Below are 113,222 nucleotides of genomic sequence, written 5' to 3'. Positions count from 1 at the left end.
CTTCGACGGCATGTCCGGCGCCGACTGCCTGGCCGCGTCCGCCCGGATGGGCTGGATGCCCTCGTACCCCACCTTCGACCGCAACCCCCTCGAACTCGGCGAGGCGCAGGACCCCGTACAGCACGTGGTCGACCAGCTCAGGTCGGGCGAGTTGGGGTTCGCGGGCGCGGATCCCGACGACCCGCGGAACTGGCCGCGCGTCCTCAACGTCTGGCGGGCCAATCTCCTCGGCTCCAGTTCCAAGGGCAACGAGTACTTCCTCAAGCACCTCCTGGGCACCCACCACAACCTCCCCGACGACGGCCCCCGCTGTACGCCGCGCGACGTCACCTGGCGCGAGGAGGACGTCGAGGGAAAGCTCGACCTGCTGATGGCGATGGACTTCCGGATGACGTCCACGACACTGCTCGCCGACGTCGTCCTGCCGGCCGCCACCTGGTACGAGAAGCACGACCTGTCCTCCACGGACATGCACCCCTTCCTGCACGCCTTCACCCCGGCCGTCGACCCGCCCTGGCAGGCCCGCTCCGACTACGACGCCTTCCACGCGCTGGCCCGCCGCTTCAGCGAACTGGCTGCCGGACACCTGGGCGTACGCAGGGACGTGGTGGCCACCGCGCTGCAGCACGACACCCCCGGCGGCGAGATGGCCCAGCCCGGCGGCGTCGCCCTCGACTGGTCCAGGGGCGAGTGCGAGCCGGTGCCGGGGCGCACCATGTACAACCTGACCGTCGTGGAACGCGACTACGGCGCGATCGGGGACAAGTTCGCCGCGCTGGGCCCGCTGGTCGACAAGCTCGGCGTGACCACCAAGGCCATCACCTTCGAGGTCGGCGAAGAGGTCGCGTACCTGGGCGAGAAGAACGGGGCCGTACGCGGCGGAGTCGCCTCAGGCCGCCCCCGTCTGGACACCGCCCAGCGTGCCTGCGAGGCGATCCTCTCCCTGTCCGGCACCTCCAACGGCCGCCTCGCCGTCCAGGGCTTCGAAACCCTGGAGAAGAAGGTCGGTACGAAAATGGCCCACCTGGCCGCCGAGGCCGAGGGCAAGCGGGTCACCTTCGCCGACACCCAGGCCCGCCCGGTCCCGGTCATCACCTCCCCCGAGTGGTCCGGCAGCGAGTCCGGCGGACGCCGCTACACCGCGTTCACCGTCAACACCGAACACCTCAAGCCCTGGCACACCCTGACGGGCCGTCAGCACTTCTTCCTCGACCACGACTGGCTGCACGAGGTCGGCGAGGCACTCCCGGTCTACAAGCCGCCGCTCAACATGCACCGGCTGTACGGGGAACCGGAGCTCGGCCGCGTCGAGGAGAAGAGCGTCGCCGTGCGCTACCTCACTCCGCACAACAAGTGGGCCGTCCACTCCATGTACCAGGACAACCACTACATGATGGCGCTCGGCCGGGGCGGCCAGACCATCTGGATGTCCCCGCAGGACGCCGAGTCGATCGGCGTCGCCGACAACGACTGGATCGAGGCGGTCAACCGCAACGGCGTCGTCACCGCCCGCGCGATCGTCTCCCACAAGATGCCGCCCGGCACGGTCTACATGAACCACGCCCAGGAGCGCACGGTGGGCGTCCCCCGCACCGAGAAGACCGGCCGGCGCGGCGGCATCCACAACTCCCTCACCCGCGTGATGCTCAAGCCCACCCATCTCGTGGGCGGATACGCCCAGTTGACCTGGGCCTTCAACTACCTCGGCCCGACCGGCAACCAGCGCGACGAGATCACCGTGATCCGTCGCCGCAGCCAGAACGTGGAGTACTGACATGCGCGTCATGGCACAGGTCGCGATGGTCATGAACCTCGACAAGTGCATCGGATGCCACACCTGCTCCGTCACCTGCAAGCAGACGTGGACCAACAGGCAGGGCACCGAGTACGTCTGGTTCAACAACGTCGAGACCCTCCCCGGGCAGGGCTACCCCCGCCGCTGGGAGGACCAGGAGAAGTGGAAGGGCGGCTGGGAGCGCACCCGCTCCGGCAGGCTGCGGCTGCGCTCCGGCGGCCGGCTCAAGCGCCTCGGCAGCCTCTTCGCCAACCCCGGACTCCCGGAGATCTCCGACTACTACCAGCCCTGGACGTACGAGTACAAGAACCTCACCGACGCCCCGGCGGGCAACGACCTGCCCACCGCCCGGCCCGTCGACACGGTCACCGGCGCTCCCCTCGACAGAATCGAATGGGGTCCGAACTGGGACGACAACCTCGGCGGCGCCGTCGAGCACGGCCCCCGCGACCCGGTCGTGGAGAAGATCCGCGACGAGGTGGGCGAGAGGATCCGCTTCGAGTTCGAGCAGTCCTTCATGTTCTACCTGCCGCGCCTCTGCGAACACTGCCTCAACCCGGCGTGCGTCTCCGCCTGCCCCTCCGGCGCGATGTACAAGCGCGCCGAGGACGGCATCGTGCTGGTCGACCAGGACCAGTGCCGCGGCTGGCGGATGTGCGTCTCCGCCTGCCCGTACAAGAAGGTCTACTTCAACCACTCCACCGGCAAGGCGGAGAAATGCACCTTCTGCTTCCCGCGCATCGAAGCCGGCATGCCGACGGTCTGCTCCGAGACCTGTGTGGGCCGCATGCGCTACCTCGGCGTGCTGCTGTACGACGCCGACAAGGTCGCCGAAGCGGCGGCCGTGGAGGACGAACACGACCTCTACCCGGCCCAGTTGGGGTGCTTCCTCGACCCGCACGACCCCGCCGTCCAGGAAGCCGCCCGCGCGTCCGGCATCACCGAGGAGTGGCTGGACGCCGCCCGCCGCTCCCCGGTGTACGACCTCATCGCCACCTACCAGGTCGCCCTCCCGCTCCACCCGGAGTACCGCACCATGCCGATGGTCTGGTACGTGCCGCCGCTGTCCCCGGTGGTCGAAGCGGTCGCCGCCACCGGCCACGACGGCGAGGACGCCGGCAACCTGTTCGGCGCGATCGACGCCCTGCGCATCCCCGTCGAGTACCTCGCCGGGATCCTCACCGCCGGTGACACCGGCGTCGTGGACGCGGTCCTGCACCGGATGGCCGCCATGCGCGCCTACATGCGGCGCGTCAACCTCGGCGAGGAACGCGACGAGTCGATCGCCCGCGCGGTCGGTCTCACCGGCGAGGAGATGGAGGACATGTTCCGGCTCCTTGCCGTCGCCAAGCTGGAGGACCGCTTCGTGGTCCCCAGCGCCGCCCGCGCCGACGCCGACGCGCTCGCCGACAGCCACCCCTTCGAGGAGGCGGGCGACGCCGCCTGCCCCGTCGCCGCGCTCCCGGTGCAAACCCCCACCCGGGTGATGCTCAACCTCGGCACCACCAGGAGGAGCGCATGAGCACCCTTCTGACGTCGGACTCCGTGACCCGGCTGATCGCCGGACGCTGCCTGGAGTACCCGGACTCCCGGCTGTACGCGGACCTGCCGCAGCTCCGCGGCGCGCTGGACGGCGCCGGACCCGAGGCCGCCGCTCTGCTCGGGGGCTTCCTCGACCACGTCGCCGCCACCGAGCCGCTCGACCTGTGCGCCCACTACACGGCCACCTTCGACACCCGCAACCGCCGCTGCCTGTACCTCACCTGGTGGGCCGACGGCGACACCCGGCGGCGCGGCCTCTCCCTGGTCCGCATCAAGCAGATCTACCGTGACAAGGGTTTGGAGTACGCCGACGAGGAACTGCCCGACTTCCTCCCCGTCGCCCTGGACTTCGCCGCCCGCCACCCGGACGCGGGCACCGCCCTCCTGGAGGAGCACCGGGTCGGCCTGGAACTGCTGCGCCTGGCCGTCACCTCGGCCGGTACCCCGTACACCGCCGTACTCGAAGCGCTCTGCACCACCCTCCCCGGCCCCTCCCCGCAGACGAAGGAGGAGGCCAAGGCGATGGCCCGCAACGGGCCGCCGCGCGAACTCGTCGGCATCGGCTCCCCGCCGACGCCGTTCGGCCGGGGCGCCGACCTGCCCTGGCCAGCCCTCGGGGTGCCCGCGTCCTCCGCCGCTGCCGGAGTTCCACCCTCCGCGGTTGCGCCCTCCGCTGCCGGAGTTCCGCCTTTCCCGGGCACGGCCTCCGCGGCGCCCGCCGTCCCGGGCACGCAGCCCGCAGCGCCCGCACCCGCCGCCGTGGCGCCCGCATCCCCGAAAGGCCCTCGGCATGAGTGACCTGCTCCTGTGGGGCGTCCTGCCCTACGTATCGATCGCGCTGCTGATCGCGGGTACCGTCTGGCGTGCCCGCTACGACCAGTTCGGGCTGACCACGCACTCCTCCCAGCTCCACGAGTCGAAACTGCTGCGCGTCGGCTCGCCGCTCTTCCACTTCGGGATGCTCTTCGTCGTGCTCGGCCACGTCGTCGGACTGCTGATCCCGCGGAGCTGGACCGACGCCGTCGGCGTCAGCGACCACACGTACCACCTCGTCGCCGTCGGCACAGGCGCGGTCGCGGGCGCGGCGGCGGCCGTCGGCATCGGACTGCTCGTGTACCGCCGCCTCAAGGTGCCGGCCGTGCGCCGCGCGACGCTGCGCAGCGACCATCTGATGTACACGTTCCTGCTCGGCGCGATCACCCTCGGCCTGCTCGCCACGATCCTCAACTCGACCGGTGCGACGCACGGTTACAACTACCGCGAGGGCATCTCCCCGTGGTTCCGCTCCCTGTTCGCCCTCTCGCCGGACTACGCGCTGATGGCGGGCGCCCCGCTTGCCTTCAAGCTGCACATCCTGTTCGGCTTCACCCTGTTCGCGCTGATCCCGTACTCGCGGCTGGTGCACATGTTCAGCGCCCCGGTGAAGTACCTCTTCCGGCCGTACGTGGTCTACCGCAGCCGGGACCCCCGGACCGTGGGGCAGCGCGCGGAGCGCCGGGGCTGGGAGCACACCCGATGACGTACGCACACGCGGTGACGCACCCCGGCCCGGCCGGAAACGGAACGGGGGGCGCGGCCACGACGCCCGCCCCGGCCCCCGCCGCCCCCCGCTCCCGACTGGTCCGCACCCCCCGCCACGCCGTCGCGGAGCGCCCCTTCCTGGTCATCTGGGAAGCCACCCGCGCCTGCCCACTGGCCTGCCTGCACTGCAGGGCGGAGGCCATCCCACGGCGCGACCCGCGCGAGCTGAGCAGTGCGCAGGCCCGCGACCTGATGGACCAGATCGCCTCCTTCGGCCGCCCCCACCCCCTCTTCGTGGTCACCGGAGGCGACCCCTTCCAGCGCCCCGACCTCACCGAACTGATCGCGTACGGCACGGCGCTGGGCCTGCGCGTCGCCGTCTCCCCGTCCGGCACCCCGACCCTCACCCGGCAGAACCTGACGGCCGTACGGGACGCGGGAGCGGTCGCCCTGTCGCTCAGCGTCGACGGCTCGACCGCCGCCCGCCACGACACCTTCCGGGGTGTCGAAGGGGTCTTCGGCCTGACCCTCGACGCCTGGCGCACGGCCCGTGCACTCGGCCTCAAGGTGCAGGTCAACACCACCGTCTCCCGTCACAGCCTGGACGACCTCGCCGACATCGCCGCCCTCGTCCACCGCGAGAAGGCGATGCTCTGGTCCGGGTTCCTGCTGGTGCCCACCGGACGCGGCGCGGAACTCGCCTCGCTCACCCCGGAGGAGACCGAGGACGTCCTGCACTTCCTGTACGACTGCGGCGCGGTCATGGCCACCAAGGCCACCGAGGGCCACCACTTCCGCCGCGTCGTCCTGCAACGTGCCGCGCTCGCCGAACGCGGGGAACAGCCCCGCACGGGCCCGCTGCACGCCCGCCTCACCGCCCGCGCGACCGCCCTCGGGCTCTTCGACGGCGCGCACCGGGCGGTCCGCCGCCCACCCATGGACGTGTCCTCCGGGCGCGGCTTCGTCTTCATCACGCACACCGGCGACGTCACCCCCAGCGGGTTCCTTCCGTTGTCCGCGGACAACACCAAACGCCGCCCATTGCCGGACATTTACCGTGAATCACCCCTGTTTCAGGAGCTGCGCGACCCGTCGCGGCTACGGGGCAAGTGCGGCGTCTGCGAGTACGCAGCGGTGTGCGGCGGCTCGCGCTCCCGGGCCTACGCCGTCACCGGCGACCACCTCGCCGCCGACCCGTGGTGCGCCCATCAGCCGGCCGCGTGGCAGCAGACCACGGCCGCGTGGCAGCAGACCACGGCCGCATGTCAGCAGACCACAGCCGCATGTCAGCAGACCACGGCCGCATGTCAGCAGACCACGAAGGAGACCCCGTGCGCTCAGTGATCGTCATCGGCGGAGGCATCAGCGGACTCGCCGCCGCCTGGGAACTGCGCGGCAAGGCCGACGTCACCGTCCTGGAGGCCCACGAGGTCGTCGGCGGCAAACTCCGCACCGGCACCCTGGCCGGCATCCCCGTCGACGAGGGCGCCGAATCCCTGATGGCGATGCGCCCGGAGGCCGTACGCCTGGCCGAGGAGGTCGGGCTCGGCGACGCCCTGTGCGACCCCGCCCCCGCTCCGGTGACCCTGTGGACCCGCGGAGCCCTCCGCCCGCTGCCCGCCGGCCACGTACTGGGCCTCCCGCCCGACCCCGGCGTCCTGGCCGGCACCGGCCTGCTGTCCGACGAGGGCCTCGCACGGCTCGCGCGGGAAGAAGCGGTACCGGCCGCGCCCGTCACCGGTGACCTCAGCGTCGCCGAATACCTCACGCCGCGCATCGGCCGTGAGGCGCTCGACCGCCTCGTCGAACCGCTCCTCGGCGGCATCTACGCGGGCCGTACCGACCACCTGTCCCTGCGCTCCGCCATGCCCGGCATCGCGGCGATCGCCGCCTCGGGCGGCTCGCTCCTGGCCGCCCTGCGCGACCGCGTCCCACCCCGCCCCGCGCCGGGACGCACCCCCCAAGTGGTGCGCGGCCTCGCGGGCGGCACCGGCCGCCTCCCGCTCGCCGTCGCCCGCGCGAGCGGCGCCCGCGTCCTCACCCGCACCACCGCACTCGGCCTCGAACGCATCCCCGGCGGGCGCTGGCGGGTGCACTCCGTCACCGCGCAGGGCCCGCTCGCGCTCGACGCCGACGCCCTCGTCCTCGCCCTGCCCGCGCACGCCGCCGCGCCCCTCCTGCGCCCGCACTCACCCGCCGCGCACGCCGCGCTCACGGCCGTCCGGCACGCCGGATCGGCCGTCCTCACGATGGCGTTCGACGGAAGGGGGGACGGCCCGCCGCCCGGACTGAACGGCTTCCTCGTCCCGCCGGTGGAGGGCCGTACGATCAAGGCCGCCACCTTCCTCACCCGCAAGTGGCCCTGGCAGCGCGACGCGGCGCCCTCGGCCCTCGTCCTGCGCGCCTCCGTCGGCAGGGCCGGTGAGGAGCACCTGCTCGGCCTGGACGACCACCGGCTGACCTCCCTCGCCCGCACCGAACTCACCGCAGCCGTCGGCCCGTTGGGGGACCTCCTCGCCTCGAAGGTGACCCGCTGGTACCGCGGACTCCCGCAGTACGACGTCGGCCACGCGGACCGGGTCGCCGCGATCCGTGAGGCGACCGGCGCCCTGCCGGGCGTACAGGTCTGCGGCGCGCTGTACGAGGGCGTGGGAGTGGCGGCCTGCGTCGCGACGGGAAGGGCGGCGGCGCAACGGCTGCCGGCGGGCTGACAGCACGCTTCCCACCCGTCCGGCCCCGGACCTCCACATCCGTCGGGCATACTGTCCGCGCCGCGCGTGGCCCGCACCGCCTTCGGGGCGGTGCGGGCCTTCGGGGGCGGACGGGTGACCGTGACGGCATGGGACGGGGAGAAGAAATGAAATACCGAACGGGCTTGATCGCGCTGACCGTGGCGGCGGGCACCGCGCTGCTGACCGGGTGCGCAGGGGAAGAGCCGCCGACGCCCGTCGAGTACGGCTCGGCCAGGCCCGCGGGGGACACCCTGGGACTGAAGCCGCCCCGGGGCTCGGCGGTCACGCTGTCGCAGTGGCCCGACGGCTGCAAGCTGGTGACCGACGAAGAGCTGCGCGCCGTGCTGCCCCAGGCGAAATCCGTCACCCGCGAGCCGCGGAAGCTGACGATCATGAACTTCAACCCGCTGGTCGAGGCCGCCCCCGGCACCACCGGTGACGTGCCCCGGGCCGGCTGCAAGTACGAGTTCCACCTCCCCTCCGACGGCGAGAAGGAGTTCCCCAACAGCCACTTCAGCCTCCTGGTGACCACGATCGCCGACCCCGCCCTGGTCGCGAAGGAGTACCGCGAGGACAAGGACAGGGCGGTCAAGAAGGAGAAGGGCTTCGCCGACCTGGCCGGGTCGTGGGGGGCGAAGGACTGCTACCGCGTCGGGGAGGGGTTCAGCGCCAAGGTGACCTGCCTCCAGGGGGCGTACGTGTTCGAGGTGGACGGGGACACCGACGCCGCGGGCGTGGCGCAGATGCCGGAGCCCGGAGCGGAGAAGAGCGAGAACCTCGCGGCCGTACAGAAGCGCAGGGACCTGTGGATGGAAAAGGTCCTGCCCCAGATCGCGAGGACCGTCGCCGCCCGCCTCTCCTGAGAAGGACGTCACCACGGCAGAGGCCCTCCCCGCCCGTCGGCACACGGAGCGGGGAGGGCCTGAGCCACGTCTCTCAGATCGTCGACGCGTCGATCACGAACCGGTAGCGCACGTCGCTGGCCAGGACCCGCTCGTACGCCTCGTTGATCTGGTCGGCGTCGATCAGCTCGATCTCCGCGCCCAGACCGTGCTCCGCGCAGAAGTCCAGCATCTCCTGGGTCTCCTGGATGCCGCCGATGCCGGAGCCCGCGAGGGTCTTGCGACCCGCGATCACCGAGAAGAGGTTGAGCGAAACGGGCTCCTCGGGAGCGCCGACGTTCACCATCGCACCGTCCGTGCGCAGCAGGCTCAGGTACTTGTCCAGCGGCAGCGGCGCGGAGACGGTCGAGACGATCAGGTCGAAGCCGGCCCTGAGCTGCTCGAAGGTCGCCTCGTCACTGGTCGCGTAGTAGTGGTCGGCGCCCAGCTTCAGGCCGTCGTCCTTCTTGCGCAGGGTCTGCGAGAGCACGGTGACCTCGGCGCCCATCGCGTGAGCGATCTTGACGGCCATGTGGCCGAGACCGCCGAGGCCGACGACGGCGACCTTCTTGCCGGGGCCCGCGTTCCAGTGGGCGAGCGGGGAGTACGTGGTGATGCCCGCGCACAGCAGCGGCGCGGCGACATCCAGGGACAGGCCGTCGGGGATGCGGACCGTGAAGGCCTCGTCCACCACGATGTGGGTGGAGTAGCCGCCGTACGTGGGCTCCCCGTTCTTGTCGAGGGCGTTGTACGTGCCGACGTTGCCCTTGACGCAGTACTGCTCGAGGCCGGCCACGCAGTTCTCGCACTCGCGGCAGGAGTCGACCATGCAGCCGACGCCCACCCGGTCACCGACCGCGAACCTGGTGACGGCGGAGCCCACCTCGGTGACGACACCGGCGATCTCGTGGCCCGGGACCATCGGGAAGATGCCCTCGCCCCAGCCGTCGCGCGCCTGGTGGATGTCCGAGTGACAGATGCCGGAGTACTTGATGTCGATCAGTACGTCGGACTCGCCCACCGGGCGGCGCGGAATGGTGGTCCGCTCCAGGGGGGCCTTGGCGGACGGTGCGGCGTAAGCGGAAACGGTCGTGGTGCTGGTCTGTGCGGTCATGCCGTCCACGGTGCCAGCCTCGGAGACATTCACCCAGGTCACCGTCCTGCCTACGTCCAGTGGTCCTACTACTGGCGGGGACAGGATGCTGTGCGTACGACCCTGGATACTGGACACCATGGACGACTCGCCGACCCATCCGCCCGCCCCGGACCTGCCCGCTCCGGAGCCCCTCGACGGTCGCGCCGAGCTCAGTGAGTTCCTGCGCACCCGCCGGGCCCGGCTGCAGCCGGAGGACGTCGGTCTGCCGAACTTCGGACGCCACCGGCGGGTGCCCGGCCTGCGCCGCGAGGAGCTCGCGCAGCTCGCCGGCGTCTCCGTGGCGTACTACACCCGCCTCGAACAGGGCAACGGCCGCAACGTCTCGGGCGAGGTCCTGGACGCGATCGCCCGCGCGCTGCGCCTCACGGACGCCGAGCACTCCCATCTGATGCACCTGGCCAAACCCAAGCAGCACAAGAAGCGGCGCCCGGCCCGCCCCCAGCACATGCGCCCCGCGCTGCACCATCTGATGGACGCGATGGACGGCGTTCCCGCCTATGTGGTGGGCCGCCGCTCGGACATCCTGGGCTGGAACCGCATGGCCGCCGCCCTCTTCGGCGACTGGGCCGCACTGCCCCCCGAGGAGCGGAACTGGGCACGCATCTGCTTCCTGCACCCGGGGACCCGCGAGCTGTTCGTGAACTGGGAGCAGAAGGCCTCGGACATGGTGAGCTTCCTGCGGATGGAGGCGGGCTGCTTCCCGAACGACCCCCTGCTCTCGGCCCTGGTCGGTGAGCTCTCCGTGAAGAGCGAGGAGTTCCGGAGCCTGTGGGCCACGCACGACGTGCGGGAGAAGGGCCACGGAGTCAAGCGCCTGCACCACCCCCTGGTGGGCGAGCTGACCCTGTCGTACGAGACCCTGCGGCTGCCCGACGACCACGACCAGGCACTGGTGACGTACCACGCGGAGCCGGACTCGGCGTCGGCCCAGGGGCTGCGGCTGCTCGCCAGCTGGGGAGCGGACGCGACGCGCGCCGGCGCGACGGGCCCGGGGAACTAGCGGCTGCCCCACGCAAAGCCCCCGGACGCGGTGTGCGTCCGGGGGCCGGCCGGATCCGGACCCGTGGGTCCGGAATGCGGAGTTACTTGTTGACGCAGGTGTTGCCGAAGGCGGGGTTCAGCAGACCGATCACGTTGACCGTGTTGCCGCAGAGGTTCACCGGGATGTGCACGGGAACCTGGACGGCGTTGCCCGAGATGACGCCGGGGGAGTTCGAGGTGACGCCCTCGGCCTCGGCGTCGGCCATGGCGGGGGAGGCAACGCCGAGGGCCATCAGCGAACCGGCGGCGACTGCGGCGATCTTCTTGTACTGCATGGTGGGTCCTTTCAGAGGTGTATCAGTGAGGTGTACGGAGTCCGGGCCGCTCGACCGGCTTGCCCGTGGGCCTGCCGGGCCACGGCTCGGCCGGGCCGGAGCCCCGGTCTGCCCGGAGCGGCCGGCTTCGCCTTGGTGGCCGGCCCGGTGGGCCCGGCCGGCGGCCGACGCTCCGGGGGCCCGCTGACCAAAGCTCGCCGGCGGACGGCTCGTCGGCAGACGGCTGGTCGGCCGGCGGCTCGTCGGTCGTCGGCCCCCGGACGCGTGGTGTGCGTCCGGGGGCCGGCCAGGCCCGGACCCGAGGGTCCGGAATGCGGAGTTACTTGTTGATGCAGTTGTTGCCGAACGCGGGGTTCAGCAGGCCGATGATGTCGACCGTGTTGCCGCAGACGTTCACCGGGACGTGCACGGGAACCTGCACGCTGTTGCCCGAGATGACGCCGGGGGAGTTCGAGGTGACGCCCTCGGCCTCGGCGTCGGCCATGGCGGGGGAGGCCGCACCGAGGGCCATCAGCGAACCGGCGGCAACCGCGGCGATCTTCATGTGCTTCATTTTGAGCCTTCCTTCGACGGCGCCGTGATCAGCGACGTATTTCGTGCTGCACGAGCCTGATTCAGAATCCCGTAGCGCCAGGTCGATATCCGTAACGACCTGGCGGAATCTAGGAAACTCAATTTTTCCCGCGAACTTTCGCTATCACCCGAAAGGTGGATAAGGGAATGCGGACGGCCGCTGGCAGGCGGAGAACACCCGACACAGGTGCGCATGGTGAATTTCCTGTGCCGGGCCCGTTGGGCGGAGACGGACGTCAGGGTGTGGTACCGGACAGCTCCGCCGCCTCGGCCCTGGCTTTCTGGGCGGCCCGGTGGTCGCCCGCGCGGGTGCACGCGTCGGCCAGGGCCTCCAGGCCGGTGGCGAGCCATGTCCGGGAGCCGATCCGGCGCCAGAGCCCGACCGCCGCGCCTGCCTGCCGGACGGCGGAGACCGCGTCGCCGGTGGCCGTCCCGGCCTCGGCGAGCGCGAGCAGCGTGGCCGCCTCGCCCCACAGATTGCCGAATTCCCGGTAGGTCGCCAGGCTCTGGTGCAGCAGCTGGAACCCTTCCCGGTGTTCACCCGACCGTACGAGGACGTCACCGAGCCAGCAGTTGGCGTGGGTGGCGGTGAGCCGGTCGCCGAGGGCGGTGCTGATCCCGGCGGCCTGCCGGTAGCAGTCGGCCGCGGCGGAAAGGTCCCCCCGCTTGCGGTGGCTCTGGCCCAGGCAGCGCAGGGCCTGCGCCTCTCCCGGCCCGTAACCCGCCTCCTGGCTCAGGCGCAGGCATTCCGTGAACCGTGCCACGGCCGCCTCGACGCGGCCCTGCTCGAGGTCGATGACGCCGATGCCGTTGGTGGCGTACACCAGGCAGTTGACGTTGTGCGCGGCGCGGGCGAGGTCGACGGCGCTGGTGAAGTGGGCGACGGCCGTCGCGTACTGGCCCAGCAGCCGGTGCACGTAGGCCAGGCCCGCGGTGGCGCCGGCCCGGTAGGAGGGGTCCTGTCCCTCGGAGAGCAGCAGCGCCTGTTCGAAGTGCGCAACCGCCTCCGGATAGCGGTCGAGGATGGTGGTGAGCTCGCCGAGGCAGCGGTGGAGCGTCGCCGCGCTGTGGCGGTCGCCGGAGTGCAGGGCCGCTTCGAGGGCCCGGCTCTGGAGCCGTTCCCAGTCGTCGAAGTGGCTGCGGACCTGGAAGAGCGTCGTGAGCGCGGTGGCCAGCCCGGCGGCCGGTGCCACCTGTGCGTGGTCGAGCGCCTGGTCCGCGACGCGGATGAGGAACTGACGTTCCTCGTCGAACCAGGCAAGCGGGTCGGCAAGGAGCTGGTCCGTATCGGCGGCAGTGGGTGTCCAGACGGCCAGGTCCCGCTGCGAGAAGCGCTGGAAGTCGACGCTGAGGGTGTCCGCCGCCCGGTCCGCCAGATGGAGACTCGCTCCGAGCAGCCGGTCCCGCGCGCGGGCACGGACCTCCTTGCCGTCCTCCCGCTCCGCCCGCTCCCTGCCGAACAGCCCCACCAGGTCGTGCAACCGATAGCGGAGCCCGGTCGGTGCGACCGGCCGGGCTTCCACCAGGTGCACCTCGGTCAGGTCGTCGAGCAGGGCTTCCGCCCGCGCCACGCTCGTGCCCAGCAGCGCGGCCAGCGACCAGCCAGCGAAGTCGGGGCGCGGCAGCAGCGCGGCCATGCGCAGCGCGTGCCTCCCGGCCGGGGCCATGCCCCGGTAGGTGAGTTCGAGGCTGGCCCGTACGGCGATGTGGCCGACGGCCAGTTCGTCGAGCTTGCGCAGTTCGTCGGCGAGGGCGAGGGCGACCTTGCCCAGGGGCCAGTGGGGGCGGGCGGCCAGGCGCGCTCCGGCGACCCAGACCGCCAGGGGAAGGCCGTGGCAGGCCTCCACGATGGAGCGTGCCGCTTCGGCCTCCTCGGTGGCGCGGGCCGCGCCGATCATCTCGCGTAGCAGCGCGAGGCCCGCCGATGCGTCGAGAACGCTCAGCGGGAGCCGGGCGCCGCTCAGGCCCGCGAGGGTGGTCCGGCTCGTCGCGACGGCTGCGCAGTGCTCGCCGCTGGGCAGCAGGTCCCGTACCTGGGTGGCGTCGGCCGCGTTGTCCAGCAGGACCAGCACGCGCTGCTGGGCGAGGAGGGTGCGGTACAGGTGGACACGTCCTGTGGGGTCCGCGGGCACCGCCCCGCCCTGGATGCCCAGTGCGCGCAGGAAGGCGCCGAGCACGGTGAAGGGGTCGGCCGGCTCGCCACCGTAGCCCTGGAGGTCGGCGTAGAGGCGGCCGTCGGGGAAACGGGTGACCAGCAAGTGACCGACACGGATCGCGAAGGCCGTCTTGCCGATCCCGGCGGGGCCGGTGACCAGCAGGGTCTGCGGCCCCCTCTCCTGCCTGCCCAGCAGTGCGCGGCCCTCTTCCAGCGCGTCCCGCCTGCCGACGAAGAACGGCTGGTCGGGAGGCAACAGGGAAGGCACCAGCGGCCGTTCCCCTGTACCAGCCTGTCCCGGGCGGTGCTCGCGGCCGCCGGGACCCGGGCCGTCGGCAGCGGGGTCGAGGGGCCGCTCCGTCGCCCGCGTACCGCCGCCACCGGCCAATTCGCCCCGTACGCGGGCCCATTCGGTCACCGCCTCCTCGTCCCCGCCACATGCCCGTATCAGCGCCGACACCAGGGGCTCGCCCGGCAGTGAGCCCCGGTTCAGCGCGGCGGCCAGGGTGCTGACCGGCAGGTGGTCGCCGCGGTCCCTGGCCCTGCGCTCGAGTGCGCGGAAGGACAGTCCGGAGCGGGCCTTCACCGCGCTCAGCAGGGCCACGAACTCAGCTGTGCTCCGTACCGCGTCGGGTCCGTGAGGCGGCGCCGTCACGTCGTAGTACAAGCTGTCGTCACGCCGACCACTCTAGTGAGGCGAGGTGATCCCGTACCGGGCCGATCAGGCCAATCACGGTGCGCGGATACCGCGCGGACCCTGCGAAGCGTCCCGTGCGGCCCTTCAAAGCTCCTCCTGCCAGGCCGTATGCCGTCCTCGCCCGTCCGGGACAGTCCGGGACAGGCGGCGAGGGTTGTGACGTACGACGAGAGCCCGGCAACCTCCATGACTACGCCGGGCGGGCAGCCCTGCGCGTCCCACCCAAGAAGGAGGAACGGATCATGCAGCTCATCCGAGCGGTGTCGGACCGTCTGCTGGAGGCGGTGGCTCCCAAGGCACAGGCGTCGGCAGTGTCCTGCTGGCAGTACGAGTGCATCCCCTACAGCGGGTGCGCCCAGCGCAAGGCGTACTGGGCTTACGACCCGTGCAACGACCGGGACTACAAGAAGTGGTGCGGCTGCTGACGCGGACTTCGACCGGGTACGGGGTCCGGCTGCCTCCGGGGAGCCGGGCCCCGGGCCCGACCGAATTGGCTGCCGAAGCCGTTCCAGCCGTTCCAGCCGTTCCAGCCGTTCCAGGCGTTCAAGCCGTTCAAGCCGTTCAAGCCGTTCCAGCGAAGGACTCGCCAGTGAACCAACTGATCGATGTCTGCCGGATCTTCCTCGGTCTGGTCTTCCTCTGCTCGGTGGTCGGCAAGCTGCGCAGTGCCGCCGCCTTCGGTGCGTTCCGGGCCACGGTGGTGCGGCTGGCCCCGGCTCTGCGCGGCTGGAGCCGGGCCGTGGCGGTGCTCGTCGTCGGGGCCGAGGCGGCGGTGGTCGGAGCGCTGGCGGTGCCCACCACCACGGTCGCGGGGTTCGCGCTGGCTGCCGTGCTGCTGGCGGTGTTCACCGGTGCGCTGACCGGGGCGCTGCGGGGGAGCGCCCCGGTCGAGTGCCACTGCTTCGGCGGCGGGGCACCGATCGCGCGCCGGCACGTCGTACGCAACGCGGGCCTGCTGGGTGCCGCACTGACCGGACTGGTCGTAGAGCTCACACAGCTCACGGCGAGCGATCCGGTGCGTCCGGTGGCCGACACCGCAGGGGGGCCGGCCGCGATGCTGCTCCCTGTCGGTGCGGCCCTGCTGCTGACAGTCGTGACCGTGACCCTGGACGACCTCGCCCACCTCTTCGGCCGAGGTGACGCGCACGGCGCTGCCGGAGCCGGGGCGGGAAGGACCGGCGGATGAACCGGACGAACCCGCTCGTGGCCGGTGCCGGGCTGGCCGCTCTGTCTGCCGGGGCCCTGCTGCTGGTGGCGAGGCGCAGGTACGTCGTCATCGGCGTGAGCGGAGCCAGCATGGCGCCGGCCCTGGCCGACGGCGACCGGGTGCTGATCCGGCGCACCCTGCTCGACCGGGTCCGCCCGGACGATCTGGTGGTCTCCCGGCCGCCGGCCGGTGCGCGCTGGGACGCGATGCTCCTGCCCCGCTGGCTGATCAAACGTGCTGCGGCCGTGCCGGGCGACCCGGTGCCGCCGCATGTCGTGGCAGCGGTGGGGGGAGTGCCGGGGGCGCTCGTGCCGCCGGGCCGCGTCGTCCTGCTCGGGGACAACCCCGACGAGAGTCTGGACTCCCGGTTCTGCGGCTACTTCCGCGAGCACCAGATCCTCGGCGTTGTCGTCCGGCACCTGCCGCGCAGGGCGTGAGCCGCTGCCCTTACGCCCGACCCCTCACGATCCGCCCCTTGCCCCCCGCGCTCAGCTCAACTCGTCCTCGTGGCAACCGGTTTCGTGGCAATCGCCCCTTAGGAAAGGAAGCTGTGTCATGTCCTGTCTGACCGTCGCTGTGCTGTTGCTGGGAGTCCTCGGCGTCTTCAATCTGGTCCTGACGTTCGGGGTCGTACGGCGGCTGAGGGAGCGACCCGCGTCAACGGCGCGGAGCGACTGGGACCGGGCCACCGGGCTGTCGCCCGGGGCCAGGGTGGGCACCTTCTCCACCGTGGACACCGGTGGGCGCCCGCTCACGGACGCGAGTCTGCACGAGGGGCTCGTGGTGGTCTTCGTATCGCCGGACTGCCCCGCGTGCGAGGAGACGCTGCCCCATGTGGTGGAGCGCGCCGAAGAGTACGGTCCGGGCAACGTGCTCGCCGTCGTCATCCGGGACGGGGCCGACCCGGGCGATCCGGGGCCCTACGTGGACCGGCTCAGCCCGGTGGCCCGCGTCGTCCTCGCCGACATGGGCGGCGAACTCACCACGGCCTTCGACATCCAGGGGCTGCCCGCGTACGTCGGGATGGGCGCGGCCGGGCACGTGGCGGACACCGGGCGCATCCTGCCGCGCAGGCCCTCCACCTCGGGCCCAGGCCCGACCGCGGACCCGTACCCCTCCCTGCCCCGGCCCCGGGCGGACATCGACGCATGAGCGGCGCGCGGGAGCGGCTCACGGCCGGGGTCGCGGTGGACACCGCCCGCGCCACCGGCGCTCTTGCCTGGCGGGCGGCTCCGTGGACGCTCGTGGTGCTCGTGGTGCTCACGGTGGCTCTGGCGACCGTGCCGGTGGCGACGGCCTGGCTGACCCGGCTCATCCTCGACCGCCTCACCGGCACCGGGGGAGAAGCGTTGTTCACGTTGGCAATGGGGCTCGCCGGGACGGGGCTGGTGGCGGCGTTGCTTCCGCTGTGGGCGCAGTTCCTGCTCGCGCGGTTCAACCGCGCGGCCGGCCTGCGCGCGGTGGACCGTCTGTACACCACGGTCAACTCCTTCCACGGGTTGGCCCGGTTCGAGAACCCCGCCTTCCAGGACCGGTTGCGCATGGCGCGCTCGGCGGCCGGACATGCGATCGGGCGTTTCACGGACAGCGGGCTGCGCATCGCGGGCGGGACGCTGACCACGCTGGGCTTTCTGGCCGCCCTCTACGCGGTCGATACGACGATGACGGTCCTGGTCACGCTCTCCGCCCTGCCCGCGTTGGTGGCCGAGCTGAAGATCTCCCACCGCAGGGCCCGCACCGAGTGGCGTGTCAGCGCTGCCCAACGGCGTGAGTTCTTCTACCAGATGCTGCTGTCCGACCTGGACGCGGCCAAGGAGATCCGGCTGTTCGGGGCCGGCGGATTTCTCAAGGAACGGATGCTTGTGGAGCGGCGGAGCGCCGATGCCGTGACCCATCGCACCGATCGCCGTGAGTTCCTGACCCAGGGGCTGCTCGCCCTGCTCAGTGCGCTGGTCGCCGGTGCGGGCCTGATCTGGGCGGCGCTGGCGGCCAGGCGCGGCCAGTTGACGGTCGGTGAAGTGGCCATGTTCGTGGCGGCCGTTGTCGGCGTACAAGGGGCCCTGGCCAGTCTCATCAGGTCCCTCGCCGATGTGCATCAGCAGTTGCTGCTGATGGGGCACTATCTGGCCGTCGTACGGGCCGGCCCCGACCTTCCGCCTCCGCCGCCCGGCTCACCGCGTACCGGAAAGCCCCTTCCTGCCCTCCGTACCGGCATCGAGTTCCGGGACGTCTGGTTCCGGTACGCCGACGACCAGCCCTGGATCCTGCGCGGGGTGAACCTGTTCGTCCCCTGCGGCGAGGCGGTCGCCGTGGTCGGGTGCAACGGCGCGGGCAAGAGCACCCTCGTCAAACTGCTCTGCCGGTTCTACGACCCCACGCGCGGCACCGTCCTCTGGGACGGCATCGACCTCACACAGATTCCGGTGCCACAGCTGCGTCAGCGTCTCGGCGCGGTCTTCCAGGACTACGTGCCCTACGCCCTCACAGCGGCGGAGAACATCGCGATCGGCGACGTCGGGACGCTCGGCCAACCCGACAGGATCCAACGGGCGGCCCGCCGGGCGGGAGTGCACGACCTGCTCTCACGGCTTCCCCGGGGCTACGACACCATGTTGTCCCGGGTGTACACCCGGGACACCGGGCACGACGACGAAACCGGCACCGCACTCTCCGGAGGCCAGTGGCAACGCGTGGCACTGGCGCGGGCATTGGTGCGGGACGAACCCGATCTGCTCATTCTCGACGAACCGAGCTCGGGCCTGGACGCCGCCGCCGAACACGACGTCCATCTGCGGCTGCGGGAGCACCGCGCCCGTCGCACGAGCCTGCTGATCTCCCACCGCCTGGGCGCTGTGCGCGATGCCGACCGGATCGTGGTCCTGTCCGACGGCCGGATCACCGAACAGGGCACCCATGACGCGCTGCTCCTGGGCGGGGGCGTGTACGCCGACCTGTTCACCCTCCAGGCGAGCGGCTACCAGGAGGGGCGGGGCTGATCCCGTACTGCGTACGCACATGCGCCCGTACGCACATGCGCCGCCCGGCATCCGCGCGTGGGTGACAGGAACCCCCCGGGATTCTGGTCAACACCGGCCCAGGAGGGCCAGTGCCCCGGAGAAGCCGACGGCTCCCGCGGTCAGGGCGACGGTGGCCCCCCACAGGACGGCGGGGCGCGGCGTGCCGGGTTCGGGACGGGCGGGGCCGCACCCGCAGCGGTACGTCCCCGACAGCCCGGTCGGAGCGTCGTCGAGTCGGTACTCGCCGAACGGGCGGACGGGGGAGCGGCCGGCCTGCGCTGTTTCCGTTACGGACTTCATGACGGGCCCCCTCGCCGCAAACCCGTGGGGGGAAACCGCCGGGCACCGGACACCACCTGTACGCACCTTTAGCCCGATGGAGATATCAGCCGCTTAACGGCACCCGCACGGGTGAAGCGGCCCGCCACCCCCCGCGGCGCCCGGCGAGAGAGGCCCCGCATCCGCCCCGGTGGCTAAGCGGCGGTGCGATAGCCCGTCCGTGTGGCCGGGCAGGACCGGCACGAGTGGGCGGGCCCTGGGCCGGGAAGAGGACAGCATGCCCCGACCCCTGCCCGCGGCGGGAGTCACGTCCCGCAGTCAGTACCGCATCGCCCCGGAGGCGCACCCGTGAGTTTCGATTCGTTCCTCGACCTGGTGAACTCGCCGGTCTACGTGGTGACCGTCGCCGCCGACGGCGTGAGGGCCGGATGCCTGGTCGGCTTCGCGGGCCAGTGCTCGATGAGCCCCGCACGGTTCGTCGTCTGGCTCTCCCGGGAGAACCACACCTACCGTCTCGCGTGCAGGGCACGCTCCCTTGCCGTGCATCTGCTGCCGCAGCGCCACGACCTCGCCGAGCGCTTCGGCGGCGAGTGCGGAGCCGAGCACGACAAGTTCGACGGCCTCGACTGGACCGAAGGCCCCGAGGGCACACCGCTGCTCAGCGATGCCAGCGCCTGGTTCACCGGGCGCATCGTCGAGCGGTTCGACGCCGGCGACCACGTGGGCTTCCTCCTCGCCCCGACCGGTGCCCAGGTCGGCCCCGACGCCTCCCCCGACGTACTGATGCTCCGTCAGGCCCTCGACGTGACGGCGGGCCACCCCGTTGCCGACTGACGGCTCCGCCGGCCCGGTGCGCTTTTGCCCGGTGCGCCGATACCCGATACCCGGTGCGCCGATGCCCGATGCCCGATGGACGCCGGACAGCCCCCGGGCGCGGGCCGACCGGGGGCTGTGCTGGGGGACAGCGGGGGCTGAGGGGACGATGAGGACTTACGGGGCGGTGGGGGACAGCGGGACCGCGGCGCCGGGTGTGGCGGAGAGTCAGTGGTTGCCGTCGCCGTTGCCCGCGAGGACGGGGATGTCGCTCAGGATGTGGGAGAGCGGCTCGTCGCCCTTGGCCTGGGTGGCGTTCTCGGCGCACTGCTGGTTCTGCGGGGCGGACAGGATCGGGATGTCCTGGACACCGACGTTCACCAGGGCGACGAGGGACTGGAGGTTGGCCTTGAAGGGAACGCCCACACACAGCTTGTTGAGCGAGCCCTGGACCGGGTACAGCTGCGGGCTCAGGTTGCCGGTGGTCTCGGAGTTGCCGTAGTGCTGCTCCGCGCCGTTGCCGCTCTGTGAGGTGGTGCCGGTGTCGTCCGCGATCGCCATCGCCTGCGGTGCGCCGAAGGCACCGAAGCCCAGCGTGGTCGCTGCGAGTGCGGCGGTTGCCATGACCTTCTTCATCTCTGGGTTCCCTCTTGTTCGTCGGGCGCCCCGGATACGGAGCCCTCTGCAGAACTCCGGTGCCGCTCCTTTGGTTATCGCCATTCCCCCGTATGGCGGGCAAGGTGGGGGTACCGCACACCACGGCCGCACCGCGCGAAGCGGTGTCGCGTGACTTCCCGGGGGCGGGCCGGTTGGAGCATGCGTACCGTCCGAAGGCTCTCCCTGGAGGCTCTGTGTCCCGTACCCGTACCACTCTCGCCGTCCTGCTGCTGGCCGCCTCCGGTGTGCTCGGGGTGGCCTCGCCCGCCCTCGCGCGCGCCCACTGCCCGGAGCCCGCCACCCTGCTGCTCTCCGACGAGCGCTACGCCCGCTTCCTGGCGGCGTCCCCGCAGGAGCAGCGGCTGATCGAGAACAACCCGCGGTACCGCGAGGCCTGGCTCGGCTGCGAGGCGCCCGGCCGTGTCGAGCCGAACCTGTGGGGCGAGGGCTACGTCTGCATCCCGGAGGGTGCCGTCCAGTGAGGCGCGGCAGGTGGCCCCCCGCAGCCGGGTAGGTGCCGCCCCCTCCGCAGCCGGGTAAGTATTGAGTGCTGCTCAATACTTGCCCGTCCGTATGGGGGCGGCCTGCTGTAGGGCGTCCCGCTCATCCACGTGACCTATCTCCCCATATGGCGCCCGGCCTTCCCGTCGAGCCTGCCGCATGTTTAGAGTGGTGCTCTAAATGGTGTGTGGAGGAGTGACGGCGTGCGACTGACCCCGACCGAACGTGACCGGCTGCTGCTCTTCGGGGCTGCGGAGCTGGCGCGGGCCCGCAGGGCGCGCGGGCTGCGGCTCAACGTTCCCGAAGCGACCGCCCTGATCGCGGACGCCGTCTGCGAGGCGGCGCGGGACGGACGACGGCTCGCCGAAGCCATCGAGACCGGGCGCGGCGTGCTCGGCCCCGACGACGTGCTGCCCGGCGTCGCCGACGTGGTCACCGAAGTCCATGTCGAGGCGGTCTTCGACGACGGTTCGCGGCTCGCCGTGGTCAGCGACCCCTTCGGCGGCGGCACGCTCGGGGACGACGCCCCCGGAGCCCTGCTGCCGGGGCCCGGGTACCAGGAACCGGAGCCGGACGTACGGATCACCGTGCGCAACACCTCCGCCGTCCCGGTCTCGGTGACCTCGCACTTCCACTTCTTCGAGGCCAACCCCCGGCTGGAGTTCCCCCGGGCCGCCGCCTACGGGATGCGGCTCGCCGTGCCCGCGGGGTCCTCCTTCCGCTTCGGGCCCGGCGAAAGCGCCGACGTGGGCCTGGTGCCCATCGGCGGGGACCGTGTCGCGATCGGCTTCGCCGGACTGGTGGACGGTCCGCTCGACGCACCCGGCGCGAAGGAGGAGGCCCTGCGCAGGGCGGCGGCCTGCGGCTACCTCGGAGCGACGCCGTGAGGAGCGGCCCGAACCCGGAGGGTCCCGGCTCCCAGGACCCCCGAACGCCCTGCCGCCCGGACTCCTCCCCTTCCGGCCGCGTCACCGCCCACCCCACCCCGCAGCCGACGGAGGCGACCCGATGAGCCCTGCCATCACCCCCTACGAGTACGCCGCCGTGCACGGCCCCCGGGCCGGCGACCGGGTGCGGCTCGGGGACTCCGGGCTCGTCGTCCGCGTGGAGGCCGACTCGCAGCAGCCCGGCGAGGAATTCCTCGCCGGGTTCGGCAAGACCGCCCGCGACGGACTGCACCTCAAGGCCGCCGCCGTCCGCGACACCTGCGACGTGGTGATCAGCAACGTGCTGCTCATCGACGCCGTGCAGGGCATCCGCAAGGTGTCCATCGGCATCAGGGAAGGCCGTATCTCCGGCATCGGCCGGGCCGGCAACCCCGACACCCTCGAGGGGGTCGACGTCGTCGTCGGCACCGGGACCACCATCGTCTCGGGCGAGGGCCTCATCGCCACCGCGGGAGCCGTCGACACCCACGTCCACCTCCTCTCGCCCCGGATCATGGAGGCGTCGCTCGCGAGCGGCGTCACCACGATCATCGGCCAGGAGTTCGGGCCGGTCTGGGGAGTGGGCGTCAACTCGCCCTGGGCGCTGCGGCACGCCTTCGGCGCCTTCGACGCCTGGCCCGTCAACATCGGCTTCCTCGCCCGGGGTTCGTCCTCGCACAGCGCGCCCCTGGTCGAGGCGCTCGCCGAGGGCGGGGCCAGCGGGTTCAAGGTCCACGAGGACATGGGCGCCCACACCCGCGCCCTGGACACCGCGCTGCGGGTCGCCGAGGAGCACGACGTACAAGTGGCCTTGCACAGCGACGGGTTGAACGAGTGCCTGTCCGTCGAGGACACCCTGAAGGTCCTGGAAGGCCGGACGATCCACGCCTTCCACATCGAGGGCTGCGGCGGCGGGCACGTGCCCAACGTCCTGAAGATGGCGGGCGTGCCGAACGTGATCGGCTCGTCCACCAACCCCACGCTCCCCTTCGGGCGCGACGCGGTCGCCGAGCACTACGGGATGATCGTCTCCGTCCACGACCTGAAGACGGACCTGCCAGGCGACGCCGCGATGGCCCGCGACCGCATCCGCTCCGGCACCATGGGCGCCGAGGACGTCCTGCACGACCTCGGGGCCATCGGCATCACCTCCTCCGACGCCCAGGGCATGGGCCGGGCGGGGGAGACGGTACGCCGCACCTTCCAGCTCGCCGGGAAGATGAAGGCCGAACGCGGCGCCGAGGGCGACGACGACAACGCCCGGGTACTGCGCTACATGGCCAAGCTGACCATCAACCCGGCCATCGCCCACGGTCTCGCCCACGAGATCGGCTCGGTCGAGGTGGGCAAGATGGCCGACCTCGTGCTGTGGCGCCCGGACTCCTTCGGGGCCAAGCCGCAGCTGGTGCTGAAGTCGGGCTTCCCCGCGTACGGCGTCACCGGCGACCCGAACGCCGCCACCGACACCTGCGAACCCCTCGTCCTCGGCCCGCTGTTCGGCGCCCACGGCACGGCCCCCGCCGACCTCTCGGTGGCCTTCGTCGCGCAGGCGGCACTCGACCTGGGCAACGACACCATGCCCACCCGCCGCCGCCGGGTCGCCGTCCGCCACACCCGGGGCATCGGCCCGGCCGACCTGCTCCTCAACTCCCGCACCGGCTCCGTCGACGTCGACGGCCGCACCGGACTGGTCACCCTCGACGGCGATCCGCTGCGCTCGGAGCCCGCGGATTCCGTCTCGCTCAACCGGCTCTACTTTCTCTGACGCAGCCCCGCCTCTCCCGCACCCCTCCCGCACTCCTCCCTAAGGACCGCCATGTTCCGTATGCCCGCCGAGTGGGACCCGCACGAGCGCACCTGGATGGCCTGGCCGAGCCCCAACACCACCTTCTCCGACCCCGCCGAACTCGCCGAGTCCCGCGAGGCCTGGGCGGCCGTCGCCCGTGCGGTACGCCGCTTCGAACCCGTCACCATGGTTGTGGCCCCCGGTGACGCGGAAAGTGCGGCGGCCCTTCTCGGACCGGGCGTCGACCTCGTCGAGCGCGAGCTGGACGACGCCTGGATGCGCGACATCGGCCCGACCTTCGTCACCGACGGGGCGGGCCAACTGGCAGCAGTGGACTGGGTGTTCAACGGCTGGGGTGCCCAGGAGTGGGCCTCCTGGGAGCACGACTCGAAGATCGCCGCACATGTCGCCGACCTCGTCTCCGTCCCCGTGCACGGCTCCCCGCTCGTCAACGAGGGCGGCGGGCTGCACGTCGACGGCGAGGGCACCGTCCTGCTCACCGAGACCGTCCAGCTCGGGCCCGAGCGCAACCCCGGCTGGACCAGGGAGCAGGTCGAGGCGGAGATCCACGCCAAGCTGGGCACCACCAAGGCCATCTGGCTGCCGCGCGGCCTCACCGGAGACTACCCTCCGCACGGCTACGGCACCCTTGGCCATGTCGACATCGTTGCCGCCTTCGCCGCCCCGGGCGTGGTCCTCGTCCACTCCCAGCCCGACCCGGCCCACCCCGACCACGAGCTCTGCACGTCCATCGCCGCCCTGCTGCGTACGGAAACGGACGCCAAGGGCCGCCCGCTGGAGGTGATCGAGGTCCGGGCGCCCGAAAGCCTCAAGGACGAGGAAGGCCACTGGGTCGACCACTCCTACATCAACCACTACCTCTGCAACGGCGGCGTCGTGCTGTGCGCCTTCGACGACCCCCGCGACGAGGAGGCCGCCGCACTCTTCCGCCGGCTCTTCCCCGACCGCGAGGTCGTCCTCGTGGACGCCCGCACGATCTTCGCGGGCGGCGGAGGCATCCACTGTGTCACCCAGCAGCAGCCCGCCCGCCGCCCGAAGTCCCTCGGGTGAGGCCACCCGAAGCACCTCGGGCGAGCCAGGGCGCGGAGCGCGGATCAGGTAGAACATACGGGTGAAGGAAGCCTCCGCCCCCCGGCGCCGCAAGACCGCCCCGCCGCGTGAGACCGTGCTCGCCGCCGCCATGGCCGCGATCGCCGACGACGGCTTGGAGAAGCTGACGATGGCCGGTCTCGGGCGGGAGGTCGGGATGAGCAGCGGGCATCTCCTCTACTACTTCCACTCCAAGGACGAGCTGCTGCTGCGGACCCTGGAGTGGAGCGAGGAGCAGCTCGGTGTCGAGCGGCGCTCCGCACTGGCCCGGCAGGTCCCGGTGCGGGAGCGGCTCGACGCCTTTGTGCGGCTGTACGTGCCCCGGGCGCCGCGCGACCCGCACTGGACCCTCTGGCTGGAGCTGTGGAACCGGGTGCGGGCCATTGACGACGAGACCCGGGGCCGGCTCCTGGACATCGAACTGTCCTGGCACCGCGACCTGGTGGCCCTGCTCGTGGAAGGCGCGTCACGCGGCGAGCTGCGGGCGGTCGACGCGGAGCGCTCCGCCACACGGATCAGAGCCCTGCTCGACGGGTTCAGCACCCATGTGGCGATGGGCCTGCCGGGGTCGGAGCGCGACCAGGTCCTCGCCCACATCCGGGACTTCCTGGACGAAACGCTCAGCGCGGAGGATGCGCCAACCCATCCGGGCGAGAGGAGGATTGGCAACTGCTAGGCCGGCCCGATGTGCTCCCTCCTTGCGCGCACGGTCGAACGCTTCTGCGATCATGTGCCCCGATGATGCGTAGGAGGATCGTGTGAAGAAGAGATACAAACCAAGGACAGCACTCGTCGCCGTGGCCGCCGTCCTGGCTTCGCTGTGTGCGACGGCGCCCGCGCAGGCTGCCGCCGACCCGGGGCTCGACCTGTCCAATTTCGTACAGCGCCCGATCGGGAACAAGGCCGCCCTGCAGGCGAGGGTCGCGAGCCTCAACGCCGACCTGCCCAACGTCGGCCTGAACTCGATCCTGAAGGAGGCCAACAGCGGCAACGCCAACGTCGGCCAGTGGAACAACACGGTCTGCAACGACGGCGCCACCGCGGGGACCTCGACCCCGAAGAACTTCGGCAGGAGCTTCTGTTTCGACCCCGACGACAACGGCCAGCCCAACTCCGAGTGGTGGCCCCAGGGCCTGACCAGCGTCGCCGACGCCGACCAGGACCAGACCTGGGGCGACGCCGAGCCCGGCTGGAACCCGGCGGAGCACCGGCCCTTCATCGCCACCTGGTACAACAGGGACGACTGGACCGACGACAACAGCACCACGCCCACCGACACGGACGAAGGCGGGACGAACACCGAACGCAAGGGCGTCCGCATCTCCGTCATCGACTCCAGCACGGGCAAGTACGCCCATATCCTGCTGGTGTACCCGTTCACCAACGCGTCGGGCAACACCACGTACATGAGTGTGCGCAACTCGCAGCACTACGACAACGGCGGCCGCAAGTACAGTTCGCTGCACGCCGGTGGCATCGTCTGGTACGGCAACTACCTCTACGTGGCGGACACTTCGCGCGGTTTCCGCGTCTTCGACCTGCGCAACATCGTCGACCTCGGTGCCCTGCCCGAGGACGAGCGCGGCCTGACCAAGACCGCCATCGGCCGCCAGGACGGGAAGTACTACTCCCACGGCTACCGCTACATACTTCCGCAGAGCGACGGCTGGACCAACACCGCCTGCGACACCAACGAGCCGCCGCCCGGCACGCCGTGCGACATCTACGACCCGAAGAAGAACTGCACGGCCACGGACACGGCGCCGACCACCAGCTGGGCCAGCCTGGACCGCAGTGCGGCACGGCGGCACATCGTGACCGGCGAGTACTGCAACCGCAACGACGTCACGAGCGCCCTCACCACCGGCCGGGTGATCCGCTGGCCGATGAACACCGACGGCGGCACGCCAGCCACCGACAGCAACGGCAACTGGGCGGCCACCGCCGCCCACCGCGTCCCCTACGACACGGCGTACGACGACAACGGCAGCATCCAGGGCGGCGCGGTCATCGACGGCACGTACTACCTCAGCCAGAGCCGGGGGTCCACCAACAACGGCCACCTGATCATCGCCAGACCCGGCAGCGACGGACGGCTCGTGGAAACCACCGCCCGCCGGGAGATGGCCATCGGCATCGAGGACCTGACCGTCTGGCCGGGCTCCCCGAACCGCCTGTGGACACTCACCGAATACCCGGGCAAACGCATGATGTTCAGCGTCACCCCCTGACGGGGCAGGAAGGGCGGAGCCGGTCCGGCGGCCTGCTCCGCCCTTCGCCAACCAGCAGACAACCGGCACCTGTGATGGCAAGATCTGCGCAACTCGCGTGCGCCACAGGCCCGTCAGGTCCCGTGGCCCCGCGAGTCCCTGTGATCCGTTGAGTCCGTGCGGTCCTGCGAGCCCCCGGCTCGCGCCGGACCGCGGCCGAACCTCACGCTGGAGGCGTTTTGTCCGCTCGCACCGCGCTGCCCCTCATCGCCGCCGTCGCCGCCCTCGCCGTCGTCACCACCGGCTGCACGAGTACGAAGCCCTCCACCACCGGCGGCTCCGAGATCAAACTCGTCAACGCAGGCAAACTCACCACCTGCACCCACCTTCCGTACGAGCCCTTCCAGTCCCGCAAGGGCAACGAGGTCGTCGGCTTCGACGTCGACATCGTCGATCTGGTCGCCAAGGAACTCAAGGTCACCCAGGAGATCGTCGACACGCCCTTCGAAGGCATCCAGACCGGCGAGGACCTCAACGCGGGCAAGTGCGACCTGGCGGCGGCCGGCATGACGATCACGCCGGTGCGCGAGGAGAACCTGGACTTCTCCGGTCCCTACTTCGACGCCACCCAGGCCCTGATCGCCAAGAAGGGCTCCCCCTACACCTCGCTCGCCTCCCTCAAGGGCAAGAAGCTGGGCGTCCAGCAGGGCACCACCGGTGAGACCTACGCCAAGAAGAACGGCGCGGGTATCGAAACGACGCAGTTCGAGGACGTCGCCCTGCTGCTCACCGCCGTCAAGACGGGACAGGTCGCCGCCGCCGTCAACGACAACGGTGTCCTCTTCGAGTACGCCCGCAAGAACCCGGACACGGCGGTCACCGCCGAGTTCGAGACGGGCGAGAAGTACGGCATCGGAGTGCGGACCGGCAACACCGCCCTGCGCAACGAGATCGACACGGTCATCAAGGCCGCACGGGCCGACGGCAGGTACGACGCCCTCTACAAGAAGTGGTTCCCCGCCGCTCCGAAGAAGTGAGGGGCCCCACCGATGGCAATGTCCCGACGACAACGGACCCGCGCCGTACGGGGAGTTCAGTACGCCGTACTGATCGCCGTGCTCCTCGTGGTCGCCCTGGCCGCCGACTGGGGCGAGATCCGGCGTGCCTTCTTCGACCTGGAGGTCGCCAAGGCACAGTTCCCCGACATCATCACCACCGCGCTGGTGAACACCCTCATCTACACCGTCCTCGGCTTCGGCTTCGGCCTGACCCTGGGGCTGCTGCTCGCGCTGATGCGGCTCTCGAAGGTCCCGCCGTACCGCTGGCTGGCCGTCGCGTACATCGAGTTCTTCCGCGGTGTGCCCGCGCTGCTGGTCTTCATCGCCCTGGGCTTCGGTGTCCCGCTGGCCTTCCAGGTGGCGCTCAACCAGTACGTGACGGTCATGCTGGCGCTCGGCCTGGTGGGCGCCGCGTACATGGCAGAGACGATCAGGGCCGGCATCCTGGCGGTCCCCAAGGGGCAGACGGAGGCGGCACGTTCGCTCGGCATGTCGCAGGGAAGGGCGATGGTCTCCATCGTCATCCCGCAGGCGCTGCGCATCGTACTGCCGCCGCTCACCAACGAGCTGATACTGCTGACCAAGGACTCCTCCCTGGTCTACCTGCTCGGTCTGTCGCTGTCCCAGTACGAGCTGGCCAAGTTCGGCAGGGACGCGCTGAACCAGAACCGCAGCCTGACCCCGATCCTGATCGCCGGACTCTGCTATCTGGTGATCACCCTGCCGCTGGGCCATCTCGTCCGCCGGCTCGAAGCACGTACGTCAAGGGCGAGGTGAGCACGGTGAAGGACTCCCCGGCCGCGAAGGCGCCGGACACGTCACGGGGCGCGCCGGCGATCGAGGTGCGTGACCTGCACAAGTCGTTCGGCACGCTGGAAGTGCTGTCCGGCATCGACTTCACCGTCGCACCGGGCGAGGTGGTGTGCGTCATCGGCCCCTCGGGTTCCGGCAAGTCGACACTGCTGCGCTGCGTGAACCTGCTCGAGGAGCCCACGTCGGGAACGGTCCTGGTGGCGGGCGACGAGGTCACCGACCCCGACGTGGACATCGACAAGGTACGGCGCGGGATCGGCATGGTCTTCCAGTCGTTCAACCTCTTCCCGCACCTGACCGCCCTGGAGAACCTGACGCTCCCTCAGCGGCGGGTGCTGGGAAGGGACAAGGCGGAGGCCGCCCGCATCGCACGCGAGCGGCTGGCCCGCGTCGGGCTCACCGACAAGGAGTCCGTCTACCCGGCGCAGCTCTCCGGCGGCCAGCAGCAACGCGTCGCCATCGCGAGGGCGTTGGCCATGGACCCGCAGCTGATGCTCTTCGACGAGCCGACCTCGGCACTCGACCCGGAGCTGGTCGGGGACGTGCTGGCCGTGATGCGCCTCCTCGCCGACGAGGGCATGACGATGCTCGTGGTCACCCACGAGATGAGCTTCGCCAGGGAGGTCGCGGACCGGGTGGTCTTCATGGACGGCGGAGTCATCGTCGAGGAAGGCACCCCGGACCAGGTGATCGGGTCCCCGAGCCACGCCCGCACCCGCTCGTTCCTCGCCCGCCTGCTCGACCCGGCGGCGGCAGGGCTGAGCGAGGACGGCACAGCGGAAGGCAGCCGCCGGGGCTCACCGGAGAACCGGGCCTCGCCGGAGAAGTGAGCGCCGACGCAGGGGCGTGCCGCGGCAGAACGCGCGCCGGGGCATGCCCCGCCGGGCGGGTGCCGCCGCAAGGCTTTTCCAGCCCCCGACCAGCGCCGTCGCCGCGCCTCCTGGGGACCTTCGGCGTACCGTACGGGCGGGCTCGGTGAGTGCTCCGTCCTGTACGACGTACGGGACGGCCGCCACCCGGCGCAGCGGACGAAGGCACGCGGAGAGGGACAACGGATGGGCCGGCCAGGAGCAGAACCCCCCTCGGGGGAGCCCGGACAGCACATCTCCTCGGGGGAGTACGGGCAGCACGTCCCCGCCGGGGAGAGCGGGCAGCACGTCCCCGCCGGGGAGCCGGAACAGCAGGCCCTCTTCGACTGGTCGGACACCGGGGCCGGCACCACCCCGCCACCCGCGCACCCGGCCTTCCGGGACAGCCCGCAGGCACGCCGGATGCTCGACGTGCGCGAGGTGTACGCGGAACCGGCCGCCCTGGACTCCCCGCGCGGCCGCCAGATCATGGCCCGGCTGCCCGGCGTGCGCGTCACCGAGGTCGCGAGCCACTGGCGGATCCCCGCCCTGCACGGCAACGAGGGCAACATCGCCCGCTGGGTCCGCATCAAGAGCGGAACCCTCGTCCTCGGCGTCAAGCACACCCTCACGACGCGCCCCAACGGCAGATCGGCCGACTGGATCGCGCCCGGCCCCTCCAACGGGTGCGCGATGGCCTGCGCGTACTGCTACGTCCCCCGGCGCAAGGGCTACGCCAACCCCATCACCCTGTTCACCAACATCGAGGCGATCGTCGCCCACGTCCGCCGCCACGTCCGGGCCCAGGGCCCCAAGAAGGAGCCCAACCAGTGCGACCCGCGGGCCTGGGTCTACGACATCGGCGAGAACGGCGACTGCTCGGTGGACGCCCTGGTCTGCGACAACACCGCCGACCTCGTCGCCGCTTTCCGCACCCTGCCCACGGCGAAGGCCTCCTTCGCGACCAAGTTCGTCAACCCCGACCTGCTCGCGCTCGACCCCCAGGGGCGCACCCGGGTGCGGTTCTCCGTCATGCCGCCCGACGACGCCAAGCTGCTGGACATCCGCACCAGTCCCGTCGCGGAACGCATCGCCGCGGCTGCCGACTTCCTCGACGCGGGCTACGAGGTCCACTTCAACCTCTCGCCCGTCGTGCTGCGCCCGGGATGGCAGCGGGACTGGGCCGATCTGCTCCGCCACCTCGACGACGTACTGCCGTCCCGGGTGAAGGAGCAGGCGGCGGCCGAGATCATCATGCTCACCCACAACCAGGCCCTGCACGAGGTCAACCTGGGCTGGCACCCCCGCGCGGAGGAGGTGCTCTGGCAGCCGGATGCCCAGGAGACCAAACGCTCCCAGAACGGCGCCTTCAACATCCGCTACGCGCAGGAGGTCAAGCAGCAGTCCCTCGTCCGGCTCCGGCAGCTGCTCGCGGAGCACACACCGTGGCTGCGTGTCCGATACGCCTTCTGAGCCCGCCACGTGGCCCCGGGCGGCGGGAAAAACGCGCGGACCGGGGTATACGTGCCGCGTGAAACGATCAAGCGAACCGTCGCCCGCCGCGACCACCGCCCCCGCCCTGAAGAAGACCCTGACCACCCCGCTCCTCTACTTCTTCATCCTGGGAGACGTGCTCGGCGCCGGGGTATACGTGCTGGTGGGGCAGGTAGCCGCCGAGTCGGGCGGCGCCGTGTGGGCGCCGCTGCTCCTCGCGCTCGCGCTCGCCCTGCTGACCGCGGCCTCGTACGCGGAGCTGGCCACCAAGTACCCCCGGGCAGGCGGGGCCTCCCACTACGCCCATCTGGCCTACGGGCCGTTCACCGGGTTCCTCGCCGGCTTCTGCATGCTCGTGGCCGGAATCGTCTCCGTCGCCGCGCTCACCCGGGGCTTCGCCGGCGACTACCTGGCCGAGTTCGTCACCCTCCCTGTCCTCCTGGTCGCGGTCGTCTTCCTGGCCGCCCTCGCCCTGCTCAACGCGCGCGGGATCAGCGAGTCGACCCGCGCCAACGTCGCGGCCACCCTCGTCGAGGTCGGCGGGCTCGTGCTGGTGATCGGGCTCGGAGCCTGGATCATCCTGCGCGGCGACGCAGACCTGGGGCGGCTGACCGAGCTCGGCACCGCGGACAAAGGGCCCGTGACCGCCGTACTGGCCGGCGCGGTACTGGCGTACTACTCCTTCGTGGGGTTCGAGACCTCGGTGAACGTCGCCGAAGAGACCCTTGACCCCCGCCGCTCCTACCCCCGCGCTCTCTTCTGGGCCCTGCTCACCGCGGGCGCGGTCTACGTCCTGGTCGGCATCGCGGCCTCGGCGGCGGTACCCACCGCCACCCTCACCGAATCCAGCGGCCCCCTCCTGGAAGTGGTGAAGGCGGCCGGCGGGGTGCCGCCGGCGCTCTTCAGCGTCGTCGCCCTGGTCGCGGTGGCCAACGGTGCGCTGCTCACCGGCATCATGTCCTCCCGCCTCGCCTACGGGATGGCCAAGGACGGACTCCTGCCGTCCTTCCTGGCCAGGGTGCTGCCCGGCCGTCGCACCCCCGTGGCCGCCATCGCCACCACCACCCTGCTCTCCCTGCTGCTCGCCCTGACCGGCGAGGTCGACACACTGGCCTCGACACTGGTGCTGCTCCTGCTCGTGGTGTTCTTCCTCGTCAACACGGCCCTGCTGGTCCTGCGCCGCGACACGGGAGCACCCGGCCACTTCCGGGTGCCGACGGCGATCCCCGTACTGGGCGCCCTCTCCTGCGTCCTGCTGGCCACGCAGGTCGAGGCGGAGGTGTGGCTGCGCGGCGGGCTCGTACTGGTGGTGGGCGTGGTCCTGGGGGTGTTCGCGGCCCGCCGCGGGAAGGGCGAAGACCGGGTGGCGAACGGGACCACCTGAGCGGCGCCGGACCGGTGAGGCGAGCCGGAGGGGCCGACGATGCCGTCGGGTGTGCTGCGCGGCCCTCCCGTGCTCCTCAGCCGGCCCGTGCCCGGGCCCGCACCGGCCTGCGCCCCGCTTAGGATCAAGCAATGACCGACACGCACAGGCCCCTCGCCGACATCCTCGAGGGCGACGACCCCGACCACGAAGAACTCCTGGCGGCCGTCGTCGCCGCAGGCGTGATCATCGCGGTCGACGAGGCCGATTCCGTGGTCTTCATTCACGGCCAGGACGCCAAGCCCTGGCTGCCCGCCTTCGCCGACGAGGCCACCTGCGCCCGCGACATCGTGCACGGCCGCCCGCTGCGGTGCGACGCGGCCCGGCTGCTCGACATCGCCGCGCGCACCGGAGTGCGGACGATGACGGTCGCCTCGGCGACCCAGTGCGCGACGGTCCCGATCGCCCTGGTGGGCAGGGCGGCGGCCCGCGAGCCCTCCTGACTCCGCCGGGGGGGGCGATCGAGGGGCCGCTCGGGTGTGAGCTTCCCCATGACTCGTGCCGGACGCTGTTCCGCCGCTGCCCGATCATGAGAGGTTGCCCCGCAGGAACGACGCCGCCCGCTCACTCCGTACCAGAAGCCTGCAACCGGCCCCTCACCCGGTACCAGAACCCGGGGACGACCACGAAGAAGGCCCTGCGTGACTGACGACCGTGCCCTCAACGCCGTCGGCGGAGCCCCCGTCCTGACGGCCCGTGAAGTCCTGGCGCTCCTCGCCGACGACTTCGCCCCGCTGCCTTCGCCCCTGGCGGACCGGCCCCTGAGCGGGGACGGCCCGATCGGCTGGCCCGGTTACGGAGCCGCGCACGCCCGCGCGGCGGAACGCACCGGCGAGGACGAATCCGTGGTGTGCGGTGTCGGCACGGTGGGCACGGCACCCGCCGTTCTGGTCTCCTTCGAATTCCGGTTCCTGGGCGGCTCCATCGGCGAACGCACCGGCGCCCTCCTCACCGCGGCCCACGAGCACGCCCGCGCCCAGCGGCTGCCCCTGGTCGTCCTGGTGGCCACCGGCGGCAGCCGCATGCAGGAGGGCATGCGCGCCCTGACGCAGTTGCAGGGCGCGGCCCGGCAGGCCGCGCTCACCCGGGACGCCGGACTGCCCCAGATCGCCGTACTGCGTGATCCGACCACCGGCGGCGGCTGGGCGGCCGTCGGCGCGAGCTGCGACGTCGTCCTCGCGCTGCCCGGGTCCCAGGTCGGATTCGCCGGCTCACGGGTACGCCCGCCGGGCGCCGACCCGGCCGCCTACACCGCCGAGGCCCAGTACGCGCACGGGCACATCGACGGCATCGTGCCGGCCGCCGGGTTGCGCGACACCCTTGCCCGCTGGCTGACCCTGCTCACCCGCCCGGCTCCGGGCCCGGTACCACCGCCCGGCGCGCTCGGCCGGGAACAGGGCCTGCCGGCCACCGGCCGCGAGGCACTCGACCGCGCACGCCACCGCGACAGGCCCCGGGCCCACGCCTACCTCGACGCGTACTTCACCCACCGCGAGGCGATCTCAGGGGACCGCTGCGGCGGCGTCGACCACGGGATGCTCTGCGGCTTCGGACAGCGCCCCGACGGCCTGACCGTGGCGTACGCGGCGCAGTGCGGCACAGCCACCCGCCCCGCCGGATTCCGTACCGCCGCACGTCTCGTCCGGCTCGCGGACCGGCTCGGCATCCCCGTCCTCACCCTGATCGACACGCCGGGAGCCGCCAACGACGAAGCGGCCGAGCGCGGTGGAGCGGGGCCCGCGATCGCCGACCTGTTCGGTGCCGTCGCGTCGGCCCGTGTCCCGCTGACCGGCCTGCTGATCGGCGAGGGCGGCTCGGGCGGCGCACTGGCCCTGGCCGCACCCGGCAACACCTGGGCCACACCGGACAGTTACTTCTCCGTACTGCTGCCGGAGGCCGCCGCCGCGGTGCTCAAACGCGACCCCGACGAGATCCCGGCGACCGCCGACCAGTTGCATCTGCGCCCGCAGGACCTGGTGGAACTGGGCGCCGTACAGGGCGTGGTGCCGCACCGCGCCGACGGGGAGCGCCCTTCTCCCGGTCCGTGGCCGGTCTACACGCTGGACGACCTCGACTTCGCGGACGACCTCCCCGCCCCGCCCCACCTCCCCGCCCCGACCCACCCCACCGGTCCGCCCCACCCCACCGGTCCGGCCGCCCCACCGCTTCCCGGGAAGGCGGGCCGGGAGCCGGAAGCTCCACGGTGACGCACAGTCCGCCCGCCGGGCGCGGGGTCAGGGTGAGCGTGCCGTCGTGGGCGTGCGTGATGGTCTTGACGATGGCCAGGCCCAGGCCGACGCCCGCATGGTCGGTGTGCAGGCGCTCGGTGCCGCGCTGGAAGGGCTCGGTGAGGGTGGAGACCAGCTGCGGGGTGAGCCGGTCCCCGGTGTTCTCGACCGTGAGCACCACGGTCGCCGCGCGGACGCCGGTGGTCACCCACACGGCGCCCCCTGCGGGCAGGTTGTGGACGATCGCGTTCTGCACGAGGTTCGAGGTCAGTTGCAGGAGGAGAGCGTACGAGCCGTTGGTGGGGGCGATGTCGCCGCGGGTCTCGATGGTGACGCCGTGGTTCTCCGCGAGGGGCAGGAGCCCTTCGGCGGCTTCCTCCGCGAGGAGGGAGAGGTCGACGCGCTCCCGGGTGAAGGCCCGCTGGTTGGCGCGGCTGAGCAGGAGCAGTGCCTCGGTGAGGTCGATGGCCCGGGTGTTGACGGTGTGCAGGCGGTCGACGAGCTCGCCGCTGTCGTGGTGCGGATCGGCGCGGGCCACGTCGAGCAGTGCCTTCGAGACGGCCAGGGGGGTGCGCAGCTCGTGCGAGGCGTTGGCGGCGAATCTCTGCTGTTCGGCGACGTGCGCTTCGAGCCGGGCGAGCATCGCGTCGAAGGCGTCGGCGAGTTCGCGGAACTCGTCCTTGCGCCCCGGCAGCCGGATCCGGTGGGAGAGCGAGCCGCTCGAGGCCATGCTGGTGGCGTGCGTGATGCGGGTCAGGGGAGCCAGCATGCGGCCGGCCAGCAGCCACCCTCCCACGAGGCCGAACACCAGCAGGAACGCCAGTACGGCGGCCGCCCTCGGAACGAAGACGTCCAGAAGGGCGGACCGGATGGGGAAAACACCGCCTTCGGGACTGTCGTCGGGGTTGTAGAGCATCGCGCGGTCGGGGACGTACCTCAGCAGGAACACCCACACCGCCGCCATCAGCAGTGCACCCGCCAGCATGAGGAACCCGGCGTAGCTGAGGGTGAGCTTGACGCGCACGCTCACCCCGGGCCGCCTAACCACGGTCGGCCTCACCACGGTCCGGCCCTGCGCCGCCACGGTTCGCCTCTCCACGGTCCGGCCCTGCGCCGCCCCCGAGAGGGCCGCCGCTTCCTGGATGCCGCCCCCCGGGTCCGGTGTCCCGCCACTCGGGCCCGGTGCCGGGTGCTGCTTCGATCCGGTAGCCGACGCCGGCCACGGTGGCGATGACCCACGGCTCGCCGAGCCGTTTGCGCAGGGCCGAGACGGTGATGCGTACGGCGTTGGTGAACGGGTCGGCCCTCTCGTCCCACGCCCGCTCCAGGAGTTCTTCGGCGCCGACAACACCGCCTTCCGCGGCGACGAGCACTTCGAGCACCGCGAACTGCTTCCTGGTGAGCGCCACATAGCGGCCGTCCCGGTAGACCTCGCGGCGGAACGGATCCAGACGCAGACCCGCGATCTCCCGCACGGGCGGCCTGCTGTGCGCGCGCCTGCGGTCGAGCGCCCTGAGCCGCAGTACGAGTTCCCGCAGTTCGAACGGTTTCGTGAGGTAGTCGTCGGCGCCGAGTCCGAACCCGGAGGCCTTGTCGTCGAGACGGTCGGCCGCGGTGAGCATGAGGATCGGCATACCGCTTCCGGAGGCGACGATGCGGGTGGCGATCTCGTCACCGGAGGGGCCCGGCACGTCCCGGTCGAGGACGGCGATGTCGTAGCTGTTGACGTCCAGCAGCTCCAGGGCGGTGTGACCGTCACCCGCGACGTCGGCCGCGATCGCCTCCAGACGCAGGCCGTCGCGGATGGCGTCCGCCAGATAGGGTTCGTCCTCGACGATCAGCACACGCATGCCTCGATGCTACGAACCGACGCATATCGTCGGCGTATCGAAATTCCTCTACGGGCCGGCAACATCCGGCCGCCTTGACTGGCGGCAATCGACCACAGGCGTCCGCGCAGGTTTGCCGACGCCCCACAGGACCCGAGGATGCAGCAGTGACCGGCAGTGAACGAGGACAGTCGACGGTACGGGCGGACCCGGCCGGCACCGGACAGGTCGGCAACGGCCGCGGGGGTCCCGGGTCCGGGGACCGGGACACCGGGACCGCGGGTCGAGACCCGGGGACCACGGGTCGAGACCTCGGGGCCGCGGGCCCGGCCACAGGCTCCCCGCTTCGGGACCCGGGATCCCCGCCTCGTGACACAGGCTTCGCGCTTCGCGACCCGGGGTCCCCGCCTCGTGACACAGGCTCCCCGCTTCGGGACCCGGGGTCCCCGCCTCGTGACACAGGCTCCGGGCTTCGGGGCGCCGAGCCTGGGCAACTTGGGCAACCGGACGCGGGCTGCCGCCGCCCCGGCACCGGCGTCGGTGCCCGGCGCGTGGGTGTCCGCTCGGTTGTCCGCGCCGTACTGCGGCCCGAGCCTTGGAAGCGCGGTCCGGTACTCGCCGCACTGGCGCTGCTGCTCAGCCTGCTGATGCTGCTGCACTCGCGGATCCCGAACGGCATCTGGGGCCTCGGCAGCCTGGTGGAGACCTTTCTGCCGTGGTGCGGGCTGCCCGTCCCGGTGCTGCTGGCCGGGGCGCTGTGGCGCAGGTCCGCCACCGCGACGGCCGCGTTGCTGCTGCCGGTCACGGTGTGGGTGAGTCTGTTCGGCGGGCTGCTCGGGGACAGGTCCCGCCCGGCAGGCGACCTCACCGTCGTGAGCCACAACGTGGGTGCCGAGAACCCCGATCCGGCCGGCACCGCCCGGGCCCTGTCGGCCTCCGGCGCGGACCTGCTGGCGCTCGTCGAACTGACCGACCGGGCCAGGGCCACGTACGAGAAGGAGCTGGCGAAGGCGTACCCGTACCACTCGGTGCTGGGCAGGGTCGGGCTGTGGAGCAAGGTGCCGCTGTCGAGCACCCGGCCGGTCGACACCGCGATGGACGTCGGGCCGCTGGGTGCCGCGAAACCCCTGGAGACCAAGCTGGTGGACTCCCGGGCACTGCGCACCACGGTCGCCACCGGCCACGGACCGCTCGCCGTGTACGTGGCCCATCTGGGGTCCGTACGGGTCAACCCCAGGGGCGGCTTCTCGACGGACGACCGGGACAGGGGCGCGCAGGCGCTCGGCAAGGCCGTCGCCGCCGAGCGGAGCGAGCGGGTGGTGCTCCTCGGCGATCTGAACGGCACCACCGCCGACCGTGCGCTGGACGGCCTCACCGCACAGCTGAGCCCGGCACACGAGGCGGCGGGGGACGGGTTCGGCTTCAGCTGGCCGGCCCGGTTCCCGATGGTGCGGATCGACCAGATCCTGTGCCGCGGGGTACAGCCCCGGAGTGCGTGGGTGCTGCCGGCCACCGGCAGCGACCACCTCCCGGTGGGAGCAAGGGTCAGCTGGTGACCCGCCGGGGGCACGGTGCCCCTGTCGTACCGTGCGCACCGTACGGCTTCCTCACCCCGGCGACCCCGGCGACCCCGGCGACCCCGGCGACCCCGGCGAACCCAGTGACCCCGGCGAACCCGGTGACCCCGACGAACCCGGTGACCCCGGCGGCCCGGTTCCTTCCGGCAGTTCCTCTTCGGGGACCAGGTGGGCCAGCAGGAGCTTGACGAGCAGGAGCGGGGCGAACCAGGCCAGTGCGTGCGGTACGGATGCCAGGCTCGTCGTCACGGTGAGGGCGAACGCGGTGAGGGCGAAGGCCACGGGGCGCCGCAGTTCGGCCGGGGCCATCGTCACGAGCACGGCAGCCACCAGGGCACAGCCGTAGACGAGGGCCGCCGACGTCCAGCTGAAACCGGGCACCGCAGCGGCGAGCAGAAACGGCTGGACGTGCACCGCGACAAACGTCAGATGGTGTGCGGCCGTGCGCCCCGGGCGGTGGTACCAGCGCTTGGCGGCACGGGTGGCGTTGACGACGGCACCGCCGAACAGGTCGAAGGCCACGACCGTGACGACGGTGCAGGCGAGGGTGGGCAGTCCGGCGTACAGGCTCAGTGCGAGGGCGAGCAGGGCCCCGGCGAAGGCGGAACCGAACCCCGCCAGGACCTCACCCCGGGTGGCCCCAGGGGCGATCAAACGGGCGAGGATCTCCTCGCGGCGGGCCGCACGATCAATGCTCTTGGGCACGACCCCATCATGACTGACTGGGCAGTCATGAAGAAGGGATCAGGCATGACCCGGGGCACCCGTCACGAACCGGGGAAGGAGCGGACCGTAGCGTCGCGCGCCGGTCGGCCGGGACCTTCCGGCGCGCACGGCGCCAGCCGGTAGGAGCCCCCTGCGCGCAGGACGTGGCCCGCGGTGGGGTGGGGGAAGTGGCTGCCGAGCATCAGGGTCGGGGTACCGGCGAGCGCGTCGAGCATCCGGTGCCGGGTCCTGGCGGCGAGCGACGGGTCGATGTCTACGCAGCTGCAGAGTTCGGGACGGGCCAGCTGGACCGGGTGGTGGATGCTGTCGCCCGTGATCAGCGCGCGTGCGCCGCCGCTGCTCAGCTCGACCGCGACCTGTCCCGGGGTGTGGCCGGGCGCGGGCAGCAGGCGCAGCCCCGGTGCGATCTCCGTGCCGCCGTCCTCGACGTCCACCAGGTCGAGCAGGCCCGCCTCGCGGACGGGGTGGACGGAGTCGTCGAACATCTGCCGACGCTCCTGCGCCATGTCCACGCCCGCCCAGTAGCCCCATTCGGTACGTGAGGTGAGGTAGCGCGCACGGGGAAAAGCAGGCACCCAGGCGTCGCCCTCGATGCGGGTGTTCCATCCGACGTGGTCGGTGTGGAGATGGGTCAGGACGACGAGGTCCACGGAGGCAGGAGGGAAGCCCGCCGCCCGCAGGCGCGACTCGTAATCGCTGTTCAGCTCGTGCCAGGCGGGGTTGGCGCGCCGCTTTCCGTTGCCCACACCGGTGTCGATCAGTACGCGCAGGCCGCCGGCCTCCACCGCGAAGGTGTGGCTTGCCAGCCGCAGGACGCCCCGCGAGTCGGCGAAGTCGGGGTGCAGCCAAGGGGTTTCGGCGACCGCGTCGGGGCTCGCGCCGGGCAGCAGCCACTGTCCGGTTTCGGGGGGCAGGGCGATCTCGTCGATCCGCCGGACGGTGTGCTCGCCGACGGTCCACGAGGGACTCGCGGACTGGGTTTCGCTGCCGGGCCGTGCGGTCGTTGACATGCCGTTCTCCTGACGCGGTGGCGGCTCGCTGCTAAAAGCGAAGGGTTTGCTTTAGCTGACGGTAGGTTCTACGGTCTGTTAACGCAAACCCATTGCTTTTAGGTGCTGCGGTGGCCACCTTGTCCCCGCCCCCGCGCCGACGCACCCCAGGCACCTCGAAAGGACGTCATGACCAGCGACCTCACTTCTCAGGAAGCCGCCCGAGCCGCGCGAAGGGCCGGGCTTCCCCTCGCCGACGAACGGCACGCAGGGGTGGCGGAGGCGGCCAACCACATGCACTCCGTCATCGCCACGCTCCGCGAGATCGACTTCGGCGACACGCCTCCCGCGGCCGTCTTCCGAGCCGGGGAGGCCGCCGATGCGGTCGTCTCCGGGGCCCGGGAGGCCACCGATGCGGTCGTCTCCGGGGCCCGGGAGGCCACCGACGCGGCCGTCTTCGGGGCCGAGGAGGCCACCGATGCTGCCCTTTGAGCTGTCCCTCACCGACGCCTCCCGCGCAGTCCACGCCGGGGAGCTCTCACCGGTGGAACTCACCGCATCCGTACTCGACCGCATCTCCGTGACCGAGGACCGGCTCGGCGCCTACGTCACGGTCGCCGCGGACGCGGCCCGCGCCGCGTCCGCCCTGGCCGAGCGGGAGATCGCCAGGAGCGGCCCCCGTGGGCCGCTGCACGGCATCCCCATGGCGCTCAAGGACCTGATCGACGCCAAGGGGATACCGACCACCGCGAGTTCGGACGTCCGCGCCGGACACGTCGCGGACCGCGACAGCCATGTGACGGGGCGCCTCGCGGACGCTGGGGCCGTCCTGCTGGGCAAGACGCACACCCATGAGTTCGCCTACGGCCTGACCACCCCGCAGACGCGCAACGCCTGGGACCAGGGCCGGGTCGCAGGAGGGTCGAGCGGAGGCTCGGCGGTGGCGGTCGCCGCCGGCGCGGCCACGTTCGCGCTGGGCACGGACACCGGTGGCTCCATCCGGGTGCCCGCGGCCCTGAACGGCGTGGTGGGCCTCAAACCGACTTACGGCCTCGTCTCCCGCTCCGGCGTGACTTCGCTCTCCTGGTCCCTGGATCACGTCGGCCCCCTCACCCGCACCGTGCGCGACGCCGCCCTGGTGCTGGGCGCGACGGCCGGCCACGACCCGCGCGACCCGGCGAGCGTGGCGAACCCTCCGGCCGCCTTCGACGAGCCGGGCGACCTCAAGGGGCTCAAGGTCGGCGTCCCCCGCAACCACTACTTCGACCGGATCACACCCGAGGTGGAGGAGACCGTGCGCCGGGCGATCGAGCGGCTGGCCGAGCTCGGGGCGGTACTCGTCGGCGTCGACATCCCCATGGCGCGGTACTTCCAGGCCGTCCAGTGGGGGCTGATGGTTCCCGAGGCCACCTCGTACCACGAGCAGTCGCTGCGGGCCGCGGCCGACCTGTACGCGCCGGACGTCCGTGTCCTGCTGGAGGCAGGCACGCTCGTCCCGGCCGGCGACTACCTCCGTGCGCAGCGCGCCCGCACCCTGATGCGCGACGCCTGGGCCCGCATGTTCCAGGGGATCGACGTCCTCGCCGCGCCGACGGTGCCCATGACCGCGGCCCCTTCGAGCCAGAGCACGGTCGAATGGCCCGACGGCACCACCGAGGCCGTGGCGGACAGCTACGTCCGCCTCTCGTCCCCCGCCAACATCACCGGCGTACCGGCTCTCACCCTGCCGGTCGGCCACGACGCAGCGGGACTGCCGATCGGGATGCAGCTGATGGGGCGGCCCTTCCACGACGCGACGGTGCTGCGGGTGGGCCGCGCATATGAGGACGCCACCGCCGGCGGGGGACGGATCGCACCACTGGCGGGCTGAGGTCGTTCGGCCGGTGGACTGATCGTTCTACCGGCGGACTGGGGCTGTTCGGGCTGTTGGGTGGATAGATCGTTCTACCGGCGGGCTGGGGCTGTTCAGGCCGATGCTGGATAGATCGCTCTACCGGGGCGCTGGGGTCGATCGGGCCAGGAGGTGGATAGATCGCTCTACCGCAGCCCGAGGCTGTTCGGCCAGTCGACAGATCGTTCTACCGGCAGCCCGAAGCCGTCCAGCCACTGACGCTAGACGCAACGGATTCGCATTAAGGTGGTCCCATGAGCCCCAAGCCCATGACCCGCCCCGGTGGACGCAGTGCCCGCGTGCAGGAGTCCGTGCACGCGGCGGTACGTGAACTGCTCGCCGAGGTGGGCCGTGACGTGCTGACCGTCCCCATGGTCGCGGCCCGCGCGGGGGTGACCCCGTCCACCGTCTACCGCCGCTGGGGCGACCTCCAGGAGCTCCTCTCCGACGTCGCGGTCGAGCGGCTGCGCCCCGACGCGGACCCCGCCGACCTCGGCAGTCTCCGGGACGATCTGGTGGCGTGGGCGGAGCAGTTCCTCGACGAGATGGCCTCCCCTCCCGGCCGGGCCTACCTCAGGGATGCGCTCCTCGGAGACCCCGAGGGCGCCAACGCCGGCCGGTGCTCCGCCTACGCCGCCGACCAGATCGACGCCGTGCGGGTCCGGGCGGCCCGGCGCGGTGAGCCGGTGCCCGGCACCGAGGCGCTCATCGACGGCATCGTGGCGCCGGTCATGTACCGCGTGCTCTTCCGCCCCGGCGGGCTGGACGCCGCGTACGCCCGCGCACTGGTGACGCAGGCTCTCGACCGGCTCTGACCGCCGGCCCCCGGACCCGGCCTGGCGGTTCCGCCCGACGGCTATGCGCCGTTCCGTCAGCCGAACTGACCCCAGCAAGCGGTCAATCCCGGGCCACTGCCCTTCCGGATAATAGTTAGGAAGGTTTCCCAACACTCTTGACGCTCACTGGGGAGCGCCCTAACTTTCACGCAGGAACGCACGCCCACCCCCACCCCTGGAGCCCGTGATGCATCGCTTGCGTCGATCTGTCATGCCCATGGCTGCCGGTTCCCTCGCGGCCGTCCTCCTCTCGCTCACCGGCACTTCCCCGGCGACCGCCGCCGGGTCTGCCCCCTCCGAAGCAGCAGCCCGGGGCATCAACGGCCCCCTGAAGGTCTGCGGCACCCAGCTCTGCGACGCCGACGGCGAGGCCGTCCAGCTCAACGGGATGAGCACCCACGGCACGCAGTGGTTCCCCAAGTGCGTGACCAGCAAGTCGGTCGACGCGCTCGCCAACGACTGGCGCGCGGACGTCCTGCGCGTCTCCACGTACGTACAGGACGAGGGGTACGAGGACGACCCCGCCAAGTTCACCGCCCGCGCCCAGAAGTTCGTCGACCTGGCCCTCGCCCGGGGGATGTACGCGATCATCGACTGGCACATGCTCACGCCGGGTGACCCGCACTACAACCTGGAGCACGCCAAGACCTTCTTCACGGCCATGGCGAAGAAGTACAAGAACCACCCCGGCGTGCTCTACGAGATCGCCAACGAGCCGTCCGGCGTCAGCTGGTCCCGGATCAAGTCGTACGCCGAGAAGATCATCCCGGTCATCCGCGCCCAGGACCCCGACTCGGTGGTCCTGGTGGGCACCCGCGCCTGGTCGTCCTTCGGAGTCTCCGAGGGGGCGGATGAGAACGAGGTGGTGAACAACCCGGTACGCGCCTCGAACATCATGTACACGTTCCACTTCTACGCGGCCTCGCACCGCGAGGAGTACCTCGCGACACTCGACCGGGCCTCGGACCGGCTGCCCGTCTTCGTGACCGAGTTCGGCACGCAGAACTACGAGGGCGAGGGCGACAACGATTTCGCGATGTCGCAGAAGTACCTCGACCTCATGAAGCGCAAGAAGATCTCCTGGGTCAACTGGAACTACTCCGACGACCACCGCTCGGGGGCCGTCTTCAAGGACGGTGTCTGCGACACCGACGACAAGTGGACGGGCACGTCGGTGCTCAAGGAGGCGGGCGTCTGGATCCGGAACCGGATCCGCGAATGATCCGGCGCCGCTCGCACCGCGGCTGAGCAACCGGCCCCCGCCGCACACCCCTTGCGGCGGAGGCCGGTTGCGGGAGTGAAACCTGACAAACGTCATCTCTTCCTGTGAGCAAGGTCGTTCGGGGGGAGGAGGGTCGGCGTGTGCCGCGCGTGGAGGATGAGCACATCCACCACGCACACCCCACAGGCGGGGACCTGCTCATGCCACCGACCCACCCCCGCAGCCGAGTTCACCGCCGCAGAGCGCGCCAGGCCGCCGTGGCATCGGCCGCCCTGCTGTCCCTCGCGGCCGGGGTGCTCCCCGCCGGTGCCGCCGCCCCCAGGCCGGCGGCCGCCCCCGTTTCCCGTACGGACCACCTGGACCGGAAAGCACTGGGAGCCTCCCTCGACGCGCTCCACCGGGCCGGCATGTACGGCGCGTACTCGGCGGTCAGGGAGGGCTCCGACCGGTGGCGCGGAGCAGTGGGCCTCGCCGACACCGGTACCGGACGGCCGATGCGCCCCGACTACGAGCACCGCATAGGCAGCATCACCAAGACGTTCACCGCGGTGGCCGTCCTCCAGCAAGTGGCCAAGGGCCGGATCCGCCTGGACGCGCCGATCGGCGACCACTTGCCGCTGCTGGTACCGGGGGAGCGGGGCCGCGAGGTGACGGTGCGGATGCTGCTCAACCACACGAGCGGCATCGCGGACTACATGGTCCCCGCCTTTCCCAAACTGCTGACGAATCCTCAAGAGGCCCTGGACGAAGGACAGTTCCGCAAGCTGAACGCCGAGGACCTGGTGCGCCTCGGCCTGGCCGCCGTACCGCCGGTGCCGCGCGGCACGCACGCGTACTCCAACACCAACTACCTCCTCGCAGGGCTGCTGCTCAAGAAGGTCACGGGCCAGGACCCGGAAACGTACATCACCGAGCACGTCATCCGCAGGGCCGGCCTGAAACACACCTACTTCCCGCGCTCCCCGCGCGTCCAGGGACCGCACGCCCGGATGTACGAGTCGTTCTACGGGACCATTGAGCCCGCGCGCGACTACAGCGTCTACGACATGTCCTGGGCCAGGACGGCCGGCGCGATGGTCTCCACCATGAACGACCTCAACGACTTCTACCGCCGGCTCCTGAGCGGGAAGCTGCTCGGTGCGGCGGAGCTGCGGGAGATGAAGACGACGGTTCCCGCGTACGAGCCGCCTCCGGGAGAGCAGCTGAACCTGCGGTACGGCCTGGGCCTCTTCACCCTCAGGATGCCCGGCGGCAACTGGTACTGGGGGCACAACGGGGCGGTGTTCGGGGCGGAGACCTGGGCGCTGTCCACGGAGGACGGGCGTCGCCAGGTCGCTTTGGGCGCCAACCTGACGAAGTACGAGCGGTTCGCCGAGGACGGCACACAGTTGCCGAACCCGATCGGCGGCGCGCTGCTCGCCCACCTGGACACGGCGCTGGGCGGCAACCGCGCCGAGCGGCTTCCCCGGGCGATGCCGTTTACGCAACACCCGGGCGTGCCCGACAAGTTGAGGCAGCGGATGCGCTGAGCAGGGCGGCGCATCCCGCCGGGCGTCAGAAGGCGGAGTGGGCGAACCAACGCTCCAGCAGTTCACCGTCCCCCGAGGTGGTGAAGGTGGCCAAGGTGTCGGCGTCGTGCCGCACCCTGCCGTACACGAGCAGCAGGAGGTCGGCGGCCGCTCCGGACACGGTGGCATCGGCCGCCTGCCCCGCCTGCCCCGCCGGGTCCTGGGGCTCGATGCCGAAGCCGTCGGGGCGCAGGCGGACCAGCCAGTCGGCGCCGGTGTCCGTGGTCCGGAAGCGGAGAGTCTCCCCGGTGCCCCGCAGTTGGGCGGTTCCGGGGGCGAAGGGTGTGGCGAAGGGCAGGTTGACCAGGAATTCGTCCACGCCGTCGGTGGCCAGGACGGGGTCGATCAACGGCCGCTCACCGAGGGCGAGTTCGGCGTCCGTACGGTGCACGAGGGTCTCGAAGAGCATCCGGCGGATCCAGAACCTGGCGTGCCCGTCGGCGCCCCATGCCCACATACGTGTGTCCGGGTCGACGGCGGCGAACGCCCCGGCGGCCTCCTCCGCGCTGTGGGCCAGCCAGTCCGGATAGTCCTCCTCGCGCTGCGGCAGCCGCAGGTCGACCTCGCGGCTCTCGGGCGGGGTCGGGAACCCCCGGTGCAGCAGGGCGGCGAACCAGCGCTGCACGCTGCCGGTGTGCTTGATCAGGTCGAGCAGGGTCCAGCCCGGGCAGCCGGGCACCGGTGTCGCCAGATCCGCGCCCCGGGTGAGCGCGACGAGGGTGGCGGTCTCGGTCGCCACGGCCTCGCGGTGGACGGCGGGGAGCAGGGCGGCAGGTGCGCCGGAGGGCTGTGTCATGGGGTTACGCCTTCTCGTTCTCGTCCGCCGCGCAGCTCGCGGCGAGCGCTGCGGGGGTGGTGCCGTCCAGGGTGGCGGTCAGGGTGTTGAGGCGGGTCCGCAGGTCCCTGACCTCGTCCAGGGAGAGGCCGGTGGACGAGGCGATGGCCCGCGGTATCGACAGGGCGCCCGCGCGGAGCGCCACGCCCTGTGCGGTGGGCCTGACGGTGACCGACCGCTCGTCGTCCGGGCTGCGGCGCCGCTCCACGTGGCCTGCCGCCTCCAGGCGCTTGAGCAGGGGGGAGAGGGTGCCCGAGTCGAGCCGCAGACGTTCGCCGATCTTCTTGACGGGGAGCTCGCCGTCCTCCCAGAGCACCAGCATCACCAGGTACTGCGGGTAGGTGAGGCCGAGGTCCTTCAGTGCGGTGCGGTAGACGCCGTTCAGTGCGCGTGCCGCCGCGTGCAGCGAGAAGCAGATCTGGTGGTCGAGGCGGAGGAAGTCCTCGTCCCGTACGTCCGCCTGAGCCTCCGCCTCCACCCCCGCGCCTGTCCGCTCTCCGGCCTGGTCCTTCGTGTGTTCCGTACCCATGCAGACATCGTACCGCGTGCCATTTAGTTGTGCACAACTGAATTGTGTGCTCTAGTGGTGACAGGGAAACCCCCGCACCGACGACCGAAGAGAGCTGGACACCATGGACGCGCTGTACACCGCTGTCGCCACCGCCAACGGCCGCGAGGGCCGTGCCGTCAGCTCCGACGGCCAGATCGACCTGCCGCTCGGCTTCCCCGCCGCCCTCGGCGGCGACGGCCGGGGCACCAACCCCGAGCAGCTCTTCGCCGCGGGCTACGCCGCCTGCTTCGCCAGCGCGATGGGCTCCATCGCCCGCCAGGAGAAGCTCGACATCGCGGACGTCTCGGTGACCGCCGAGGTCAGCATCGGCAAGGACACCGACGGCGGCTTCGGCCTCTCCGTGGTCATGCGGGTCGAACTGCCCGAGCACCTGGAGGGCGAGACGGGCCGGACGCTGCTGGAGAAGACCCATGCGTACTGCCCCTACTCGAAGGCCACCCGCGGCAACATCCCCGTCGAGCTCGTCATCGAGTAGTCGGGCGGAGGGGCGGGGACACCGGTCGAGCGGGGGTGCCGCCCACCCGAGGAAGGGCGCGGGGTGTTCCCGTACGGCTACGGGGCGACCGAGCGCGGAGGCGCCTTTCGTACGGAACCTCGTACGGAAGGCGCCTCCGCGCTCCACGCGTGGCCGCCGTCAGGCAGTGGCGCGCACCGCCTCGCGGATGAGGTCGGCGACCGCTTTGGGCTGGAGGGCGCGACCGCGTGCGAGGCGCCCGCCAGCTCCACCACCTTCGATCCGGCGCGCTCGGCGCCGAACCGCTCCACCTTGGGGTTGATCGCCTGGCCGGCACCGGCGACGAGCGCCCAGGAAGGCTTGGTCCGCCACGCGGCGGCCGACGCGGTCTCGGTGAAGGCGGCGGCAGCGAGCGGACGCTGCGACGCCGCGACGCTGCCAGGACCCTGGTGACGCCGGCGGGCAGGTCGGCGGCGAAGATCTCCCCGAACGCGTCGGCCGCGACGGTCACCTCGACGGCGTCCCCGCCGCCCTGCACCGGGTACCTCTTCTCCACCAGGTTGCCGACCAGCTCCGACAGCGGGAAGCGGCCCCGGAGTTCGCCCAGGCTCTCGCCGACTCCGCCCCAACTGGAGGCGTCGGCGAAGGCGCCGTGGACGAGGACGACGGTGGGCGTGACATTCATATGAGGCTTCTCCACTGGTAATTGACGACAGGTCAGAAGGTGTTGTCAGCTGGTGTGCAGCGCGCGGAGCAGCGTGCCTGCGGCCAGCGTGATCGCGGCCTCGGCGGCGTGCGTCTCGCGCAGCGCGTTGAGCATCACGAAGTCGTGGATGACGCCCTGGAAGCGCACGGCCGTCACGGCGACGCCCGCCTCGCGGAGCTTGTTCGCGTACGCCTCGCCCTCGTCGCGCAGCACGTCGGCCTCGCCCGTGATGACCAGCGCCTGCGGCAGTCCGGCCAACTGCCCGGTGGTGGCGCGCAGCGGGGACGCGGTGATCTGGGCGGCGCTCCGCCTCGTCGGTCGTGTACTGGTCCCAGAACCGCTGCATGCCGTCACGGCGCAGGAAGTAGCCGGTGGCGAACTGGTGGTACGAGGCGGTGTCGAAGGCCGCGTCGGTCACGGGGTAGAAGAGCACCTGCGCCACCAGCGGGACGTCGCCGCGCTGCTTGGCCATCAGGGTCAACGCGGCAGCCATGTTGCCGCCGACCGAGTCGCCCGCCACGGCAAGGCGGGTGCCGTCCAGGTCCTTGGCCGCGCCCTCCTGGACGATCCAGCGCGCGACCGTGTGGTTCTGCTCGATGGCGACGGGGTAGCGGGCCTCGGGGGAGAGGTCGTACTCGGGGAAGACCACGGCGGCGTGCGCACCCACGGAGAGTTCCCGCACGAGGCGGTCGTGGGTGTAGGCGTCGCCGGACACCCAGCCCGCGCCGTGGGGGCAGAGGACCACCGGCAGCGGCCCCGTCGCACCGGCGGGCCGCACGACCCGGGCCCGCACCGAGCCGCTGGGACCCCCGTCCACGGTGATCCACTCCTCGTCGACGGCCGGCTTCGCGATGGCGCCGGGACTGCACCTCGTCGACCGCCTTGCGGCCCTCCGCGGGCGGTAGGTCGAAGAGGTAGGGCGGGTTGGCGGTCGCTTCCGCGAAGGCGGCCGCGGCAGGGGCGGCGGCGGGCACGGCGCGCACCGGGTGCTTGCTCAGTACGGAGACCCGATTGAAGGCGTTGATGGCGATCGCCACCCAGAACACCGCGGACATTTCGGCGTCGCCGAAGACCTGCCGGGCGGCGCCGTAGGCGCGCTCCTGTGCCTTGGCGTCCGCGGGCGCGGTGGTCGCCTCCGCCATAGCGAGCGCCGCGCGCTCCCACTCCGTGACCACCTCGGTGCCGCGCCGGGCGGCCGGCACCCCGAGCCGCTGCACGCTCTCACCTGCACGCACCGCGGCGCGGGTGTGCACGTGGAGGCAGTAGGCGCAGGAATTGATCTGGGAGACGCGGATGTTGACGAGCTCTGCTGTCGGACGGTCCGTCAACGTGCACTTTTCCAGAGCCGTTTCCGGCAGGTGTGCTCGCATATCATCGAACGCAATTATTGAAGATGTAACCATATGGGCGAGAGAAGCGTGTCATGAGCACTGTCGGGCAGGAATCGCAGCAGGAACCGAAGATCGACGTACTCGGGCCCCGGGACGTTCCGCTCGGCGGCCCACGCGCGATGACCGTACGGCGCACACTGCCGCAGCGGGCCCGTACCCTGATCGGCGCCTGGTGCTTCGCCGACCACTACGGCCCCGACGACGTCGAGGCCACCGGCGGCATGGACGTCGCACCCCACCCGCACACCGGCCTGCAGACCGTGAGCTGGCTCTTCGACGGGGAGATCGAGCACCGGGACAGCCTGGGCACCCACGCCATGGTGCTGCCCGGCGAGCTGAACCTCATGACGAGCGGCCGCGGCATCAGCCACTCCGAGGTCTCCACCCCGCGCACCACGACCCTGCACGGCGTCCAGCTGTGGGTGGCGCTCCCCGAGGAACACCGCGACACCGCACCCGACTTCCAGCACTACGCCCCGCCGCAAGCCCACCTGACGCACGGAGTCGACCTCAAGGTCTTCCTGGGGTCCCTGGCCGGCCAGACCTCCCCGGTCCCCACCTTCACCCCGCTGCTCGGCGCCGAACTGGCCCTGGCACCCGGCGCCACGGCCACCCTTCCGCTGGACCCCGCCTTCGAACACGGCCTGCTCGTCGACCGCGGCGACATCCGCATGGCCACGACCGTCCTGCACCCGGCCGACCTCGGCTTCGTCGCCCACGGCCACCACACCCTGACCCTCACCAACGTCTCGGACACACCCGCCCGCGCGGTCCTCCTCGGCGGCACGCCTTTCGAGGAGCAGATCATCATGTGGTGGAACTTCATCGGCCGCTCGCCCGAGGACATCGCACGGGCCCGCTCGGACTGGATGAACGGCGACAGGTTCGGTGAGGTGAAGGGCTACGGCGGCCCCTCCCTGCCGGCCCCGGAACTCCCGACGGTGCCGCTGAAACCGCGCGGGAACGCGCGCTGACCTGTGCAGATGTATCGCACGACACGAGCGGCAAGACGGTCGACGCCGGCGCCGGCTCCAGGAGAGGTCGCCTGAAAGCGGTCGGCGTCCTGATACCGGGCTCCTCGGAGGGCTGGTTGTCGTGTCAGGGCGCAGCCTTGTCCCGAGGCCGGCGCACAGCTGCTTCGCTTCTTCCAGGCCGGCCTCGCGAACCCACGCATCTCGATCAGGCGTCACTGTTGCTTGGCGTTGCTGGCCATACCATGGCGAAGGGGGCTGAGCGCGCGATGGGGCTGCGCAAACTTCTCGAAGCCAGGGGGTTGAGAATGGGAGGCATGAGCGCAAGCGAGCGAGTTGCGGGCTCCTTGATTGCGTATGCGGTACTTGTCGACCTGAGCAACGAGTGCGAAGCCCTCGATGAAGTGGTCGTGGCTTCGGAAAACTGGGCTGCCGCGGCAGAACTTATGCGTGCGGCCGGCTACCGGAAGGTCCCCAAACGCCCCAGCAACAGCGAGGTCCCTGTAGGGGCCCTGAGCGTGGCTTTCTCTACGCCCGGGACTGTTTTCCGAAAGCGTTTCATGGCGGAGTCTGCGTGGCTCCCGTCTTCGGCTGCAGCACAGGGCTGAGGCGGAAGCGGGACCATACGATCTCGCCGAGCGGGGTGCGGTCCTTTACGCCCCAGCCGTCGGCGAGCGCGTCCGCCAGCGCCGGCCCACGCCCAGAGGGGGCGGTATCGGAGGCCCGGCAAAGAAGGGGGTGCTGGTCGCGGCTGTCGTGCACGTCCAGGTGTACGGCTTCCTCGTCGGCGTCGAGCCGGGCCAGGGAGCCCTGGCCGTCTTCGCTGCCGTGGACCAGGGCGTTGATCGCGAGCTCGGAAACGCAGGGTCGGATGTCCTCGACGCGGCTGCGAAGTCCCCAGCCGTCCAGGGCCGTGGTGGTGAACTCGCGTGCCTGTCCGCCGGGTTCGGACCGGACCTCGAAAACTGCTGGGTTGTCCCGGTCACCGTGGCCCTCATGACTCGGCGTCCAGGATGCGGGTAAAGCCGGCACTGCGACGCTGGTCGGGGCTGCCAGGTGCGAAATGGCCGGCCCAGCGGCCCCGATACCGCGACCGGGACGTACCGCAGCCGCTTCGCCCTCTTTCGATGTCGGGCCCGGGCCCATGGGTCCCCGGGCGGGGTGGGAGAGAAGGTTGGGCCGGGGGAGGGGGGGCTGCCGGTCAGTGGGCCGAGCCGCCGTATTCGGCGTGCCGGCCGAGCACTTCGTAGAGGGGCTCGTCGTCGAGGGGAGGGGGCAGGGCAGTTCTGCGTATTTCCGCTCGTGCCTCCGCGAGGAGACGCAGGAACTCTTCGTCGGTCATGGCGCTCACCAGATTTCGGTTCTCACCTGTGATTCGGTGCCGGCGACTTCCCGGATTGGTGGCCCCGGCAGCGGGAGGCGGCGCACCTGAGCGGGCCGTGGCGCTGTCGCTGGTGAAGGCCCGGCAGACGGTGCCGGGGCCGCGGTGTCCGGTGAGTCCGACGTGGGTGACCAGGGCGTCGCCGGTGCAGACCACCCGGTCCGTCTGCAAGCCGGTCAAGGTCTCCTTGCGCAACGACTTTCAGAGCCGTGTGAGCGCAGGGACGGTGCGTCGTGGAGACGGCTGGCAGCTGAGCCCAGCCGCCGGCCTGGCCGGCACCTTGGTCAGGTGGGGTGCCGGCCAGGGGTCTTGGGGGTGTGCGTCGGGAGGACGCGCCGTGGCTCCGGGTGATGCGAGCGATCGCCTCGATGGTCAGGGCTCGGTCGTGGGGCTCGGTCTCCAGAGCGCGGTGGATGGACAGACCCTCGATCAGCGCGTCGAGCTGGCGGGCCGTCGTTGGGTCGAAGTGCCGCTCCAGGGCGACGCGGCTGCGGCGCATCCATTCCCGGGTCAGCTCGCGGAAGGCGCGATGTCGGGCTGCGAGCGGCTCGACGACGCACGGTCGCGCCGCCTCCCAGCCAGACATTGTCGCCGATCGTGATCGGCCTGGCGCGCGGGCGTGGGACACCGTCGGCCGAGCGGCGGACCCAGTGCGGAGGGGGTACACCCAGAAGAAGCGAACGGACACAGCTGAACACTGCGGGGAGCGCGCTCCTGTCGGCACGGCGGATACCCCGCCCATAGGCTGACCGGGCCGCCTATAGGCTCTCGATATGAGCAGACAGGCGCCCACCCTCGAGGACGTCGCGCGGGAGGCGGGCGTCTCCCGCGCGACCGTGTCCCGGGTGGTCAACGGCGTCCGCAACGTGGATCCGACCATCCAGGCCGCAGTGCGCGGCGCGATCGAGCGGACCGGCTACGCCCCGAACCGTGCCGCGCGCTCCCTGGTGACCCGGCGCACCGAAACCATCGCGCTGGTCGTCTCAGGAGCGGGCAACGACTCGGAGGGCGAGCAGGACCTGTTCGCCGCCCGGATACTCGCCGACCCGTTCTTCGGACGGGTGGTCAGCGGGGTCGTCGGCTTTCTGCGCCCCCGGTCGATGCACCCGGTGCTGATGTTCGCCGAGTCCGACGCCACGCGGCGGGACGTGATCGCCTACTTGGGGCAGGGTCGCGCGGACGGTGCACTGATCTTCTCCACGCATGCCGACGACCCACTGCCCGAGTTGCTCGCCGCCGGGCGCCTCCCCTGCGTACTGTTTGGGCGCCCAGCCCGCCCCGCGGAGGTCAGCTATGTGGACGTAGCACACCGGGAGGGCGGCCGGCTGGCTGCGGAGCAGCTCGTGGCGCGCGGCTGCCGCCGCGTCGCCACCGTCACCGGGCCGCTCGACCTGCCCATGGCGCAGGAGCGGCTGAACGGGTTTCGCGAGACGATGGCGCACTACGGCCATCCCTACGTCCGCACTGCCGAAGGCGGTTTCACCGCACACAGCGGCGCCGAGGCGATGACTCGTCTGCTGGCCCAGGACGCTGAGATCGACGGGGTCTTCGCCGCCAACGACCTGATGGCGCAGGGCGTCTGCCGGACCCTCGACGAAGTCGGCAGACGGGTGCCGGACGACGTGGCGGTGATCGGATTCGACGACTCGAGCCCCGCGCTCTCCTGCCGGCCGCCGCTGACCACGGTCCGTCAGCCGGTGGAGGAGATGGCGGCCACGATGGCGCGCCTCCTCCAGGAGCAGATCGAGGGCGGCCCGGCCCAACCCCTCTCGGTAGTCTTCGACGCCCATTTGGTGGTCCGCGAATCGGCGTGACGGCCCGTCAGGGCCCTGGAACGCTGTGATGGCACCAACCGGACCGAGCCGTGTGCGGGTGAGCCGGCGGGTGCATGCGCGCCGACGACATCGAACCCGCCCTCCGAGCATTCTCATCGCTACTTAAGTCAAGAGGAAAGGAAAGCCGTGTCAGAAGTATTGACCACGCCTGGGGGGAGGGGCATGGTTCCGGAGAGCGCTCTCCCCGGCGCTGTTCCCGTAACAAGGAGACCCCCCTGATGCCTACATTTGGCATGCCCCTGGCGGCCCCGCCGCCGCCCCGTGGTCGCGTTCGGCGCAGTCTCGCGGCTGCCGTCGTCACCGCGCTCGCAGCCACGCTCCTGGCCGTGGTTCCGACCAGTGCGGCACAGGCTGCTCCCGTGCTCCTGTCACAGGGCAAGCCCGTGACGGCTTCGAGCCAGGAGCACTACGGAACTCCGGCGACCGAAGCGGTTGACGGAAATCTCGGCACCCGCTGGTCGAGCGCGGCGTCCGACGCGCAGTGGCTGCAAGTGGATCTCGGCAGCTCCGTTGCGCTGAATCAGGTGGTGCTGCGCTGGGAGGGGGCCTACGCCAAGGCCTACCGGATCGAACTGTCCACGGACGGCACCAACTGGACGACCGCCTATTCGACCGCTGCGGGTGCGGGTGGCACCGAGACCGTCGCCGTCACGGGCACGGCCCGGTACGTGCGCATGCAGGGCGTGACGCGGGCCACCGGCTACGGCTACTCCCTCTGGGAGTTCCAGGTGTACGGCGGCGGCGACAGCGGCCCCACTCTGCCCGGCGGCGGTGACCTCGGTCCCAACGTGCACGTCATCGAACCCTCCACCCCGGACATCCAGGGCAAGTTGGACAAGGTGTTCGACGAGCAGGAGTCGGCACAGTTCGGTTCCGGCCGGCATGCCTTCCTCTTCAAGCCCGGCACGTACAACAACCTCAACGCGCAGGTCGGCTTCTACACCCAGGTCGCCGGTCTCGGGCTGCGCCCGGGTGACACCACCATCAACGGTGACGTGACGGTCGACGCGGGCTGGTTCAACGGCAACGCCACCCAGAACTTCTGGCGCGGCGTGGAGGGCCTGACCCTCAACCCGGTCAACGGCACCAACCGGTGGGCGGTCTCGCAGGCCGCGTCCTTCCGCCGTATGCACGTCAAGGGCGGTCTCAACCTCGCGCCCAACGGCTACGGCTGGGCGAGCGGCGGTTACATCGCCGACTCGAAGATCGACGGCCAGGTCGGCAACTACTCGCAGCAGCAGTGGTACACCCGCGACAGCTCCATCGGCGGCTGGTCCAACAGCGTGTGGAACCAGACCTTCTCGGGCGTCGAGGGCGCTCCGGCCAATGCCTTCCCCGAGCCCCGCTACACCACGCTGAACACCACGCCCCTCTCCCGCGAGAAGCCCTACCTCTACCTCGACGGCAACGAGTACAAGGTCTTCGCCCCCGCGAAGCGCACCGACGCCCGCGGCACCAGCTGGGCGAACGGCGCCCCGGCGGGCACCTCCGTACCGCTGAGCCAGTTCTACGTCGTCAAGCCGGGTGCCACCGCCGCCACGATCAACCAGGCGCTGGCGCAGGGTCTGAACCTGCTGTTCACCCCCGGCATCTACCACGTCGACCAGACCATCAACGTCAACCGGGCAAACACCATCGTGCTCGGCCTCGGCCTCGCCACGATCATCCCGGACAACGGCGTCACCGCAATGAAGGTCGCGGACGTCGACGGCGTCCGTCTGGCCGGCTTCCTGATCGACGCCGGGCCGGTCAACTCGCCGACCCTGCTGGAGCTCGGACCGCAGAACTCCTCCGCCGACCACGCCGCCAACCCCACCACCGTGCAGGACGTCTACATCCGCATCGGCGGCGCCGGTGCCGGCAAGGCCACCACCAGCATGGTCGTGAACAGCGACGACGCCATCATCGACCACACCTGGGTGTGGCGCGCCGACCACGGTGAGGGCTGGGGCTGGGAGACCAACCGTGCCGACTACGGTGTCCGCGTCAACGGCGACGACGTGCTGGCCACCGGCCTGTTCGTGGAGCACTTCAACAAGTACGACGTCGAGTGGTACGGCGAGCGCGGCCGGACGATCTTCTACCAGAACGAGAAGGCGTACGACGCCCCGAACCAGGCCGCCATCCAGAACGGCGACACCAAGGGGTACGCCGCCTACCGCGTCGACGACTCGGTGAACACCCACGAGGCGTGGGGTCTGGGCAGCTACTGCAACTACAACGTGGACCCGACCATCGTCCAGGACCACGGCTTCAAGGCACCCGTCAAGCCGGGGGTGAAGTTCCACAGCCTCCTGGTGGTGTCCCTCGGCGGCATGGGCCACTACAACCACGTCATCAACAACACCGGGGCGTCCACGATCCCGGCCGGCACGTCGACCGTGCCGTCCACCGTCGTCTCCTTCCCCTGAGACGACTCTGCCTCACCGCAGACCGGTGAGGACCTCGATTCCCTTCCGGGCCGGGTGCTCGCTTCCCCGCAGCCCGGCCCGGAAGGGCTCGCACGCTCACTCCGTGCATCCCCCTCCACGAGCGCCGTACGCGAGTCGGCCGGACGGCCCGGCCCCACGCACCCGGCGTCACGAATCAGCCAGGAGCACCCGTGTCCAGTCCCCCCTTCGTCCCCAACCGTTCCCGCAGACACAGCGGAATGTCCCTCGTCGTGCTCGGCGCCCTTCTGGTGTCCTCCCTGACGCTGAGTCTGTCCCCGCAGGCCCAGGCCGCGGACACGCTTCTCTCCCAGGGCAAGACCGCTACCGCCTCCTCCCAGGAGGGCGAGGCCTTCGCTGCGTCCGCCGCCGTCGACGGGAACCTCACCGGGACCCGGTGGGCCAGTCAGTGGAGCGACGCCCAGTGGTTCCAGGTCGACCTCGGCGCCAGCCGGAACCTGAGCCGCGTCGTCCTTACCTGGGAGGGTGCGTACGGCAAGAACTACGAGATACAGACCTCCGACAACGGCACCGACTGGCGCACCCTGAAGACCGTGACCGGCGGTGACGGCGGCACCGACGAGATCGCCGTTTCCGGCACCGGACGTCATGTCCGGATGCAGGGCCTCGCCCGTGCCGGCGGCTACGGATACTCGCTGTGGGAGTTCCAGGTCTACGGCAGCCAGGGCGGCACCGTCGATCCCCCGCCGGGCGGCGCGGTCAAGGTCGCCGGCTCACAGGGCAACTGGCAGCTGACCGTCGGCGGTCAGCCGTACACGGTCAAGGGGCTCACCTGGGGTCCGTCCGTCGCGGACGCCCCCAAGTACCTGCCCGACGTGAAGTCGATGGGCGTGAACACGATCCGCACCTGGGGCACCGACGGTTCCACCAAGCCGCTCCTCGACGCCGCGGCCGCCCAGGGGCTGAAGGTCGTCAACGGGTTCTGGCTCCAGCCCGGCGGCGGCCCCGGCAGCGGCGGCTGCGTCAACTACGTCACCGACACCACGTACAAGTCGAACTCGCTCAACGAGTTCGCCAAGTGGGTGGACACCTACAAGAGCCACCCCGCGACCCTGATGTGGAACGTGGGCAACGAGTCCGTCCTCGGACTGCAGAACTGTTACAGCGGCGCCGAGCTGGAGGCGCAGCGCAACGCCTACACCAGCTTCGTCAACGACGTCGCCAAGAAGATCCACACCATCGACCCGGACCACCCGGTGACCTCCACGGACGCCTGGACCGGCGCCTGGCCGTACTACAAGCGCAACGCCCCCGACCTCGACCTGTACTCGATGAACTCCTACGGCGACATCTGCGGAGTGCGCCAGGACTGGGAGGAGGGCGGCTACAACAAGCCGTACATCATCACCGAGGGCGGTCCGGCCGGTGAGTGGGAGGTGCCCGACGACGCCAACGGCGTCCCCGACGAGCCGACCGACGTGGCGAAGGCCGACGGCTACACCAAGGCCTGGAACTGCATCACCGGCCACCAGGGCGTCGCCCTCGGTGCGACGCTCTTCCACTACGGCCTCGAGCACGACTTCGGCGGCGTCTGGTTCAACCTCGTGCCCGACGGCCTGAAGCGCCTGTCGTACTACGCCGTCAAGAAGGCGTACACCGGCTCCAACGCCGGCGACAACACCCCGCCGGTCATCAGCAACATGACCGTCACCCCGGCGTCCGCCGCCCCGGCGGGACGAGAGTTCACGGTCCGGGCCGACATACGTGACCCCGACGGAGACCAGGTCACCCCCAAGATCTACCTGAGCGGCAACTACGCGAACGGTGACAAGCGGCTGGTCGACGCGCAGTGGCGCGCCACCGGCAACGGAACCTTCGCCGTCACCGCGCCCGAGAAGCTCGGGGTGTGGAAGGTCTACATCCAGGCCGAGGACGGCAAGGGCAACGCCGGCATCGAGACCAAGTCCGTGAAGGTCGTCGCCCCGCCGGTCACCGGCACCAACCTCGCTCTGAACAGGCCCACCACCGCCTCCTCCGCCCAGGCCTCCTACGGCGACTGCCCGTGCCCCGGGTCCAACGCCACCGACGGCAACACCTCCACCCGCTGGGCCAGCGACTGGAGCGACCCGCAGTGGATCCAGGTCGACCTCGGTTCGGCCAAGCCTCTGCGCACCCTGCAGCTCGTCTGGGACCCGGCCTACGCCAAGTCCTACGAGGTGCAGGTGTCCGACGACGGGAACACCTGGCGCACCCTCCACACCACCACGACGGGTAACGGAGACATCGACACCATCGACGTGACGGCCACCGCCCGGCACGTCCGCCTCCAGCTGACTGCCCGGGGCACCGGGTGGGGCTACTCCCTGCACGAGTTCGGCATCTACAGCTGACGGCGCCGACCACCGTGAGCGGGGGTGGCGGGGCCCGCAGCAGGACACCGCCACCCCCTGCACCACTGCACCCCTGCACCACTGCACCACCGTACGCATCGAAGAAGCCCGTCATCAGTCGCGTGGCCCCCGCACCAGCACGCGAACCCACCCCCCATGGGCAGGAGAACCCCATGAGATCGAGTTCCAAACGGCTCCCCGCACTCCTCCTCGGAACCGCGCTCCTCGCGAGCGTCCTGGGCGTCGGCACGGTAGCCACCGCCGCGGACACGGACGTGCGCGTCCCGGCCGCCGCCTCCGCGCCCGCCGCCCACAGCGGGCACTCCATGGCAGTGTCCACCCAGGCATCGGGCGACGACCCGGACGGGGACGGCTACATTCCCGCCGTACCGCAGGTCACCGGAGTGACACCGTCCACCGCCACCCCGCCGCCCGCCTACCACCACGAGTTCCAGGCCGGCTGCTCCGTCACCCACACCGCGCCGGACGACCCGATCGTCTACCCGGGCCAGTTCGGCAAGTCCCACGACCACACGTTCATGGGCAACACCTCCACCAACGCCGCCAGCACCACCGGCTCGCTCTACGGCGGGAACACCACCTGCAAGGCACCCGCGGACGCCTCCGCGTACTGGATGCCCACGCTGTACAAGGGCGACCAGAAGATCCTCCCCGTCGGCCCGCAGGTCATCTACTACAAGGCGGGCGTCACCGACTACCGGAGCGTGCGGCCCTTCCCCAAGGGCTTGCGGTACGTCGTCGGCGACCCGATGCAGAGCGCCCAGGAGTTCCGTGCGCACAAGGGCTTCGTCGAGGGCTGGGAGTGCGGTGACAGCTTCTTCAACACCGACATCCCGGCGAGCTGTCCGAGCCGGCCCGACGTACAGCTCAACCTGCGGATGCAGGCGCCCAGTTGCTGGGACGGCAAGTACCTCGACACCCCCGACCACAAGAGCCACATGGCGTATCCGGTCGTGAAGCCCGGCACCAACGACAACATGTGCCCCGCGTCCCACCCGGTGGCCCTGCCGATGATCGAGTTCAAGATGGCGTGGCCGGTCAACGGTGACATGAGCCAGGTCCGCCTGGCCAGCGGCCGTGGCTACTCCTTCCACTACGACTTCTTCAACGCGTGGGAGGAGCGCACCCTCAAGGCCCTGGTCGACCACTGCATCGTGGGCGGCCTCCAGTGCGACACCCGAGGCTTCGACCTCTACCGCCCCGAACGCGGCACGGTTCTGAACGCCGACCACCGACTGCCCTGAGCGGACCGGGAGATCCGCTGAAATCCGGCCGCCCCCGCGCATCCAGGGGGCGGCCGGGCCCTTGGTGCGCCTGCCTTCTCCGTACGGCCCCTCACCAGCCGGGCCAGTGCCACGGCCGAGCGCGCCTCCTCGCGCCGGACCCGGCGCAGTTCGGCGGGCGTCGGGTTCTGGTGGATGCCCAGCACCGCCGAGTGGGACATCGCACCGTCGGTCGCGAACGCGACTCCCACGCGGGCGCCCTCGGCGGCGAGCCGGGCCATGGTGCCGCCGACAGCGATCACCTCGTCGTCCGGGTGCGGGGAGAAGACCAGGACCCGGCGCGCGTTCCGCCGCGCCTCACGGTCCTTACAGAGCCGGCGCCCTGCGGCGTCTTCACTGTGCCGCCCGCTTCCCGAGCGAGGTCTTCCACGCCGGCGTCGTCTCCTCGGCTTCCGGCGGCTCCCGGCGGCCTCCCCGGGCGAAGAACTCGGCGAGCGGCAGGACCGCGGCGCCGACCGTGACGGCGTCGGGTCCCAGGGTGCCGAGTCCGATGCTCACGTGGGAGGCGGGGTAGGGGAGGGCGCCGAGGATGGCGTGCTCCCTGACGCTGTCGAGGAACCGGGCGCCGAGCTGCAGGCCTGCCCAACCGCCGACGACGATCCGCTCGGGTTGGAAGAGGTTGATCAGATCGGCGAACCCGGCGCCCAGGTATTCGGCGGTCTCCTCCAGGACGGCGAGTGCGGTCGCGTCGGCCTCGGCCCCGGGGGTGGAAGGGTGGGCGGAGGCGAGAAGCGCGGTGAGTGCTGTCTCCTCATCGGCGCCGGCCGGAGGGCAGCCGCCGGCCTCCCGCCAGCGCTCCAGGAGCGCTTCCGCTCCGGCGTAGGCCTCCAGGCAGCCCTGGGCGCCGCAGCGGCAACGGCGCCCCCGGACCCGGACTTTCAGATGTCCCCATTCCACGGCCCGCGCGGAGTGCAGGTCCTCGCTGACGACGCACGCGCCGACTCCGGAGCCGAAGAGGACGACGACGGCACTGCTGGCTCCGCGTCCGGCCCCGAACCACATCTCGGCCTGACCCAGCGTCATGGCCCCGTTGTCGATGAAGTACGGCACCTCCGGCGGCAGCGGCACGGCCTCGCGCAACAGCCGCTCCAGGGGCACGGCATCCCAGCCGATCGTCTTCCCGTGCACCACCGCGCCGTCGTGCAGCGTCCTGGCAACGATGCCCGGAACTCCCACGCCCACGCCCAGCAGTTTCCCGGGCGCCACCCCTGCCTGCCGGACGACCTCTTCGATCCCGTCACGGATGTGAGCGACCACGAGGGCGACGTCGTAGCGCTCCTCCCGTCGCCGTTCGTGCGTGGCCAGCGGTTTCTCCACGCGTGCGAGCTCGGTGAGGGCCAGGTCGAAGAGCTCGACCCGGACCCGCGTCTCACCGACGTCGACGCCGATCATGCAGGCACTGCCCTGGTGGATGCGCAGGAGAGTACGGGGTCGGCCGCCGGCGGAATCGACGCTGCCGGCCTCCTCCACCAGGCCCTCTGCGACCAGCTCCGCAACCACGTTGCTGACGGACCCCGAGCTGAGGCCCGTGGCCGGCCCGAGGGAAAAGCGGCTCAGAGGCCCGTCGAAATACAACCGTTGCAAAACCGTCGTGCGGTTCTCTCTCCGCAGGTCACGCACGGTACGACCGCTGCGCACTCTCACCGGACACCCTCTTCCGTAGGCCCTATGCGCAACATACCGCTGTGACGACCCTTGACGCGACCTTCTCCCGAGGTTTAACTCACACCCTAAATTAAGCCGAGAGGCCCTCAGGCCCTCGCGTGGGACGCAGCTCCTGTTCCCACTCGGCTTCACCATCCCTGAAAAGGACTCGTGGACCCATGCGCAGAATCAGAATCGCAGCCGTCGGTGCCGTCACGCTCTCCCTCGTCCTCTCGATGGCTGCCTGCGGCGGCGGTTCCGCCGGGGGTTCCGGGTCCAACGAACAGCCCAAGACTCTCACCTACTGGGCATCGAACCAGGGTGCCAGCATCGAGGTCGACAAGAAGGTCCTGCAGCCCGAGCTCGACAAGTTCGAGAAGCAGACCGGCATCAAGGTGAAGATGGAGGTCGTGCCCTGGGCCGATCTGCTCAAGCGGATCCTCACCGCGACCACCTCGGGCCAGGGCCCCGACATCCTCAACATCGGCAACACATGGAGTGCCTCGCTGCAGTCGACCGGCGCCCTGCTGCCGTGGGACGCGAAGAACTTCGACGCCATCGGCGGCAAGGACCGCTTCGTCGAATCGGTCCTGGGTTCCACCGGTGTCCAGGGACAGGACCCGGCCGCCGTTCCCCTGTACTCCATGGCGTACGCGCTCTACTACAACAAGAAGCTGTTCAAGGAAGCGGGCATAGCCAAGCCGCCGGCCACCTGGGACGAGGTCGTCGAGGCGGGGAAGAAGCTCACCAAGATCGGCAAGTCGGGCATCGGGGTCGAGGGCTCCAACCTCTCCGCCAACATCCACCAGGTCTTCGTCCTGGGCAAGCAGCACGGCGCCGACTTCTTCACCGCCGACGGAAAGGCCGACTTCACCTCCGACAGTGCGGTGGCCGCCGTCAAGCAGTACGTCGACCTCATGGCCACGCACAAGATCGCCGCTCCCGGTAACGCCGAGTACGCGCAGAACCAGTCCCTCAGCGACTTCTCCAACGACAAGACCGGCATGGTGCTGTGGCAGACCGCGGCTGCCACGTTCAAGACCCAGGGAATGTCGGAGGACGAATGGGGGGTTGTGCCGGCCCCCGTGCCGTCCGGCCGGCCCGGCCCGGGCAAGCAGACCAACTCCATGGTCGCCGGCATCAACATGGCCGTCTTCAAGAACACCAAGAACCACGAGGGCGCGCTGAAGTTCGTGAAGTTCATGACCAGCGACGAGGAGCAGAAGACCCTCAACAAGGCCTACGGCTCCATTCCGCCGGTCAAGACCGCCCAGCAGGACCCCGCCTTCAACACCCCGGCCCTGGCGGCACTCCGCGACACCCTCGCCTCCAGCGCCTCCGCCCTGCCGCAGGTCCCCGAGGAGTCCCAGTTCGAGACGGTCGTCGGCACCGCGGTCAAGGAGCTGTTCGCGGAGGCCGCCGCCGGCCGGGCCGTCACCGCTGATTCCGTGCGGGCCAAGCTCGAAAAGGCCCAGCAGCAGATGCCCAAGAAGTAGGCCGCCCGACCATGACTGAAACCGTCGTCACTCCGCGGAGTGAGCGGACGGTGCGCAAGGCCGCACCCGGAGGGGCGCGCACACCGCGTCGCTCCGGGCGTCGCCGCGTCGCACTGCCGTACCTGCTCCTTCTGCCCGCTCTGCTGCTCGAGCTCCTGGTCCACCTCATTCCGATGCTCATGGGCGTCACCATGAGCTTCCGTGAGCTCACCCAGTTCTACATCCGCAACTGGTCCGAGGCCCCCTGGACGGCCCTGGACAACTACTCCGTCGCCGTCGACTTCGACGCCCCCGTCGGCCAGGCGCTCCTGCAGTCCTTCCTGACGACCTGTCTGTTCACCGTCCTGTCCGTGGGACTGTGCTGGTGCCTGGGGACGGCCGCCGCGATTTTCCTCCAGGAGAACTTCCGGGGCCGCGGCTTCCTGCGGACCCTCTTCCTCGTCCCGTACGCGCTGCCCGTCTACGCCGCCGTCATCACGTGGGCGTTCATGTTCCAGCGCGACAACGGCATCATCAACCACGTCCTGCACGACCAGCTCGGCATCGGCGACAGCCCCGCCTTCTGGCTCATCGGGGACAACAGCTTCTGGGCGCTGCTCATCGTCTCGGTCTGGAAGGGCTGGCCCTTCGCCTTCCTCACCGTCATGGCGGGCCTGCAGAACATCCCCCGGGACATGTACGAGGCCGCGGCCCTCGACGGCGCAGGCGTGTGGAAGCAGATCCGGCACATCACCCTGCCGTCCCTGCGCTCCGTCAACCAGGTCCTCGTCCTCGTCCTCTTCCTGTGGACGTTCAACGACTTCAACACGCCGTTCGTGCTCTTCGGCAAGGCGGCCCCCGAAGCCGCCGACCTGATCTCCTTCCACATCTACCAGTCGTCGTTCCAGACGTGGAACTTCGGCACCGGTTCGGCCATGTCCGTGCTGCTCCTGCTCTTCCTCCTCGTCGTCACGGGCGTCTACCTCCTGCTCACCACCCGCGGAAGGAAGACTTCCGATGTCTAGGCACGCGCAGCCCGCTCAGCGCTCACCCATGGCCGCACCCAGTTCGTTCCTCTGGACCCGGCGGATCTTCCTGACCCTGCTCACCGCCTTCGTCGTGCTGCCCGTGTACGTGATGATCTCCAGCTCCCTCAAACCCCTCGAGGACGTCTCGGGGAAGTTCGAGTGGATCCCGTCCGACATCACGCTGCGGCCGTACTTCGACATCTGGGAGACCGTCCCGCTCGCCGACTACTTCGTGAACTCGATCCTCGTCGCGGGCGCGGCCACCGTCCTCTCCGTGATCGTCGCGATCTTCGCCGCGTACGCCGTAAGCCGCTACACCTTCCGCGGCAAGCGGGTCTTCACGGTGACGGTCCTCTCCACGCAGATGTTCCCCGGCATTCTCTTCCTGCTGCCGCTCTTCCTCATCTACGTCAACGTCGGCAACGCCACCGGCATCGCTCTCTTCGGCTCCCGCGAAGGCCTGGTCCTCACTTACCTGACCTTCTCGCTGCCGTTCTCCATCTGGATGCTGACCGGCTACTTCGACTCGATCCCGCGCGAACTCGACGAGGCAGCGAAGGTCGACGGCTGCGGTCCGATCCGCGCACTGTTCCGCGTCATCGTGCCGGCCGCCGCCCCCGGCATCATCGCCGTCGCCATCTACGCCTTCATGACCGCCTGGGGCGAGGTCCTCTTTGCCTCCGTCATGACCAACGAGACCACCCGCACCCTCGCGGTCGGCCTCCAGGGCTACGCCACCCAGAACGACGTCTACTGGAACCAGGTGATGGCCGCCTCCCTCGTGGTGAGCGTCCCCGTCGTCGTCGGCTTCCTGCTCCTCCAGCGCTACCTCGTCGCCGGCCTCACCGCGGGTGCGGTCAAGTGACGTCCTCCTCCTCCATACTGACCACGAAGAGGTTCCCTGTGTCCGAATCCACCGACTTCCACACCTCGCTCGACCTGGAGGCGTTCCCTCCGGACTTCGCCTGGGGAACGGCGACCGCCGCCTACCAGATCGAGGGCGCCGTCGCCGAGGACGGCCGCTCCCCCTCCATCTGGGACACCTTCTCCCATGTCCCCGGTGCGATCGACAACGGCGACCACGGCGACGTCGCCTGCGACCACTACCACCGCTGGCCCGAGGACATCGCCCTGATGAAGCGCCTCGGCACCGACACGTACCGGATGTCGGTCGCCTGGCCCCGCATCGTGCCCGGCGGCGACGGCCCGGTCAACAAGGCCGGACTCGACTTCTACGACCGGCTCGTCGACAGCCTCCTCGACGCCGGAATCACCCCGTCCGTCACCCTGTACCACTGGGACCTGCCGCAGATACTCCAGGACCGGGTCCTGGACAGCCACGGCGGCTGGACCGAGCGGGCCACGGCCGAGCACCTCGCCGCGTACGCCTCCGTCGTCGCGGAGCGGCTCGGCGACCGGGTCACCCGGTGGGCCACCCTCAACGAGCCGCTCTGCTCGGGGTGGATCGGCCACCTGGAGGGCCGGATGGCCCCCGGCATGACCGACCTCACGGCGGCCGTGCGCGCCTCGTACCACCTCCTGCTCGGACACGGCCTCACCACCCAGGCCGTCCGCGCCGCCGCGCCGGGGGCCCAGGTCGGACTGGTCACCAACCACTCCACCGTCGCAGCCGCCTCCACCCGGCCCGAGGACATCGCCGCCGCGGCCCGCATGGACGGCCACACCAACCGCTGGTGGCTCGACCCGGTGTACGGCCGTGGCTTCCCCGCGGACATGCGCGAGCTGTACGGGGTTGAGCTGCCCGAGCGGGCCGGGGACCTGGAGACCATCGCCGCCCCGCTCGACTGGCACGGCCTCAACTACTACTTCCCGGTCACCGTCACCGACGATCCGGCCGGCCCCGCCCCCTACGCCGCCGAGGTACGCCTGCCGGAGGTTCCCCGTACCGGCATGGACTGGGAGATCGACGCCGGCGGCCTGGAAGCCTTCCTGCTGCGGCTCACCGACGACTACGGCGCACGCAAGCTGTACGTCACCGAGAACGGCTCGGCCTTCCCCGACACCGTCGGTCCCGACGGCGCCGTCCACGACCCGGAGCGCACCCGCTACCTCGAGCAGCACATCGCGGCCTGCGCCCGCGCTCTCCGCAAGGGCGCGCCGCTCGCCGGCTACTACGCCTGGTCCCTGCTCGACAACTTCGAATGGGCCTACGGCTACGACAAGCGTTTCGGTCTGGTCCACGTCGACTACGCCACGCAGAAGCGGACCGTGAAGACGAGCGGCCGGCGCTACGCGGACATCGTCCGCGCCCACCGGGAGGCGACCGCCGGCTGACCGGCGCCCCGCTTCCGGCCCCTGACGGGACCAGGACGTCCGGCGAACAGGCGGCGGGCACGGGGTCCGGGCCGGCGGGGCGACATCTGCCCCTGTTCCCGGACCTGTCCCTGGATCCGCTGCTGTCCGAGTTCGTCGGCCGTGAAGGGAACCGGGGGACTGTTCCCGGGTACGGAGGAGTCATCATCGGCCTGCGGCAACAACGGGGTTGGACCCAGGAACAGCTCTCCGCCCACTCCGGCGTCAGCGTCCGGACCATCCGCAACATCGAGACGGGCCGGGTGGGCAACCCCCGTCACTCGTCCGTGCGGATGCTCTTCGCCGTCCTGGACGAGGAGAGCCTCTACGCCTCGGGCACCGGCATCCGAGCCGCTCCGGATCACCCTGCCGCCTGGCGCGGCCCGCTCCCGTCGCACGGGCCTTTCCCCGGACGCGGTCAGGAGCGGGCGGAGACGCTCGCCGCTCTCCGCGACCACCGGCTCGTCGATTGGACAGGTTCGGACGGTGTGTGCAGCCGCGTCGTCGGTAGTGGCTGATGCGGGCTTGGTGTTGGCCTCTGCGTCGCCATGGGGACCGGCGCAGGACGTGGTCGATGGGCGTTGGTTGGGGGTGCGGGAGGCATCTGAGTCAGATCGCCTACTGACCCGCCGACACCACCCTTGACCACATATGCGAGACCTCCTCGGGTTGGCGGACACTGCGGCGGGCGAACTGTCCCGCCGGGCACCCGGACTGTTGCGGGTCCTGCGGGGGGATACCGATCACGTCCTGCTCGACGGAACGCTCGCCGAGTGCGACGGGCCGGCTCCTGGGTGACCACGCCGATCAGACGTCTTCCGCACCAAGACCTCACCGCGAGCCAACGGACGATCAACTGGGCCCTGTCAGCGGCACGAGCACCGGTCGAACGAAGCGTTGCAAGCCTGAAGTCCTGGCGCGCCTTCCGCAGAGCCCGCTGCAGCCCCCACCGCACGACGGTCATCGCCGCTGCCGTGCGAGCCTGCGGCTGTGCCCATCAAGGGCGTCCAGCCGACAACGTGGCGTGCAGGATGCAGGTGTCGTCGTGGCGGGCGTCCGGTGTGGCAAGGGCGTCCAGGATGCGGGAGCCCTGGTAGGCCTCGGCGGTGTGCGCGAGTCGGGTCAGGCCCTCGTCGATGTCTCCGCCCGGCACTTCGACCAGGCCGTCGGTGAACAGCAGGAGATGGTCCCCGGGCAGCAGCTGGAGGGTGGCTTCTCCGTAGGAGGGTGCGGCCGTGGCTCCGAGCAGGATGCCCCGGGGGGCGGGCAAGTAGCGGGCGCGGCCCTGTCGTAGCAGGAGGGGCGGCAGGTGCCCTGCTTGCACCCAGGTGAGCTGTGAGGTGATGGGGTCGTAGCGGCCCATGATCATGGTGGCCGTGCTGAAGTTCCGACCGGAGGTGTGCAGCAGCAAGGTGTTGAGACGGGTGAGGATCTCCGCCAGGGGCGTCCCCGTGATGGCCATGCCCTTGGTCATGAAGCGGAGCTGGGCCATGGTGGCCACCGCGTCCAGCCCATGGCCCGCGACGTCGCCGACGACGAGCAGCGCACTGCCGTCGGGCAGTTCGATGGCGCTGTACCAGTCCCCTCCCACATTGAGCCCCTCTTGCAGGGGGTGGTAGGCGACGTCCACGGTGAGTCCGGCAACGCGGAGGGACTGCTGGGGCAGGGGGAGCAGAGCGTGTTGGAGGCGGGCGGCGACGTCCTTCTCGGCGGCCAGCAGACTGCTGTGGGCCGAGGCCGCTTGCTGGTGCTCCAGCATCTGCTGCTCGGCTCGATGCACCGGCGTGCGGTCCTGGAAGAAGCCTCGGACCTTGACGGGCGTTCCCTGTACATCCAGTTCGGCCTCCGCCACGATGCGCACATGCCGGACCTCCCCGCCGGGAGCGGTGATGCGGAACGCGTGATCAATGGGGCTGCCCCCGCTCAGCAGCCGCTGCACCGCCTCGTCCGTACCGGGGAGGTCCTCGGGGACGGCGAAACGGGGGAGCTCCTCCAGAGTCACCGTGCCCATGGTCCGTTCCCGGCCGAAGATCGTGAAGACTTCCTCCGACCATGTGGTTTCGTTGAGGGACAGGTCCCAGTCGGCCCACCCCATCCCCGCCAGGCGCTGCATCACCGTCAGGCGGCGCTGCTCGCGTTCGCCGGTGTCCAGCCGGACCCAGGAGACGATCAGCCCTCCCATGCAGGCCGCCACGCGCACAGCAAACCGGGACCGGCGCGGAATCCCGGCGAGAACCTCTTCGTACTCGAACGGTTCTCCCTCGTACCGGCCGCCGCTCTCCAGCACCTCGAGGTACCCGCGCCACAGGTCACTGCCCCACACGGTGGGGTAGGTCTCCAGAACGCTGAGGCCGACCATCTCCTTTCCCTGGCGGGACCCGATGTCGACCGCATCAGGTGACGCGGCGACGACACGGAAGTCGGCAACATCCCCGTTCTGTCCGTATACGGGCCTCAGGAAGATGGCGGAGCCGGGCAGTCCGTTCAAGACCTCCTGCACCGAGAAGACCGGCACAGCCGCCCGGTCGTCCTGCGTCCCGGACGGCCGGGGTACGAGGTGGCGGCTGGTGGACAAGCCGAGGTCGCCCTCCACGACACCCGGGCCGTCCCCGCCCGACGGAGCCGGTCCCAGCTCATCGCGGTCAGTCATGCCCCGATCATGGCACGCCGCGCCAGCGGGGTTCAGTGCTTGTGATGAGCCGTACTCCCACCCGTTCGCTTCCGTGCCCTACCCCTTGTGTGCCCAGCACAGAGGAATTTCATCGGCTGCTCGCCCGAGGACATCGCACGGGCCCGTCCGGACTGGATGAACGGCGACAGGTTCGGTGTGGTGAAGGGCTACGGCGGCCCCTCCCTGCCGTCCCCGGAACTCCCGACGGTGCCGCGGAAGGCTCGGGAGAACCTGCGCTGACCTGCGTAGACACCGCGCTCGACGCGGATGGCAAGGGAGACGCCGTTCGACGCGGATGGCAGGAGGGCCGGTGCCGACGAGGGGCACTGTGGCGTCCGGACCCGCAGGCTGCCTTGACAGCACCCGCTCACCATCCGCTGCGAGGCCGGCCGCGGGCCGGGCTGGGTAACTCCAATGGAGTAGCAGAGGGCGACGTACGCGGCGTCGCTGGCGAGCATCGAACGTGTCGGCACCGACCGACTGCCCCCATGGTCTGCAGGAAGGCACCTTCCGATGATCGGCTACGCCCACGCGCGCACCCGGGTCCGGTTCGACATGCTCGACGTGAACGGCAACGGCCGACTCGAACGGGAGGACTTCCGGCTGCTGGCCGACCGGGTGATCGCCAGCCAGGAAGAGCCCGTCGACTCGGCGAAGGCACAGCAGGCCCGCTCGGCGCATGAGCAGTACTGGCGGGGTCTGCTCGCCCACGCGGACACGAACGGCGACGGAGTCGTGAGCTTCGAGGAGTACAAGGCCGCCGTGCGGGACAGCGGCGCGCTGGACGGGTTCATCCGGCCCTACGCCCGGGCGATGGTGAACCTGTGCGACCGCGACGACGACGGCCGGGTCGAGCGTGCCGACTACCTGGCATACATGGCCGCCGTGGGGTTCGCCCCGGACCGTGCCGAGTCCATGTTCCAGCAACTCGACCGGGCCGGCGACGGAAGCGTCAGCACCGACGCGTGGGCGGAGGTCATCTGCCGGTACTACGGCAGCCCCACCGAGGACGCCGTGGCCGACGAACTCATCAGTGCGTCCTCGTGAGCAGCCAGGCGATCGGGGCGGCAGCGTCCGCGCCGGGCACGCGGGCACCGTTCGTCATCGAGGGATTCGACTCGGTCACGTTCGCGGTCGGCAACGCATTCCAGAGCGCGCACTTCCTGGTGACCGCCTTCGGGATGACGCCGGTCGCCTACCGCGGCCCGGAAACCGGGAGCCGCGACGAGTGCTCGTACGTCCTGGGCGCCGGTGCCGCACGGTTCGTCGTCACCGGTCCGACGCGGCCGGGCACCGCGCTCGGCGAGCACGTCGCCGAACACGGCGACTCGGTGATCGACGTAGCGATCCGGGTCTCCGACGTCGAGGCCGCCTTCCGGCACGCGGCCGCCGCCGGGGCGAAGGGCCTGGAGGAGCCGCACGAGCTGCGGGACGCGGACGGCGCGGTCCGGCTGGCGGGCTTCGCGGCCTACGGCCCGGTCCGGCACACCTTCGTCGACCGGTCGGTGTACCGGGCCGCCCACCTTCCCGGCTACCAGCCGTGCCCGCACACGTTTCCCGAGCCGCCCCCCGTTCCGTACTTCACGGCGATCGACCACTGTGTCGCTGCGGTCGAGACGGGCCGGATGGACGAATGGGCCGACTTCTACCAGCGGGTCCTCGGCGGCGAACTGCTGGCGGAGTTCGTCGACGGGGAGATCTCGACGCGGTACTCCGCGCTGCGCTCGAAAGTGGTCGCCGACAGGCAGCGCCGGGTGAAGTTCCCGGTGGTCGAAGCCGCGCCGTCGACGCGCGCGAGCCAGGTCGAGGAGTTCCTGCGCTTCCACAGCGGCCCGGGGGTGCAGCACGTGGCGCTCGCCACCGACGACATCCTGCGTGCCGTGGACGGTATGCGGGCCGCCGGAGTCCAGTTCCTGCCGGCCCCGACGGCGTACTACGAGGACCCGGACCTGCTCGCCCGCATGGGCCCGATCAGGGCGCCGGTCAGCGAGCTGCGTGCGCGCGCGGTCCTGGTCGACCAGGACGAGAACGGCCACCTCCTGCAAATCCTCACCAAGCCCGTGCAGGACCGGCCGACCGGCTTCTTCGAGCTGATCGAGCGGCACGGCTCGGAGGGCTTCGGAGTCGGCAATTTCGCTGCCCTCTTCCATGCCATCGAACGGGAGCAGGACCGACGCGGCAACCTCTGACCGCCGGTGTCCGCTCCCGCCCACCGGATCCGGACCGCGGCCCCGTCAGTGGGGAGGGTGATCAGTAGTGGTGGTGCCCGCGGGCAGGAATTCTGGTGCCGGCCGTGCGGCCCGCGGCGGATCGACGGAGCCGTGGACACTCACTGGGGAAGGACGGCCTGTCGGCCGCGACGGGCGGTCGGGGCGCATCCGATGAGGGCGTCGACCGGTGGCTGGGGTCGCGAAGCGGGTGATGCCGGTGGACGGTCACCACGTGATGAAGGCGTGCACGGTCTTTCCCGCGTCTTCCGGCACGGTGATGGTCTGCTCGGCGACGCTGTTGATCAGGTGCCAGCCAAGACCGCCGCGCCCGCAGAGGTCGGCCGGACGGGGTTTCGGCGCCGCGGGATTCGTGTCGGCCACGGCGATCTGCACGGTGTCGGCCACTGCCCTCAGCCGGAGGCTGAAGGGGCCGGGTGCGTAGGCGAACGCATTGGAGGCCAGCTCGGTGACGACCATCAGCACATCGTCGTACACCTCGGGCGAGGTCGGCGGCTGCGTGCGCGCCAGGCTGCGAAGAAAGGCGGCTGCATTTCCGCGTGCCTCGGTCACATGGCTCAAATCCCCCTGGAAGTTCCAGGTCTGTTCGACGGCCAAGGTGTTCAGGGCGGCTTCGTTGTGCAGGGAGTTTCGATCGACGGCCATAACGTTCTTCCTTTCGCTCTCACGGAAGCGGCGGTTGTTATGTCGGCTTCCCGATCTCCCGGCAGGCATGTCCGCCGTCCGGTCTTCGCACGAGTGAAAAGCAGAAACCTAGATCGTTTCGGGTCCGAGCCGGGCGAGGGCGGCATCGACGTCGGGGGTCACGGTCAGGGCCTGGTCCGCGCCCGTGAGGTCCAGTAGCCCCTGGAACGATGTTCCGACGTGCGCAAGCACAAAACCGTCGGTGCGGTCGGCGTCTTTGTGCAGTTGCAGGAAGAAGTTCAGACCGCTGGAGTCGCAAAAGGCGAGACCGGTGCAATCGAACACGATCCGCTGCCGGCCCTCGGCGTGCACGGCGGCATTCACCGCCTCCATGAGCAGAGGGACTGTGGTGAGGTCGAGGTCTCCGCTCAGCCGCAGAATGGAAATGCCCCGGTCAGTGCGGGGCACGACACAGAAGCGTGGCTCGTTTGTCTCCAGCACCTGGTCTGTCCCAGCGTTCGTCGGGTTCTCCATCGCTCGAACAGTACAGAACTCGAACAGTACAGAGCTCGAACAGTACAGAGCTCGAACAGTACGGAGACAGTTCCCGTCGCCACTGCGCCCGACGCCCCACTCGGCGGAAAGGGCAGCCGGCCTCCACCGGTCAAGTGGGCGCCGCCTGCTCCGTCCACCGTCAGACCGGTTCCCCGGCGGCCTTTCCACGCGGCTCGGCACCGGATCGGTGCACCGGGCCTCGTTCGGTAGGGTTCCGGAGTGTCGGCTGTCCGGTCGGTGCCCCGGGGGGATGAGCGAGACGAGGAACATGCCGGAACAAACGAGCCCGCCTGCGATAACACTGAACGGGCCCCTGGCCCCGTCGGCCGAGGCGGAGCGGATGGCGGCGGTGCGCCGTTACGACATCCTCGACACCCCTCCGGACGGTGCCTACGACCGGGTCGCGGCGCTGGCCGCGCGGCTGTTCGAAGTGCCGGTGGCGACGGTGACCATCGTGGACGAGGACCGGATCTGGTTCAAGGCCACGCACGGCCTGGAAGGCGTCACCGAGATCGGCCGCGATCCGGGCCTGTGCGCCTCGGCGGTGCTCACCGATGACACCACCATCATTCCCGACACCCTGCTCGACCCCGTCGCCTGCTCCAACCCGCTGGTCGCCGGCCCGATGGGGGTACGGTTCTACGCCGCCGCTCCGATCATCTCCGCGGACGGGTACCGGCTGGGGACGGTCAACGTCCTCGACACCCGTCCCCGCGAGATCAGCGAGGCGGACTCGGCCACGCTCGCGGACCTGGCCGCGATGGTGCGCGATCAGCTGGAGCTGCGGCTGTCGGCGTTGCACGTCGTGCGCGTCGAGCAGGAGCGCCGCAAGGTCGAGGAGGACAAGCGGCGGGCGGAGGAAGAGGCCCGGCAGCGGGCGGAGCGGGACAAGGTGGCGATCGCCGCGTTCGCCTCCACCCTGCAGCGCACCCTGGTGCCTCCCGCTCTGCCCGCCGTACCCGGGCTGGAGCTGGCCTGCCACTACAAGACCGCCTCCCCGCAGGAAGTGGGCGGCGACTTCTACGACGTCTTCCCCGTCGGCGGGGGCCGGTGGGCGTTCTTCCTGGGCGATGTGTGCGGCAAGGGCGCCGAAGCCGCCTCGGTCACCTCACTGACCCGCTATACGCTGCGGGCCGCGGCCCTCGTCGACGCGGACCCCACTGCCGCCCTGAAGGCCCTGAACACCGCGCTGTTGCTGGACGCGGCGGTGGGCACCCGCTTCTGCACCGCCGTCTTCGGTCTGCTCGACCCGGCCCCGGGCGGCGGTTTCACCGTCACGCTGGCCACCGGCGGCCACCCGCCCGCCTACCGTCTCAGCCCCACCGAGGGCGGCGGCGTGCAGGTGGAGGCGGTCCGGGCCGTGGGCGGCATGCTGGTCGGCGCGTTCGCCGAGGCCGCGTTCGCCTCACTCACCCTGCACCTGGCCCCGGGCGAAGGACTGCTGCTGTACACCGACGGGCTCACCGAAGCCCGTACCGCCGACGGCGACATGCTCGCCGACACCGGTCTGACGGACTTCCTCGCCCAGCGACGGGCGCCGGTCAGCGCCGGTGTCCTGATCGATGACACGGTCGCGCTCCTGGACACGCTCCCCGACACCGAACGTGACGACGTGGCCCTGCTGGCTCTTTCCGTTCCCACCGCGGATGCCGCTCCTGCGGGTGTCACCACCACCGCTCACAGCGCCGCCGCCCCGACCGCCGACGCCTCCGTCGGGCAGGAGAACCGACGCCCATGACCGATCCGTTCCACATCGACGTCCCGCACACCGACGGCACCCTGGCCGTGATCACGCTGTCCGGCGAGTTCGACATCGCCGCCGCACCCGCCGTGCGGGCCCGCGCATTGGACCTCCTCGCGGACGGGCACCCCGACCTGGTCGCCGACCTGGCCGGCGTCACCTTCTGCGACTCCTCCGGTCTGGGCGCCCTCATCGGCATCTGGCGCTGCGCCAAGGAAGCAGGCGGCTCCCTGACCCTGGCGGCCATCCCGGACCGGCTGGAACGGCTGCTCAGCGTCACCGGGATGGACACCCTGCTGACCGCCCACCCCAGCGCCGAGGCCGCGCTCGCCGCACACCGGCGAAACCGCACCACGGCCTGAGCACGGCCGGGGCGGGTGCGGCTCAGCGCGCGGGGCGGCCGGTGCAGTGGTCACGACGCCCCCGCACGCCCCTCAGCCCGAGGCATTCGCCCGACCCGCCATGGTCATCCTGTGGGCAGGAACGCTGCCCACAGGATTCCCCGAAGCCGGCGCTCTCGCGGGCACGGTGTCAAGGACGTGTCAGGGGTGGGCGCCGTCGCGTCAAGAGTTCGGGAGGAAGTACGGCAGCGGCAGGCCGACACCGCAGTCTGGGCGGACCAGTCTTGAAAGGGATCATCAGATGGCCGTCCTGACCGCCTCGCACGCTGCCGCTCCGCCCGCCGAGGAGCCCCCTGATCCCGGTGCCCGCCACCGGCTGACCGCGGTCACCGGCCTCGCCGCACTCTCCCTGGACGCGATGGCCTCCGTGGCCTACGGGCCCGAGGCCATCGTCCTGGTCCTGGCCGCCGCGGGCGCCCACGGTCTGGGCTTCACCCTCCCGGTCACCCTCGCGATAGCCGCCCTGCTGGCCGTCCTGGTCGCCTCGTACCGTCAGGTGATCGCGGCGTTCCCCGACGGGGGAGGCTCCTACGCCGTCGCCAAGGCGCACCTCGGACGCCGTACGAGCCTGGTCGCCGCCGGTTCGCTGGTACTGGACTACGTGCTGAACGTGGCCGTCGCCGTCACGGCCGGTACCGCCGCGCTGACCTCGGCCTTCCCCGGCCTGTACGGCGACCGGCTGTGGATCTGCCTCACCGTCCTCGTGCTTATCACCGCGGTGAACCTGCGAGGGATCGTCGACTCGGCCCGCGTGTTCCTCGTGCCCACGGCGGTCTTCATCGGCGCGATCCTCGTCCTGATCGCCGTGGGCCTGTTCCGCGGGGATCCCGTGTCCACCGCGGCCTCCGCCGGCCACGCCTCCGTACTCGCGGACGACGCCACCACGGTCGGCGCCCTCCTGCTGCTCAAGGCGTTCGCCTCCGGCTGCTCGGCGCTCACGGGCGTGGAGGCGATCGCGAACGCGGTGCCGTCCTTCCGCACCCCGGCCGCCCGGCGGGCGATGCGGGCCGAGGTCGCGCTGGGTGTGCTGCTGGGCGTGATGCTGATCGGCCTGTCGGTGCTGATCTCCCGCTTCGGTCTCCAGCCGGTCGAGGGCGTCACCGTCCTCGCCCAGCTCGCCGACGCCTCCCTCGGCCACAACTGGGCGTTCTACGTCGTCCAGTTCGCGACCATGGTGCTGCTGGCGCTCTCGGCGAACACGTCGTTCGGCGGGCTGCCGGTCCTGCTGAAGCTGCTGGCCCGCGACAACTACCTGCCGCACGTGTTCGGACTGAAGGCGGACCGGCAGGTGCACCGGCACGGCGTGGTGTGGCTGGCCGTGATCTCGGCGGCCCTGCTGGTCTTCTCCGGCGGTGACACCAACACACTCGTCCCGCTCTTCGCGATCGGGGTCTTCGTCGGCTTCACGATCGCCCAGACCGGCATGGTGCTGCACTGGCGCCGCGAGCGCGGACCGCGCTGGGCGGGCAAGGCACTGCTCAACGGCCTGGGCGCGCTGCTGACGGGGATCTCCGCCGTCGTCGTCACGGCCACCAAGTTCCATGACGGAGCCTGGCTGATCGTGATCGCCCTGCCGCTGCTCGTCGCCCTCTTCGAACTCGTCCACCGCACCTACGGACACATCGGCGAGCGCCTGGGCATCGGCCGGATCCCCGAACCCCCGCACCACCAACGCTCACTCGTCCTGGTCCCCGTCTCCTCCCTGACCCGGCTGACCAGCGAGGCGCTCACCGCGGCCGTCTCCCTCGGCGACGAGGTGCGGGCCGTGACGGTGTGCCATGCGGACGCGGAGGACCGGGCGGTGACCGAGGCACTGGAGCGCGACTGGGCGCTGTGGGACCCGGGCGTGGAACTCGTCCGCCTGCCCTCCGAGCGCCGTACGCTGGGCCGCCCGATCACCGCGTACGTCCGCGCACTGGCCCGGGCGGAGCCCGGCACCCGGGTGACCGTGCTCATCGCCGAGACGGAGCCGGAGCGGCTGTGGCAGCGCCTCCTGCAGAACCAGCGCGGCGCGGTCGTCGCCCACGCCGTACGACGTGACACCGACGCGGCGATCTGTCGGCTCAGATTCCGGCTCACCCGCTGACCGTCCGTGCCGGCGCGCCGTCCGTGTCCGTCAGGACGGTCCACCCCGTCGCCCTGAGGAGGGCAACCATACGGACGCGTCAAAGGGCAGCGACGGTCCGAGAATGTCCGAGTGCGGGTTCCGCGCAGCCCTTTTCGGTCAGTCGGTGCTCGGCGCTCGTAGGAGTCGTGTCAGCTGGATTCCTGCGTCTTCGTACCCGGCGTCGGAGATCCGCTGGAGTTCGCGCAGGTCACCGTGGGCGACCGCGCGGCGCGTGAGCAGGAATCCGGCGCGCTCGGACCCCTCGTCCAGTAAGTCGCTGAGCTCCGTGATGTCGTGGGCCGCGTCGGCCCTGTCGGCCAGCCGGTCCAGGGCCGCTTCATTGCCCTCGTCGGCCAGGGCGCGCAGGGTCTCCCGGTCGATCTCTGTGTGCGTCATGGCACCATCCTGCGTCCCTGCCCCAGGGGCAGAGTCAAGTGGCACGATGGCTGGGTGATCACGATCGGGCAGTTGGCCGGGTATGTCGGCGTGTCGGTCAAGACCGTCCGCGTCTACCACGACAAGGGGCTCCTCGCCGAGCCCGAGCGGGACGCGTCCGGTTACCGGCGCTACGGTGCCGAGGGCGTCATCGAGCTGATCAAGATCCGTACCCTGGCCGAAGCGGGCGTTCCACTGGCCCGGGTACGGGATCTCCGCGCGGCAGACGACGAGGAGTTCCAGCACGCGCTGCACGCCCTCGACGACGACCTCACGGCCCGGATCCACGCTCTGACACGGGCGCGGGCGCGGGAGCGGCTGCGCCGGCTGGCCGCCGGACGGCTCGCCCCGCTGCCGGACGAGGTCACCGCCCACCTGGAGGACCTGGCCGGCTGGGGGTTCACCGCCCGCTGGGCGACCCTGCAACGAGACCTGTGGATTCTCGTGTTCGCCACCCACCCGGACAGCGCGCCGGCACTGTTCCGCGACCAGGTCCAGTCCCTGGCCGATCCGGCACTGCGCCTGCTCTTCCTCGACTACGACCGCGCACACGACCTCGCCCCCGACGATCCCCGGATCGATGCTCTGGCCCGGCGCATCGCCGAAGCGACCCGGGCGCGTTACGCATCAGCGGCCCCGCCGCAGCTCGCTGCCGATTCCGCGATCCCCGCCCTCATCCAGCACACCGTCAACGCCTCGTCCCCTGCCTGGCGGCGACTGGACACCCTCTTGCGCGCTCGACCGGATCCCCTGACGGCCACGGGCGCGTCATGAGCGGGCAGGCCCGCCCCGCTCTCCGTGTCCTTGGCTGTCCGTGGCGCCACTCAGCGGTGGCCCGCGTCGACGGCTCCGGGGCGCTCACTCCCGTACGCGCGGCCGTGGCGGGGCAGGGATCCGCCTGCCGGGGCCGTCGACGTGGTGCGCGCCGTCGACGACAGCGGCCTCGACCGGGAGGCGCGGGTGCGGCCGGGGGTGCGCGGCCGCCATCAGCTGCACGCGCTGGAGTTCGTCGGTGCGCACGAGGCGGACCGCGAGTTCCAGCACCGCAACGACGAACTGATGTACGTGGCGGACGGTTCGGTGGAGGTGGAAGCCGACGGCCGGGTGCACCGGCTGGGGCGCGGGGACACGCTGTTGCTGTCCGGCGGCGTGCGGCACCGCTGGCGCACCACCGAACCGGGGTCGCGGGTTCTGGTGGTCGCGGTCGGCGACCACGCAGAGGTGGTGGAGTCCTGACGGGACGGGGCGGCACGCCTGCCGGGCCCGTCCGGCCAGGCTCGGCCGACCGGGCCCGTCCGGCCGACCGCGTCCGGCCACGCCCGTCCTACCGGTCCGTCCCCCGGAGCGGCGGACGCGATGCCGCGCCGGGAACCCCTCCGGAAGGTACGACGCGGGTGGCTCAGCTCCGGGACAGCTCGCCGAGCAGCTTCCAGGTGCGGCGCCGGTCGTCCTCGCCGCTCAGGTCCGTCGCGGTGAAGACCACCTCGCTCGCCCCCGCGTCGCGGTATCGCCGCACCTCCGCGGCGACGGTCTCCTCGTCACCGAGGACGGCAAGGTCGGCGGCCCGGCCCACGCCGGAAAGCTCGATGGCCCGCTGGTACGAGGGCACCTGCTCATAGAGCGCGAGTGCCTCGGCCGCACGCCGCCGCACGCCCTCGGGGTCGGCCGTGACCGTGCCGGGCACCAGAGCCACGATGCGCGGCGCGGACCGGCCCACCGCCTCCGCGGCAGCGGTAACGGCCGGGACGATGTGCTCGGCGAGAGCACGCGGACCGGCCAGGAACGGCAGGATCCCGTCGGCGAGTTCACCGCTGACGCGCAGCGCCTGCGGCCCCATCGCGGCAACCAGCACCGGTACCGGCGGCTGCGCGCCCGGAACCGCCGCCGAATACGGTGTCGTCGCGGTCAACAGCTCACCGTGGAAATCGGCTTCACCCGTTTCGAGCAGCGGCCGCAGGGCGGTGAGGAACTCTCGGAGCAGACCGATGGGCCGCCGGTACGGGAGGCCGAAACCGGTCTCGGTGAGGTGCCGGGTGCCGAGGGCGAGCCCGAGGTGGTAGCGGCCGCCGGTGGCGGCCTGGGCGGTTTGGGCCTGGCTGGAGACGAGCAGCGGATGGCGGCCGAATATCGGGATCGCGGCCGTTCCCACGTGCAGGCCCGGCACTTCACGCCCGACGATCGCCGCCAGCGAGGGCGAGTCGTACGCGAAGGACTGGCCGAACCACGCGGAGTGCAGACCGGCGTTCCTGGCCTCGCGCGCCAGCCGGACGGTGCTGTCGAGGGGGAGTTGTCGGGAGGTCGAGCTGAGCGTTACTCCGAGAGTCATGTATGCCGCAACCGGCTGCTTCGGAGCCGGCATTCCTGCTCCGTGTGAACACCGTGTGGCGTCTTCCCGACGCCGGACGGCATCGCGCGGTTCGGTGAGGTGGCCGGGCGGTCGCCGACCTCGGCGCCGTCACACGTTCTTCGTGCCGGGGTTCACCCAGGCCCGGGGAGATTTGGTCAACGCATCGACATCGGGCGGAAGTTGGGACGACGCGACGTCAGCGAGCGATACGCCCTCGAGGATCTCGCGCACGTTGGACCGCAGCGCGATCCAGAGGGGGAGCAGCGACTCGGCGGGACCGGTGTAGGACAGCTCCGGAGGGCGGACCCCGCGCACGGAGACCAGCGGGCCGTCCACGACGCGTATGACATCGGCGATGCTGATGGACCCGGCGGGCTCGGCCAGCCGGTAACCGCCGTTGCCGCCGCGCTGGCTGAGCACGAGACCGCCCCGGCGCATGTCGTTCAGGATGCCTTCGAGGAACTTGTGCGGAATGTCCTGGGCGTCGGCGATGGCTTCGGCCTTCAGCGGACCGTCGGCCCCGGCCGCGGCAAGCTGCAGCGCGGCACGTACCGCGTAGTCCGCCCTGGCTGAGATCCGCATGCGTACATCATCCCGCACGGTCCGGCCGGTGTCCGCCGCGGGGGACGCGGGGCAGGGTGCTCCTGCCCCGCGTCCCCGGGTCTCAGGCTCGAGCGGGGGTGTAGTGGGTGGCGTCGTCGCCTTCGACGACGTGACTGGGGGTGCCGTCGAGGCCGAGGGCGGGACGTCACCCGCGACGGTCACCCGGTGCAGCTGGCGCGGCAGGTCGCCGTAGGCGCCGGGGGCGTGGTGCTGGGTGTTGCGGTGGTCGAAGAGGACGAGGTCGCCCGGTGTCCGGGCCACGCGCACGATGTTCTCGGGGCGGGTGACGTAGGACTGGAAGATGTGCGGCAGGACATTCGCGCGCCGGCGCACGGTCAGGCGGGCAGGACGAACGGAGGGTGCGCACCGTTGAGGAAGTAGTCCCCGATGTCGCGGAGCCGGGGGGCGACGGGCTCGTACAACGTGTGGGTCCTGGCGTTGCGCCAGAAGCGGTCGAAGCCCAGCCGTGACGACGCGGAGCGGGTGCCGATGACGTCGAGGGCGCGGGCGGTGGACTCCTGCGCAGCCCGGGAAGCAGCGGCTTCGGCCATGGCCACGAGGACGGAGATCTCCGCGTACTCGTCGTAGGTGAGGTCCGCGCCGCGTGCCAGAGCGCCGTGCACGGCAGCCACTGCCTGATCGGTGAGCGCGGACGCGGAGCGGGCGAGGACGGTGAGTTCGCCGTAGACGGTCAGCGCCTGCGGGTCCCGGGACGAGCCCGACGGCCGGGCGGGGTGCCAGGGGGAATGGCCGACCCGGCTGTACTCACGGGTTTCGGCGAGCACTCCCTCAGCGATGCCGAGGAGAAGCTGGACCGAGAAGAGACGCCCCACCGGCGATGCCAGCGCGGCCAGGGGCGGCAGGACGTCCTCGTCCGCGCCCAGGGAACCGAGTACGTCGTCGGCGGCGACCGGTACGGCGTCGAACTCCACGCTCCCGCCGGCGGCGAGCCGCCGGCCGAAGTTGTCGACGTCGCTGTCGATCCCCACGCCGTGCCGAGCGGTGTCGACCACGACGGCGAGTGGCTCGCCGGTGTCGGTACGTTCGGCCCGCACAGCGAGACGGTCGGCGACCAGCACCCCCGTGGCGTAGCTCTGCCGGCCGTCGAGCACATAGCCGCCGCCTTTCCTGGCCAGCGTCAGAGGAAGTTCCTGGCGGGCGAGGCCACCGCCCCAGCACCACTGCTCCGCGGTGGGATTCCGCACGACCTGCGCGGCGAGGGCGGGCTCGGCGAAGAATTGGGCGCTCGACGACAGGAAGTAGTGACAGCCGAGCAGTTGACCGATCGCGCCGTCGGCGGCGGCAATCTGCCGGACGACGGCGTAGGCCGTGGGCCAGTCCGCGCCGCCTCCCCCGAGCCCGGCCGGTACGAGAAGCGCCAGCAGTCCCGCTTCACGCAAGCGGGCCACTTCGTCGAAGGGGGCCTTGCCCGCCTGCTCCCTGGCCACCGCGTCGGTGGCCAGGTCGTCAGCGGCTTCGCCGGCCACGCGGAGCCAGTGCGCGCGGCCGGACCCGGTCCGGTCGGCTTCCGGGGCGGGGCCGGACGGCGCGGTGGCAACGCCCATAGCGGTGGTCTCCTCAAGGCCGGGGACAGAGCGCGGTGTTGCTGCTCTCCTGCTGATCGGGCACGTACACGCACCCCCCCGCGCCGAACGGTGACGATCCGGTGGCGGTGAGACCTGCCCGCCCTGTCGGGCGATCGGGCGCAGCGGTGGGTGTGCCCGATTGTTCGACAGGAGAGAGAAGGAACCGAGTGGCACGCGCGGCAAGGGCGCGACGCGCGCCTTACCTGTGACAGCAGGCGGCGCTGACGACGCGACAGAAGTCGACATGCCGACGACGAACGAGTCGTTGCTGTGTACGGGACATGAGCATCATCCTGCGCACCCCTGGGGCGGGCCGTCAATACTTCCCTAGTAAATCGATGGGAAATGCAGGGAATCGGCACCCGGGTGGGTTCACCGATCGGACACCAGCCGCAGAGGAGGTCGTGGTAGCGGGACGAGTGGGGCCGTGCGGTGCCGTGCCACGCCACCGGAACGGCCGGTTGGACTGCGAGTGTGTCCGCCCGGCCATCAGACGGGTACGGCACCGACCAGGCCGCCGTCGACGACGAGATCCTGACCGTTGATGTAGGACGCGTCGGCCGAGGCGAGGAACGCCACCGCCGCGGCCACCTCTTCCGGGCGACCGAAGCGGCCGGCGACGATCTGGCCGGTGACTGCCGCTGCCTCCGCTGCGGTCAGTGCGCCGGCGGGGTACATCGGCGTGTCGATGTAGCCGGGGCTGACGGAGTTGACTCGGATGCCGCGCGCGGCGAGTGAGGCGGCGAGGGTTCGGGCCAGGTTGTGCACGGCGGCTTTGGTGGCCGAGTAGAGGGTCAGGACGCTGTTGCCCCGGTGGAGGGTCCAGGAGGCGTTGATGACGATCGAGCCTCTGTCCGCCAGCAGCGGCAGTGCCTTTTGGACGGTGAAGAACACGCCCTTGAAGTTGACGTCGACACCGTGGTCGAAGTCCGGCTCGGTGATGTCCTCGAACGGCAGGAATGTGCCGATGCCCGCGTTGGCGAAGAGGCAGTCCAACTGGCCGTGACGGTCCCGGACGGTCTCCATCAGCGCGTCCACCGCGCCGAGGTCGGCGGCGTCGGCCACCATGCCCGAGGCGTTCGAGCCGAGCTGGTGGACTGCGGAGTCCACCCGTGCGCGGGTGCGGCCGGTGACGATGACGTGGGCGCCTTCGGCGACGAAGCGGTGTGCGGTCGCGAGCCCCATGCCACTGGTGCCGCCGGTGACGAGGACGGTCTTGTCGGTGAAGCGGTTCATGCCGGTGTTCCCGTCAGGATCTGCGCGAGGTGGTCGCTGAGGTGGGGCAGCCAATCGGGCCGCGCATTACCGAGGAGGTGGTCGCCGTGCGGGACGGACAGGTACGTACCGTGCGGCGCCAGACGGGCCAGGGACTCGCCGTTCGTCACGCCGGGGATGACGTCCTTCTCGCCGTCCACGACCAGCAGCGGCGCCGCGATGCGGGGGGCCAGGACGGCCAGGTCCACGTGGCGTACGAACTCGTGGGCGGCGTCGGCTCCTCCGGCACGCCGGGCCATGATGTCCCGTACCGGAGGGGGCAGTTCCGGCCAATCGAGGCGGAAGGGGCCGCTGACGGTCGCGACGGCTGCCACGCGCGGTTCCAGCGCCGCGGTCCGGGCCGCGAAGTAGCCGCCCAGGCTCAGCCCGACGAGCCCGATGCGTGCGACGCCGAGAGCGTCGACGACCCGGCCCACGACCCGCTCGTAGTCCGGCACGAAGGTCGTGGTGGCCGCGAGAACGCCCTGTCCGGGGCCGTCCATCGCGAACACCGCCAGTCCTCTGGCCAGCAGCGCGGACACCAGATCGAGGAACTCCTCCTTGGCCGAGTCCAGACCGGGGACCACGACGACGGTTCCCGGCGCGGGTGAGGGGCCACGCAGCCAGCCGGTGAATCCCTCACCGCTCACCCGCCGCGCACCGGGCTCCAGCACGGTGAGCGCCCGGCTCAGGGCGTGATCCGCCTCGACGGCGGCACGCTGCGCTTCCGCGTAAGGTGCCAGGGTGGCCAGGTGGAACCACCGGGCCGCCATCAGCAGGTACTCACCCGCCGAGCGGGACGATCCCGCGTCCTGCGCGTGCTGGAGGTAGCGGTGTCCGGTGCGCAGGAAGGCGGGCCCCCAGCCGGCGACGGAGGTGAGGCTCTCGGTGACGCGCCGGTACTCGTGCGGGTCCACGCCCGTGCCGGTGGCGCGTGTCCACTGGGCGGCGGCGAATTCGGTGGTGCTCATCGTGCTCCTCCGACCAGCAGGACGGCCTTGCCGCGTATCCGGCGCTCTCGCAGGTCGACCAGGGTGTCGGCCGTCTGTGCCCAGTCGCTGGTGCGGTCGATCTCCGGGTGCAGCCGGCCCTGTTCCACGAGGCTCACCAGTGCCGAGAGGTCGCAGCCGTACGGGGCGCCGGCGTAGTGGAAGTGCTGGATCGTGACCCGTTCGGGCCCGCCGAGGAGTTGGAAGAAGTCGAGGGTCACCGGGGTGCGGCTCGCCTGGCCGAACCAGACGAGCAGACCGCCCGGGCGCACCTTCGACAGGGCAAGCGCCAGGTCCGGCCCACCCGTGGACTCCAGCACCACATCGAACGGCCCTTGCGCCGCCGCGACCTCGTGCACCACCCTCGCCCCCAGTTCCGCGAGCCGCTCACCGCGCACCGGCGTGGACGTCACCGCGGTCAGCTCGGCTCCTGCCCCGACCGCAAGCTCGGTGACGTAGTGGCCGACGCCGCCTGAGGCGCCGGTCAGCAGTACCCGTCGGCCGGCCAGGGAACCGGCCGTGCGCAGCAGCCGCAGGGCAGTGATCCCGGCCAGGGGCAGAGCCGCGGCCCGTACGCTGTCGATACCGTCCGGGAGCACCGCGAGCGAGTGAGTCGGCACGGCCGCGTACTCGGCCCAGCCGCCCTGCGCGGGGTGTCCGACCACGCGGGTGCCGATGCCGGGGCCGGACCCGTCGGCTGCCGCCTGTACGACGAGCCCTGCGATGTCCTTGCCGGGCAGCAGCTCCGACCGGGAGCGTTCGAGAAGGAATGTCTCGCCCCGGTTCGGGGCGAACGCCTCGACTTTGATCAGTGCCTCATCCGGCTCCGGCACGGGCTGAGGGACCTCGGCGAAGGCGACCGGGCGCGCCGCGTCTCCCGTGGGAATCAGTCTTTGCATGGAGAGGATGCAACCCCCACAGCCGCTCCCCGATCCAACAACCGCCGGGCAAAGCCGACAACTTCCGGTTGTCACCTATGGTGGGAGCCATGGATCTCGATGTGGCGCAGGTACGTGCCTTCGTGCGCACCGCCGAGGAACTGCACTTCGGCCGGGCGGCCGGGACGCTCGCGATCTCCCAGCAGGCGCTGTCCAAGAGGATCGCGCGGCTGGAATCCCTGCTCGGCACCGAGCTGTTCCGGCGCGGCAGCAACGGCGTACGCCTCACCGAAGCGGGACAGCGTTTCCTCCCGCCGGCCCGCCAGGCCGTGGCCGCCGCCGACACAGCGGTGGCGGCGGCAATCGGCATGGAACGTCCGCTGCGCGTGGACGTCTGGGGGCACCTCTACGCACCGATGCGTACGCTGGCCCAAGTCGACCGTCGTGCAGCGGAGTTGGCCTTGGGGCACGGGCGTGATCTGCCGTCGGTGACCACAGCACTGCTTAAGGGGGACATCGACGCGGCCTTCGGCAGGGTCCACCCCCCGCTGCCCGCCGGCCTGGCACACCGCCTCATCCGCCTCGAACCGGTGGACGCCGTACTGAGCGCGGACCACCCGCTCGCCGCCGAACCGGCTCTGCGGCCCGGCCAGTTGCGCGACAGCGTGCTGTGGGCACCCGGTGCGCTGGACCGGCTCGACTTCCTGCACCGGTTCGCCGACCGGTTCGACATCCAGAACACCGGCACGAGCGTCAACCTGGGACTCGCCCACTTCCTCGCCGAGGTGACGGAAGACCCGCGACGCTTCTCGCTGGTGCCTGCCGATGTTCCCCTGCCGCAGGTCCCCGGGTTGCGCTCCGTCCCCCTGGTCGACCCCACCCCGCTGTACGCCTGGTCGCTGCTGTGGCGCTCCGGAAGCACGCACCTGGGGCTGAACGGCCTCGCCGCCGCCTGCGCCGAGGAAGCAGGACGAAGCCGGTGGCTGGAGTACGACCCGTCCCGCGACTGGCTGCCCGAACCGCCCCGGGGCGGCCCCGTGGTGATCGCGTCAAGGCGCGCAAGGAACCCGTCAGGGGCAGGCCGAGGGGGCGGGCGGCGGGAATAGCGTGAGGGGCCAGCCCCGGCACTTCCGGCGCCGGGCCGTCCGTTCCCGGGAGGAACCGATGACTCACACCCCGTACAGCGAAGATCCCGACCCCGAGGAACAGCACCCGGCCGCACGGTTCCACGTCCCCGTCCGGCCGGGATCCGACGGTTGCGCTCTGCGCTTCTTCCGTACGCCCGTTGGCGTCCGTGCCGTGGTGGCCTTCACGACCGTGGAACGGCTCCGGGCCGTACTCGGCCGGAAACAGCCCTGCATTCCGCTGTCCGAGGCCGCGCTGCGGGACCTCGCGGGACCGTTGGGCGTAGGCACACTGATCGTCGACCCGGTGCTCACGGCACCGGCCGCCGCCCACGCACCTGCCGCGAGCCCGGTGCTCACGGCACCGGCCGCCGCCCACACACCTGCCGCGAACCCGGTGCTCACGGGACCGGCCGCCGCCCACGCATCCGCCGCGGAGTCGGTGCGGGTGGACACCGCGGTGACGTCGCCGCCCGGCGCGCTGCACGGTCCGCACCCGGTCACCGCGTTCAGTCACTGAGGGGGCGGCACATGACATCGATTCCACTGGAAGAGCGGTCCGCAGCTTCCGCCGCAGCCACCGCTCCCGCCTTGTCCGTGTGGCCGGCCACGACCGTCGAGGGGCCGCACGGTCGCGTTCTCGTCGGCGGAGTGCCGCTCAGCGACATCGCCGACAGCCACGGCACTCCCGTCTACGCCCTGGACGAGGCCGAGTTCCGAGACCGCTGCCGCGCCTACCGGGCCCTCTTCCCCGACGCCGACATCCACTACGCGGCCAAGGCGTTCCTGTGCGGAGCCCTCGTGCGTCTGGTCGACGAGGAGGGTCTGGGTCTGGACGTCTGCTCCGCCGGGGAGTTGGAGCTGGCCGTCACCGCCGGATTCCCGCCGGAGCGGATCCTGCTTCACGGCAATGCCAAATCCCCGGCCGACCTGGAGAGCGCGCTCCGCCTCGGAGTCGGCCGGATCGTCATCGACAACCCCGCCGAGATTGCGCGCCTCGCGGCCGCCGTCGGGCCGCGGGGCCGTCAGAAGGTCATGGTGCGGGTCACGCCCGGCATCAGCGCCGGCGGCCATGCCAAGATCCGCACCGGTTCCGACGACCAGAAGTTCGGCCTGTCCCTCCGCGACGGCCAGGCCCAGCACGCCATCGCCCGTGTCCTCGACCAGCCGCAGCTGCGGCTCACCGGCCTCCACTGCCACCTCGGCTCGCAGATCACCGAGGTGAAGCCGTACCTGGTCGCCGTGCGGCGGCTCGTCGGCCTCATGGCCCGGACGCACGAGACCCATGGGGTGGTGCTCCCGGAGCTCGACATCGGTGGTGGCCACGGCATCGCCTACCGTCCGGGCGACCCGGCCCTCGACCTCGCCGCTCTCGCCCGTCGCGTGCGCGCCGAACTGGCCGAGAGCTGCGCGGACGCCTCCCTGCCCGTGCCACGGCTCCTGATCGAGCCCGGCCGGGCCCTCAGCGGCCCGGCCGGTGTCGTCGTCTACCGGGTCCTCGCGGTCAAAACCACACCCGAGCGCGTCTTCGTCGCGGTGGACGGCGGCATGAGCGACAACCCGCGCCCCGCCCTGTACGGAGTCCGGTACGCACCACGCCTGATCGGCCGTCGGTCCCGTGCCGCCGCCGTGCGTACGACGGTCGTCGGGCGGCACTGCGAGGCGGGGGACGTTCTCGCCGAGGACGTTCCGTTGCCCGCGGACACGCGCCCGGGCGACCTGATCGCCGTACCCGTAGCCGGTGCCTACCACCTGTCCATGGCCTCCTCGTACAACCTCGTCGGCCGCCCGCCGGTCGTGGCCGTCCGCGACGGTCTCGTGCGGCTTCTGGTACGGAGGGAGACGCTGGAGGACCTCAGGTCCCGCGACGTCGGGCTGTAGGGGGCACTGGGCGCGACTGGGCGCTGTGGGACCGGGGGTGGCACTCGTCCGTCTGCCGCCGGAGTGCCCGCCCTTCGTCGGCCGTCCAAGCGCCGTGTACGTCCGCGCACTTGCGCGCGGGTCCCCGCGGGGGTGGGGCGGGACGGCACCTCGGCCGATGCGGCGGAGGTGTCAGCCTGTTGGTCTCAGCCTGTTGCCTTCATCCTGTTGAGGGAGAGCAGGATCACCGCTGACCGTGACCGTCAGACCCCGGGGGCACACAGGATGAATGAGCGATTCACCGGCTGGGACAGGCTGGCTGAGCGGTGGGGTCTGAGCGGCCTGGAACCAGTCGGTCAGGGACTGGAGTTCTCCGTTTACCGGGCGTGGGGGCGTGACGGGCTGCCCGTGGCGGTGCGTCTCGCGCACCGGCGGTTCGACTCGAACGCCAACGACCCCCAGGTGGACACCCGGGCCCTGCTCCTGCAGGAGTACGAGATCGCGAGGCACCTGGCCGCCCACGGTCTGCCCGTCCCCGAGCCGAAGGAACTCGTCCTGGCGGACCAGCCGGCGTCCCCCGACGTACTGCTGTCCGCCTATGTCCCCGACGACGGATCGGATCTCGACTCCTTCGCGCTCGGGCAGCTCCTCGCACGGCTTCATCAGGTGCAGCCGCCGCATCTGATGCCCGTCGCGGCGGAGGGAGTCTCTACGGCGCGTGCGATCACCGGCCGAATCGGCCGCCGATGGGCAGAGATCGGCCGCCTCGTCGACGACTGGCCCGACCCGCCGGACACGTCCCTTGCCGCCGCCCGTCTCACGGGCCTGGACGGGGGCAGCCTTGTGCACCTCGATGTCCGCAGCGACAACATCCGGCGACAGCGGGGGCGGACCGTCGCCCTGCTGGACTGGTCGAACGCCCTGATCGGGTCCCCGGCGGTGGAGTTCGGGCGGCTGGTCGAGTACGCCCGCTACCCGGAGAACGAGCTCGACGTGGAAGCGATCCGCAGTGGATACGCGACGACGGCCACGGCTCCGCCCGACAGCGATCCGCTCTCGCTGCTGTGCCGCCTGGACGCGGCGCTGATGCTGGCTCTCGTCTTCCTCTCCGAAGCGCCCGACCCCCGCCGCGGACCGGCGGCAGCCGACCACGCACGAGAGCTCGCGCTCGGGGTGGGCGGCCGACTCGCGTGAACCGTGCCGGGCCCGCTGGACACGGTGGGCCGGAACGATTGTCCGCCCCGCGGTGGGGCCGGTGGAGCAGTGCCGTGGCTGGCCGGAAAGCACAGCTGTTGCCGTGGCGTTGCCGTCATTACGGTGGTGGGCGGCCGATGTGCCGTTGGCCGACGCGGCGGACAGGAGGACGGGTGGACGCGCGGAACACTCAGGGCGACGTCGTCGGAACGGGGGTCACGCGCGGTGAAGCGCTGCGCCCCGCAGGGCAGTTGCAGGCGACCGGGATCGGCGCGGTCGCCGTGCTGCTGTGGGCCTCACTGGCGCTCTTCACCACGCTGACCGGGCGCATACCTCCGTTCCAGCTCACCGCCATGGCGTTCACGGTCGGCGCGGTCATCGGGCTTCCCCGGGCCGTCCGCGGCGGCACGGCGCTCGTGCGCGGGCTGCCCGCCGGTGCCTGGGTGCTCGGGATCGGCGGACTGTTCGGCTACCACTTCTTCTACTTCCTCGCCCTGCGCAACGCCCCGGCGGTCGACGCGGGACTCATCGCCTATCTGTGGCCGCTGCTGATCGTGGTGTTCTCCGCGCTGCTGCCGGGCGAGCGGCTGCGCTGGTGGCACACCGCGGGCGCGCTGCTCGGGCTCGGCGGCACCTTCCTGCTGGTCACCGGTGGGCAGGGGGTCAACCTTCGCGGTGAGTTCCTGCTCGGGTACGCGGCAGCCGCCGTCTGCGCGCTGGTGTGGTCGGCGTACTCGGTGGCCAACCGCCGGTATCCGCAGGTCCCCACGGACATGGTCGCCTTCTTCTGTCTGGCCACCGCGGTGCTCGCGGCCGTATGCCACCTGCTGTTCGAAACCACGGTCCGGCCCGAGGGGTGGCAGTGGCTCGCGGTGCTCGCGCTGGGCCTCGGGCCGGTCGGCGGTGCCTTCTACGTCTGGGACCACGGCACCAAGCACGGCGACATCCGGCTTCTGGGCACCCTCTCGTACTTCGCGCCGCTGCTGTCCACCGCGCTGCTGGTCGCGACCGGGCGGGCTGCCGCGAGCTGGCCCGTCGCCGTCGCCAGCGTGCTGATCGCCGGCGGTGCCATGCTCGCGTCGGCGGACGCCCTGCGCGCGGCGCGCCGCCGCGACTGAGCGGGCCCGGCCACCGACCGCCGTCATGGGGCCGGGCCCGACCGCCGTCACGGGGCCGGGCCCGACCGCCGTCAAGGGCCGGGCCCGGCCACCGGCGAAAGGCTGGGCCCGGCAGGGTCAGGCGTCCACCGGCCAGGTCCCGCGACGGACCATTTCGGTCACCTTGTCCGCGCCGTTGGCACGCACCAGCAGCTCCAGCCGCATCCGCTCGATGTCCTTGGCGCTCCACTTGTCGGTCGCCATGGTCGCCTTCTCGTGCGACCACCCGTTGTCGTAGTGACGTACGACGTAGTCCTTCTGGAACTCCCACATCTTCGTGCCCGGCAGCGGGGTGACGATGAAGGGGTTGGCGTACGCCATGCCGTGGTCCATGAGCGTGACCGCGTAGTCGATGGTCTTCTCGATCTGCTCCAGCGTCTCGATGTACGGCTCGGCACCGGGCCGCTCCGGCGGATTGACGAAGCCGAGCATGAACCCGCCGGTGACCTGGATGCCGTACTCGGTGAAGATCTCCACGATCTCGCCGGTCGCCTGCTGGAAGGCGTTGAGCCGGGGCTTGCCGGACTCGACCAGGCTGTCCTCGTTGGCACTCTCGACCGCGAGGTAGACGCTGTAGCAGCCGCCGTCGGCCATGGCTTTGATCAGGTCCCGGCAGGTGAGCCCGGACCGCATCGCCGCGAGGATGTTGCGGAAGTTGGGGTTGCGCCGCTCGGAATCGGCCATGCTGTCGGCGAACCGCTCGCCCAGGTGCAGCAGGACCAGGTTGAAGAGGCTCAGGCCGCCCTCCTCGACCCACGGCAGGTCGTGCTTGCGCAGCAGTTCGAAGACCCGCATCGCGTACAGCGGATCGTGCAGCAGGTGGTCGTCCTCGATGAGGACCTCGGTGACGCCCTGCTTGGTGATCTCTGCGAGGTGCAGGTCGAACCAGTCGGTGCCCAGGGCCCGCCACGGGCCGTTCACCATCGGGATGTAGCAGAAGTCGCAGCCGACGTTGCAGCCGATGGTCGAGAAGATCTGGGCCCAGGACCCGTGGTCGCGCACCCGCTTGCCCGAGGAGTGGTAGCCCTGCTGGTACTGGCTCATGTCCAGCATTCCGAAGTCCGGCAGCGGCATCATGCCGAGCCGTTGGTCCAGCCCCTGCCGCTTGGGCAGGATGCGCATGTACGGCGACATCGCGCTCGTCCGGACCACGGCACCGTCCGCGCGCCGATAGGCGATGCCCGGTACCGCGTCGAGGTCACCGTCCTCCTCGGTCAGAGCCCGCAGGAGAGCGGTGAAGGTCTGGTCCGCCTCGTTGATGACCACGTGATCGAACGGGGAGTCCGGCACGGCGTACCGCCAGTCGCCGCTGGGGTGTGCGCCGCCCGTAACGGTCACGATCGCCGGATCGATGTCCTTGACCAGGTCGGCGAGGGCGCGCGCGTTGCCCCACTGGACGGTGTAGATGCACTGCACGCCGACGACGTCCGGCTCGAACTCCTCGATGAGCTTGCGGAGTTGCGCGTCGTCCAGACCGTAGCGGACAAGGCTGCTGCCGCCCCCGAGGTCGACGAGCCGGTGCTCCTGTTCCCAGCCGGCGAACGGGGAGTCGACGATACGGACGTCGAAGCCGGCGAGGCGGGCGTTGGCCGCGATGCGCAGCAGCCCGATCGGGGTGCCCGCCCGCTTCATGACCTCGAAGGTGTCCAGTCCGAGCGACCGGAAGCTGCTCCCCTGGGGTGAGGGCTCCACGACGCGGGTGTAGGAAGGCACGAGCAGCAGAACGCGGGGGGCTTCGCCCCGGTCGCGCCGCCGGGTGCCGGACCGCGACGTACGCAGAGAGGGCCGGCCCAGATGCCGCAGCGGCGGCCGCTGCGGGGCACTGGAGAACATGACCGTGGGATCTTCGACGACCAGGGGTGAATGGGAACCAGTTCGCGTCACGAGCGCTCCAACTGTCCGATTCGAACGGAGAATTCGTGTCGAGCGTCACCTACTTCCCCCCTTCCGGCCAGTCCTCCACGGGTAAATGGCGTGAACCGCCGCATGGGGCCGTGAGGGCCGAGAGGTTCCCGCACACCGGAGCCGGAAAATCCCCTTCGGTAGCGGCGAACTGTCGCCGTGCCCGGGCGCGGGCGTGCGCCAGGGACGGCCGGGACGGCCGGCACGACCGCGTCGTACGGACAGGGGGAGCCGGCCGGCACGACCGGAGCGCCGTACGGACACGGGGTTTCAGTCGTCCAGGAGCCCCGGTGGGGCGCACGGGGGCACGGGCCGGATTCCGGGGCTGCGCCGAGTGCTCGTGGGCGGCACGCAGTGCGCTGGCGCGCCCGTACGGCCGCCCTGTGTTTCGCACGGGGACGGTCCTCCAATGGGTCGGGAACACGGAACCGCGAGAGGAGCACAGAAGTGATCAACACGTCCGAGACTCTGGCCCTGCAGACGATCGAGAGCTTCCTCACCCCCGACGAGACCGCCCAGGTCACCAAGATCGTCGACGACCAGCTGGCCGTCACCGGCTGGGTGCCGGCCCGCCCCAGTGAGGGGCTCGCCGTCGCCGCCGCCGTACAGGAGATCCTGAACGCTGCGATCGACCGTGCCATGCCCGTCATCCGCCGGGCGTTCCCGTCCGCCCAATCCGTCGCCCCGTGGCTCTACCACGACCTCAAACCCGGTGACCGGATCCGCTCGCACGTTCACGGGATGGGGGATCCGGACGAGCGTCCCGTCCGGCTGGGCAGGGTGGTGTTCAACCTCCAGGAGGCCGAGAGCGGCGGCGAGTTCTACCTCGACACCAGTGCGTGCGAGGACCTGTGGACCGGCCGTACCACGAAGGCCGACGACGTGTTCCAGTCCGGCACCCGGCTGGTGCACGAGATCACCGCCCGATCCGGCCCCCTCTCGCTCGACGACATCGCCGCCACGCGGTGGCTGTGCCGCCCGCCGGCCGGGACCACCCTGGTGTACGGGGCGCAGCTGATCCACGGGGTCACGCCGGTCACCGCGGGACGGGCCCGCAAACTCATCACCGATCTGTGCGCCGGACCGGCCGGGCCCTCGCTCCTGGCGAGGCCGCACGCGCCGGAGGTGCGGTCCCCGCACTGAGCGCCGCCAGCCCCTGTTCCAGCACGGCGAGGGCGGAATCGGCGGGCACCAGAAGAGCGGCGGCGGGCAGCCTGGTCAGCCACGCGCGTACCGCGGGGGCGTGCGCGGGCGTCAGCCCGAGCACCGCGCGGTGGGCTCCGGAGGTGTACGGGCCGGGGTAGCCGGGGTTCGCGGTGAACGCCGTCAGGGTCGTGCCGGGCGGGGGCGGCGGGAGCGCGGTGCCGTTGGGCACCGGCACCTCCAGCGCGGCACGGACGGCGTGGGTCCGCTCCGGCAGCCGTCCGTGCAGCACGGCGTCCGCGTGCGCCCGGTGCGGATCGGTGCCGGTGGCGGCCCAGCTCATGTTGGACACACCGCCGAGCCGGCCGTTGATCTCGATCAGGCGGAGCTGCCCGTCGCGGGTGACCGCGAAGTCCAGCTGCCACGGTCCCCACGGCGACGTCCCGACGATGTCCCGCACCAGCGCGCTCAAGGCGTGACGGGCCGGAGCGGGCAGGACGGCGGGCTGTACCCGGGCCCGCCGCCCCGGGGCGCAGTCGCCGTCGAGGGGGCCGAGTGCGGCGACGGGCCAGCAGACCGTGCCGGAGGGGAGGGTGAGCAGCTCGATGGCGAACTCCGCGCCCTGGAGAGCCTCTTGAACCAGTACCGGGTACGTGAGGACGTCACGGAGCGCGGTGAGGCCGGAGGACCCACGGACGAAGTGCCGGCCCGCGAAGGACTCGCTGCGTGCCTCCTTGACCAGCAGGGGAAAGCCCACCCGCCGGGCGGCCTCGCCCAGTTGACCCGGATGCTCGCACACGGTCCCGGTGGGTACGGGCCATCCGCGCCGGACCGCCTGTCGGTGCAGGGCCACCTTGTCGCACGCCAGTGCGGCGAACGCCTCCGAGTGGACCGGCATCCGCCGGCCGCCGGCCGAGTGGCCGACCCGTGCGTACAGCGCGAGCAGTTGCTCCTGGCCGGGGGATGCCATGGCGGGCACCACGGTGTCCGCCCGGTGCTGGTCGAGGAGGGCACGCAGGGACGCCTCCGTGAGGCCGCGCGGCAACAGGGCGCAGCTCACCCTGGAGTCCAGGAAACCCGTGAGGTCGGTGTGCCCCAGCACCGTCACCTGCGCGCCGGACCGCAGAAGAGCGGGCACGAGCCTGTCCGCCCGGAACTCCCCCAGCACCAGAACACGTGTCATGGCTCTCCCTTCCGCAGCAACCCTTGCGCATGACCGACCTCCCGGACGTGACTACCGTCCAGGCGCACATCTGCATGCATCTTGACCAACCATCAGATGACGAACCGTCAAGAGGTGTACGAAAGTTGCTCCTCCCCTCCGCGCGACGACATCCGCCCCTGCCTCCCGACGGGGGCTCCGAGCACTGGCTGCTCTCCACTCCCCGCCTGACCCTGGCCGCTTCCCGCGAAGGCGACAGACTGCCGACGACCACCGGTCCCGGCCAGTTCCGCTCCCTGGCCCGGTCCGCGGAACTGGCCCTGGGCACGAGCCCGCCGGGCACCGCCGTCGTGGGGGCCGTCCCCTTCGACGAGAGCGCGCCCGCCCATCTTCTCCTGACGCGCCTCCTGCGCCACACCCACCGGCCCGGCAGCCGCCCGCAAACCCTGCGCGCTCTCCAGCCGGAGTGCGCCCCCGGGCGGACGCCCGTTTCCGCTGCCCTCGCCGCTCCGTGCGCCGGGCCCCCGGAGTCGCCGGTGTACGAGCCCACGCCCCGCGCCTACCGGGCCGCTGTCCGCGAGGCCCTGGCCGCGATCGATTCAGGCACCGTGTCCAAGGTCGTGCTGGCGCGCACCCTGCGCATTCCCCTGCCGGACAGCGGTTCGCCCCGGCAGCTGGCAGCGGCCCTGCTCACCGCGCTCGCCCGCCGCGAACCCGCCGCGCACCTCTTCTCCGTCTCCCTGCCCTGCCCGTCCGCGTGCCGGGAGGCCCCGGTCCTCGTCGGCGCGACACCGGAGACCCTTCTGAGACGGACCGGCGACCTGCTCACCCTCACACCCCTCGCAGGCACCGCACCCCGTGACCCCGATCCCGCGCTGGACCGGGAGCTGGCCACCGCACTCCTGCGATCCGCCAAGGACCACGCCGAGCACCGGCACGTCACCGACACCCTCCGACGCCTCCTGGAGCCGCTGTGCCGGACGCTCGACATCCCGGCAGCTCCCCGCCTGTACGCCACCGGACGCCTGTGGCACCTGGCCACCCCGATCCGGGCGCGACTGCGCCTTCCCGCCCCTTCGTCCCTGGCGCTGGCCTGCGCCCTGCACCCCACCCCCGCCGTCTGCGGCACGCCCACCACCCGCGCGGCCGCCCTCCTGAGCGCCCTGGAGCCCCTACCCCGCCGCTATTACTCCGGCCTGGTCGGCTGGATGGACCAGAAGGGAGACGGCCACTGGGTCATCGCCCTGCGGTGCGGCGAGGCCCGCAGGGGAGAGCTGCGCCTCTACGCGGGGGCGGGCATCGTCGAAGGGTCCTCGCCCGACGCCGAGTCGGCGGAAACCGAAGCGAAGCTCGCCACCATGCGCGACGCGCTCGACGACACCCGCGCCGCCATGCCTCCGCACCTCACTCCGACGGGAGCACCCCGGTGACCGAAACCCCCCACCCGCACTTGAAGACCGTCCCCCTCACCCGCGAGCTGTACGACTACCTGGTGGACCAGGGCGAACCCCCGACCCCCGTCCAGCAGTGGATCGCGGCACGGACCCAGGCCCTCGGGCCGCCGGCCTTCATGCGCGTACCGCACGAACAAGCCACCCTGCTGACCCTCCTCGCCCGCCTCGTGAACGCGCGGAACATCGTCGAGGTGGGCACCTTCACCGGCTACTCCACCCTGGCTCTGGCAACCGGCCTGAGCCCCGGCGGAACGATCCTGACCTGCGACATCTCCGAGGAATGGACATCCGTCGCGCGCAAGGCGTGGCAAGACGCCGGAGTCGGGGACCGCATCGACCTCCGGATCGGTCCCGCCCTGGAGACCGTGGCCGCCCTGCCGGCACGCGAGGACATCGACCTCGTCTTCCTCGACGCCGACAAACCCCACTACTGCCAGTACTGGGACCTCCTCGTACCGCGCCTTCGCCCCGGCGGACTGCTCATCGCCGACAACGTGCTCCAGCAGGGACGCGTCCACCTGCCGCACGCAGGCGGGAACGTACGCGCCGTGCGCGAGTTCAACGCTCATGTACGGGCCGATCCGCGCGTCGAGTCCGTGCTGCTGCCGGTGGCCGACGGGCTGACCCTCGCCCGCAGACGATCCGAGCCCGCGTAGAGCGATCCGGCACCAACAGGCACAGCGGAGTCCGGCATCCGGTGGGGACGAGAGGCAGGCACACGTGGAACCAGAGACCGAGGTGCTCGTCGTGGGTGCCGGACCCACCGGCCTGCTGCTCGCCGCCGAACTCGCGCTCGCCGGCGTACGGACCGACGTCGTCGAACGCCGCACCCGCCCGCAGCGCAACTCACGTGCGCTCAACCTGCACCCGCGCAGCCTGGAGCTGATGGACCAACGCGGCCTCGCCGAACGGTTCCTGGCGGTTGGCCGGACCGTACCCGGCTGGCAGTTCGCCGCGACCCTGCGCACCCCCCTCGACTTCTCCGTGCTCTCCTCCTCGCAGCCGCACGCCCTGCTGCTGGCCCAGTCGCGAACCGAGGCGCTGCTGGAGGAGCGGGCCCTCGAACTCGGTGCCCGCATCCACCGCGGACACGAAGTGCGGGCGTTGAGTGTCAAGGACGACAGCGTCGAGGTGGAACTGCGCGGTCCTTCCGGGCCGCGCCCGATGCTGGCCGCATACGTGGCAGGCTGCGACGGCGCCCGCAGCACCGTCCGCCGTGCCGCCGGCATTGCCTTCCCCGGCACCGACGAGTCGTTCACGGCCATGGTGGGCGACTTCGCCACCGCCGACCACGCGCACCTCGACCGCGCCAGGCAGCACGGCGTCCTCGTCTCCCGGCTGGAACCCGGCCTGACCCGGTTCGTGCTCATGGACCCCGCACGCATGAGAATCCCCTCCACCACACCCGTCACCCCCGCCGAGTTCCGCACCTCGCTCCAGGACGTGTGCGGCACCGACTGCGGCATCGGGAACCCGACGTGGCTGTCCCGCTTCGGCAACGCCACCCGCCTCGCCGAGCGCTACCGCTCCGGCCGTCTCCTCCTCGTCGGCGACGCCGCGCACATCCACTTCCCCGTGGGCGCCCAGGGCCTGAACACCGGTCTCCAGGACGCGATGAATCTCGGCTGGAAACTGGCGGGCTGCCTCCACGGGTGGGCCGCCCCGGGCCTGCTCGACTCCTATGACGCCGAACGCCGACCGGTCGGCCGGGCCGTCACGGAACGCACCGAGGCCCAGACGCTCCTCGTCGAACTGCCCCTGGTCGAACGCTACCGCCGCCCCGCCAAGCTGCTGTGCGAGCTGCTCGACACCCTTCTCGCCCTGCCCGAGGCCAACCGGCACCTCGCCGGCCGGCTCTCCGCGCTCGACACCGTCTACCCGCCCGCCACCCCCGCCGCGCACCCCCTGACGGGCCGCCGCTTGCCGGACCTGCCGCTCACCCTCCCGGACGGACGTGTCTCGCGTACTTACGACCTGCTCCACGACGGACGGTTCCTCCTGCTGGAACTGGCCGGCGACCATGCGCACTTCGCTGCCCCGGAGCACGTCACGGCGGTGACCGCACGGACGCCGCGTCCCGGCTCCGCTTCCGGCTCCACGCCCGGCTCCGCTTCCGCGCCCGGCTCCGGCATCGGCGACACCGTCGAACTCCTCGTCCGCCCGGACGGACACATCGCCTGGGCCACCGACACCACGGACCCCGGCGCGCGCGGCGCCGAGCGGACCGACGCCATGCGGGAATGGATGCGGCTGTCTCCCCTCGACCGAGGGGGCGAGGACCTCACACGGTTCACCGAGGGCGGCACCACCGAATCGGGGGCCGGGCCGTCATGAGGGACCAGAGGGACTGGAAAACGGAGTTGGGGCCAGGAAGCGGCGGCAGTGCGAGGACTGCCGTCATGGACGATGGGGGTGAGCACGGCATTGGTCCCTCCAGGTGCGATGCTGGCGGCCTGTGACTGCTGACGTACCGAAAGGCATCTGACCTGTGGAAACAAGCGACACTTGGGAATCGCGCCGCGCCCCGGGCGAGAACCCGCCGCCCACGTCCGGCCCCGCGCCGACCGTGGCGAAGTTCCTGCTCAAGCACGAGGAGTTCGCCGATCTGACCCACGAGGTCACCCCTGCGATCCGGCACTGGCTGAAGGCCGCCCTGGCGCACTGAGTCCACGGCCATCCCACTCCACCCCACCGGCGCCCCGTCCCTGCCCGCCGGTACCGGGCGGTACTGGCACCCGGCACGTCCGTAATCCTCCGGCCTACCGCACGGCGGCCGGTGAGGAGCCGCCCGGGACCGTCAGGCGGGCGGTGCCGGTGCCGTCCGCGGGGGCCGACCAGATGTCGCTCCTGCGTCCTTCGCTTCCCGGCAGGGCGTAGCCCAGGGTGGTGTCGTCCAGCCAGGCCGCCTGGTCGTCGACGCTGCGGGTGTCGGCGACCGGGTGCTCGCGCAGGGTGGCGAGGTCGAGGACGTACAGCCGCCAGGGTGCCTCGGAGTCGTCGGACACCCTTTTCTTGAAGGCGAGCCGGGTGTTGTCGGGCGACAGCGAGGGGCATTCGGCGTTCTTGCGCAGTGCCTTGGCCTGCCACTTCCGCAGGTCGCCCTCGACGAGATACGTGCTGCCCCTGGAGGAGACGGTGGCGTAGAAGCGGTTGTCGTCGCGGGCGAAGGTGACGCCCCAGAAGTTGACGTCGGCGGAGTGGTAGCGGGCCCCGTCGACGGTCAGCGGGATCTCCTCGATCGACTTGACCAGATAGCCGGTGCGCAGGTCCAGGATCGCGGTACGGGTGGAGAACGCCGTGGTGTTGTAGGAGTCGCCGGTGGCGAACGTCGTCCAGGACAGCACCTGGCCCGACGCGGACACCCGCGCCCGGTTGGGGATGCCGGCGACGGTCACCCGGCGGATCTCCTTCAACTGCCGGTCGAGTACGAGGGCCTGGGTGCGGGCGGGCACTCCGGGAAGCTTCCGCAGACACAGGGCGCGCGGCCCCGCCGCGTAGAACCGGTCGCAGGAGGGGCCGCCCGTCACGCGCGCCGCCGCGCCGCCGGGCTGCCGTGCGACCCGCCCGGTGGCCGCGTCCCGGAAGTAGAGCCCGGGTGCGGACAGGGTGAACGAGGCGTCGGTGTGCGCCTGTTGCTGCGGCAGCTCGCGTTGGCGCGCGTGCAGGACGTATCCCAGGGAACCGCCGCCGAGGAGGAGTACGGCGGCGACGACGAGGACGAGGCGGAGTTGCCGGGTGCGGGGGTTCATGACGCCTCCGAGGCGGGGGAGGAGGGTGGGGACGGGGTGGCGGCCCGAGCGGGCAGGACGCGCCAGGCGGCGGCCAGCGCGGCAGCCAGCGCGAGTGCCGCCACCCACAGGGCGCTCTCCTGGCCCCAGAAGGTCCAGGCCGCCCCGAATCCGGCGGCGCCGACGAGCCGGGCCAGGGCCTGGCCCGTCTGCAGGATCGCGAACCCGCTCGCCCTGCCGCGCGCCGGCAGCACGGGGCCGGCGAGCGCCATCAGGACGCCGTCGGTGGCGGCGTAGAAGATCCCGAGCAGCGCCAGGACGACCACGAGAGTGGTCCAGGAGACGGGGGCGAGCAGCACGGCGTACGCGCCGAGCAGCGCGGTGTGCCCGAGCAGGAACGGCAGGCGGCGCCCGGTCCGGTCGGCGATCCGGCCCACCGGCACCGCGAGCAGCAGATAGCCGGCGGCGGCGCCGAGCGGCAGCAGCGGGAACAGGGTGGGCGACAGGTCCAGGGAGCGCTGGAGCAGCAGGTAGAGGAAGGCGTCGCCGATGGTGGCGGCGCCGAGCAGACAGGCCGCGTACAGGACGCGCCGGAAAGCGGGGTCGCGAAGGGGCCTGTGCTTGACGGGTTTCGCGGCGGCGGGCGCCCCGGCCGCGTGGGGTACGTACACCATGAGCAGCAGTACCCCGAACAGGCCGACGCAGAAGCTGACGGCGAACACCGCGTCGTAGGCGTCGGCGGTCGCCCACAGCACCGCGAAGGCGACGAGCGGGCCCAGGAGCGCGCCGGTGGTGTCCATCGCCCGGTGCACGCCGAAGGAGCGGCCGAGTGTTTCCGGCGGGCCGCTGAGGGAGATCAGGGCGTCGCGCGGGGCGGTGCGGATGCCCTTGCCGAGCCGGTCGGCGGCGAGCGACGCGGCGATTCCGGCGGTGGCGCCGCCCGCCAGGAGCAGGCCGAGCCGGGAGAGCGCGGAGAGCAGGTAGCCCGCCCCGGCGACCCGCTTGTGCCGGCCGCCGCGGTCGGCGAGCCGCCCGCCGAGCAGCCGGACGAGCGCCGTCGCGCCGTTGAACAGGCCGTCCAGGAAGCCGAATTGGAGGGGGGAGAGACCGAGTCCCAGGACGAGGTAGAGCGGCAGTACCGCCGTGACCATCTCGGAGGAGATGTCGGTGACGAGGCTGACCGTGCCGAGTGCGAGGACGGCGGGCGGAACGCGCCGCCCGACCCCGGTGGGGTGGGGCGACGCGTCCGGGCGGCCGTTGGCTGCCAAGTACATCAGTGGCAGCTGTACTTCGGGCTGGTGTCCTTCACCTGACCGTCGACGCCGACGTACGACCAGCCGTAGCCGGAGTCGGTGAAGTCCATCTTCAGCACGCCGTAGGGGCCGCTGATCCGCTTCTGGCTGTGGGGCTGGACCTCTTCGATCGGGTACGGCTCGGCGCCGCCCATCCCGCCGACGATCTGCACGATTCCGTCGGCCTTCGCGTTGCCCTCGGGGTCCTGCGGGGCGAAGCGCTCGTAGTGGTGGTCGTGGCCGCCGAGGACGACGTCGGCCTTGGCGCCGTACAGGATCTTCCAGACCGGCTTGGAGACGGGCTCGTTGCCGTGCCCGCCGGAGGAGAAGAGCGGGTGGTGGAAGTAGGCGGCGATGCACTTCTTGCTGTTGGCGGCCAGGTCGGCCTTGAGCCAGTTGATCTGCTCGCTCTTGTCGAAGGAGTTGGAGTCGAGGGCGATGAAGTGCCAGTTGCCCTCGTCGTAGCTGTAGTAGCTCTTGCCCTGCGGGTAGGCGAGGGAGCCGAAGTACGACTTGTATCCGGCGAGCGAACCGGCCGGGTCGTACGTCTCGTGGTTGCCGGGGACAGGGCGGGTCTTCGCCTTGAAGGCGCCCCAGGTCTTGTCGTAGTAGTTGCGGAAGTCGCTGATCCGCGCGTCGTCGTACTGGTTGTCGCCCATCGTCAGATAGAACTTCGGGTTGATCTGCTGGGCGAGCTTCGCGGTCTTGGGGTGTGCGCAGCTGCTGCTGGAGGCCGTGCACTGGGCGGCGATGTCACCGGCCGCGACCACGGTGAAGGCGCCGGTGGGCGGCGGGCCGCCGTCGAGGGTGCCGTAGACCTCGGCCTCGAAGAGCGAGTAGCCGTACGAGGTGCCGCGCGCGGTGCCGTACACGCGCAGGTACCTGCCCTGGCCGGAGAGACCGGTGAGGTCGTCGGTGCCGCCGTTGCCGGCCGTCTCCTGGGCGATCTGGGTCCAGGCGACGCCGTCCGCGGACATCTCGACGCGGTACGCCTTGGCGTAGGCGGCCTCCCAGGTCAGTCTGACCCGCGAGACGGCGGCGGTGGCGCCCAGGTCGACCCGGACCCACTGCGGGTCCGCGCCCTCGGCGCTGGCCCAGCGGGTGGCAGGGTCGCCGTCGAAGGCGTATGTGGCGGCGAGTTCGGAGGTTTCGGTGGACGAGGCGGTGGCGGGCTTGCCGGTCGAGATGACCGGGTCGGCGGCGGCCCCGGCCCGACCGGGCGAGGCGAGCAGCAGTCCGCCGACGAGCGCGAGCACGGCGGCGAACGAGAGGAGGAGCGTGTGGGGGGTGTGTGGTCTGCCGGGGGACGTGGGGAGGTGAGCTGAGATGTTCAGGCGCATACCTGGACTCCCTGGCCTTGGGGGGGCGACGAGAGCTGGACACCGTGCGGAACACCGCCCCGGGCAGGGGGCGGCGGTGCGGCGGCCGGGTCAGAGCTCTCGCTGAGCGCGTCATGCCCATGGCAAGTAGGGCACCGCGCCAAGCCGCCGTCAGGGAGAGTAGTGGATAGGAAGGTTTCCTACCAGTACTTGGACGGAGGCTCTCCGGATACGCCGTCCCGGGCCGGGTGTGCGCCGGCCCAGGTCACGCGTGACCCCAACTGGGCGGGAAATAATCATGAGTTCCGTCTGGTCGCGGGCGTTAGGGTGGCCCGATGACATCGGTGAAACAGTTCCAGGTCACCTTCGACTGCCGGGAACCGGAACGCGTCGCCCGCTTCTGGTGCGAGGTGCTCGGATACGTCGTACCCCCGCCGCCGCAGGGCTTCGACAGCTGGGACGCGTACGATCGCTCCCTGCCGCCGGAGCGGCAGGGAGCGGGGTTCGTCGCCATGGATCCCACCGGCGCGGGCGCGCGGATGTACTTCCAGCGCGTTCCCGAGGGCAAGGCCGTCAAGAACCGGGTGCACCTGGACGTACGGGTCGGCACGGGTCTGGTCGGCGAGGAGCGCGTCGCCGCGCTGGAGGCCGAGTGCGCCCGGCTGGTCGCGCTGGGCGCCGTACGCGGGCAACTGCTCGTGGCCGACGGCTACAACGAGTCGTGCCTCGGGATGCAGGACGTCGAGGGCAACGAGTTCTGCCTGGACTGACTCGGACGCGAGGCACCCGTCCGACTCGGCGACGGCGACGAGCTGCTCCACCGCTTCGGGCCTCGCGGGGCCGCGGCCCCGCGAGGCCCGCGCCCGGTGGTGGTGTTTCAGCGCTGGGCGTGGCGGCGCCACAGGACCGTACCGCCGAGCAGTACGGCGGCCGAGAGGCCTGCCGCGCCCGCGACGAGACCCGGGTTGGGGCCGGACCCGGGGGTGCCGGAGGCTCCCGCGTCGACGGCGCCCGCCGGGGTCCTGTGGCCGTTTGCCTGCGCGGGAGAGACGGCGTGGGAGGTGCGCAGGGGTGCCACGGGGTGGTGCGTGGTCACGCTGTGGTGCGGGGCCACGCTGTGGTGCAGGGGCGCGACGGCGTGGTGGTGGCGCGCGGGAGTCACCGCGTGGTGGCGGGCGGGGGTCACGGTGTGGCGGTGGACGGGGGTCACGGTGTGGTGCCGGGGCACGGTGTGGTGCTTGTTCTTGGGGCCGGTGGCCGTGTCGGCTATCCCGAACTTGATGGAGTCGATCTTCTGGTTGCCGACGTACCCGTCCACCCGGTAGTAGCCGGGCTCGGCGTGCGCATCGACGGTGGCCGTGCCGTACCAGCCGGAGGAGTCCGGCTCGGGGGTGAGGTTCACGGTGCCGCCGAACGCCCCGGACTCGATGCGGGCGGCGCCCTTGAGGTCACCGTTGTCGATGGTGATCTCGACCTGGTCGCCGGGCTTCGCTCCGTCCGTCGACAGGCTCATGGAGGCCTGCGTGGGCGTGGGCGTGGGGTCGGGGCGGGGCGTGGTGTCCGTGTTGACCAGGATGTTCGCGGAGGCCTGCGCACCGGTGTCGCCGTAGTCCGCCACGATCTTCACCGGCAGGGTGCCGATGCCGGCGTTCCGGGAAATGGTCGCGGTACCGGCCCAGGTGGTGCCGGACGCGTCGGTCGGGGCGAGCTGGGTGGTGCCGAACGCGGCGGACGACACGGTGACTCCGCCGGACGCGTTGCCCGAGGTCTTCGCCCTGAGGGTGACGCTCTCCCCGGCGTGGAAACCGGCCGGGTCCGCGGGGGAGGACAGCTGGGCGGACACCTGTGCCTTGTCGGACGGGGTATCCGGGTCCGGGGTGGGGGGCCGGGTGCCGTCCTGCGGGTCGCCCTGCTGGGTCTGGTCGTTCGCCTGGCCCTGCTGGCCCTGCTGGCCCTGCTGGCCCTGCTGGCCCTGCTGGTCGTCGGTGCTCTGCTGTGCCGACACGCTGCCGACCGGCGAAGAGGGGGACGGGGCGTCGGCGAACGCGACGGTGGGCACGGTGAGTGCCGCGGCCGCCACTACGGTGATCGCCGAGGCGGTGAATGCCTTGCGCATGGGGGAACCTCCTTGCACGGTCAGGGAAGCCTCCCTGGCACGGTCTTTCCGAAATCCATGGTGCATCCCTTGTCGTGCCTTCGTTTCGGTCGGTGAAGGCGCCGAATCCAAAGGTCCCGCACCGTATTCCGTGCCTTTTCTCGCCCCTTTGAAGAATTGCGCACAGCCCATTACCAGGACTTTGCGCCAAAGTCGGGCCGAAGGTCCCACGGTGGCGGAGGAGCCCGCCGGGCGGCCCGCGGGCCTTCCCTTCTCGTCCGTCCTGGGCTCGGATGCCGCAATGAGTGGAATGAGCGAAGCGAGGGAGCCGGCGGACCCTCGGTACGGCCCGCCGCGCCGCGGTCTGCCCGAGCCCCCGGCGGTGGGGGCGAGCGCGCTGCCTCCGGCGACGTACCGGGGCAGGAGCGTACTCGTCACCGGGGGCGGGACGGGGCTCGGCAAGGCGATCGCCGCGGAGTTCGCACGGCTCGGCGCCGTCCTGCTGCTCGTCAGCCGCGACGCGGGTCATCTGGCGGACGCACAGGCGGAGTTGGCGGCACTGGGAGCCGGGGTGCGGACGGCGACGTGCGACATCCGCGATCCGGAGCGGATCGCCGGGGTGTTCGCCGAGCACGGCACCCCGGACGTCCTGGTGAACAGCGCGGCCGCGAACTTCCCCGTACCGGCCGAGGACATGTCGCCGAACGCCTGGCGGGCGGTCGTCGACATCACGCTGACCGGGACGTGGTTCATGACCCGCGAATTCGGGCGCCGCCACCTGGCGGCAGGGACCCCGGGGTCGGTGATCTGTGTGGGCGCGTCGTACGCGTGGACCGGCGGCCCGGGTTTCGCGCACAGCTCCGCCGCGAAGGCAGGGGTGAAGAACCTGGTGGAGACGCTGGCCGTCGAGTGGGGGCCGTACGGAATCCAGATCAACGGGCTCGTGCCTGGCCTCATGCCGCACGAGGACATGACGGCGGACATCCGCGACGGCCTGCGGGCGGCGGGGCCATACGCGGCGGGACCACGCGCGGCGGGGCCAGGCATGGCGGGATCACACGCGGCGGGGCCAGGCATGGCGGGACCACGCGCGGCGGGGCCAGGCATGGCGGGATCAGCCATGGCAGGACCGGACAAGACGCGATCGCCGGCGGCACCGCCCGCCCCGCTCCCCGATGCCGGTGAGCCGCCCGCCCCGCTCCCCGATGCCGGTGAGCCGCCCGCCCCAATCCCCGGTCCCGGTGACCGGCCCGGCCCGCTTCCCGGCGCTCTTGCGGACCCGCTCGCCGGTCTCGGCTCCCGGCAGCCCGCGCTCCGGGTCGGTCTGCCGCGCGAGCTGGGCTGGGCGGCGACCTTCCTCGCCTCCCCGTACGCCCGCTACATCACCGGGCACACCCTCGTCGTCGACGGAGCGAACTGGCAGCGCCGCGGGGTGGTGAGCCCGCCGGTGGTCACGGTGCGCGAGCAGCTCGGACGCGGCCCGTTCCGCCCCGAGGGGCTCGGGTAGGAGCCCTCGGGCACCGCTCTGGAAGGAGTCCCCGGTCCTCCCGTCGGCTCACGCTCCCTCGAAGCGGGCCGGGCGCCGCTCCGCCCCCGCCGCGTACCCCTCGGCCGCGTCCTCGGAGGTGAGGGTGAGGGCCGCGGCCAGGGCGGTACGGTCCAGCGCGGAGGCCATCGCCGCGTCCGCGTAGGCATCGATGGCGCGCTTCACGGACTGCACCGCCAGGGGTGCGTTGGCGGCGATCCGGGCCGCGGTGGCGCGGGCCCGCCGATCCAACTCCTCCCGCGCGACGACCTCTTGCAGGAGTCCCAGCCGCTCCGCGGTGGCGGCGTCGATGCGGCGGCCGGTCAGCGCCAGCAGCTTGGCCCAGCCGGCCCCCGCGTCCCGCGCGATGCGCAGGTCGCCGCCGGCGTCCACCGCGACGCCCAGGGTGGCCTCGGGCAGGGCGAAGACGGCGTCGGCCGCGGCGATCCGGATGTCGGCCATCAGCGCCAGCTCGAAACCGAAGCCCAGGCAGTACCCCTGGACGGCGGCGACCACGGGCTGCGGGAGCCGTGCGAAGGCGGCGAACCGTTCGTGCGCCCAGCGAATGCCTTCGTGATAGTTGCGGGTCCGCTGCGCGGGCGAGCGGCCGGTGATCGCACCGCCGGGAGCCGTGACGTCGATGCCGGCGCAGAAGGCCCGCCCCTCCGCCCGCAGCAGCACCACCCTGATGCGGTCGTCGAACCTGATCCGGTCCGCCAGCAGGCCCAACTGGCGGGTGGACTCCCAGCTCCAGGCGTTGAGCCTGGCGGGCCGGCAGAGGGTGACCGTGCCGAGGCCGTCCTCCCCGACGTCCAGCCGCAGCCGCTGCTGCCCTTCAGGGATGTCCGTGCCGATGGTGTCGATCATCCGTCGCCCCTCCCACTGAACTGATGGGGCGTCAGATTAGCGCGGAGAGGCCGGACGGGGCAGCGATGGGGCAGTACGGGTGGCCCGGCACGGGTGGCCCGGCATGGACCGGGCCTGCACGGGTCGGCCCGCATGGGTCCGGCCGGCCCCGGTGGGGCGGCAGTGGGCGGAACCAGCGGCGACCGCGCGATGAGTTCCGGTCCGGGGGAGAGTCGTACCCCACGACACTGCGACCGGGCAGTCGGACGAGGGGAACGCACATGACGGGCGACATCTGGGCGCTGGTGCACGCGGAGCGCACGGCGCTGATCGAAGACCTCACCCGCCTGAGGAGCGAACAGTGGGACGAGCCGTCCCTGTGCGACGGCTGGACGGTGCACGACGTGGCCGCCCACCTGGTCGACAGCGCCCGCACCACCCGCACCGGTTTCGTCGTCGCCCTGGTGCGGGCCCGGTTCGACTTCGACCGGCTGAACGCGCGCGGGATGCGCCGCGAGCGCGGTGCCTCACCCGCGGAAACCCTGGCACGTCTGCGGCAGGTGGCCGGGCGCAGGTCGGCTCCTCCGGCGCCGCTGGACACCCGGCTCGTCGAGGAGGTCGTGCACGGCGAGGACATCCGCAGGCCCCTGGGCGTTACCCACGTCTACCCGGGGGAGGCCGTGAGCAGGGCGCTCCGCCTCCAGGCCCGTACTCCGGCGGCCTTCGGCGGGGCCAAGGAGCTGACCGCCCGCATCCGGCTGACGGCGACGGACACCGGCCTGTCCCTCGGGACGGGCCCGGAGGTCACGGGCCCCGCGCTTGCCCTGCTGTTGGCCGTCTCCGGGCGGCGGGCCGCACTGGACGAGCTCGCCGGTCCCGGAGTGACCATGCTGACGGACTGAGGGATCCATGCGGACAGGCTGAGGGATCACGCAGGCTGGCTGAGGACCACGCAGGCGGGCTGAGGGATCCACACTGACGGCCTGGGGGACGCACGCTGACGGCCTGAGGTGTCCGAGCCGCCGCCGTCAGCCCCCCGAGAGCGATCCCTCTGGGGCCGCGGCCCTGCCGTCGTCCTGCCGCTCGTTGTCCCACGGAGCCTTGCTGTCCTGATCGGGCGGGGTGGCTCTCCCGCGCCCGCGCAGTACGGTCAGCGAGAGGGCGGCGCTGACCAGCGTGATGAGGGCGCAGGCCACGCCGATGGCGTGAAGCCCGTTGGTGTAGGCGGCCCTGGCGGCGGTCAGCAGGGCCTCGGCCGCCTCGGCAGGCAGTTCACGGGTGGCGTTGACCGCGCCCTCCATGCTCGTCGCGGCGGCGTCACCCGCGCCCGAAGGGGTGCCGGTGGGAGGTGCGAGCGTCCCGCGGTAGACGGCGGCGCCGAGACTGCCGAGCGTGGCGACGCCGAGCGCGTTGCCGAGGTCACCGCTGATGGAGGAGAGGGCCGCCGCGGACCCGCCCCGCTCGGCGGGGGCCGAACCGACGACCATGTGGGTGCCGAGCGACCCGAACGTACCGACGCCGACAAAGATGATCACGAAGCCGGTCAGCAGCAGCGGGGTCCCGCCGACGGGGTCGACGAAGACCAGCATCGCGTATCCCGCCGTTCCGACGAGCAGGGCCGCCCCGATCACGGTGCCGAGCCGGAACCGCTTCGCGAGGATCGGCGCCACCTGCGCGGCGAGTACCGAGGCGACCGCCGCGGGCACCATCCACAGCCCCGCCTCCATCGGCGACATGCCCTCCACCATCTGGAGGAAGCCGGTGATGAACAGGTAGCCACCGCCCGTCCCGAGCATCGACACCATCAGGATCAGCAACGCCGCGGTGAACGCACGCACCCGGAACAGCTTCAGATCGAGCAGCGGGTGTGCCAGCCTGCCCTGCCGCCGTACGAACAGCCAACCGACGGCCAGACCGAGGGCGACCGCGGCGAGCGGCACCGGCCGCAGCCCGTAACGCGCGAGCTCCTTGAGGCCGAAGACGACCGACAGGATCGCCACCAGTGACAGCAGGACGCTGAGCAGGTCGATCCGGCCCGCGTCCGGGTCCTTGTACTCGGGCAGCACGAGCGGCGCGACGATCAGCAGCAGCACCATCACGGGTACTCCGAGCAGGAACACCGAGCCCCACCAGAAGTGTTCGAGCAGCACGCCGCCGACGACGGGGCCAAGTGCCGTACCGCCCATGAAGCAGCCCGCCCACACGGCGATGGCCCGGCCCCGCTGGTGGGGGTCCTGGAACATGGTGCCGATGAGGGCCAGCGTCGACGGCATCAGCGTCGCGGCGGCGACACCGAGCAGCGCGCGGGTGGCGATCAGTCCCTCCGCACTCGTCGAGTACGCGGCCGCCACCGAGGTGAGACCGACCGCGACGGCACCAATCATCAGCAGTCGGCGCCGGCCGATGCGGTCGCCCCAGGTGCCCATGGTGATGAGGAATCCGGCGATCAGAAAGCCGTAGACATCCATGATCCACAGCGTCTGGGTGCCCGTGGGGCGCAGCGCCTCGGCGAGATGCGGCAGGGCCAGGTAGAGCACGCTCTGGTCGAGGGAGATCAGCAGCGTGGGCAGCGCCAGCACGGCGAGCCCCAGCCATTGCCGCGCACCGGCCTTCGGGGGAGGTGACTTGGGGAGGATCGGAGACATGGGTTTCGGGTTTCCCAACTCTTGTGGAGACCGGCGGGTGCGGTGCGGGTGCGGACGGGGGTGCGGGTGTGCGGGTGTGAGTACGTGTCGGTGGGCGTGTGGACGCGGGGACTGCGGGCGCAGCGGGCCGCGGGCGGGCCCGGGGCGGCGGGTCCCGCCTCGGTGGACTTCACGGTGCGCGGTGCCGCTCCCGGACCTCTCCCGGACTTCTCCCGGCGCTCTCCCGGGCCATCGGGCCGCACCTCAGGTGCTCTCTTGGCTCCCGTTCTTCCGGGCCCCGCTCTCCCGGCCCCGCCCTCTGTCCGCTCCCGTCCTGTCCGCTCCCGTCCTGTCCGCTCCCGTCCGGGCCGGGACCGGCGGCCGGGGCCGTCGGTTAGCCTGATCGCATGCGTTGGGGGGTACTGGGACCGCTGGAGGTATGGACGGCGGACGGGGCGGAGGTCAGGGTCCCCGAGCTGAAGATCCGTGCCCTGCTCGCCCACCTCCTCGCCCACCGCGGCAGGCCGGTCTCCGCGGACCGGCTGATCGAGGACCTGTGGGGCGGCAGACTCCCCCGCAACCCGCAGGGCGTCCTCCAGACCAAGGTGTGGCAGCTGCGCCGGGTGCTCGAAACCGCCGAACCGGGCGGCCGGTCCCTGGTCGTCTCACGCACCCCGGGGTACGCCCTGCACACCGCTCCCGGCACGGTCGACGCCGACCGCTTCCAGGACTTCCTCGCCCGGGCGCGGTCGACGGCCGAACCCCGCGCCCGCGCCGCCCTGCTGGCGGACGCGCTCGCCCTGTGGCGCGGCCCCGCGTTCACGGGCTTCGCCGACGAGGAGTTCGCCCGCCCCTCTGCCGCGCGGCTGGACGAACAGCGCCTGACCGCTGTCGAGGAACAGGCCGAGCTGCGCCTGGAGCTCGACGAACACGCCTTGCTCGCCGACGAGTTGAGCGACCTGGTCGCCCTGCACCCGCTCCGTGAACGGATGCGCGCCGCGCACCTGCGGGCACTCTGGCTGGCCGGCCGGCAGGGCGAGGCGCTGCGCGGCTACACCGAGCTGCGCACCCGGCTGGCCGACGACCTAGGCGTGGACCCCGGCCCCGAACTGACCGCACTGCACCGGTCGATGCTCGCCCAGGACCGGGCGCCGGCCGCCCGGCCCGCCCCGGTGACCACCGCGGCCCGCCGCCCGGGCAATCTGCCGGCCCCGCTGACCGGACTGATCGGCCGGGACGAGGCGATCGGCGAGCTGCGCACGCTGCTCGGCTCCCACCGCCTGGTCACCCTCACCGGGCCCGGCGGAGTGGGCAAGACCCAGCTCGCCCTGGCCACCGCCGGACAGCTCGGCGACTCCTACCCGGGCGGCACCCACCTCGTGGAACTCGCCGCCCTGGACCCCGCACCACCCACCCCCGAAGCGGCCACCCCGGCCCCAGCCACGTCGGCCTCGGCCACCCCGGCCCCGGCCACGTCCGCCCCCACCACGACGTCTGCCCCGGCCACGACAGCCGTGCCGGCCACGACGCCCGCCCCGGCCACGACAGCCGTGCCGGTGCGATCCGCCGCAGGCCCGGACGCGCACACCGGCGCACAACCTGACGCACCCACCCGCCCGCGCACCGCCGTTGCCGATGCCGTCGGCGCCGTGCTCGGCCTGCGGGACGACGCGTCCCTCCCCGCCGGCCGGCCTCCGGAGCTGGCCGCGCGTGTCGCCCGCGCCCTCGGCGATCGGCCCACCCTGCTCCTGCTCGACAACTGCGAACACGTCGCCGTCCCCGTGGCCGAACTCGCCGCGCACCTCCTCAAGGAGGTCCCTACGCTGCGCATCCTCGCCACCAGCCAGGTGCCGCTCGGACTCACCGGCGAACGCCTCGAAGAGGTGCGCCCGTTGCGCCGGCCCGCCGACACCACCGGCCTGACCCCGGAGGAGTCACGCGAGTTCAGCGCGGTGGAGCTCTTCGTGGCCCGCGCCACGGCCTCGGCGCCACGCTTCACCTTCGACGCCGACAGCCTCGAGGCGGTGGTGTCGATCTGCCGGCGCCTGGACGGCATCCCGCTGGCCCTGGAGATGGCCGCCACCCGCGTACGGGCCCTGGGAGTCCACGAGCTGGACGCGCGGCTCGACGACCGCTTCCACCTTCTGCGGACAGGCTCACGCGACGCCCCGGCACGCCAGCGCACCCTGCGCGCGGTGATCGACTGGAGCTGGGAACTCCTCGGCCCCCGTGAACAGGCCGTCCTGCGGCGCCTGGCCGTGCACGCCGACGGCTGCACACTCGCCGCCGCCGAAGAACTCTGCGCGGGGGACGGCGTGGACCCCGAGGACGTGCTCGACCTGCTGGCCCGGCTGGTGGACGGCTCGCTGCTCCTGATGACCGACAGCACCCGCTCCGGCGACGGCCCCCGCTACCGGATGCTGGAGTCGGTCGCCGCGTACGCCACGGCACAGCTCGCGCGGTCGGGCGAGACCGCAGCCCTCCAGCAGCGCCACCGCGCCTACTACACGTCCCTGGCCGAGCGGGCGGAGCCGCACCTGCGCGGGCCGGACCAGCGCCACTGGCTGCGCCGCCTCGACGCCGAGCACGCGAACCTGCGCTCCGCGCTCGACGGCGCCCTGCGCACCGGGGACACCACGTGCGCCCTGCGCCTGGTCAACGCCCTCGCCTGGTACTGGAATCTGCGGGGGCGCAACGGCGAAGCCAGACGCTCCCTCACCCAGGCCCTGTCGGCCGCCGCCGCACCGGCCTCCGAGGGCGTACCCGCCGCTCTGGTCGCGCAGGCGTCGGGCTGGCTCGGCGGCTTCCGGCTGCTGCTCAGCGGCAGCGCCGACCCCGTCGGCACCTACCGCGAAGCCCTGCAGCCGTACGAGGACGTCGACGACCCGCTGGGCAGGGCGCGCGCGCAGTGGTTCGTGGCGTCCAACCTGTACGGCATCGGCGACCCGGCACCGAGCAGTCGGCTCATCGAGTCGGCCCTCTCCACGTTCCGCTCGCTCGGAGACCGGTGGGGCACGGCCGCCGCGCTCGCCAGCCGGTCGTTCCACGCGCAGCTGCGCGGAGACCTCGACGCCCAGCGGCGGTACGGCGAGCGCAGTCTCGATCTGTTCCAGGAACTGGGCGACCAGTGGGGCCGGCTCCAGGCGATGGTGCAACTCCAGGGTCTCGCGGAGGTGACCGGCGACTACGAGCGCGCGGGACGGCTGCGCCGCGAAGGGCTGCGGATCGCCGAAGACCTGGAACTCTGGCCCGCGGTGTCCTTCCAGCTCTCCGGCCTGGGCCGGATCGCCCTGCTCACCCGGGACCACCCGCGCGCCCGGCAGTTCCACGAGCGGGCCCGCCGCCTTGCCGTCACCCAGTCGGACAGGTTCGGCGAGCAGTACGCCGAGGTCGGGCTCGGGATGGGGGCGCGCCGTACCGGCGACCTGCACGCCGCCGAAGCCCATCTGCGGCGCGTCCTGGAGATCCACCGGCAGATGGGGTACGAGCCGGAGGTGCCCGCACTGATACTCGCCGAACTCGGCTTCGTCGCCGAGCTGCGCGGCGAGCCGGCCGCCGCCCTGAAACTACAGCTCGACGGGGTGGCGGCGGCCCGCGGCACAGGTGCCCGGTCCCTGGCGCTGGCTCTGGAGGGAGTGGCAGGCGCACGGGCACTGACCGGCGGGACCGAGCAGGCCGAGCACGCCGCACTGCTCCTCGGAGCCGCGGCGGCGGCCCGGCGCTCGGTCGGCACGCCGTTGCCGGAGGGGGAGCGGGACGACGTCGCCCGCATCGAGGCCCGAGCCCGTACCGTCCTGGACGCGGCCCGCTTCGACGCCGCGTACGCCCGGGGCGAGGGCATCCCCCCGGCCGACATCCTCCGGCACCCGGCCCTGACCTCCGGGTAGGCGCCGGGTGGTCCTGACCTCCGGGTAGGTACCGTGCGGTCCCTGACCTTCAGGTAGGGGTGGGCCGGTCTTCTCCAGAGCGGTGTCGAGCAGTTCCCACCGTGGCCGGATCATCAGCGCGGACCGGGTGAACGTCGACGACCGCCGCGCATGCGACGTCGCCCCAAGCTCCCAAGTGGACTCCAACGACCGCAGCCGTACCGCCAGTTCGACCACCTCGACATCACTCGACGCGCGCCATTGCGTCATGCACGGCCGGAGGAACGGCGCCCGCGCGGGCCCGTCCCCCGCCTCCCCTCGCACTCGATGAGGCCGGTCCCGCACACCCCACGGCCGGTCCCGCACACCCCACGGCCGGTCCCGCACACCCCACGGCCGGTCCCGCACACCCCACGGCCGGTCCCGCACACCCCACGGCCGGTCCCGC

General features: G+C 71.5%; 98 protein-coding genes and 7 pseudogenes (1 of these 105 only partly in view). 67 read left to right on the top strand and 38 right to left on the bottom strand.

What is annotated here, in order from left to right; all coding sequences use genetic code 11:
* From ACFWVV_RS08475 to ACFWVV_RS08445, 7 genes are all read left to right on the top strand, one after another.
* Window positions 1–1,774 carry the 3' end of a nitrate reductase subunit alpha gene (locus ACFWVV_RS08475; protein WP_384358350.1) on the top strand. Its footprint begins 2,003 nt before the window's first position, so the window shows 1,774 of its 3,777 coding nt (coding positions 2,004–3,777); its start codon lies beyond the left edge, outside the window; its stop codon occupies window positions 1,772–1,774.
* A 1-nt stretch (window position 1,775) separates the two neighbouring features.
* Window positions 1,776–3,317: a nitrate reductase subunit beta gene (narH, locus tag ACFWVV_RS08470; RefSeq protein WP_384358348.1), complete on the top strand. Its 1,542-nt coding sequence runs from the start codon at window positions 1,776–1,778 to the stop codon at window positions 3,315–3,317.
* The gene (gene narJ, locus ACFWVV_RS08465; RefSeq protein ID WP_384358346.1) at window positions 3,314–4,135 is read left to right on the top strand and encodes a nitrate reductase molybdenum cofactor assembly chaperone; all 822 of its coding nucleotides are present in this window, start codon (window positions 3,314–3,316) and stop codon (window positions 4,133–4,135) included. The genes narH and narJ overlap by 4 nt, the downstream gene beginning before the upstream one ends.
* Window positions 4,128–4,856, top strand: a complete 729-nt coding sequence (gene narI, locus ACFWVV_RS08460) for a respiratory nitrate reductase subunit gamma (RefSeq protein ID WP_384358344.1) — start codon at window positions 4,128–4,130, stop codon at window positions 4,854–4,856. The genes narJ and narI overlap by 8 nt, the downstream gene beginning before the upstream one ends.
* Window positions 4,853–6,202, top strand: coding sequence for a TIGR04053 family radical SAM/SPASM domain-containing protein (locus ACFWVV_RS08455; protein WP_384358342.1), 1,350 nt, complete (start codon window positions 4,853–4,855; stop codon window positions 6,200–6,202). Before narI ends, ACFWVV_RS08455 begins: the two co-directional genes overlap by 4 nt.
* Window positions 6,190–7,569 (top strand): protoporphyrinogen oxidase, encoded by a 1,380-nt coding sequence (hemG, locus tag ACFWVV_RS08450; protein WP_384358340.1) that lies wholly within the window; start codon window positions 6,190–6,192, stop codon window positions 7,567–7,569. Before ACFWVV_RS08455 ends, hemG begins: the two co-directional genes overlap by 13 nt.
* Before the next feature lie 146 nt (window positions 7,570–7,715).
* Window positions 7,716–8,453, top strand: a complete 738-nt coding sequence (locus tag ACFWVV_RS08445) for a hypothetical protein (RefSeq protein WP_384358338.1) — start codon at window positions 7,716–7,718, stop codon at window positions 8,451–8,453.
* 73 nt (window positions 8,454–8,526) lie between these two features.
* Here ACFWVV_RS08445 and ACFWVV_RS08440 read toward each other — a convergent pair whose 3' ends face one another.
* Window positions 8,527–9,585 (bottom strand): NAD(P)-dependent alcohol dehydrogenase, encoded by a 1,059-nt coding sequence (locus tag ACFWVV_RS08440; protein ID WP_384358336.1) that lies wholly within the window; start codon window positions 9,583–9,585, stop codon window positions 8,527–8,529.
* Between the two features lie 118 nt (window positions 9,586–9,703).
* Between ACFWVV_RS08440 and ACFWVV_RS08435 the strand changes: the two genes are divergently transcribed.
* A complete protein-coding gene (locus ACFWVV_RS08435; RefSeq protein WP_384358334.1) occupies window positions 9,704–10,627 on the top strand; it encodes a helix-turn-helix domain-containing protein in 924 nt (307 codons plus the stop codon).
* Window positions 10,628–10,709: 82 nt separating this feature from the next.
* On the opposite strand, the gene ACFWVV_RS08430 is transcribed toward ACFWVV_RS08435, so the two are convergent.
* The 3 genes from ACFWVV_RS08430 to ACFWVV_RS08420 form a co-directional block, all read right to left on the bottom strand.
* Window positions 10,710–10,943, bottom strand: a complete 234-nt coding sequence (locus ACFWVV_RS08430; protein WP_384358332.1) for a chaplin — start codon at window positions 10,941–10,943, stop codon at window positions 10,710–10,712.
* A gap of 319 nt (window positions 10,944–11,262) precedes the next feature.
* Window positions 11,263–11,496: a chaplin gene (locus tag ACFWVV_RS08425; RefSeq protein ID WP_384354862.1), complete on the bottom strand. Its 234-nt coding sequence runs from the start codon at window positions 11,494–11,496 to the stop codon at window positions 11,263–11,265.
* A gap of 256 nt (window positions 11,497–11,752) precedes the next feature.
* Window positions 11,753–14,275, bottom strand: coding sequence for an ATP-binding protein (locus tag ACFWVV_RS08420; protein ID WP_384354860.1), 2,523 nt, complete (start codon window positions 14,273–14,275; stop codon window positions 11,753–11,755).
* 335 nt (window positions 14,276–14,610) lie between these two features.
* Here ACFWVV_RS08420 and ACFWVV_RS08415 point away from each other — a divergent pair, with 335 nt between their 5' ends.
* From ACFWVV_RS08415 to ACFWVV_RS08395, 5 genes are all read left to right on the top strand, one after another.
* Window positions 14,611–14,793, top strand: coding sequence for a hypothetical protein (locus tag ACFWVV_RS08415; protein WP_384354858.1), 183 nt, complete (start codon window positions 14,611–14,613; stop codon window positions 14,791–14,793).
* A gap of 164 nt (window positions 14,794–14,957) precedes the next feature.
* A complete protein-coding gene (locus ACFWVV_RS08410; protein ID WP_384354856.1) occupies window positions 14,958–15,554 on the top strand; it encodes a MauE/DoxX family redox-associated membrane protein in 597 nt (198 codons plus the stop codon).
* Complete coding sequence (locus ACFWVV_RS08405) at window positions 15,551–16,012, top strand: S26 family signal peptidase (RefSeq protein ID WP_384354854.1); 462 nt, start codon at window positions 15,551–15,553, stop codon at window positions 16,010–16,012. The genes ACFWVV_RS08410 and ACFWVV_RS08405 overlap by 4 nt, the downstream gene beginning before the upstream one ends.
* A 118-nt stretch (window positions 16,013–16,130) precedes the next feature.
* On the top strand, window positions 16,131–16,727 hold the full coding sequence (locus ACFWVV_RS08400; protein ID WP_384354852.1) for a TlpA family protein disulfide reductase: 597 nt from the start codon (window positions 16,131–16,133) through the stop codon (window positions 16,725–16,727).
* A complete protein-coding gene (locus ACFWVV_RS08395) occupies window positions 16,724–18,571 on the top strand; it encodes an ABC transporter ATP-binding protein (protein WP_384354850.1) in 1,848 nt (615 codons plus the stop codon). Before ACFWVV_RS08400 ends, ACFWVV_RS08395 begins: the two co-directional genes overlap by 4 nt.
* An 87-nt stretch (window positions 18,572–18,658) precedes the next feature.
* Here the strand turns inward: ACFWVV_RS08395 and ACFWVV_RS08390 are convergent, their stop codons facing one another.
* Window positions 18,659–18,892 carry a hypothetical protein gene (locus ACFWVV_RS08390; RefSeq protein ID WP_384354848.1) on the bottom strand — a complete coding sequence of 78 codons (234 nt, stop codon included), beginning with the start codon at window positions 18,890–18,892 and terminating at the stop codon, window positions 18,659–18,661.
* 327 nt (window positions 18,893–19,219) lie between these two features.
* Between ACFWVV_RS08390 and ACFWVV_RS08385 the strand changes: the two genes are divergently transcribed.
* Window positions 19,220–19,705, top strand: a complete 486-nt coding sequence (locus tag ACFWVV_RS08385; RefSeq protein ID WP_384354846.1) for a flavin reductase family protein — start codon at window positions 19,220–19,222, stop codon at window positions 19,703–19,705.
* Between the two features lie 207 nt (window positions 19,706–19,912).
* On the opposite strand, the gene ACFWVV_RS08380 is transcribed toward ACFWVV_RS08385, so the two are convergent.
* A complete protein-coding gene (locus tag ACFWVV_RS08380) occupies window positions 19,913–20,320 on the bottom strand; it encodes a rodlin (RefSeq protein WP_384354844.1) in 408 nt (135 codons plus the stop codon).
* A gap of 215 nt (window positions 20,321–20,535) precedes the next feature.
* Between ACFWVV_RS08380 and ACFWVV_RS08375 the strand changes: the two genes are divergently transcribed.
* From ACFWVV_RS08375 to ACFWVV_RS08315, 13 genes are all read left to right on the top strand, one after another.
* On the top strand, window positions 20,536–20,823 hold the full coding sequence (locus ACFWVV_RS08375) for a hypothetical protein (RefSeq protein ID WP_384354842.1): 288 nt from the start codon (window positions 20,536–20,538) through the stop codon (window positions 20,821–20,823).
* 222 nt (window positions 20,824–21,045) lie between these two features.
* Window positions 21,046–21,729 carry an urease subunit gamma gene (gene ureA, locus ACFWVV_RS08370; protein WP_384354840.1) on the top strand — a complete coding sequence of 228 codons (684 nt, stop codon included), beginning with the start codon at window positions 21,046–21,048 and terminating at the stop codon, window positions 21,727–21,729.
* Window positions 21,730–21,850: 121 nt separating this feature from the next.
* On the top strand, window positions 21,851–23,533 hold the full coding sequence (locus tag ACFWVV_RS08365) for an urease subunit alpha (RefSeq protein ID WP_384354838.1): 1,683 nt from the start codon (window positions 21,851–21,853) through the stop codon (window positions 23,531–23,533).
* Between the two features lie 51 nt (window positions 23,534–23,584).
* A complete protein-coding gene (locus ACFWVV_RS08360; RefSeq protein WP_384354836.1) occupies window positions 23,585–24,625 on the top strand; it encodes an agmatine/peptidylarginine deiminase in 1,041 nt (346 codons plus the stop codon).
* 130 nt (window positions 24,626–24,755) lie between these two features.
* Window positions 24,756–25,340, top strand: a complete 585-nt coding sequence (locus ACFWVV_RS08355; protein WP_384354874.1) for a TetR/AcrR family transcriptional regulator — start codon at window positions 24,756–24,758, stop codon at window positions 25,338–25,340.
* Between the two features lie 82 nt (window positions 25,341–25,422).
* Window positions 25,423–26,895 (top strand): hypothetical protein, encoded by a 1,473-nt coding sequence (locus ACFWVV_RS08350; protein WP_384354834.1) that lies wholly within the window; start codon window positions 25,423–25,425, stop codon window positions 26,893–26,895.
* 218 nt (window positions 26,896–27,113) lie between these two features.
* Window positions 27,114–27,911 carry an ABC transporter substrate-binding protein gene (locus ACFWVV_RS08345; RefSeq protein WP_384354832.1) on the top strand — a complete coding sequence of 266 codons (798 nt, stop codon included), beginning with the start codon at window positions 27,114–27,116 and terminating at the stop codon, window positions 27,909–27,911.
* 12 nt (window positions 27,912–27,923) lie between these two features.
* On the top strand, window positions 27,924–28,709 hold the full coding sequence (locus tag ACFWVV_RS08340) for an amino acid ABC transporter permease (RefSeq protein WP_384354830.1): 786 nt from the start codon (window positions 27,924–27,926) through the stop codon (window positions 28,707–28,709).
* Window positions 28,710–28,714: 5 nt separating this feature from the next.
* A complete protein-coding gene (locus ACFWVV_RS08335; RefSeq protein ID WP_384354828.1) occupies window positions 28,715–29,575 on the top strand; it encodes an amino acid ABC transporter ATP-binding protein in 861 nt (286 codons plus the stop codon).
* A gap of 225 nt (window positions 29,576–29,800) precedes the next feature.
* Window positions 29,801–31,066 (top strand): spore photoproduct lyase family protein, encoded by a 1,266-nt coding sequence (locus tag ACFWVV_RS08330; RefSeq protein WP_384354826.1) that lies wholly within the window; start codon window positions 29,801–29,803, stop codon window positions 31,064–31,066.
* A 58-nt stretch (window positions 31,067–31,124) separates the two neighbouring features.
* Entirely contained in the window at window positions 31,125–32,471 is a 1,347-nt protein-coding gene (locus tag ACFWVV_RS08325) for an APC family permease (RefSeq protein ID WP_384354824.1), read from the top strand.
* 131 nt (window positions 32,472–32,602) lie between these two features.
* Window positions 32,603–32,953 (top strand): hypothetical protein, encoded by a 351-nt coding sequence (locus tag ACFWVV_RS08320; protein ID WP_384354822.1) that lies wholly within the window; start codon window positions 32,603–32,605, stop codon window positions 32,951–32,953.
* Window positions 32,954–33,151: 198 nt separating this feature from the next.
* Entirely contained in the window at window positions 33,152–34,717 is a 1,566-nt protein-coding gene (locus ACFWVV_RS08315) for a carboxyl transferase domain-containing protein (RefSeq protein ID WP_384354820.1), read from the top strand.
* Here the strand turns inward: ACFWVV_RS08315 and ACFWVV_RS08310 are convergent.
* Window positions 34,686–35,768 (bottom strand): annotated as a pseudogene (locus tag ACFWVV_RS08310) (sensor histidine kinase); the annotation flags it as partial. The gene ACFWVV_RS08315 and the pseudogene ACFWVV_RS08310 overlap by 32 nt on opposite strands.
* A gap of 10 nt (window positions 35,769–35,778) precedes the next feature.
* Window positions 35,779–36,588, bottom strand: a complete 810-nt coding sequence (locus ACFWVV_RS08305) for a response regulator transcription factor (protein WP_384354818.1) — start codon at window positions 36,586–36,588, stop codon at window positions 35,779–35,781.
* A 530-nt stretch (window positions 36,589–37,118) separates the two neighbouring features.
* Between ACFWVV_RS08305 and ACFWVV_RS08300 the strand changes: the two genes are divergently transcribed.
* Window positions 37,119–38,123 (top strand): endonuclease/exonuclease/phosphatase family protein, encoded by a 1,005-nt coding sequence (locus ACFWVV_RS08300; RefSeq protein WP_384354816.1) that lies wholly within the window; start codon window positions 37,119–37,121, stop codon window positions 38,121–38,123.
* Between the two features lie 51 nt (window positions 38,124–38,174).
* Here the strand turns inward: ACFWVV_RS08300 and ACFWVV_RS08295 are convergent, their stop codons facing one another.
* Together ACFWVV_RS08295 and ACFWVV_RS08290 are read right to left on the bottom strand one after the other, a co-directional pair.
* Window positions 38,175–38,849, bottom strand: a complete 675-nt coding sequence (locus tag ACFWVV_RS08295) for a hypothetical protein (RefSeq protein ID WP_384354814.1) — start codon at window positions 38,847–38,849, stop codon at window positions 38,175–38,177.
* A gap of 62 nt (window positions 38,850–38,911) precedes the next feature.
* Window positions 38,912–39,880, bottom strand: coding sequence for an MBL fold metallo-hydrolase (locus tag ACFWVV_RS08290; protein ID WP_384354812.1), 969 nt, complete (start codon window positions 39,878–39,880; stop codon window positions 38,912–38,914).
* Between the two features lie 168 nt (window positions 39,881–40,048).
* Between ACFWVV_RS08290 and ACFWVV_RS08285 the strand changes: the two genes are divergently transcribed.
* The 5 genes from ACFWVV_RS08285 (at window position 40,049) to ACFWVV_RS08265 (ending at window position 45,337) form a co-directional block, all read left to right on the top strand.
* Window positions 40,049–40,351: a hypothetical protein gene (locus ACFWVV_RS08285; protein ID WP_384354810.1), complete on the top strand. Its 303-nt coding sequence runs from the start codon at window positions 40,049–40,051 to the stop codon at window positions 40,349–40,351.
* Window positions 40,338–41,729, top strand: coding sequence for an amidase (locus ACFWVV_RS08280; protein ID WP_384354808.1), 1,392 nt, complete (start codon window positions 40,338–40,340; stop codon window positions 41,727–41,729). Before ACFWVV_RS08285 ends, ACFWVV_RS08280 begins: the two co-directional genes overlap by 14 nt.
* A gap of 275 nt (window positions 41,730–42,004) precedes the next feature.
* Window positions 42,005–42,565 carry a TetR/AcrR family transcriptional regulator gene (locus ACFWVV_RS08275; RefSeq protein WP_384354806.1) on the top strand — a complete coding sequence of 187 codons (561 nt, stop codon included), beginning with the start codon at window positions 42,005–42,007 and terminating at the stop codon, window positions 42,563–42,565.
* 232 nt (window positions 42,566–42,797) lie between these two features.
* Window positions 42,798–43,808 carry a glycoside hydrolase family 5 protein gene (locus ACFWVV_RS08270; RefSeq protein WP_384354805.1) on the top strand — a complete coding sequence of 337 codons (1,011 nt, stop codon included), beginning with the start codon at window positions 42,798–42,800 and terminating at the stop codon, window positions 43,806–43,808.
* Between the two features lie 140 nt (window positions 43,809–43,948).
* The gene (locus tag ACFWVV_RS08265; RefSeq protein WP_384354803.1) at window positions 43,949–45,337 is read left to right on the top strand and encodes a serine hydrolase domain-containing protein; all 1,389 of its coding nucleotides are present in this window, start codon (window positions 43,949–43,951) and stop codon (window positions 45,335–45,337) included.
* A 25-nt stretch (window positions 45,338–45,362) separates the two neighbouring features.
* On the opposite strand, the gene ACFWVV_RS08260 is transcribed toward ACFWVV_RS08265, so the two are convergent.
* Both ACFWVV_RS08260 and ACFWVV_RS08255 read right to left on the bottom strand, forming a co-directional pair.
* On the bottom strand, window positions 45,363–46,172 hold the full coding sequence (locus tag ACFWVV_RS08260; RefSeq protein ID WP_384354801.1) for a maleylpyruvate isomerase family mycothiol-dependent enzyme: 810 nt from the start codon (window positions 46,170–46,172) through the stop codon (window positions 45,363–45,365).
* A 4-nt stretch (window positions 46,173–46,176) separates the two neighbouring features.
* Window positions 46,177–46,740 carry a MarR family winged helix-turn-helix transcriptional regulator gene (locus ACFWVV_RS08255; protein ID WP_384354799.1) on the bottom strand — a complete coding sequence of 188 codons (564 nt, stop codon included), beginning with the start codon at window positions 46,738–46,740 and terminating at the stop codon, window positions 46,177–46,179.
* A gap of 103 nt (window positions 46,741–46,843) precedes the next feature.
* On the opposite strand from ACFWVV_RS08255, the gene ACFWVV_RS08250 reads away from it, so the two are divergent.
* Window positions 46,844–47,257, top strand: a complete 414-nt coding sequence (locus ACFWVV_RS08250; protein ID WP_384354797.1) for an organic hydroperoxide resistance protein — start codon at window positions 46,844–46,846, stop codon at window positions 47,255–47,257.
* Between the two features lie 159 nt (window positions 47,258–47,416).
* Here the strand turns inward: ACFWVV_RS08250 and ACFWVV_RS08245 are convergent.
* From ACFWVV_RS08245 to ACFWVV_RS08235, 3 pseudogenes are all read right to left on the bottom strand, one after another.
* Window positions 47,417–47,921 (bottom strand): annotated as a pseudogene (locus ACFWVV_RS08245) (alpha/beta fold hydrolase).
* Window positions 47,922–47,966: 45 nt separating this feature from the next.
* Window positions 47,967–48,916: pseudogene (locus tag ACFWVV_RS08240) on the bottom strand (alpha/beta hydrolase).
* Window positions 48,908–49,312, bottom strand: a pseudogene (locus tag ACFWVV_RS08235) (carboxymuconolactone decarboxylase family protein); the annotation flags it as partial. The pseudogenes ACFWVV_RS08240 and ACFWVV_RS08235, both read right to left, overlap by 9 nt.
* Before the next feature lie 53 nt (window positions 49,313–49,365).
* Between ACFWVV_RS08235 and ACFWVV_RS08230 the strand changes: the two are divergent.
* Window positions 49,366–50,307 carry a pirin family protein gene (locus ACFWVV_RS08230; RefSeq protein WP_384354795.1) on the top strand — a complete coding sequence of 314 codons (942 nt, stop codon included), beginning with the start codon at window positions 49,366–49,368 and terminating at the stop codon, window positions 50,305–50,307.
* A 555-nt stretch (window positions 50,308–50,862) separates the two neighbouring features.
* Here the strand turns inward: ACFWVV_RS08230 and ACFWVV_RS08225 are convergent.
* From ACFWVV_RS08225 to ACFWVV_RS08215, 3 genes and pseudogenes are all read right to left on the bottom strand, one after another.
* Window positions 50,863–51,336 (bottom strand): ATP-binding protein, encoded by a 474-nt coding sequence (locus ACFWVV_RS08225; protein WP_384354793.1) that lies wholly within the window; start codon window positions 51,334–51,336, stop codon window positions 50,863–50,865.
* Between the two features lie 169 nt (window positions 51,337–51,505).
* Window positions 51,506–51,865, bottom strand: a complete 360-nt coding sequence (locus tag ACFWVV_RS08220) for a hypothetical protein (protein WP_384354876.1) — start codon at window positions 51,863–51,865, stop codon at window positions 51,506–51,508.
* Between the two features lie 160 nt (window positions 51,866–52,025).
* Window positions 52,026–52,229: pseudogene (locus ACFWVV_RS08215) on the bottom strand (TetR family transcriptional regulator); the annotation flags it as partial.
* A gap of 229 nt (window positions 52,230–52,458) precedes the next feature.
* On the opposite strand from ACFWVV_RS08215, the gene ACFWVV_RS08210 reads away from it, so the two are divergent.
* The 4 genes from ACFWVV_RS08210 (at window position 52,459) to ACFWVV_RS08195 (ending at window position 59,565) form a co-directional block, all read left to right on the top strand.
* The gene (locus tag ACFWVV_RS08210) at window positions 52,459–53,499 is read left to right on the top strand and encodes a LacI family DNA-binding transcriptional regulator (RefSeq protein ID WP_384354791.1); all 1,041 of its coding nucleotides are present in this window, start codon (window positions 52,459–52,461) and stop codon (window positions 53,497–53,499) included.
* A gap of 239 nt (window positions 53,500–53,738) precedes the next feature.
* Window positions 53,739–55,931: a discoidin domain-containing protein gene (locus ACFWVV_RS08205; RefSeq protein ID WP_384354789.1), complete on the top strand. Its 2,193-nt coding sequence runs from the start codon at window positions 53,739–53,741 to the stop codon at window positions 55,929–55,931.
* 239 nt (window positions 55,932–56,170) lie between these two features.
* Window positions 56,171–58,300, top strand: coding sequence for a discoidin domain-containing protein (locus tag ACFWVV_RS08200; RefSeq protein WP_384354872.1), 2,130 nt, complete (start codon window positions 56,171–56,173; stop codon window positions 58,298–58,300).
* A 173-nt stretch (window positions 58,301–58,473) separates the two neighbouring features.
* Window positions 58,474–59,565: a DUF1996 domain-containing protein gene (locus ACFWVV_RS08195; RefSeq protein WP_384354787.1), complete on the top strand. Its 1,092-nt coding sequence runs from the start codon at window positions 58,474–58,476 to the stop codon at window positions 59,563–59,565.
* On the opposite strand, the gene ACFWVV_RS08190 is transcribed toward ACFWVV_RS08195, so the two are convergent.
* Window positions 59,514–59,876, bottom strand: coding sequence for a PIG-L deacetylase family protein (locus ACFWVV_RS08190; protein WP_384354870.1), 363 nt, complete (start codon window positions 59,874–59,876; stop codon window positions 59,514–59,516). The genes ACFWVV_RS08195 and ACFWVV_RS08190 overlap by 52 nt on opposite strands.
* Window positions 59,877–59,937: 61 nt before the next feature.
* Window positions 59,938–61,248, bottom strand: a complete 1,311-nt coding sequence (locus ACFWVV_RS08185) for an ROK family protein (protein WP_384354785.1) — start codon at window positions 61,246–61,248, stop codon at window positions 59,938–59,940.
* 179 nt (window positions 61,249–61,427) lie between these two features.
* Here ACFWVV_RS08185 and ACFWVV_RS08180 point away from each other — a divergent pair, with 179 nt between their 5' ends.
* The 6 genes and pseudogenes from ACFWVV_RS08180 to ACFWVV_RS08155 form a co-directional block, all read left to right on the top strand.
* Complete coding sequence (locus tag ACFWVV_RS08180; protein ID WP_384354783.1) at window positions 61,428–62,744, top strand: ABC transporter substrate-binding protein; 1,317 nt, start codon at window positions 61,428–61,430, stop codon at window positions 62,742–62,744.
* Between the two features lie 11 nt (window positions 62,745–62,755).
* On the top strand, window positions 62,756–63,748 hold the full coding sequence (locus ACFWVV_RS08175) for a carbohydrate ABC transporter permease (protein WP_384354781.1): 993 nt from the start codon (window positions 62,756–62,758) through the stop codon (window positions 63,746–63,748).
* A gap of 28 nt (window positions 63,749–63,776) precedes the next feature.
* Window positions 63,777–64,616 carry a carbohydrate ABC transporter permease gene (locus ACFWVV_RS08170; protein ID WP_384354868.1) on the top strand — a complete coding sequence of 280 codons (840 nt, stop codon included), beginning with the start codon at window positions 63,777–63,779 and terminating at the stop codon, window positions 64,614–64,616.
* A gap of 38 nt (window positions 64,617–64,654) precedes the next feature.
* On the top strand, window positions 64,655–66,046 hold the full coding sequence (locus ACFWVV_RS08165; RefSeq protein WP_384354779.1) for a GH1 family beta-glucosidase: 1,392 nt from the start codon (window positions 64,655–64,657) through the stop codon (window positions 66,044–66,046).
* Window positions 66,043–66,582, top strand: a complete 540-nt coding sequence (locus tag ACFWVV_RS08160; RefSeq protein ID WP_384354866.1) for a multiprotein-bridging factor 1 family protein — start codon at window positions 66,043–66,045, stop codon at window positions 66,580–66,582. Before ACFWVV_RS08165 ends, ACFWVV_RS08160 begins: the two co-directional genes overlap by 4 nt.
* A gap of 169 nt (window positions 66,583–66,751) precedes the next feature.
* Window positions 66,752–67,047: pseudogene (locus tag ACFWVV_RS08155) on the top strand (hypothetical protein); the annotation flags it as partial.
* Between the two features lie 14 nt (window positions 67,048–67,061).
* Here ACFWVV_RS08155 and ACFWVV_RS08150 read toward each other — a convergent pair.
* The gene (locus ACFWVV_RS08150; protein WP_384354777.1) at window positions 67,062–68,714 is read right to left on the bottom strand and encodes a PP2C family protein-serine/threonine phosphatase; all 1,653 of its coding nucleotides are present in this window, start codon (window positions 68,712–68,714) and stop codon (window positions 67,062–67,064) included.
* Window positions 68,715–68,801: 87 nt separating this feature from the next.
* Between ACFWVV_RS08150 and ACFWVV_RS08145 the strand changes: the two genes are divergently transcribed.
* From ACFWVV_RS08145 to hppD, 3 genes are all read left to right on the top strand, one after another.
* On the top strand, window positions 68,802–68,975 hold the full coding sequence (locus ACFWVV_RS08145; RefSeq protein ID WP_384354775.1) for a pirin: 174 nt from the start codon (window positions 68,802–68,804) through the stop codon (window positions 68,973–68,975).
* A 273-nt stretch (window positions 68,976–69,248) separates the two neighbouring features.
* Window positions 69,249–69,782, top strand: coding sequence for an EF-hand domain-containing protein (locus tag ACFWVV_RS08140; RefSeq protein ID WP_384354773.1), 534 nt, complete (start codon window positions 69,249–69,251; stop codon window positions 69,780–69,782).
* Entirely contained in the window at window positions 69,779–70,924 is a 1,146-nt protein-coding gene (gene hppD / locus ACFWVV_RS08135) for a 4-hydroxyphenylpyruvate dioxygenase (RefSeq protein WP_384354771.1), read from the top strand. The genes ACFWVV_RS08140 and hppD overlap by 4 nt, the downstream gene beginning before the upstream one ends.
* 246 nt (window positions 70,925–71,170) lie before the next feature.
* On the opposite strand, the gene ACFWVV_RS08130 is transcribed toward hppD, so the two are convergent.
* On the bottom strand, window positions 71,171–71,608 hold the full coding sequence (locus ACFWVV_RS08130; protein ID WP_384354769.1) for an ATP-binding protein: 438 nt from the start codon (window positions 71,606–71,608) through the stop codon (window positions 71,171–71,173).
* A gap of 108 nt (window positions 71,609–71,716) precedes the next feature.
* The gene (locus ACFWVV_RS08125; protein ID WP_384354767.1) at window positions 71,717–72,121 is read right to left on the bottom strand and encodes an STAS domain-containing protein; all 405 of its coding nucleotides are present in this window, start codon (window positions 72,119–72,121) and stop codon (window positions 71,717–71,719) included.
* 271 nt (window positions 72,122–72,392) lie between these two features.
* Here ACFWVV_RS08125 and ACFWVV_RS08120 point away from each other — a divergent pair, with 271 nt between their 5' ends.
* The 3 genes from ACFWVV_RS08120 (at window position 72,393) to ACFWVV_RS08110 (ending at window position 76,370) form a co-directional block, all read left to right on the top strand.
* Window positions 72,393–73,880, top strand: coding sequence for a PP2C family protein-serine/threonine phosphatase (locus ACFWVV_RS08120; protein ID WP_384354765.1), 1,488 nt, complete (start codon window positions 72,393–72,395; stop codon window positions 73,878–73,880).
* Window positions 73,877–74,245, top strand: a complete 369-nt coding sequence (locus tag ACFWVV_RS08115) for an STAS domain-containing protein (protein ID WP_384354763.1) — start codon at window positions 73,877–73,879, stop codon at window positions 74,243–74,245. The genes ACFWVV_RS08120 and ACFWVV_RS08115 overlap by 4 nt, the downstream gene beginning before the upstream one ends.
* Window positions 74,246–74,525: 280 nt before the next feature.
* Window positions 74,526–76,370 carry an APC family permease gene (locus ACFWVV_RS08110; protein ID WP_384354761.1) on the top strand — a complete coding sequence of 615 codons (1,845 nt, stop codon included), beginning with the start codon at window positions 74,526–74,528 and terminating at the stop codon, window positions 76,368–76,370.
* A 138-nt stretch (window positions 76,371–76,508) separates the two neighbouring features.
* On the opposite strand, the gene ACFWVV_RS08105 is transcribed toward ACFWVV_RS08110, so the two are convergent.
* A complete protein-coding gene (locus tag ACFWVV_RS08105; protein WP_384354759.1) occupies window positions 76,509–76,787 on the bottom strand; it encodes a hypothetical protein in 279 nt (92 codons plus the stop codon).
* Between the two features lie 54 nt (window positions 76,788–76,841).
* Here ACFWVV_RS08105 and ACFWVV_RS08100 point away from each other — a divergent pair, with 54 nt between their 5' ends.
* Both ACFWVV_RS08100 and ACFWVV_RS08095 read left to right on the top strand, forming a co-directional pair.
* The gene (locus tag ACFWVV_RS08100) at window positions 76,842–77,600 is read left to right on the top strand and encodes a MerR family transcriptional regulator (protein ID WP_384354757.1); all 759 of its coding nucleotides are present in this window, start codon (window positions 76,842–76,844) and stop codon (window positions 77,598–77,600) included.
* A gap of 123 nt (window positions 77,601–77,723) precedes the next feature.
* Window positions 77,724–78,062, top strand: a pseudogene (locus ACFWVV_RS08095) (cupin domain-containing protein); the annotation flags it as partial.
* Between the two features lie 163 nt (window positions 78,063–78,225).
* Here ACFWVV_RS08095 and ACFWVV_RS08090 read toward each other — a convergent pair.
* From ACFWVV_RS08090 to ACFWVV_RS08065, 6 genes are all read right to left on the bottom strand, one after another.
* Window positions 78,226–79,152, bottom strand: a complete 927-nt coding sequence (locus ACFWVV_RS08090) for an LLM class F420-dependent oxidoreductase (RefSeq protein WP_384354755.1) — start codon at window positions 79,150–79,152, stop codon at window positions 78,226–78,228.
* Window positions 79,153–79,281: 129 nt separating this feature from the next.
* Window positions 79,282–79,755 (bottom strand): RrF2 family transcriptional regulator, encoded by a 474-nt coding sequence (locus ACFWVV_RS08085; protein ID WP_384354864.1) that lies wholly within the window; start codon window positions 79,753–79,755, stop codon window positions 79,282–79,284.
* A 356-nt stretch (window positions 79,756–80,111) separates the two neighbouring features.
* Window positions 80,112–81,341, bottom strand: coding sequence for an acyl-CoA dehydrogenase family protein (locus tag ACFWVV_RS08080; protein ID WP_384354753.1), 1,230 nt, complete (start codon window positions 81,339–81,341; stop codon window positions 80,112–80,114).
* Window positions 81,342–81,851: 510 nt separating this feature from the next.
* A complete protein-coding gene (locus ACFWVV_RS08075) occupies window positions 81,852–82,598 on the bottom strand; it encodes an SDR family NAD(P)-dependent oxidoreductase (protein ID WP_384354751.1) in 747 nt (248 codons plus the stop codon).
* Window positions 82,595–83,587, bottom strand: a complete 993-nt coding sequence (locus tag ACFWVV_RS08070) for an alpha/beta hydrolase (RefSeq protein ID WP_384354749.1) — start codon at window positions 83,585–83,587, stop codon at window positions 82,595–82,597. Before ACFWVV_RS08070 ends, ACFWVV_RS08075 begins: the two co-directional genes overlap by 4 nt.
* Window positions 83,584–84,504, bottom strand: coding sequence for a zinc-binding dehydrogenase (locus tag ACFWVV_RS08065; protein WP_384354747.1), 921 nt, complete (start codon window positions 84,502–84,504; stop codon window positions 83,584–83,586). Before ACFWVV_RS08065 ends, ACFWVV_RS08070 begins: the two co-directional genes overlap by 4 nt.
* Window positions 84,505–84,593: 89 nt before the next feature.
* On the opposite strand from ACFWVV_RS08065, the gene ACFWVV_RS08060 reads away from it, so the two are divergent.
* The 5 genes from ACFWVV_RS08060 to ACFWVV_RS08040 all read left to right on the top strand — a co-directional run bounded on the left by ACFWVV_RS08060 (window position 84,594) and on the right by ACFWVV_RS08040 (window position 89,779).
* Window positions 84,594–85,589 (top strand): LysR family transcriptional regulator, encoded by a 996-nt coding sequence (locus tag ACFWVV_RS08060; protein WP_384354745.1) that lies wholly within the window; start codon window positions 84,594–84,596, stop codon window positions 85,587–85,589.
* 58 nt (window positions 85,590–85,647) lie between these two features.
* Window positions 85,648–86,127: an SAV_915 family protein gene (locus ACFWVV_RS08055; RefSeq protein WP_384354743.1), complete on the top strand. Its 480-nt coding sequence runs from the start codon at window positions 85,648–85,650 to the stop codon at window positions 86,125–86,127.
* An 11-nt stretch (window positions 86,128–86,138) separates the two neighbouring features.
* Complete coding sequence (lysA, locus tag ACFWVV_RS08050) at window positions 86,139–87,488, top strand: diaminopimelate decarboxylase (protein ID WP_384354741.1); 1,350 nt, start codon at window positions 86,139–86,141, stop codon at window positions 87,486–87,488.
* 264 nt (window positions 87,489–87,752) lie between these two features.
* Window positions 87,753–88,661 carry a phosphotransferase family protein gene (locus ACFWVV_RS08045; protein WP_384354739.1) on the top strand — a complete coding sequence of 303 codons (909 nt, stop codon included), beginning with the start codon at window positions 87,753–87,755 and terminating at the stop codon, window positions 88,659–88,661.
* Window positions 88,662–88,834: 173 nt separating this feature from the next.
* Complete coding sequence (locus ACFWVV_RS08040) at window positions 88,835–89,779, top strand: DMT family transporter (RefSeq protein WP_384354737.1); 945 nt, start codon at window positions 88,835–88,837, stop codon at window positions 89,777–89,779.
* 117 nt (window positions 89,780–89,896) lie between these two features.
* Here ACFWVV_RS08040 and ACFWVV_RS08035 read toward each other — a convergent pair whose 3' ends face one another.
* Entirely contained in the window at window positions 89,897–91,651 is a 1,755-nt protein-coding gene (locus ACFWVV_RS08035) for a B12-binding domain-containing radical SAM protein (RefSeq protein ID WP_384354735.1), read from the bottom strand.
* A gap of 516 nt (window positions 91,652–92,167) precedes the next feature.
* On the opposite strand from ACFWVV_RS08035, the gene ACFWVV_RS08030 reads away from it, so the two are divergent.
* Complete coding sequence (locus ACFWVV_RS08030; protein WP_384354733.1) at window positions 92,168–92,863, top strand: hypothetical protein; 696 nt, start codon at window positions 92,168–92,170, stop codon at window positions 92,861–92,863.
* Here ACFWVV_RS08030 and ACFWVV_RS08025 read toward each other — a convergent pair.
* On the bottom strand, window positions 92,784–94,046 hold the full coding sequence (locus ACFWVV_RS08025; RefSeq protein ID WP_384354731.1) for a hypothetical protein: 1,263 nt from the start codon (window positions 94,044–94,046) through the stop codon (window positions 92,784–92,786). The two genes, ACFWVV_RS08030 and ACFWVV_RS08025, sit on opposite strands and share 80 nt — an antisense overlap.
* 125 nt (window positions 94,047–94,171) lie before the next feature.
* On the opposite strand from ACFWVV_RS08025, the gene ACFWVV_RS08020 reads away from it, so the two are divergent.
* The 4 genes from ACFWVV_RS08020 (at window position 94,172) to ACFWVV_RS08005 (ending at window position 98,144) form a co-directional block, all read left to right on the top strand.
* On the top strand, window positions 94,172–95,455 hold the full coding sequence (locus ACFWVV_RS08020; protein ID WP_384354729.1) for an isochorismate synthase MenF: 1,284 nt from the start codon (window positions 94,172–94,174) through the stop codon (window positions 95,453–95,455).
* On the top strand, window positions 95,452–96,135 hold the full coding sequence (locus ACFWVV_RS08015; protein WP_384354727.1) for an O-methyltransferase: 684 nt from the start codon (window positions 95,452–95,454) through the stop codon (window positions 96,133–96,135). The genes ACFWVV_RS08020 and ACFWVV_RS08015 overlap by 4 nt, the downstream gene beginning before the upstream one ends.
* Before the next feature lie 64 nt (window positions 96,136–96,199).
* Window positions 96,200–97,813 (top strand): FAD-dependent monooxygenase, encoded by a 1,614-nt coding sequence (locus ACFWVV_RS08010; RefSeq protein WP_384354725.1) that lies wholly within the window; start codon window positions 96,200–96,202, stop codon window positions 97,811–97,813.
* 154 nt (window positions 97,814–97,967) lie between these two features.
* Window positions 97,968–98,144 carry a hypothetical protein gene (locus tag ACFWVV_RS08005; protein WP_384354723.1) on the top strand — a complete coding sequence of 59 codons (177 nt, stop codon included), beginning with the start codon at window positions 97,968–97,970 and terminating at the stop codon, window positions 98,142–98,144.
* A gap of 94 nt (window positions 98,145–98,238) precedes the next feature.
* On the opposite strand, the gene ACFWVV_RS08000 is transcribed toward ACFWVV_RS08005, so the two are convergent.
* Genes ACFWVV_RS08000 through ACFWVV_RS07990 form a run of 3 tightly spaced genes read right to left on the bottom strand, consistent with a single transcriptional unit; the run spans window position 98,239 to window position 101,839 of the window.
* A complete protein-coding gene (locus ACFWVV_RS08000) occupies window positions 98,239–99,228 on the bottom strand; it encodes a TolB family protein (RefSeq protein WP_384354721.1) in 990 nt (329 codons plus the stop codon).
* Complete coding sequence (locus ACFWVV_RS07995; protein ID WP_384354719.1) at window positions 99,225–100,481, bottom strand: MFS transporter; 1,257 nt, start codon at window positions 100,479–100,481, stop codon at window positions 99,225–99,227. The genes ACFWVV_RS08000 and ACFWVV_RS07995 overlap by 4 nt, the downstream gene beginning before the upstream one ends.
* Complete coding sequence (locus tag ACFWVV_RS07990) at window positions 100,481–101,839, bottom strand: discoidin domain-containing protein (RefSeq protein ID WP_384354717.1); 1,359 nt, start codon at window positions 101,837–101,839, stop codon at window positions 100,481–100,483. Before ACFWVV_RS07990 ends, ACFWVV_RS07995 begins: the two co-directional genes overlap by 1 nt.
* Before the next feature lie 314 nt (window positions 101,840–102,153).
* Between ACFWVV_RS07990 and ACFWVV_RS07985 the strand changes: the two genes are divergently transcribed.
* Window positions 102,154–102,588 carry a VOC family protein gene (locus tag ACFWVV_RS07985; RefSeq protein ID WP_384354715.1) on the top strand — a complete coding sequence of 145 codons (435 nt, stop codon included), beginning with the start codon at window positions 102,154–102,156 and terminating at the stop codon, window positions 102,586–102,588.
* 107 nt (window positions 102,589–102,695) lie between these two features.
* Here ACFWVV_RS07985 and ACFWVV_RS07980 read toward each other — a convergent pair whose 3' ends face one another.
* Window positions 102,696–103,934 (bottom strand): hypothetical protein, encoded by a 1,239-nt coding sequence (locus ACFWVV_RS07980; RefSeq protein ID WP_384357929.1) that lies wholly within the window; start codon window positions 103,932–103,934, stop codon window positions 102,696–102,698.
* Between the two features lie 289 nt (window positions 103,935–104,223).
* On the opposite strand from ACFWVV_RS07980, the gene ACFWVV_RS07975 reads away from it, so the two are divergent.
* A complete protein-coding gene (locus ACFWVV_RS07975; protein WP_384357931.1) occupies window positions 104,224–105,420 on the top strand; it encodes an SDR family oxidoreductase in 1,197 nt (398 codons plus the stop codon).
* 48 nt (window positions 105,421–105,468) lie between these two features.
* On the opposite strand, the gene ACFWVV_RS07970 is transcribed toward ACFWVV_RS07975, so the two are convergent.
* Window positions 105,469–106,305: an enoyl-CoA hydratase/isomerase family protein gene (locus ACFWVV_RS07970; protein WP_384357933.1), complete on the bottom strand. Its 837-nt coding sequence runs from the start codon at window positions 106,303–106,305 to the stop codon at window positions 105,469–105,471.
* Between the two features lie 260 nt (window positions 106,306–106,565).
* Here ACFWVV_RS07970 and ACFWVV_RS07965 point away from each other — a divergent pair, with 260 nt between their 5' ends.
* Window positions 106,566–107,186, top strand: coding sequence for a maleylpyruvate isomerase family mycothiol-dependent enzyme (locus ACFWVV_RS07965; RefSeq protein WP_384357935.1), 621 nt, complete (start codon window positions 106,566–106,568; stop codon window positions 107,184–107,186).
* 126 nt (window positions 107,187–107,312) lie between these two features.
* Here ACFWVV_RS07965 and ACFWVV_RS07960 read toward each other — a convergent pair whose 3' ends face one another.
* A complete protein-coding gene (locus tag ACFWVV_RS07960; RefSeq protein WP_384357937.1) occupies window positions 107,313–108,929 on the bottom strand; it encodes an MFS transporter in 1,617 nt (538 codons plus the stop codon).
* A gap of 386 nt (window positions 108,930–109,315) precedes the next feature.
* Between ACFWVV_RS07960 and ACFWVV_RS07955 the strand changes: the two genes are divergently transcribed.
* Window positions 109,316–112,795: a BTAD domain-containing putative transcriptional regulator gene (locus tag ACFWVV_RS07955; protein WP_384357938.1), complete on the top strand. Its 3,480-nt coding sequence runs from the start codon at window positions 109,316–109,318 to the stop codon at window positions 112,793–112,795.
* The last annotated feature ends 427 nt before the right edge of the window (window positions 112,796–113,222 follow it).

It is taken from the genome of Streptomyces sp. NPDC058663 (assembly GCF_042716745.1).
Classification (GTDB): Bacteria; Actinomycetota; Actinomycetes; order Streptomycetales; family Streptomycetaceae; genus Streptomyces.
Note: the sequence above shows the minus strand (reverse complement) of the source record. Positions and strands in the feature narration are given on the sequence as shown.

Excerpts from the sequence above, each read along its gene's own strand:
- ACFWVV_RS07995 (WP_384354719.1), bottom strand. The coding sequence starts at position 100,481 with ATGTACTTGGCAGCCAACGGCCGCCCGGACGCGTCGCCCCACCCCACC.
- ACFWVV_RS08290 (WP_384354812.1), bottom strand. The coding sequence starts at position 39,880 with ATGTCAACGACCGCACGGCCCGGCAGCGAAACCCAGTCCGCGAGTCCC.
- ACFWVV_RS08435 (WP_384358334.1), top strand. The coding sequence starts at position 9,704 with ATGGACGACTCGCCGACCCATCCGCCCGCCCCGGACCTGCCCGCTCCG.
- ACFWVV_RS08390 (WP_384354848.1), bottom strand. The coding sequence starts at position 18,892 with ATGAAGTCCGTAACGGAAACAGCGCAGGCCGGCCGCTCCCCCGTCCGC.
- ACFWVV_RS08175 (WP_384354781.1), top strand. The coding sequence starts at position 62,756 with ATGACTGAAACCGTCGTCACTCCGCGGAGTGAGCGGACGGTGCGCAAG.
- lysA (WP_384354741.1), top strand. The coding sequence starts at position 86,139 with ATGACATCGATTCCACTGGAAGAGCGGTCCGCAGCTTCCGCCGCAGCC.
- ACFWVV_RS08445 (WP_384358338.1), top strand. The coding sequence starts at position 7,716 with ATGAAATACCGAACGGGCTTGATCGCGCTGACCGTGGCGGCGGGCACC.
- ACFWVV_RS08275 (WP_384354806.1), top strand. The coding sequence starts at position 42,005 with ATGAGCCCCAAGCCCATGACCCGCCCCGGTGGACGCAGTGCCCGCGTG.
- narI (WP_384358344.1), top strand. The coding sequence starts at position 4,128 with ATGAGTGACCTGCTCCTGTGGGGCGTCCTGCCCTACGTATCGATCGCG.
- ACFWVV_RS08380 (WP_384354844.1), bottom strand. The coding sequence starts at position 20,320 with ATGAAGAAGGTCATGGCAACCGCCGCACTCGCAGCGACCACGCTGGGC.
- ACFWVV_RS08070 (WP_384354749.1), bottom strand. The coding sequence starts at position 83,587 with ATGAGCACCACCGAATTCGCCGCCGCCCAGTGGACACGCGCCACCGGC.
- ACFWVV_RS08090 (WP_384354755.1), bottom strand. The coding sequence starts at position 79,152 with ATGACTCTCGGAGTAACGCTCAGCTCGACCTCCCGACAACTCCCCCTC.
- ACFWVV_RS08230 (WP_384354795.1), top strand. The coding sequence starts at position 49,366 with ATGAGCACTGTCGGGCAGGAATCGCAGCAGGAACCGAAGATCGACGTA.
- ACFWVV_RS08110 (WP_384354761.1), top strand. The coding sequence starts at position 74,526 with ATGGCCGTCCTGACCGCCTCGCACGCTGCCGCTCCGCCCGCCGAGGAG.
- ACFWVV_RS08305 (WP_384354818.1), bottom strand. The coding sequence starts at position 36,588 with ATGCGTGTGCTGATCGTCGAGGACGAACCCTATCTGGCGGACGCCATC.
- ACFWVV_RS08455 (WP_384358342.1), top strand. The coding sequence starts at position 4,853 with ATGACGTACGCACACGCGGTGACGCACCCCGGCCCGGCCGGAAACGGA.
- ACFWVV_RS08055 (WP_384354743.1), top strand. The coding sequence starts at position 85,648 with ATGACTCACACCCCGTACAGCGAAGATCCCGACCCCGAGGAACAGCAC.
- ACFWVV_RS08115 (WP_384354763.1), top strand. The coding sequence starts at position 73,877 with ATGACCGATCCGTTCCACATCGACGTCCCGCACACCGACGGCACCCTG.
- ACFWVV_RS08200 (WP_384354872.1), top strand. The coding sequence starts at position 56,171 with ATGTCCCTCGTCGTGCTCGGCGCCCTTCTGGTGTCCTCCCTGACGCTG.
- ACFWVV_RS08210 (WP_384354791.1), top strand. The coding sequence starts at position 52,459 with ATGAGCAGACAGGCGCCCACCCTCGAGGACGTCGCGCGGGAGGCGGGC.
- narJ (WP_384358346.1), top strand. The coding sequence starts at position 3,314 with ATGAGCACCCTTCTGACGTCGGACTCCGTGACCCGGCTGATCGCCGGA.
- ACFWVV_RS08255 (WP_384354799.1), bottom strand. The coding sequence starts at position 46,740 with ATGGGTACGGAACACACGAAGGACCAGGCCGGAGAGCGGACAGGCGCG.
- ACFWVV_RS08415 (WP_384354858.1), top strand. The coding sequence starts at position 14,611 with ATGCAGCTCATCCGAGCGGTGTCGGACCGTCTGCTGGAGGCGGTGGCT.
- ACFWVV_RS07980 (WP_384357929.1), bottom strand. The coding sequence starts at position 103,934 with ATGCGCAAGGCATTCACCGCCTCGGCGATCACCGTAGTGGCGGCCGCG.
- ACFWVV_RS08140 (WP_384354773.1), top strand. The coding sequence starts at position 69,249 with ATGATCGGCTACGCCCACGCGCGCACCCGGGTCCGGTTCGACATGCTC.
- ACFWVV_RS08180 (WP_384354783.1), top strand. The coding sequence starts at position 61,428 with ATGCGCAGAATCAGAATCGCAGCCGTCGGTGCCGTCACGCTCTCCCTC.
- ACFWVV_RS07955 (WP_384357938.1), top strand. The coding sequence starts at position 109,316 with ATGCGTTGGGGGGTACTGGGACCGCTGGAGGTATGGACGGCGGACGGG.
- ACFWVV_RS08430 (WP_384358332.1), bottom strand. The coding sequence starts at position 10,943 with ATGCAGTACAAGAAGATCGCCGCAGTCGCCGCCGGTTCGCTGATGGCC.
- ACFWVV_RS08130 (WP_384354769.1), bottom strand. The coding sequence starts at position 71,608 with ATGGCCGTCGATCGAAACTCCCTGCACAACGAAGCCGCCCTGAACACC.
- ACFWVV_RS08365 (WP_384354838.1), top strand. The coding sequence starts at position 21,851 with ATGAGCCCTGCCATCACCCCCTACGAGTACGCCGCCGTGCACGGCCCC.
- ACFWVV_RS08285 (WP_384354810.1), top strand. The coding sequence starts at position 40,049 with ATGACCAGCGACCTCACTTCTCAGGAAGCCGCCCGAGCCGCGCGAAGG.
- ACFWVV_RS08260 (WP_384354801.1), bottom strand. The coding sequence starts at position 46,172 with ATGACACAGCCCTCCGGCGCACCTGCCGCCCTGCTCCCCGCCGTCCAC.
- ACFWVV_RS08355 (WP_384354874.1), top strand. The coding sequence starts at position 24,756 with ATGGCCGCGATCGCCGACGACGGCTTGGAGAAGCTGACGATGGCCGGT.
- ACFWVV_RS08400 (WP_384354852.1), top strand. The coding sequence starts at position 16,131 with ATGTCCTGTCTGACCGTCGCTGTGCTGTTGCTGGGAGTCCTCGGCGTC.
- ACFWVV_RS08320 (WP_384354822.1), top strand. The coding sequence starts at position 32,603 with ATGACCGACACGCACAGGCCCCTCGCCGACATCCTCGAGGGCGACGAC.
- ACFWVV_RS08195 (WP_384354787.1), top strand. The coding sequence starts at position 58,474 with ATGAGATCGAGTTCCAAACGGCTCCCCGCACTCCTCCTCGGAACCGCG.
- ACFWVV_RS08250 (WP_384354797.1), top strand. The coding sequence starts at position 46,844 with ATGGACGCGCTGTACACCGCTGTCGCCACCGCCAACGGCCGCGAGGGC.
- ACFWVV_RS08120 (WP_384354765.1), top strand. The coding sequence starts at position 72,393 with ATGAGCGAGACGAGGAACATGCCGGAACAAACGAGCCCGCCTGCGATA.
- ACFWVV_RS08080 (WP_384354753.1), bottom strand. The coding sequence starts at position 81,341 with ATGGGCGTTGCCACCGCGCCGTCCGGCCCCGCCCCGGAAGCCGACCGG.
- ACFWVV_RS08125 (WP_384354767.1), bottom strand. The coding sequence starts at position 72,121 with ATGGAGAACCCGACGAACGCTGGGACAGACCAGGTGCTGGAGACAAAC.
- ACFWVV_RS08440 (WP_384358336.1), bottom strand. The coding sequence starts at position 9,585 with ATGACCGCACAGACCAGCACCACGACCGTTTCCGCTTACGCCGCACCG.
- ACFWVV_RS08340 (WP_384354830.1), top strand. The coding sequence starts at position 27,924 with ATGGCAATGTCCCGACGACAACGGACCCGCGCCGTACGGGGAGTTCAG.
- ACFWVV_RS08360 (WP_384354836.1), top strand. The coding sequence starts at position 23,585 with ATGTTCCGTATGCCCGCCGAGTGGGACCCGCACGAGCGCACCTGGATG.
- ACFWVV_RS08065 (WP_384354747.1), bottom strand. The coding sequence starts at position 84,504 with ATGCAAAGACTGATTCCCACGGGAGACGCGGCGCGCCCGGTCGCCTTC.
- ACFWVV_RS08060 (WP_384354745.1), top strand. The coding sequence starts at position 84,594 with ATGGATCTCGATGTGGCGCAGGTACGTGCCTTCGTGCGCACCGCCGAG.
- ACFWVV_RS07985 (WP_384354715.1), top strand. The coding sequence starts at position 102,154 with ATGACATCGGTGAAACAGTTCCAGGTCACCTTCGACTGCCGGGAACCG.
- ACFWVV_RS07960 (WP_384357937.1), bottom strand. The coding sequence starts at position 108,929 with ATGTCTCCGATCCTCCCCAAGTCACCTCCCCCGAAGGCCGGTGCGCGG.
- ACFWVV_RS08330 (WP_384354826.1), top strand. The coding sequence starts at position 29,801 with ATGGGCCGGCCAGGAGCAGAACCCCCCTCGGGGGAGCCCGGACAGCAC.
- narH (WP_384358348.1), top strand. The coding sequence starts at position 1,776 with ATGCGCGTCATGGCACAGGTCGCGATGGTCATGAACCTCGACAAGTGC.
- ACFWVV_RS08035 (WP_384354735.1), bottom strand. The coding sequence starts at position 91,651 with ATGTTCTCCAGTGCCCCGCAGCGGCCGCCGCTGCGGCATCTGGGCCGG.
- ACFWVV_RS07975 (WP_384357931.1), top strand. The coding sequence starts at position 104,224 with ATGAGCGAAGCGAGGGAGCCGGCGGACCCTCGGTACGGCCCGCCGCGC.
- ACFWVV_RS07990 (WP_384354717.1), bottom strand. The coding sequence starts at position 101,839 with ATGCGCCTGAACATCTCAGCTCACCTCCCCACGTCCCCCGGCAGACCA.
- ACFWVV_RS08105 (WP_384354759.1), bottom strand. The coding sequence starts at position 76,787 with ATGACGCACACAGAGATCGACCGGGAGACCCTGCGCGCCCTGGCCGAC.
- ACFWVV_RS08075 (WP_384354751.1), bottom strand. The coding sequence starts at position 82,598 with ATGAACCGCTTCACCGACAAGACCGTCCTCGTCACCGGCGGCACCAGT.
- ACFWVV_RS07965 (WP_384357935.1), top strand. The coding sequence starts at position 106,566 with ATGACGGGCGACATCTGGGCGCTGGTGCACGCGGAGCGCACGGCGCTG.
- ACFWVV_RS08405 (WP_384354854.1), top strand. The coding sequence starts at position 15,551 with ATGAACCGGACGAACCCGCTCGTGGCCGGTGCCGGGCTGGCCGCTCTG.
- ACFWVV_RS08045 (WP_384354739.1), top strand. The coding sequence starts at position 87,753 with ATGAATGAGCGATTCACCGGCTGGGACAGGCTGGCTGAGCGGTGGGGT.
- ACFWVV_RS08000 (WP_384354721.1), bottom strand. The coding sequence starts at position 99,228 with ATGAACCCCCGCACCCGGCAACTCCGCCTCGTCCTCGTCGTCGCCGCC.
- ACFWVV_RS08280 (WP_384354808.1), top strand. The coding sequence starts at position 40,338 with ATGCTGCCCTTTGAGCTGTCCCTCACCGACGCCTCCCGCGCAGTCCAC.
- ACFWVV_RS08085 (WP_384354864.1), bottom strand. The coding sequence starts at position 79,755 with ATGCGGATCTCAGCCAGGGCGGACTACGCGGTACGTGCCGCGCTGCAG.
- ACFWVV_RS08425 (WP_384354862.1), bottom strand. The coding sequence starts at position 11,496 with ATGAAGCACATGAAGATCGCCGCGGTTGCCGCCGGTTCGCTGATGGCC.
- ACFWVV_RS08025 (WP_384354731.1), bottom strand. The coding sequence starts at position 94,046 with ATGACACGTGTTCTGGTGCTGGGGGAGTTCCGGGCGGACAGGCTCGTG.
- ACFWVV_RS08270 (WP_384354805.1), top strand. The coding sequence starts at position 42,798 with ATGCCCATGGCTGCCGGTTCCCTCGCGGCCGTCCTCCTCTCGCTCACC.
- ACFWVV_RS07970 (WP_384357933.1), bottom strand. The coding sequence starts at position 106,305 with ATGATCGACACCATCGGCACGGACATCCCTGAAGGGCAGCAGCGGCTG.
- ACFWVV_RS08205 (WP_384354789.1), top strand. The coding sequence starts at position 53,739 with ATGCCTACATTTGGCATGCCCCTGGCGGCCCCGCCGCCGCCCCGTGGT.
- ACFWVV_RS08170 (WP_384354868.1), top strand. The coding sequence starts at position 63,777 with ATGGCCGCACCCAGTTCGTTCCTCTGGACCCGGCGGATCTTCCTGACC.
- ACFWVV_RS08150 (WP_384354777.1), bottom strand. The coding sequence starts at position 68,714 with ATGACTGACCGCGATGAGCTGGGACCGGCTCCGTCGGGCGGGGACGGC.
- ACFWVV_RS08395 (WP_384354850.1), top strand. The coding sequence starts at position 16,724 with ATGAGCGGCGCGCGGGAGCGGCTCACGGCCGGGGTCGCGGTGGACACC.